This window comes from Flavobacterium sp. TAB 87, from assembly GCF_001529295.1.
Taxonomy (GTDB): domain Bacteria; phylum Bacteroidota; class Bacteroidia; order Flavobacteriales; family Flavobacteriaceae; genus Flavobacterium.
Map to the genome: position 1 here is coordinate 634,386 of NZ_LLWK01000038.1, position 115,343 is coordinate 749,728.

The window sequence follows — 115,343 nt, forward strand, 5'->3', positions numbered from 1 at the left end:
TTGCCGATGAAGGAATTTCGTTAAAAAACGGTGGTGTACAATTGCCTATTATGGTTCTTAATCCAGAATCAACCAGCTATAATGCTATCATTCAGCATGAGTTAGAGCCCGAAATTTATAGTTTAAAAGGACTTACTTCTTTTTTAAAAATTGCGAGAGATCAAAATTTAAACCAGTTTCCAATCCATATAAAAATAGATACGGGAATGCACCGCTTGGGTTTTGAAGAAAACACCTTGCAAGAATTAATTGGGACTTTAAAAGGAAACACTTCGGTAAAAGTTAAAAGTATATTGTCGCATTTAGCAACTAGTGACGATCCCAAGCATCATGAATTTGCAAAGGCTCAAATTCATTTGTTCGAAAGATTGTCTTCTGAATTAATTCGAGAATTACAAATTAACCCTATTCGACATATTTTAAATACTTCAGGAATCAGTAATTTTCCGAATTCTCAATTTGACATGGTTCGATTAGGAATTGGATTATACGGAGTTTCAAACGACACTTCTGAACAGAAATATTTAGAAAACGTGGGGACTTTAAAATCGCTTATTTCTCAAATAAGAACCATTCCTGCAGGAGATAGCGTCGGTTATGGCCGTCGTTTTATGGCTGACGAAACCACTAAAATTGCGACCATACCAATTGGTTATGCAGACGGTATTTCGAGAACTTGGGGAAATGGAGCAGGTTATGTACGAATTAAAAATAAAAAAGCACGAATTGTCGGAAGCATTTGCATGGACATGCTTATGGTTGACGTTTCAAAAATTGATTGTGAAGAAGGTGACGATGTTATTATTTTTGGAGAAAGCCCAACAGTGGTCGAAATGGCTCAGGTTTTACAAACTATTCCGTATGAAATTTTGACCAGTATTTCTCAACGTGTAAAGAGAGTATTTTTTAGGTAAATGATTTTGTAGTGGTCTTTTTAGTTAAAATTGTCAAAAATTATATACTTTTAAATTTCGAAACATTTTAACTTAAAACAGGAAAATTATGGGATTTTTTGCAGATTTTAAAGCGTCACTTCTTAAAGGAGATGTACTAAGCTTAGCTACTGCGGTAGTGATTGGAGCAGCATTTGGCAAAATCGTTTCATCTGCGGTAGATGATGTGATCATGCCAATTATCGGAGTTATAACTGGAGGAATTGACTTTACAAAGAAGTTTATTTCGCTTGATGGCGTTCATTATGAAACACTAGAAGCTGCAAAAGTAGCCAATGCAGCAGTTATTACCTATGGAAATTTAGTCCAAGCGGCGATCAATTTTGTTATCATTGCGTTTTTTGTATTTATCGTTTTAAGAGCTGCTGAGAAAATGAAAAAGAAGCAAGAAGTTGTAGTTGCTGCTGTTGCAGGACCTACTCAAGAAGAATTATTGATGCAAATTAGAGATTTGTTGAAAAATAAATAAAGGTATAGACCAAATAGTAAACCGCTCCATATCAGGGCGGTTTTTTTAATTGTTGTAATTGTAACAATTTGTTATTTTTTGTGAATACGCTTGTGTGCACTTTTATTATACTTACTTTTGTTGCTTAAAGTTAAAGAATAATCTCAAAAAAATATACAAATGAGAATAGCGGTTGTAGGTGCCACCGGTATGGTTGGTGAAGTAGTATTGCAAGTTCTAGCAGAACGTAATTTTCCTGTTACAGAATTAATTCCAGTAGCATCAGAGCGATCAGTTGGAAAGCAAATTGAATATAAAGGTCAAAAGTATACCGTTGTCGGACTGCAAACTGCAGTAGATATGAAGGCAGATATTGCTGTTTTTTCTGCTGGTGGCGAAACTTCATTAGAGTGGGCTCCAAAATTTGCAGCAGCAGGAACTACTGTTATTGATAATTCTTCGGCTTGGAGAATGGATCCAACCAAAAAATTGATTGTTCCAGAAATCAACGCGAACGAATTAACCAAAGAAGATAAAATTATTGCAAATCCAAATTGCTCCACTATTCAAATGGTTTTGGCTTTGGCACCTTTGCATAAAAAATATAATATTAAGAGAGTGGTTGTTTCAACCTATCAATCAATTACAGGAACAGGAGTAAAAGCGGTTCGTCAGTTAGAAAATGAATACGCAGGAGTTGATGGTGAGTTGGCTTACAAATATCAAATTCACAGAAACGCAATTCCACAATGTGATTCTTTTGAAGAAAATGGATACACAAAAGAAGAGATGAAATTAGTTAATGAAACTAAAAAAATCTTAAGCGACAATACAATTGCAGTTACAGCAACTGCAGTTCGTGTGCCTATTGTAGGTGGGCACAGTGAAGCCATCAATGTAGAATTTTCGACTGCGTTTGAGGTAGACGAAGTGCGAACTATTCTCGAAAATACGGAAGGTATCGTTGTTCAAGATAATTTGAAAGAATTTGAATATCCGATGCCGCTTTATGCACACGGTAAAAACGACGTTTTTGTAGGTAGAATTAGAAGAGATGAGTCACAGCCAAACACATTGAATATGTGGGTTGTAGCTGACAACTTGCGAAAAGGAGCTGCCACCAATACCATTCAAATTGCAGAATACTTAGTGGCAAATGCTTTAGTATAGTTTCACTAACAAAATGGTAGGACAACCACTTGAGTTAATAAATCGTTATGATTTACTGGTTCAGGTGGTTTTCGTTTTAATGTTTGTCTATCTTTGTCGGCAATGAAAAGAAGGCAGCTCCTACTAAGTTTTACTTTGGCGATGACCGTATTGTTCTCAATACTGTTTCAATCGATACATAGTTATGAGCATTTGGTAACACAGCTTACCGAAAAAGAATGCCGCCATCAATACAACAATAACAATCATACCGAAGTAACCCATCACCACCATTCTTTAGAGGTGTGTTATGTGTGTCATTTTGCATTTAGTAGTTATATTAATCCTGCAGAATTTGTATTTCAGACACTTTCTTTTCAAAATGTAACTCCTTATTTTTTCACTTCTTCCGAAACTATTTTTTCGTTTTCAGGAAGTATGTATGCGTATCGCGGACCACCTGCAGTAGTTTAAATTCTTTTTTTGTTAAATCAGTTGATTTCAATTGTCGTTCTGCGCCGTTTTTTAAAGCTTGGCGAAGGAAACTTTTTTATTCTTATACTTTTTTATCAAAAAAATTCGCTCGCAGAGATTTAGAAGATTCAAAAGGTTACAGATCCGAGAAATCTAAAGATTCTTTGTAAAAATTATCAATCAAGTATAACCTCAAGTTTTACTTGATTGTCATTCACTATTTACACGATACCATTCACAAGATGAAAAAATATATTATAGCCTTATTTCTAGGGTTCTCAGCATTGGTTAATGCGCAAAATTCGGTTTCAGGAACCGTTACCAATAATCATAAACAAGCACTACCCGGAGTCTCGGTTTATATTCCCGAATTGCACAAAGGAACCACGACTGACGGCGACGGAACGTACAGTTTTATAAATTTACCCAATGGAAATTTCAGAATTGCTTTTACGTATGTAGGCTACAAAACCATCAATAAAGTCATCGAAAGATTAGAAAAAGATACGATTTTAAACATTGAAATGGAAGAAGCTGTGCTAGAAATGGATGAGGTTATTGTGTCGACTCCTTTCAATAAAATGCAATCTCAGAATGTTATGAAAGTGGAACACGAAAGTGTGAAGTCGTTGCAACAAAAGGGAACAGCTACATTAATCGAAGGATTGGCTACAATACCAGGAGTTTCGCAAGTGTCGACCGGAACTTCAATTGGTAAACCGGTAATTCGTGGCTTGAGCGGCAACCGAGTTTTGGTCTATTCGCAAGGTGTTCGAATCGAAAATCAACAATTTGGCGACGAGCATGGTTTGGGTTTAAACGATGCTGGAGTAGAAAGTGTTGAGGTTATTAAAGGACCAGCTTCTTTGTTATACGGATCTGATGCTTTAGGAGGTGTCTTGTATTTTAATCCCGAAAAATTTGCGGATGCTGGTATTTTTGCCGCAAATTTCAGCCAAAAATATTTCAGTAATACCTTAGGAAGTAATTCTTCGTTAGGATTAAAAACATCTACCGATAATTGGAGATTTTTAGCACGAGGAACTTACAACACGCATTCTGATTATAAAATTGGAAATGGCGATCGAGTGACTAACACGCGCTACAATGAAACCGATTTTAAAACAGGAATTGGATACAGCAACACCAAATTTTCTACGGTTCTGCGGTACAATTTCAATGCTTTAAATTTAGGAATTCCAGAAGAGGGAGTTGCAGAACAATCGCATAGTAAAAGTCCAGAGTTTCCACGTCAAGGAGTTTTTAACCATTTGTTGAGCTTGAACAACGTAATCTATTTTGGAAGTTCAAAACTAGATCTCGATTTGGGATATATTGCAAACGATCGAAGCGAATTTGAAGACAGTAATGAAGCTGCATTGCACATGAAGTTGAATACGTTGAACTATAACGCAAAATATCATTTACCAAAGCTAGGAAATTTTGAAACTATCGTTGGAGTGCAAGGAATGCATCAAACCAATGTTAATTTGGGAGAAGAGTTTTTAATTCCAAATGCCACAACCAATGATTTTGGTGCTTTTGGTACTGTGAACTACGAATGGAATTCACATGTTTTACAAGCGGGATTGCGTTTTGACAATCGAAAATTGACCGCTACAGAACATAGAATAGTTGGGGAGGAAGGTTATTTTGAAGCTTTAGACAAATCTTTTGATAGTTTTAATGCATCTTTAGGTTACAAAACTAATTTAGCAGACGCATTGACGATGCGACTGAATGTCGCCACTGGATTTAGAGCTCCGAATTTAGCGGAGTTAACATCAAACGGCGTACACGAAGGAACAAATCGGTATGAGGTCGGTAACAGCGCGCTAAAGACTGAACAAAATGTACAAACCGATTTGAATTTGGAGTACAAAAACACGCACATTGAGTTTTTTGTAAACGGATTTTACAATCACATCAATAATTATATCTATGCCGCTGCAACTGGTGCTGTTAAAGACGCTACCGACGTTTTTGCATACACACAAAATAATGCCCAATTGTATGGAGGTGAAGTAGGCTTGCATTTGCACCCGCATCCGTTAGATTGGTTGCATTTTGAAACTAGTTTTGAAACGGTTACAGCCAAACAGCAAGACGGTTCTTATTTACCTTTAATACCGGCAAACAACTGGAACAATACGATTCGAACTGAATTCGAAATAAAAAATTGGCTGAATGAAGGATTTGCTACTTTTAATGTAAATACGACACTAAAGCAAAATAATGTTTCTGGTTTTGAAACAGCATCACCAGATTATACTCTAATTAATCTTGGTTTAGGAGGAACGGTACAATTGGGTAAGATGAATTTCGATGTCTTGTTAAACGCCAATAATGTATTCGACAAACAATATGTAGCGCATCTTTCTCGACTTAAAACGGATGGTATTCCTAATATTGGAAGAAATATTGTTTTAGGACTAAATTTTACTTTATAATTTTCTGGAAGGAAAGTTTATAAAAAATAGTGTTCAAAATAATTTAAAACTTCAATTAAGCTGAGGATTTAAGTGTTACTCTGTTCTTCAAAGATGAACTTTGGGGTTTAAAACTTTTATTCTAACATAAATTCTTATTTTTGTTATAACTCATAAAATCAAACTAATGAACAAATTACTAATTGCTATGGCTGTAACAGCAACCACTGCTGCTTTTGGACAGAATCAAAAAGGCGGCTCAATTTCTTATCCTGAAAGTAAAAAAGGAACAACGGTTGATACTTATTTTGACGTAAAAGTTGCCGATCCGTACCGTTGGCTTGAAGACGATCGATCGGTAGAAACAGAAGCTTGGGTAAAAGCACAGAACAAAGTTACATACGATTATTTAGATCAAATTCCGTTTCGTGATGCATTGAAAAAGCGAATGGAGCAATTGTGGAATTACGAAAAAATTGGTGCGCCATCAATCGAGGGCAAAGCAACGTATTATTATAAAAATAACGGTTTACAAAATCAGTCGGTTTTGTATAAGAAAGGAAAAGACGGTAAAGATGTGGTTTTTTTAGATGCCAATACTTTTTCTAAAGATGGAACTACTTCTTTAGGCGGTGTTGATTTCTCTAAAGACGGATCCAAAGTAGCTTACGCAATTTCTGAAGGCGGTAGCGACTGGAGAAAAGTAATTATTATGGATGCCGTTTCTCATAAAATATTAGAAGATACTATTACAGATGTAAAATTTAGTGGTGTTTCGTGGAAAGGGAATGAAGGATTTTACTATTCTAGTTATGATAAGCCAGAGGGAAGTCAGCTGTCTGCTAAAACAGACCAACACAAATTGTATTTTCATAAATTAGGAACCGCTCAGAAAGACGATACTCTTATTTTTGGGTTGAAAGAAAAAAGAAGATATGTAGGCGGCTATGTTACCGAAGACGATCGTTATTTAGTCATTTCTGCAGCAAACGCTACTTATGGTAATGAATTGTATATTCAAGATTTAAAGACACCAAATAGCCCTATTGTAACGATAGTTGATAATTTTAATAGTAGCAGTAGAATTATTGATAACGTAGGAACTAAATTGTTTATTGAAACGGATTTGAACGCTCCTAACCAAAAAATTGTAACAGTTGATGTTCAAAATCCAAAACCAGAAAACTGGAAAGAGTTTATTAAAGAAACCGAAAATGTATTGACTCCAACTACGGGTGGTGGCTATATTTTTGCTAATTACATGAAAGATGCTGTTTCGTTTGTGCAACAATACGATTATAGCGGGAAACTAGTTCGCGAGATTAAGTTGCCAGCACTAGGAACTGCAGGTGGTTTTGGAGGTAAAAAAGAAGAGAAATTATTGTATTACTCTTTCGCAAATTATATAACTCCAGGGACTATTTATTCATTCGATCCAAAATCGGGTAAGTCAAGTATTTATCAACAACCAAAAGTCGATTTCAAGAGTGAAAATTACGAGTCTAAACAAGTTTTTTATACCTCAAAAGACGGAACGAAAGTACCGATGATGATTACTTATAAAAAAGGATTAAAATTAAATGGTCAAAACCCAACTATTTTATACGGTTACGGAGGATTCAACATCAGTTTAACACCGAGTTTTAGTATTGCAAATGCGGTTTGGTTAGAAAATGGAGGTGTATATGCGGTGCCAAATTTACGTGGTGGTGGTGAATATGGTAAAAAATGGCACGATGCTGGAACAAAAATGGAAAAACAAAATGTATTTGATGATTTCATCGCTGCAGGAGAATATTTAATTGCACAAAAATACACGTCAAGTGATTTTTTAGCGGTTAGAGGTGGTTCAAACGGAGGCTTGTTAGTAGGGGCAACCATGACACAGCGTCCTGATTTGATGAAAGTTGCGTTGCCAGCGGTAGGAGTTTTAGACATGTTGCGTTACCATACCTTTACAGCAGGTGCAGGTTGGGCGTACGATTATGGAACAGCACAAGACAGTAAAGAAATGTTTGATTATCTAAAAGCCTATTCGCCTGTGCAAAATGTAAAAGCAGGAGTGCAGTATCCCGCAACAATGGTTACAACGGGAGATCATGATGATAGAGTGGTGCCAGCGCATAGTTTTAAATTTGCCGCAGAATTGCAGGACAAACAAACAGGAACTAATCCAGTTCTTATTCGCATTGATGTGAAAGCAGGACATGGTGCAGGAAAATCTGTTGCGGCTACCATTCAAGAAAATGTAGATGTGCAAGCCTTTACTTTATTTAATATGGGAGTAAAAGAATTGCCTAAAAACTAAAAAAGCGGTTGATCTAAAGGGATTATTGTGATTAAAATTACGATTGTGGAGAAGGATTCGTTATTTCATAAAATTGTATTAATTAAGCTGCTTTAGAACGAAAATTAAGTAACTTTGAGAGACAATCAATTAAAAACTATTTTTATGAAAGTACAAATTAACACAGACAAACATATAGAAGGACACGCGCGTTTAGAAGCTTATTTTTCTACAGAAATTGAAAAATCATTGTCTCGTTTCGAATCTAAAATTACTAGAATAGAAGTGCATTTAGGTGATGTAAACGGAGATAAGGCTGGAGGAAATGATAAACGTTGTCTAATTGAAGCGAGACCCGTAAATATGCAACCAATTGTTGTTACCGATACTGCAGACTCTGTAGAGAAAGCGTTTCATGTAGCAATTGATAAAATGAGAAAAACGTTAACTACAACTTTCGAAAAACAAAAAACACATTAATATCGATTCGATTTATAACAATTGAAATGGCGCTATCTTATAGCGCCATTTTGTTTTAGAGAAAGACCTCAGAAAAGGATATACTTTTTGATTAACTAAAATATTATGCCGATGAAAATTAAAATATTTACAGTTTTTACACTGCTATTTTTTGTCTCGATTACTGCTACGGCTCATAATCAAACAGCTAAGCAGCAAATTAACGAAACCATTGATGCTTGGCATAAAGCGGCTGCCGAAGCTAATTTTGATCTTTATTTTAAAATGATGACTGCTGACGCTATTTTTATTGGGACAGATGCGACCGAATACTGGAGTGTCGCTGCATTTAAAACGTTTGCGAAACCATTTTTTGATCTCGGTAAAACCTGGAGATTTACTTCGCTAGAGCGAAATGTGTATGTTTCGAAATCAGGAGAGACGGCTTGGTTTGATGAATTATTAGATACGCAAATGAAAATTTGTCGAGGTTCTGGTGTTCTTGTAAAAGTGGGTGAGCTATGGAAAATTCAGCATTATGTTTTGTCAATGACTATTCCTAACGATAATGTGAAAGCTGTTGTGGCTATAAAAACGACTCTAGAGAATTTAGTTACAGAAAGCATTAAGTCTCAAAAATAAAATAAAACCTGTAATATTAGTGATGATTAAATAGCAGGATTCAATTTGTTTTCTTTGTTTTTAAGCTCCCTTTTTCTCATTTTTAAATTCGCGTGACGTCGGTTCGTTTATATTGCTTAATTTTGCGCAAATATTTGTAAAAAGTGGGGAGTAAAAATAAATTAAAGCGATTCAGAGAAAACGAGACATTTACTAACGTTTTTCAGCCAAGTAGAGAAGAAGTTGTTGGTAATGAATTTTCACTTCGAGGAAAATGGAATTCAGATTTTTTTAAAAATGACAATCCAATTATAATTGAATTGGGCTGTGGAAAAGGAGAATATTCGGTAGGATTGGCTGAACGTTATCCAAATAAAAATTTCGTAGGTATTGACATTAAAGGCGCGCGTTTTTGGCGTGGTGCAAAAACTGCTGTTGATACAGGTTTGAATAATGTTGCTTTTGTTCGAACTCAAATCGAACTCATCAATCATATTTTTGCAGAAAATGAAGTGGATGAAATTTGGATTACTTTTCCAGATCCACAAATCAAATACAAACGTACCAAACACCGTATGACCAATTCGGAGTTTTTAAAATTATATACAAAAATCCTTAAAAAAGACGGAGTTGTAAACTTAAAGACGGATAGTGAATTCATGCACGGATACACACTTGGTCTTTTGCACGGCGAAGGTCATGAGGTTTTATACGCCAATCACAATGTATACGTAAACGAAGGAAGTCCAGAGGAAGTTACTGCTTTTCAGACGTTTTACGAAAAACAATATTTAGAAATAAACAAAGCGATTACGTATATTCGTTTTAAAATCAAGATGTAACTCTTTCAATTAATCTGCGAAACGGCTTCTATGACGCTTTTAGTTCCTTTGTTTTTAGGTTTTATAACTGCTTTTATTGGTATTATTCCGCCGGGATTAATCAATATGACAGCAGCGAAAGTGAATTTAAAAGAAGGTAATAAAAATGCTGTTTCTTTTGTTTTAGGAGCGGTTTTAGTCATTACTTTTCAAGTGTCGCTTGCTATTTTTTTTGCTAGATCTATTAATGCTAGACCAGATTTGGTAATTTTATTGCGCGAAATCGGATTTGTTATTTTTACTATGTTAACGATTTACTTTCTGGGAATCGCAAAAAAGCCGAAATTAAAAGAATCTAAAAACAATCATCGATCTAAAAAAAGACGTTTCTTCTTAGGAATGCTGCTTTCAGCGCTAAATTTCTTTCCAATACCTTATTATGTGTTTGTTAGTATCACCTTAGCTTCTTACCATCTTATTTCTTTCGAAACCAATTACATTACTATTTTTGTTAGCGGTGCCGTTTTAGGTTCGTTTGTAGCTTTTTATACTTATATTTTTTTGTTTCGCAAAATTGAAAAAAAAACAGACTCTATTTTAGAAAACATGAACATTATCATCGGCACAATAACTGGAGTGGTGGCATTTTTGACCTTAATCAATATTGCGAAATACTATTTCGAATAAGTCTAAAATTGTAGCAATGGAAAGCGAAAGTTTTTTTGAACGTGTGTATACCATCACCAAATTAATTCCGTACGGGAGAGTGAGTTCTTTTGGTGCGATTGCCAAAGCATTAGGAACAGCACGATCTGCACGAATGGTCGGTTGGGCGCTTAATGCATCGCACAACCGCGAAGACGTGCCTGCGCACCGTGTGGTGAATAGGAACGGACTACTCACCGGAAAAATGCACTTTGATGGAACCAATTTAATGCAACAATTATTAGAAAGTGAAGGAGTGGAAGTTACCGATAATCAAGTGGTGGACTTTAAATTACTTTTCTGGCAACCAGAAATAAAATCGGACTACTAAATAATTAGTAATCCGATTTTGTTAAGAACTGGAGGTCTTCTAAATTTCTTCCTCGTTATATAATAATTTGTACAAACGCTGATCGCGGTCGTAAATATCTGAGAAAAAATTAATTTCACCATTGTCGCTTACCCAAGAGGTAAAGTATCCAATATAAATTGGTACTGTTTTTTCCATTATATACGGTATTTCCTCTATACCGCCCATCGCTTCATTTACTTTTTCAACCGACCATTTTGGATCATTTTCCAACATTTTTTCAGCCAGTTCTTTTGCTTTTTCAACATTAATGCACCCGTGGCTAAAAGTTCTACTTTCCAAAGCAAACAAGCTCTTTTTAGGGGTGTCGTGCATGTAAATATCATTTGGATTAGGGAATAAAAACTTGACTAATCCTAGAGAATTATCAGGTCCAGGTTTCTGTCTGTAGATTCCTTTTTTTACCTCAATATTTTGTTTTTCTAAATATTCGGGATCTTGTGATGCTTTAAACTTCAGTTCATTTTCTATAATACTTTTCGGAATGTACCAATACGGACTAAAGACAATTCGATCGATGTTTCCACTAAAAATAACAGTTTCATTCATTCTAGTTCCAACAAAAACATTCGATTCGAGCTCGCGTTTTCCATCTTTTATATAACTCAATTTGAATGACGGAATATTGATCATTACATATTGTTCTTGTTTCTCTAAAGTAGGCGGAATCCATCTGCAACGTTCCATGTTGATCATTATGGTCTCAATCAATTTTTCAATTGGAGTATTTAATAATCGAATATGTTCCGGTGTAATTTTGTAATTCAAGGTGAGTCCGTTTCTTTTTTTATAATTTAAAACGCCAGCCATCATTTCTTCATCGTATAAATTCTTTTTAGAATCTTCTTTTAAATCGCCAAGAATATACAAGCGGTGGCGAACTTGTGCAAGTGTAGTAGCACTGTCAAAAGGTTTATAGTCTTTGTAAATGCTATCGGTATGTATGGGCTGCCAGTCTTTCTTCTTTTCAATGGCTTTATATTTTTTTAAAGCTTCTTCTAGTTTGTAATATTGACTGAATAAAACATTGTTATTTTCATTAAGTAAGTTAGGCTGAACTAATAACGAATCTAGTATTTTCTCATAAGAAATCTCTTTTTTTGGTAAGTACCAACCCAACTCTTTTACCTTTTTTTCATCAAGACCGTCGTACACTTTGTCGGCATAGTAAATGTACATGCACGTCAACAAAATTTCAGCATTCATTTTGGATGGTTTCTGTGCAGCGGTTTCATTAAAAATTTGATCAATTTCTTCTTTATACGGAATCTTAGATTTTAATCCAAATTCATTCTGCATCGACTGAAATTTGGCATATAGTAAATGGCCCAATTCGTCAATACTTCTATCATCGTACCAAATGGTGCTGTAATTTCTGGCCGTGTACAAATTCTCGGTAATACTTCTGTATTTTTTAAATTTTGGATATTTTTTAAAAAATGTATCAAAACCAGTAACTGTGACATAAAATACAGAATCTCTTTTGATTTTGTTCTCAGTAGAGAATTCATTAAGTAAATAACTCGTATTTCTATTCTCGGCTTTAATAGGTGTCAATAAGAATAATGACAGTACAAATGCCATTGCAAAAGTAATATTTTTCATGTTTTTCATTTTAGAGTTAGACTGTAGGTTCTGTGTTAATTTGGGGCTCTAAAAATCTTTCCTGCAATATTTAAATAAAAGTACTACTATATTGCTTTATAAGCAATAATTTAAGGTGTTTTAATTGCTTAATTTTCAAGTAATTGAATGTTTTTGTTTCGGCATTTTAATTGTGTAAACCAGCGCTGAAATTGTATAAAAAGAGTAAAGAATTTTCGTTATTTTATAGTGAGTCATTTTTAACTATGCATTTTTCGTGCCTAAAACGACTTTAAAAGAGGATGATTTGGTCTTTTATTTCTTTTCTAATGTATAAATCCAACTTAAAAGCAATATAAATAACAACGGAAAACCGTATCTTTACAATCTTAAAATAATTCAATTAAATATAATTTGAGTGTTAGAGCTCAATCCAAAAATGTATCTGAAATGAAATTAGATAGAAAAGAAATCCTTAAAGCTTTAGAGCGTATTACAGTTGCAGGCGAAGGTAAAAATATGGTCGAAAGTGGCGCCGTTACTAATGTGGTCACTTTTGGAGATGAGGTTGTTGTAGATTTGCTTTTGCATACTCCAGCGATGCACATTAAAAAACGTGCAGAAGACGACATAAAGAAAACAATTGCTGAGTTTATTAACGCTGATGCGAAAGTAAAAGTGAATATTAAAATTGAAGCTTCAGATAAACCAGAAATTAAAGGAAAAGCAATTCCAGGGATAAAAAATATTATTGCTGTTGCTTCTGGTAAAGGTGGAGTAGGAAAATCTACTGTAACAGCAAATTTAGCGGTTACATTGGCTAAAATGGGTTTTGCAGTTGGAGTTTTAGACGCGGATATTTATGGGCCATCCATGCCAATGATGTTCGACGTGGAGAGTGAAAAACCGATTTCTATTCAAATAGACGGCAGATCAAAAATGAAGCCTATTGAGAGCTTTGAAGTTAAAATACTTTCTATTGGATTCTTTACGTCGCCAAGTCAAGCGGTAATCTGGAGAGGACCGATGGCTTCTAAAGCACTAAATCAAATGATATTTGATGCAGATTGGGGAGAATTAGATTTCATGCTAATCGATTTACCTCCAGGTACAGGAGACATTCATCTGTCAATCATGCAATCTTTGCCTATTACTGGTGCTGTAGTGGTTAGTACACCTCAAGCTGTTGCCTTGGCAGATGCTAAAAAAGGAGTAGCAATGTTTATGCAAGATACCATCAATGTTCCTGTTTTAGGAATCATCGAAAATATGGCTTACTTTACACCTGAAGAATTACCAGAAAATAAATATTATATTTTTGGAAAAGAAGGAGCTAGAAATTTAGCTGCAGATTTAGAGGTTCCGTTTTTGGGTGAAGTTCCTATTGTACAATCTATTCGTGAAGCGGGCGATTACGGTCGACCAGCAGCTTTACAAACGGGTTCAGTAATTGAAACGGTGTTTGAAAATATTACGCGTAATGTGGTGCAAGAGGTGGTGAGCAGAAACGAAAGTCTTCCTGCAACCGAGGCGATTAAAATAACTACAATGGCAGGTTGTTCTGCAGTAAAAAAATAATAGGTTGATGCGCAACTCGTATTAAAATCTTTTTAAGAGTTGCGTTTAATAGAAATGATAAATTATGACAACAGAAGAAATAACTGCTAATGTTTTAAAGGCACTCGAAGAAATTAGACCATTTCTGAATTCAGATGGAGGTGATATTTCGTTTGTTTCAATTGAAGATGATAAGCACGTAAAAGTGCGTTTGGAAGGCGCTTGCATTAGTTGCAGTGTCAACCAAATGACTTTGAAAGCAGGTGTGGAAACTACCATTAAAAAATATGCACCGCAGGTAGAAACCGTGGTTAATGTTTTTTAAATTGAATTAAATTAGTACAGAGGTATATTGTTTTTCTTCAAAAGAATATGCTATCATACTGCTTTTTAGTATTTTTTTTGCCTTTCTGTTCTTTTTTTTATTAAAATCGAATAAAAGTCATTAAATAATTGTGAAAATAGATTGGGGTTCTTGTTATCAAATCGTTAAATTTGGCCACTAACCCCAAAACCTATTTCATTATGAATAATTTTTACAAAATAATAGTCGCAGTACTTTTTACGACTATATGTTATGGCCAAAGGACAGCCGAAAACCTATATGTTGATAAAGCATGGGTTACTACTGGCGAGGAGTGGTCAAGCTTTCGATATCAAGGTCAAATTGTTGTTTCTACAACAGCAGAAGAAGGAAATGCAAGAATAACCAACTACGATTTTCTTAGAGACTTATGTGATAGCAGAGCTAATTTCTCAGACAAAGCTACTTATACCAGTGCTACATTTGAAAATAAACGAAAAGTTAGTTCGCAAACTGATAAAAAAGGAATTGTAAGCAGTACTTACGAGGGTGTTTTGATTTTTCAATCAGGTAGCGATTATTATTCGACTTTTATAGTCCTTACTTTCTTAGAAAAAGGATACGTTGTAGGGCTAAAAGTGAAAGAGAAAAACAATAATAAAGAATATGCTTTTAGTTTCAAACCAAATAATAGCTAGTTTTTAAAAGTTAGCGTATTTTTGCATCCATAGAATTTTACAGAATATTTAAAATAATTATTTGGAATGGACGTACTTATAAAGATTAAAGACCGTGAAGGTGTTGTGCATGAATTGCAAGCGCCGACAGATATGGCTATGAATATAATGGAATTGTGTAAAGCTTATGAGCTTCCTGTTGAAGGAACTTGTGGCGGAATGGCCATGTGTGCATCTTGTCAATGTTATGTCTTGAATGATGTGGCTTTACCAGAAAAAGGAGATGATGAAGAAGCGATGTTGTCTGAGGCATTTTATGTAAAATCAAATAGCCGATTGGGGTGTCAAATACCAATTACCGAATACTTAGAAGGTTTAGAGTTAGAACTAGCTCCAGAATATTAGTAAAAAGCGAGATTTAATCTCGCTTTTTTAATTTTGTAATGCTTTTATAATTTCTGGATACATGCGATCTATAAATAAGCTATATGCCTGTTGAGAAGGATGCAGTCCGTCTGTAGCGACTAGATTAGGTTCATTTAATCCATTTCTAGTAATGTCAGTTATGTTTACAAAGGCAATCTTGTTTGCTTCGCAATATTGCTTCGCAAAAGTGTTGTATTGATCAATTTCTTTAGAAATCTTACTTTGATTTTGTGAAATTTCACCTTGTTTGGTGTACGCGTAATCCGGTATAGAAATAACCACAACATGCGACTTTACACCTTTGGCTAATGCAATTGACCTGCTGACCAACTTTGGGAATTCCTCTTGGTATATAGCAAAGTCTTGTCCTTGATATTGGTTATTAACTCCGATTAGTAAAGTAACTAAATCGAAATTATTTTCTAAATTTTCAGCTTGTATTGCTTGTAATAAATTAGTAGTCGTCCACCCTGTTTTTGCAATTATTTGTAGGGGAAAGTTAGTGCCAATAAAAGAATTCGATAAATTACTCTTTAGTTGCTCTGGAAATCGGCACGCTTCGCATACGCTTTGGCCAATAGTATAGCTGTCTCCCAAGGCCAAGTATGAAATGGTTTTGCCAGTTAAATTAGTTGGTGGTTGTATTGTTTGCACTGGAGTCGTGACTTCTGTGTCATTTGAACTGCAGCCAAAAGAGAGTGTGCTTAGCGAAAAAACAAGTAAAGTAAGTAGGCGTAGTTTCATAGTTTAGTGATTTATACTAATAATTACGTAGAAAAGTTAATGATGGTTTTAAACCAGTTCGCTTTTCATTAAAATGTGTTCTTCAATCGCTGCCAATAATTCCAGTTGTTTTTCTACAGCGAGAACGGCAATTTCTTGTACCTCATTCCACTTGAGCACATCGTTGCCACACAAGTCAGTTAGTATTTGAGTCAGATCTGCCTCCAATTGAGTATTGTCTATTATATTATTTGTTTCGAAATGGGAAACCAATGGAGCTAATTTAGTTACAGGATTGTTAAGCTGAAATCGTTTTGTTGTTGCTATTAATCCAGTCGGATAAAGATTAATCCTTCCAAAAAGTAAAGCTGCTGCAATCTCGTGTGTTTTTCCTTCTTCAATAACTCTAAAAGTAAAATCCAATAGAGATTTAATACTGGGATGCAAGTTACTTCGTTTAATTGCAACAAAGATATTGTGTAGCGATTGTACTTCAGATAAGAAATGATTGATTCCAGTAGTGTCCGCATTGCAACAGTCCATGGCTTTAACATAGCTTTCGTAATGACTCATGCCTAGTTCGTTGCCGCTATAATTGCTTTCTTCGGCTAATACCATTTTGTTTATTAGATAGCGAACTTGGGTATTTTCTGTGGGAAACCAAGGTGTTGTTGCGCACGTAAGTTTTGTTTGTAAGGCCTTTAGTAATGACATGAAGTCCCACGCCGCATAGATATGATGTTCTACAAAGCACTGTAAATCTTCCAGCTGTTGTATTTTGCCAAATGCGCTGTGGCTTTCTAAAAGTGCTTTTTGAGTCTGAATGCTGTTGTTTATGGCTTCAATATTCATAGGTTGGGTTTTTTGTAAATATAAAAAAGCTTCTCATTTTGGAGAAGCTTTTAGTATCGAATTTTTATATGATGGTATAGTTGCTACTTGAAGGCTGGAATTCCCGTAATGTCCATCCCTGTAATTAGTAAATGAATGTCATGTGTTCCTTCATACGTAATTACGCTTTCTAAATTCATCATGTGTCGCATGATGGAGTAGTCTCCAATAATTCCCATCGCGCCTAAAATCTGTCGCGCTTCTCTTGCAATTTGAATTGCCATGTTAACATTGTTCCTTTTTGCCATTGAAATTTGTGCTGTTGTTGCTCGATTTTCGTTTTTTAATACGCCTAATCTCCAAGTAAGCAGTTGTGCTTTGGTGATTTCAGTAATCATTTCGGCCAACTTTTTCTGCTGCAATTGGGTACCCGCAATTGGTTTGTCAAATTGAATTCGCTCTTTGGCATAGCGCAAAGCCGTATCGTAGCAATCCATTGCTGCTCCAATCGCTCCCCAAGCAATTCCGTATCTTGCTGAATCCAAGCAGCCGAGCGGTGCGCCAAGTCCCGATTTATTCGGCAATATATTTTCTTTTGGAATTTTTACATTATCAAAAATCAACTCTCCTGTGGATGACGCACGAAGCGACCATTTGTTGTGTGTTTCTGGCGTGGTGAAACCTTCCATTCCACGTTCGGCAATTAAACCATGAATTCTACCCGATTCATCTTTTGCCCAAACTACAGCAATATCAGCAAATGGAGCGTTAGAAATCCACATTTTTGCACCATTTAAAACAAAATGTGTTCCCGCATCTTTAAAATTAGTAAGCATGCTGCCAGGATCAGAACCATAATTAGGTTCGGTCAATCCAAAACAGCCGATTAGTTCACCGGTTGCCAATTTAGGTAAATATTTTTTTCGTTGCTCTTCGTTGCCGTACTTCCAAATTGGATACATTACTAAAGAAGACTGTACAGATGCAGTAGAGCGAATACCAGAATCTCCGCGTTCGATTTCTTGCATAATTAGACCATAGGAAATTTGATCCAGTCCAGCGCCTCCGTATTCTTGCGGAATATAAGGGCCAAATCCACCAATTTCACCTAAACCTTTAATAATTTGTTTAGGAAATTCTGCTTTTTGAGCAAATTCTTCGATAATAGGAGAAACTTCTCTCTTTACCCAAGAACGTGTGGAGTCGCGAACCAATTTGTTTTCTTCGGTAAGTAAATCGTCAAGGTTGTAATAATCGGGAGCTTGAAATAGGTCTGGTTTCATGATTCTTAGTTTTCTAAAAGTAAATTTAGAAAATTAATACAACAAAAGACAGTTTGATTGTTATAAAGTAACATTATTAGGTTTGAATTTTATACCTAAAGATGATTTACATCTTTAAATAAAAATCTTTAGTCAATTCAATATATTCAGGAGTGTAATTGTGCCTTGTGATTTCGATAACCAATTCATCTAGAGGATAATTTGATTTTTCTATGCGGCTAAATGCCAGTAAACTTCGTTTAATTTCAGATGTTGGAGTTCCTCTTACTCTAGTGATTTTTGTTGGATATAATTCAAACTGAAATGCAAGAGCTATAAAACGTTGTTCTTCTTTAAAAGGAATGATAACTGCAAATATTCCGTTTTCGGATAATAATAAATCGGCAGCTTCAATTAAATCTTCAAAAGGTAATGCGTCTTCGAAACGAGCTAAATCCCGCTTCTCATCAGTAGTTTTATAATCTTCAGAATAAAAAGGTGGATTGGAAACAATTAAATCATATTCATCTTCTGGTTCTTCCATGAACTCATCTAAACCAGCATGAAAGCAAAATAGACGATCTGCCCAAGGAGAATTTTCAAAATTATCGACACATTGTTCATAAGCTTCTTCGTCAATTTCTAAGGCATCGATTTGTTGCGCGTTGCAACGTTGTGCGAGCATCAAGGCAATTAAACCAGTTCCTGCTCCAATGTCTAAAACAGAAAAATTAACGTTCTTAGTTGGCGCCCAAGAGCCCAGTAAAACGCCATCAGTCCCTACCTTCATGGCAGTTTTATCTTGCTGAATACTAAATTGTTTGAATTGAAACATGTGGAAGATAATTTATAATTAACAATTATAAATTGATAATAGTTATAAGTACATCTCAACCAATCCTTCCGGAAGGTTCATGATTACTTTTTTGTTTTCACGATCAATTTTTACTAAGAACTGGTCAATCATCGGAATTAAAATTTCAACTTCACCATTCAAAACCTCAAATAAAGGTTGTGCAGAAGTATCATTAACACCCACAATTTTACCAAAAACACCAAGACGTTGATCTTCGATTTCAAAGTCAATAACTTCGTGAAAATAAAATTTGTTACCAGTAAGTTTGGGTAACGTAGTTAATGGAAGATAAACAGCGTTGTTCAGTAAGCCATCGGCTTCTTCTTCGGTAGTTAGATCTTCAAAGCGAACGCGTAAAAAATCGTTTTTATGTAATGAGCTATTTTCAATAAAAAAAGGAACCAAGTGTTTGTTGCATTCAACAAACACTGATTCCAAGTTTTCGTATAACTCTGGTTCGTCTGTGTCTAAATAGATCAGAACTTCCCCTTTGAAACTAAATTTTTTAGCGATTTTACCTAAATAGAAACAATCTTCTTTACGCATAGCCGCTTTTAAAATTATGCTTCTTTTTCTTCGTTATTTTCTTCAGCAGCTGGAGCTTCTTCAGCTTCAACTTCAGCAACTTCCTCTGCAGGAGTTGCAGCAGCAATAGCATCTGCGTCAGCTTGAGCAGCAGCAGCGATACGTTTTGCATTTACATCTTGTTCTGCTTTAAAAGCTTTAGCTTTAGCATCAGCTTGCGCTTTTGTTAAACCGTCTTTCTTAGCATCTACTTTACCAGTTTTAGATTCTAACCAAGTAGCTAATTTTGCTTCAGCTTGTTCTTGAGTTAAAGCACCTTTACGAACTCCTCCATCAAGGTGGTGTTTCAATAAAGCACCTTTGTAAGAAAGAATAGCCTTAGCTGTATCAGTAGGTTGTGCACCATTGTGCAACCATTTTACTGCACTATCAAGATCTAAATCGATAGTTGCAGGATTTGTGTTTGGATTGTAAGTACCGATTTTCTCTAAGTATTTACCATCTCTTTTTGAGCGAGCATCAGCTGCTACAACCCAGTAAAAAGGTTTTCCTTTTTTACCGTGTCTTTGTAATCTAATTTTTACTGACATAATCTTATGATTAAATTTTGAGGTACTCGACCTCTGTTAATTAAGGGTGCAAAGATATAATTTAATTCTGAATTGATAGTTAGTTTGCTCTTTTAAAATATTTGAGTTTTATTTAAGACTTTCTATTCTTTCGTTTTTCAGTAAAAGTTCTAGTTTTGCTGAGGGAATACGTAGTAATTTATAAAGCATAACTTCCTTAAAATTGTGAAAGCAGCTTGCAATAAAGGAGGATATTTATAGTTCGTTAATGAATAGAATAAAAATACAAGCATGAAAAAATATTTGTTAACCGTTACGCTTCTCTTCTTGCTTGCCTCCTGCGAACAAAATATTAAATTTAATAATCCCGCTTTTCAAGGTTTAAAAGACAAGCAGTTTTGGCGCGCCACCAATTTTAATGCAACTTTAAATGACAGTGAAGAACTTGTAATAGAGGGATCTTTAGGATATGAAAAAATGCAATTGAATTTAAACTCAATTGAATTGGGGACTTATGTTTTAGGAGAAGGTGCTGCCGTTTTTGCGGAGTTTAGTACTTCTGAAAAAGAAAAAGAGATGTTTTACACCACTGCAGCGGCTTTGGCAAGTGGTAAAATTGTGATTACTAATTATGACTTGGTGCAGCAAACGATTTCGGGAACTTTTATATTCTACGCTTTAGCGCAGAATATTGACGTACCAGAAGAAGCAAAAGCGGTTCATTTACAGTTCACAGAAGGTGTTTTCTATAAAGTTCCAATATCCAAAGCTGCTGATAATCAGAATTGAGGGTTTGATTTTTAACTTTGGACGCTACACAAGTGCTTTTGGTTTTAAAGTGATAATAAAAACATAAATAATCTAATATATAGTAGATTACAGAAAAAATAAGATTACATTTGTTCTATTATTATAAATAAGTACATATGAACATTTTTGTTGGAAGCCTTCCATTCAGTATTGAGGAAGCAGATTTAAGAGAGTCTTTCGAGGCTTACGGAGCAGTTGATTCAGTTAAGATTATTACTGATAAATTTACTGGAAGAAGTAAAGGATTTGGTTTTGTTGAAATGTCTAATGATGACGAAGCTCAAAAAGCAATCGACGAATTGAACGGTGCTACTGTTCAAGGACGTGCAATTGTGGTTAATAAATCTGAACCGAAACCAGAAGGCGAAAGAAGAAGCTTTAACAATAACAGTCGTGGTGGAGATTCACGCGGTGGTTATGGTGGAGGAAACAGCCGTGGTGGAAATGACCGTGGTGGTAACAGAGGAGGATATTAATATTTTTTTCTAAAATATATAAAAGGCGTCAATGTAAATTGACGCCTTTTTTGTTTCCTCACTTTTCGTCCTCTCCAAAGGAGAGGTTCAAAGTAAGTTTTCTTTTTGTTTTATAGGTTGGCAACTAACCAATCTCCAACTTCGCTAGTTTTGTAAGCAGTAGCTCCTTTTGTAGCTAGATCTTCAGTAACGAAACCAGCTTCTAAAGATTTATTTACTACAGCACGAATTGCGGCAGCTTCTTCAGTTAAACCGAAAGCATCCTCAAACATCATGGCAGCTGATAAAATTGTGGCTAACGGATTAGCAATATTTAAACCAGTTGCTTGTGGGTAAGAACCGTGAATTGGCTCGTATAATGAAGTGTGTTCTCCAACAGAAGCTGACGGCATTAATCCCATTGATCCTGAAATTACCGAAGCTTCATCCGTTAAAATATCTCCAAATAAGTTTTCTGTAATTAAAACATCGTACGTATTTGGCCATTGAACCAATCGCATTGCTACGGCGTCAACAAATTCATAAGAAACTGTAACTTCAGGATAATCTTTTTCCATTTCCTGAACCGTTTCTCTCCACAAACGTGATGTTTCTAGCACGTTTGCTTTGTCAACACAACATAGTTTTTTAGAACGCGTCATTGCTAATTCAAAACCTTTTTTGGCAAGTCTTTGTACTTCAGCTCTTGTATATACGCAATTGTCGAAAGCAGTTTCTCCACCATCTCTTCTTCCTTTTTCTCCAAAGTAGATTCCACCAGTTAGTTCTCTTAAGAAAACCAAGTCAGTTCCTTCAATGCGTTCTCTTTTTAAAGGAGAGTTGTCAATTAGCGACGGGAAAGTGAAAGTTGGTCTTACATTGGCAAAAAGACCTAATTTTTTACGCATTAATAATAGTCCTTGCTCTGGGCGAACAGGTGCAGAAGGATCGTTATCGTACTTTGGGTGACCAATTGCTCCAAACAAAACAGCGTCGGCAGCCATACAGATTTCATGGGTTTCGTCTGGATAAGGCACTCCAACAGCATCAATAGCACATGCTCCAGTAAGCGCAGGTGTCCAAGTAATTTCATGGTTGAATTTTTTTGCGATAGCATCTGAAACTTTAACAGCTTCATTGATAACTTCTGGTCCGATTCCGTCTCCGGCTAAAAGAGCAATATTTAGTTTCATTATTTTATATATAAAGTTATTTATAGTTTCTAATATTCTAAGTCTTTACTTAGCAACTCAGTAATTTTTTTTAATTAATTACATTTAACATTTTCTGTGTCGCAACAATTGCTGCAACGGTTTGGTCTGAATCTAATCCGCGGGTTTTGAATTCTTTCTCATTGTGCGTCCATGTAATAATAGTTTCACACAAAGCATCCGAACTACTTCCTGGCGGAATGCGCACAGCATAATCTATTAATTTGGGTAAAGTTAAGCCTTTGCTTTTGTAGATTTTGGTAAGTGCATTCATAAACGCATCAAATTGGCCGTCGCCTTGGGCGTGTTCTTCGATGCTCTCTCCGTCCATTTTTAAACATAAAGTAGTCGAAGGACGCATTCCTTTTGAGTGAGACAACATGTAAGACTCCACAATAATTCTTTCCTGGTAAGTTTGGCTGTCCAAAACATCCGAAATAATATAAGGTAAATCTTCTTTGGTTACCGTTTCTTTTTTGTCTCCCAATTCGATAATACGTTGGGTCACTAATTTTAAATCTTCAGGATTCAATTGCAAGCCTAATTCTTGTAAATTTTTCTCGATATTGGCTTTTCCAGAAGTTTTTCCGAGTGCATATTTGCGCTTTCTTCCAAAACGTTCGGGTAGCAAATCGCTAAAATACAAGTTGTTTTTATTGTCACCGTCGGCATGAATTCCGGCAGTTTGCGTAAAAACATTGTCTCCTACAATTGGCTTGTTGGCTGGAATTCGATAACCAGTAAATGTTTCTACCAGCTTACTAACCGAATACAAAGCTGTTTCTTTGATATTGATGCTAACCTCTGGTAAGTAATCGTTAATTACCGCCACTGTACTTTCTAACGGTGCATTCCCGGCGCGTTCGCCCATTCCGTTTACCGTAACGTGCAAACCACTAATCCCGGCTTTTACTGCTTCCATAACGTTGGCAATGCTTAAATCATAGTCGTTATGTGCGTGGAAATCAAAATGAATAGTAGGGTATTTCGATGTAATTTGAGAAATAAACTCAAAAGTTTGCGACGGAATTAAGATACCAAGCGTGTCGGGAAGTAAAATTCGTTTAACGGGTTGTTTCGTTAAAAAATCCAAGTATTGAAAAACGTACTCGGGAGAATTTCGCATACCATTGCTCCAATCTTCTAGGTATACATTCGTTTCAATGTTGTTTTCTTTCGCTAATGCAATTGTTTGCGCAATTTCAGAAAAGTGTTGTTCGGGTGTTTTTTTGAGCTGATGCGTTAAGTGATTTAGTGAACCTTTGGTGAGCAAATTTTGAACTTTAGCTCCTGTTTTTTTCATCCATTCAATCGAAAGTCCGTTGTCTACAAAAGTCAACACTTCAATTCGGTTGCTGTATCCTTTTTCTTCGGCCCAAGACATGATGCCTTTTACGCCTTGAAATTCGCCTTCACTTACACGCGCCGATGCGATTTCGATGCGGTCAATATTGAGTTCTTCTAATAATAATTGGGCAATAGTTAGTTTTTCTGTAGCAGAAAAAGAGACTCCTGATGTTTGTTCTCCATCTCGAAGTGTAGTGTCCATTATTTCAATTTTTCTCATCTTTTTAGCTTTAAGCTCTTTTTAAGTCAGTCAATTAGTAGGAGCTAATCCCGCTATCCGCTGTATCTTTTGTCCCGAAAAAAGTCGGAACAAAAGGATGCCGCTGCTATCGGGGCTAGATCGTGCACTTTAGTTTGTTTTGTGCTCCAAAATGGAATTCCGTGCACTGTTTTGCGTGAGGGATAGAGCCAGGCTACCTTGTAGCGGTGAAAGCCCGACGCCGTTGACAAAGTAGGCAAATAGCACCAACAATTGATAGCCTACTTTGCCAACTGGGTCACGCCCAAATACTTAATTTTGGTAATTAGTGATTGACTTTTACGGTTTTAAAAAATCTATTTTAAAACCATAAAAGTCGGTTTAGTGTGTTGTTTACTGCAATTATATCAATTGCTTTTCGGCAAATTCGATGATGTCAGACTTTATATTTTGCAAATAGTCGATATCGTCAAAGCCGTTTAGCATGTTATTCTTTTTATAGCCATTGATGTCAAAGGATTCATTTTGACCCGTTGCCAATAAAGTAATCGTTTGCTCAGAAAGATTAATTTCTAGTTCCGTTTTTGGATCTGCTTCGATAGCTTTAAAGATTACGTCAGCAAATTCTGGGCTAATTTGAACGGGTAAAACACCAATATTCAAACAGTTTCCTTTAAAAATATCAGCAAAGAAGCTTGAAACGACTGCTCTAAATCCGTAATCGTAAACTGCCCAAGCAGCATGCTCACGAGAAGAACCAGAGCCGAAGTTTTTTCCTCCAACCAAGATTTTGCCCGAATAAGTTGGGTCGTTTAAAACGAAATCTGCTTTTGGAGTATTGTCACCATTGTAGCGCCAGTCTCTAAATAAATTGTCACCAAATCCTTCGCGGGTAGTAGCTTTTAAGAAACGAGCAGGAATAATTTGATCGGTATCTACGTTTTCTATTGGTAGCGGCACTGCGCTACTAGTAAGAATATTAAATTTATCGTATGCCATTTTTTTTGTTTTACCGCAAGGGCGCAAGGGCGCAAATGCTTTATTGTTTTATTTTTTTGAATTGAAGACCACAAAAGCGCAATTTTTAATTTATTTCTGCGTCATAGCGTCTTTTGCGGTTAATCATTAATAATTATTTACAAATCTTCTGAATCCACTTTTGATCACTGGAACATTAAAATTAATCAGCAATCCGATTTTTTTGTTTGCTAGTTTTAGGTAAGAAATAATTTGAGCTTCGTGGACTGGTAATAAAACTTCGACCGCTTTTAATTCAATTATTATTTCGTTTTCAACAAGAATATCAATTTTGTAATCTTTAAAAAGGTCAAAGCCTTTAAACTTTAGGGGAACACAAACTTGATTTACCACAACTATATTTCTTAATTGTAATTCTTTTAAAAGACACACCTCATAAACAGATTCCAATAATCCTGGTCCCATTATTTTATGGACTTCTAAACTTGCGAGAAAAATTTGCTTTATAATTGCTTCGTATTGTTCTTTTTCCATCTAGCGTCTTTGTGTCTTTGCGGTCGATTTCTAGAAAAGCTCCCTTGGATCAGTCAACTTTCCAGTAACTGCCGCTGCTGCTGCCATAATTGGAGACGCTAATAATGTTCTAGAACCTGGACCTTGACGACCTTCGAAGTTTCTGTTCGAGGTGCTTACCGCATATTTTCCAGCTGGGACTTTGTCATCGTTCATAGCTAAACAAGCCGAACATCCTGGTTGACGCAATACAAAACCAGCTTCAGTTAAGATGTCTAAAAGACCTTCTTCCTTAATTTGTGCCTCGACCACGTGAGAACCCGGAACTAACCAAGCCGTAACATTATCAGCTTTTTTGCGACCTTTTACGATTTCAGTAAAAGCTCTAAAGTCTTCAATACGTCCGTTGGTACAACTTCCTAAGAAAACATAATCAATTGGTTTTCCAATCATCACATCATCTTCGTTGAAGCCCATGTAAGCCAAAGATTTTTTGTATGTTTCTGCTCCACCTTGCACTTGATTGGCAGTTGGAATATTTTTTGAGATACCAATTCCCATTCCTGGGTTTGTACCATAAGTAATCATTGGTTCGATGTCTGCTGCATCGATATTTAGCTCAGTATCAAAAATTGCATCAGCATCAGTTTTTAATGTTTTCCAATACGCAACTGCTTTTGTCCAATCTTCACCTTTTGGGGCATATAACCTTCCTTCTAAGAAATCAAAAGTTTTTTGATCTGGCGCAATCATTCCACCGCGCGCACCCATTTCGATACTTAGATTACAAACTGTCATACGGCCTTCCATTGACATGTTTTCAAAAACATCACCAGCATATTCCGCAAAATAGCCAGTACCACCAGAAGTAGTCAATTGAGCTATAATATAAAGAGCAACATCTTTTGGGCCTACACCTTTACTTAAAGTGCCATTTACGTTAATACGCATTTTTTTAGGTTTTGGCTGCATAATACATTGCGTAGACAAAACCATTTCCACCTCTGAAGTACCAATTCCGAAAGCAATAGCTCCAAAAGCACCATGAGTAGAAGTATGCGAATCGCCACAAACAATAGTTGCACCTGGCAAAGTAATTCCGTTTTCAGGACCTACCACGTGTACAATTCCGTTCTTTTTGTGTCCTAATCCCCAGTGAGAAATTCCGTATTCGTTCGCATTGTCTTCCAAAGCTTTTAATTGCTTGGCAGATAAAGGATCTTCAACTGGTAAATGTTGGTTGATAGTAGGCGTATTGTGGTCTGCAGTAGCAAAAGTACGTTCTGGATATAAAACCGTGATTCCTCTAGTTTTTAATCCTAAAAATGCAACTGGACTAGTAACTTCGTGAATGAAATGACGATCAATAAAAAACACATCTGGTCCATCCTCAATTTTACGCACAACATGTGAATCCCATACTTTGTCAAATAATGTCTTACTCATTTTTTTTATTTTTATAATTGTAATTGTTATAATCACAGTGCTATTGGTGTCATTATAATCGAAGTTCAAAAGTAAAAAAAAGATGTAGTGTCGTCAATTTCGATATTTCGATTTATACGATACCCAAGCTTTTGGGTTTTTTAAAAGGCAAAAAGTTACTTGTTTGTTTACAGTGTGCTAATAGTTAAAGTGCAAGGAGTGTGTTTGTAGCTTAAACAGTTTAAATTAAAGTAAAAACCATTTTTGTTATTTGTTGAATTTGATGTTATAACACTATAAAACAAGGAGTTGTCATAGGTTGTGTTTTGTTACTTGAATCAGAAAAGCGATGTGTGATCTTATATATATATTGGATTTTATCCAGTTTTCGCATTGGACTTACGTTTATTGCCAAGAAAATAAACGACCTAAAATGTGAATTTTTGAGAAGGCAATACTACGACGTTCAAATAAATTGAAATAGAGTTTTTTAAAGAAATAGGGCGCCAGTTTTTTGTAATTGTAGGGTTGTCTTATAGTATTCCCTCGTTTATTTCTTTTTGAATGATGTTATTCAGATGATCGAACAGTTGAGAATATTTATTTTTATAATCTACAGCGAGCAGTTGCTGAATGCTATTTTTCATTTCAGACTGAATGTATTGGTCTTTTTTACCATACCTCCAAATCGGATAAATACAGTTTTCTACTAATTCGGTAAAGGAAGAAGACGGAATATATATTCTGGCAATATCGTTCGCGTCAGTTAAAAATTCAGAATTAGTATGGTACAACCTAAATGACAGTAAATCAGATAAAGAATGCAGCGCAATAACTGCAGTTCCTGGATCATTAATTCCGGGACTTAGCGCTTTAATTGCAATTTCTGCCAATTGTTTGAAGCCATAATCGGCATTTCTGTCAATGGGCTGGCCGTCATAAAAATCGTTTGCAGCTGCAATTTCAAGAAGAACTTCTTTATCAATTTGATTTTTACTGTAAAGGCGCAACAAGACAATTCCTTTCAGTAAATAGGTACTTCTCTGATGTAAGAAACTAAGATATAAATTATGCTTTGTAGCAATTTCGAGTATTTTCTTTTCATTAAAACCCTGAAAATAATCAGACCGTTCGGCTTTTATCTCGACATAAGGTAAGTCGTTCCAAGAGATCTTTTCTTCTTCATTTGAAATGCATTTCTCCTGCATGTTTTGCATTGTTTTTTTCTGAACACGATCAATTACAGTTTCGTATTTTACAGTTTGGGTGACATAATCTAGAAAATAAATAAAAAGGAAAATGTCTATTACCGTCAAAAGTATAAGCAAGTAAATGCTCAGCGCAGGCACATAAATACCGGAAGTAATGTCTCTAATAGTACTTAATAAAAAAAGAGCATACACAATTGTGCCAATATAAAAACCCAAAACGGTTTGCTGAAAGCGGTTTCCAATCATACTATTTAGTACCCGATTGCTCATTTGTGAAGCGGCTTGATTGAGCACGATCATCACCATCGAGAAACTAAACACAGTCAATGATATAATGGCAGCAGCAATTGTTGAAATTATAGATCTCGCAGTGCTGGCGTCTTTTAAACTCAGCCATTTGATATTGGATTTAATTTCTTTTCCAAAAGACGAAAAATCAAGTTCTAACATCATCCAAGATAAAAATAAGAATACGATCGCAATTACGGCGGGATAAAATGCAATACTTTCCGTTATCTTGTTGTAATAGATTCTTAAGTTTTTATTTAAATTGACAGTCATTTTTTAAGTTTACGGTTCACGAAAGTGATGTTGTATTGAGTGTTTTCTTTATCGCATTTCTAAGGTAGTTAAAAAATAATAATTGAAGGAGATTGTTTTGATTATACATTCATTCAGATATTAAATTAAAGGTTTTTTTAGATTTTAAACGCGATTTTTTTAAATTTAATTTATTGAAATCTTCATAAAATAATACGATTTATGAAAGCGTATTATCAGGTATAATAGTTAAAAACCATTTGCTTTACATTTCCATTAGCAGAAAAAAATTGCTAAATTTGCTATTCATTTTTTGTGTTTTATACAAATCACAATTACCTCATTTGCAATTATGTACCTAATATTCGATACTGAAACTACTGGATTACCTAAGAACTGGAACGCGCCAATAACCGATTCTAGCAATTGGCCGCGTTGCATACAAATTGCTTGGCAGTTGCATGATGAGATGGGAAATCTTATTGAGCACCAAGATTACTTGGTAAAACCTGATGGATTTAATATTCCGTACGATGCTGAGCGCATTCACGGAATTTCGACTGAGTTAGCACAGCAAGATGGAATCTCTTTGACAGAAGTTTTAGAGAAATTCAATATCGCTTTAAGTAAATCTAAGTTTATAGTAGGTCAGAATTTGGGTTTTGACGTCAATATTATGGGTGCCGAATTGTATCGTATGGGTGTGAATTCGCCTATGAGTTCGATGCCTGTTTTGGACACTTGTACAGAAGTGACAGCTTCCTTGTTAAAATTACCAGGAGGTCGAGGCGGAAGATTCAAATTGCCGACATTGACCGAATTGCACGAATATTTATTTAACGTTCCTTTTTCTGAAGCGCACAACGCAACTGCCGATGTCGAGGCAACAACTCGCTGCTTTCTGGAGTTGATTCGTCGCGAGATTTTTACCAAGGAAGAATTGGATGTTCCGGCTAATTATTTTGAGGCTTTTCAGAATAAAAATCCAAAAGAAATTCGGTTAATCGGCCTGAAACACATCAATCTTAAAGCTGCTTCTGATAAAATTAGAGCGCAGTTAAAAGCATTAGATTCGGTTGCGACGGAAACGGTTATTTCTGATTCAGAAAAGCATGATCTGCGAGCAGCAAAGTTTGCTCATTTACACAACCACACTCAGTTTTCGGTACTGCAATCGACTATTGCCATTCCAAAACTAGTTGCCGCAACGGCCAAAGACAATCTTCCGGCAGTTGCCATGACGGATACTGGAAACATGATGGGTGCCTTCCACTTTGTGAGTTCCGTAATGAATCACAATAAAGCATCGGCTTCCAAAAATAAAACATTGGTAGAAGCGGGAGAAGAACCTACAGAAACCGAAATAAAACCAATAGTAGGTTGTGAATTTAATATATGTGAAAATCATTTAGATAAGACCAAAAAAGACAACGGCTATCAAATTGTTTTGTTAGCGAAAAATAAAAAAGGCTATCATAACTTAGCCAAAATGGCTTCGATCGCTTACGTAAGTGGCTTTTATTATGTGCCTCGAATCGACCGATCGGTTGTCGAAAAATACAAGGAAGACATCATGGTTCTTTCGGGAAATTTATACGGTGAAATTCCAAGTAAAATTCTAAACATCGGTGAAATCCAAGCCGAAGAAGCTTTGATTTGGTGGAAAGAGCAATTTGGGGCAGATTTTTATCTTGAAATTATGCGCCACAATCAAGAAGATGAAAATCGCGTCAACAAAACCTTGATTGAATTTTCACAAAAGCACAAGGTCAAACTGATTGCAACCAATAATACTTTCTATTTAAATAAAGAAGATGCCAATGCGCACGATATTTTGTTGTGCGTAAAAGATGGAGAAAAACAAGCCACACCAATTGGTCGCGGTCGCGGTTACCGTTATGGATTGCCGAATCAAGAATACTATTACAAGTCGGAAAAAGAGATGAAAAAGATCTTTTCGGATTTGCCAGATGCAATTATAAACATTCAGGAAATAGTAGATAAAGTCGAAATATATTCGCTGTATCGCGATGTCTTACTTCCCAAATATGATATTCCAGCAGAATTTGTAAATCCAGAGGACGAAAAGGATAATGGCGTTCGTGGAGAAAATGCTTATTTAAGGCATCTTACGATGGTAGGAGCCGAAAAAAGATACGGCGAAATTTCCGAAGCGATTCAAGAACGTTTGGATTTTGAATTACTGACGATTTCAAATTCAGGTTATCCAGGTTACTTTTTGATCGTTCAGGATTTTATTGCCAAAGCGCGAGAAATGGATGTTTCGGTTGGGCCAGGTCGTGGATCTGCTGCAGGTTCTGCCGTTGCTTACTGTTTGAAGATTACCAATATCGACCCAATTAAGTATGATTTGCTTTTTGAGCGTTTCTTAAATCCCGATCGTGTGTCGATGCCCGATATTGATATCGACTTTGATGATGAAGGTAGGGGTCGCGTGATGGATTATGTGATCAATAAATACGGAGCCAATCAGGTGGCACAAATTATCACTTATGGTAAAATGGCAACGAAGTCTGCTATTCGAGATACAGCTCGTGTCTTAGATTTACCTTTGTTTGAAGCCGATAGAATTGCCAAATTGATTCCGCCAATGATGCCGTCCAAATGGAATTTGGCCCGCTTTATTTCGGAGAAAGAAGAAGATGTTAAAAAAGCGCTCCGTTCGGACGAATTTGATAATATAAAGGAATTAATTGCCATCGCCAATGAAGATGGTTTGGCAGGAGAAACCATTCAGCAAGCAAAAATTCTTGAAGGTTCGATGCGAAACACGGGAATTCACGCTTGTGGAGTGATTATTACGCCATCAGACATTACCGATTTTGTACCAGTAACTACTGCCAAAGATTCAGCGCTATATGTAACTCAATTTGACAACTCGGTTGCAGAAAGTGCTGGATTGTTAAAAATGGACTTTTTGGGTTTGAAAACCCTTACGTTGATAAAAGATACGGTTAAGTTGGTCAAATATAGAACTGGAATTCAGCTGGATCCAGATGCATTTCCTATCGATGATGCAGAAACCTATGAGTTGTTCCAGAGAGGAGAAACGGTTGGTATTTTTCAATACGAATCACCCGGAATGCAGAAATATATGAAGGATCTTAAACCAACGGTTTTTGGAGATTTAATTGCAATGAATGCTTTGTATCGTCCAGGACCAATTGAATATATTCCTTCTTTCGTTCGAAGAAAAAATGGCGAAGAAGAAATAAAATACGATTTGGACGCTTGCGAAGAATACTTGGGAGAGACCTACGGAATTACGGTTTACCAAGAGCAGGTAATGCTTTTGTCACAATCTTTAGCTGGATTTTCAAAAGGGGATGCCGACGTTTTGCGAAAAGCAATGGGTAAAAAGCAGAAAGAAGTTTTGGATAAAATGAAGCCTAAGTTTGTAGCACAAGCTGTCGAAAAAGGACATGATGCGAAAATTTTAGAAAAAATCTGGAAAGACTGGGAGGCTTTTGCGAGTTATGCATTTAATAAATCACACTCGACGTGCTACGCTTGGATTGCTTACCAAACCGCTTATTTAAAAGCCCATTATCCTGCTGAATATATGGCGGCAGTGCTTAGTAATAATATGAACGATATCAAGCAAGTTTCGTTTTTTATGGAAGAATGCAAGCGCATGGGCTTACAAGTTTTAGGTCCTTGCGTTAATGAGTCCTTTTATAAATTTACAGTAAATGATGATTATGCGGTTCGTTTCGGAATGGGAGCGATTAAAGGAGTAGGAGCTAATGCGGTAAAAACAATTGTCGATACCAGAAAAGAGGTAAAATACAAATCGATTTTTGATCTGGCCAAACGCATTGACTTACGTGCTGCTAATAAAAAAGCAATCGAAAACTTGGCTTTAGCAGGCGGTTTTGATGCTTTTGTTGGAACTACAAGAGCACAATATTTTCATGATGAAGGCGATGGTGTTACTTTTTATGAAAAAGCAATTCGATACGGCGTCAAATACCAAGAGAATGAAAATTCAGCACAAGTAAGTTTGTTCGGAGAAAGTAGCGATGTGCAAATTGCCGAGCCTGTGGTTCCGCCTTGCGAGGATTGGAGCACGATGGAAAAACTAGCCAAAGAAAAAGAGGTTGTTGGTATTTATATTTCTGGTCACCCTTTGGATGATTTTAGATTTGAAATGAAATATTTCTGCAATGCAAGGCTGGAGGCTTTGAGGAATTTGGAACAATATGTGACCAAATCGCTCACTTTTGCAGGAATTATAAACAACGTACAACATCGTGTCGCGAAGAACGGAAAAGGCTGGGCTATGTTCAACTTAGAAGGTTATGATGAAAGTTTTGAATTTAGAATTTTTGGCGAAGAATATTTGAAATTCAGACATTTCTTGATCCAAAATAATTTTACATTTATAAAAGTTCTGGTTAAAGAAGGTTGGACCAATCAAGATACAGGTAAAAAATCCGATCCTAGAATTCAGTTTACTGAGGTAAAACAGCTGCAAGATGTATTAGAAAATTTTGCTAAAAAGCTGGTGCTCTTATTAAATATTAAAGATTTAGATGCCGATTTTATTCATCATTTGAATCGTTTGTTTTCAGAATATAAGGGTGATAATACCGTGACTTTTGAAATCATGGAACTGGAAAAAATTAAGAAGTTAGTGGAAACTACAACTGAATATTCCGAAGAAGAACAAGAAGTTTTTGAAGATGAAAACGAAGACAGCGATACTTTGGCGCAAACCAAAGTTGCTCAGTTAACTGAAGTCGAAGAAATTAATGTAGTAACCAAATTAACGATGCCAAGTCGTAAATTGAAAGTGAAAATTTCGACGGAATTACTGATAGAATTAGAGAAAATGCAAATTAATTTTAAATTGAATTAAGTGCAGCAGTTAGAATACGTTATTATATAAATAAATAGAAGCCATAACAGTTTAGTGTTATGGCTTTTCTGTTTTAGTGGTGATTAGTAGCTAGAGCGGTTCTCGCATTTTCAGGTCAATTTGGCCAATTGGGTAGCCATAAGATATTTTAATTTTATTTTTAACTTACTTCTGTCTCTCGAAGACTATCTATGTCGAGGAATAGGAAGTCTTTCGTAGCGTAAGTGATATACGTACTATTGTATATTTCTTGTTAATTTAAAGGAGTGTTTGTGCTATTATGGGTAAACAGACTCTCTGCAAAAGTTAAAATTTTATAAAATAATTATTTTTTTAGTTAAAAAATATAGTATGCACGCATAGTTTTAACGGAAGTAGTCTTTTTATTGGTAATTGTTACGAAAACGTTTTTTTAACTCTTATAACATTGTTTTTATTTATTTATGTTTGTATGAACTTAACAATCAATAACATTATGAAAAAGAAATTATTAATAGCTGGATTATTTGCGTGTTCTATGTCAATGGTTGCACAATCTGATGATGCACAGAAGAATGAAAGCTGGTATTTTAAACTTGGTGGATCATACTTTATGCAAACTGCTTCAACGGAATTTCCAGTTGTTGGTGGACAGCTTCCAAATAGAGATGTTTATGTTGGTGGACCTGGAGCTAATAAATTAGCATCAAGAGAAAGTGTTACAGGATCTTTTGGAGAAGGTTTTAGAACAGGTTTAACTGCTGGTTACCGATTTAATACTCGTTTAGGAGTAGAGATGGGGATCAACTATTACTCAAGCGCTAGCAAAACAATGGCTCAAACTACAAATAGATTGATTGCCTACAATCCGACGACTACCGCAGCAACCTATTTAAATTTTGATGCTGAAGGTCAAATTAGAGCTTTTGATTTAGCTCCTTCTTTAGTGCTTTTCTTAGGAGAAGCTAACGGATTTGAACCCTACACAAAAGTTGGTGTAATTGTACCTGTTCATGGCGATTTAACTATCAAAACTGATAGGGCTTATTCAACATTTGTAGGTGCAAATCAAGTTGCAAATACTGATGCATATTCGAAAGATGTAGTTAAGCCGAATCCTACTGTAGGATTTATGGCAGCATTAGGAACTTCGTATAAGCTGGGTAAAAACATTTCTGCTTTTGCTGAATTGGAGTACCGTAACTTCACTGTTCATGGTAAGACAAAAGAAACGGAAGTTTATACAGAGAATGGTGTAGATAAATTGAATACTACTACTACTTTTAGAGAGGCTTCTTATGCTGCGATTCACAGTAATTATGTAAAATCTTTGAATGGAAGCTCTAACAACGATGATTTTAATACTACTAGCTTTGACGATACTAAACCAATGGATGAGTTAAGCTCTTATGTTGGAATTTCTGGTCTTGGTTTAACACTAGGATTGAAATATAGTCTATAATACTTTGCCTCCAAATAAATGAAAAAAGAGATTGTCAATCGGCAGTCTCTTTTTTTTTTAGCCCTGATAGCAGCGGCATCCTTTTGTGCCGGGGTTCGGCACAAAAGATACAGCGAATAGCAGGAAGTCGCTCCTTAAAAAAGCAATCGAATTTGTTTAAGCTAATCTTAGTATAGAGTTTTGCAATACTTTTATAGTGAAAACTAATTTGGAGATAGGGTGTGTTTGATATAAAATATTTAAATTTGCATATGATTTATTTAAATAATTAGTAAATTACAGTTTTAAACATTAAAAAAAATAAGGATATGGCATTAGCAATAACAGATGCTACTTTTGACGAAGTAGTTTTGAAATCAGATAAACCGGTAATGGTAGATTTTTGGGCAGCTTGGTGTGGACCATGTAGAATGGTTGGGCCGATCATTGACGAATTAAGTAACGAATACGAAGGTAAAGTTGTTATTGGTAAAGTTGATGTTGATGCAAACCAAGAATTTGCTGCAAAATACGGTGTACGTAATATTCCAACAGTATTGGTTTTCCATAAAGGAGAAGTAGTTGGCAAGCAAGTTGGAGTTGCTCCAAAGCAAACGTATGCTGATAGCTTAGATGCTTTGTTGTAATCTAAAAGTACAGAATTCAAAAAGGTCTAGCGAAAGTTAGGCCTTTTTTGTTTTACTACATCAAGTTGAAAGAGCATGGTTGGTTTAAGTCAATCATTCTTTTAATTTTTGAATCTTTTTAAATACATTTGAGAGATGAAGATTGAATCGCAATTAGAAAAAGTTTCTCGTTTTCAGCATCTCGAGCTTGTAGCCAATCAAGTGGTTGAAGGCTTTATTTCGGGCATGCATAAAAGTCCGTTTCATGGCTTTTCGGCAGAATTTGCCGAGCATAAAGTCTACAATCCTGGCGAGAGCACGCGACATATCGATTGGAAATTATTTGCTAGAACCGATCGATTGTATACCAAACGGTACGAAGAAGAGACTAATTTGCGTTGTCATCTTATTATAGACAACTCGTCTTCGATGCATTATCCTGAATTGCAGGCGAATCAAAATTTTTATGAAAGTAAAATTGGCTTCTCGGTTTTGGCTTCGGCTGTTTTAATGAACATTTTAAAGAAGCAAAGAGACGCTGTTGGTCTAAGTGTGTTTTCGGATAGTTATGAGTATTACGCGCCCGAAAAAGGCAGCGATCGGCATCACAGAATGTTGTTAAGTACGCTCGAAGGACTTTTGAAAGTTTCTCGAAAGCAAAAACGAACAGATACGATTATGTATTTACATCAGATTGCCGAGAAAATGTACCGTCGTTCGATGATTATCTTATTTACGGATATGTTTCAGTCAGAAGATGAAGAAGCACTTTTTAACGCTTTACAACATTTAAAACACAACAAGCACAAAGTGATCTTGTTTCATGTCGTTGATGGCACAACCGAATTGCAGTTCGATTTTGATAATGCACCGCGTAAATTTATTGATCTAGAAACTGGCGAAGAAGTAGCAGTTTTTGCAGATACTATAAAAGAAGCCTACAAGAAAGAAGCTGAAAGTTATTTTAAGCGGTTGGCTCTCACTTGCGCTCAGAACAAAATTAAATACGTTCCTGTGAACGTTGGTGCTAATTTTGAAAAAATAATAACGACCTATTTGGTTGATAAACAAAGCTTTGGATAGGTGTTGATTTTATTATTTAAAAGTTTTACTAAAAAGACTTGCAGAAATGAAATTCTATACTATCTTTGCAACCGCAATAACGCAGAGGTTTGGTAGTTCAGTTGGTTAGAATACATGCCTGTCACGCATGGGGTCGCGGGTTCGAGTCCCGTCCAGACCGCAATATTGGGGAAGCCTTTCAGAAATGAAAGGCTTTTTTGCCCACTAAGGGTATTTAAGATTAGTTGTGTTGTTTGCTACGAATTTGTAACTCGTAGCTGGTTTAGTAGTTAAACCGATGGAAAGCTTTCCCTTTTTAGGGATGGCTTTTTTGATTTATAACCTTTTTGATTTTTTCGACTTAATGAAAACACACCTTTTATTTTTGTATTTTGATAGAAATCAGACTGTTAAAAATTTAACGTTTTTAAATGATTTAAAAGTGCTTTAAATGCTTGTAGAATCAAAGTTCTGTTGTATTTTTGCACCACAATAAAGCGAGGTTTGGTAGTTCAGTTGGTTAGAATACATGCCTGTCACGCATGGGGTCGCGGGTTCGAGTCCCGTCCAGACCGCTTATTAAAAAAGCCTCTCAGAAATGAGAGGCTTTTTCGTTTAACTAACAATATAAATGCGCTACGTGAGTAAGCGAGACACTTCCTGCAAAAGCAATCCACATACATAAGCACCATACGTTCCCAACGCATATCCTAAAACGGCTAATAGCACGCCAACCGGTGCCAAAAAGGGACTAAATGCTGCGGCAACAATAGGAGCGGAGGCAGCGCCACCAATATTGGCTTGACTTCCGACGGCTATGTAAAAGAATGGTGCTTTAATAATGCGAGCAATAATAATCATAATAATAATGTGTATGCAAATCCAGATTATTCCAATTAAGAATAGTAAAGGATTATCAAATATGGCAGCCAAGTCCATGTGCGTGCCAATAGTTGCTACTAAAATATAAAGAAAAACGGTCCCAACTTTAGACGCTCCGTACGATTCAATTTCTCTTGCTTTTGTAAAAGACAAGGCTACGCCAATTGTGGTTGCAATAACAACTAACCAGAAAAAGGAATTTGTTAAAGAGTATTTTTCTAACTCGGGATAGTTGGTTGCAAAAAATGGTGCTAGAATGTCAGATAAAAAATGCGATAATCCCGTGACTCCAAAAGCGACCATCAATATAATCATTAGCGATTTTGACGTTACGATAGATTGTTTCCCAGATTGTTTTTCCTGAAGTTTTTTCTCTAGTTCTAAAATTGGTGCATTGTCGGCACGCAACCATTTGTTTATGCGATCTGGCTTTTGCGACCAATAAAGTAAAACTCCCATCCATAAATTGGCCACCAGAACATCGACAGCAATCATTTGAGCAAACAAACTTTTACTGGCTCCAAAAACTTCTAACATCGCTGTCTGATTGGCGCCACCACCAATCCAGCTTCCTGCGATGGTCGTTAAACCTCTCCAAACTTCTTCGCCATTAGAAAAAGCAACATCGGGAAAGAAGCTAACAACAATATAAAATGCCAAAGGACCACCAACTATTACGCCCACTGTACCAGCTAGAAACATAATCACCGCTTTGCTCCCTAGTTTTTTTAACTCTTTAAAATCAATACTTAAGGTCAATAAAACTAAACTTGCTGGAAGCAAATAGCGTGAAGCAATGGCGTATAAATTGGAAGTTTCTCCTGAGATTACATTGAATGTATTTAATAAAGCAGGCAAAAAATAACACAACAAAACGGAAGGAACAATAGTATATAATTTTTTGAAGAACGGCTTGTTACTGGATGAGGTTATAAAAATAATTCCTAAAATAGTAATTAAAATCCCAAGTACTACGGCATCATTAGTAATTAAAGGAGCGTGTTTTTCGATCATTTTTTGGCGTCTTTATCTATTTGTTTAATTAATAATTGGAGCAATTTGCTTTTAGAGTTTTCTCCAAAAGCAAGATACTCTTTTTGTAGTACGCGTAGTTTTTTAACATCCCATTTGGCATATTGATTCGCTTTATACCAACTTTGGATTGATTCGGGCGCTAAAAAACATGCTTGATTTTGAAATAATTCCTCCCCTTTTATACTTGGAAATTCTAATGCTTTACCTAAGAGAAATCCGTCCAAAGTAGTGCGAATCTCCTTCATGTACGGCGAGTTGGAATTATTTAATAAAACCACTAAATTTTTAGAATTTAAAGTTCTTTTTATATAGGTTAAATTTCCTGCCCAGCTTCCGGTATGATATACGGTTTTACCGTTTGCGCTGTCATATAAAACATGCCAACCAAAACCATAATCTGATTTCTCTGCAGTTGGAGGATGTGGAGTAAAAGCAAGTTCTTTTGATTCGGAATTTAAAATTTCAGAATTGTACAAAAAGTCATCCCATTTAATTAAATCGTCTATCGATGAGGATAGTCTTCCCGAACCTAGTCTTCCGCTTAAAAAGTGATAATACTTTTTATTAGGTAAAGTTTCTGGAGCAACATAATTACAATTTCGAATATCGATCATGTACGCTGGAGCATAATCTGCTTTATTCCAAATACTATCTCTTCCGATAAAGAAAGTTTGATCCATTTTCATGGGTTTAAAAATCTTTTCATGCAAGTATTGTTCTAAAGTAATTCCGCTGGCTGCGTTTACAATCTCTGCTAGTAAAATATAACCGGTATTTGAATACTGATATTTGTTACCCGGAGCACTTACAATTGCGGGATGATTCTTTTTAAAAAAATCTAGAATGTCTTTATTATAAGCAATTTTTGTGCTGTCCCAATTTTTTTTAAAATGCGATTCGTAATCAGGAAGTCCAGAGGTGTGTGTTAATAAGTGCTGAATAGTAATATTTTTATACGGAAAACTAGTTCCTAAATAGTTAGCAATCGGATCTGTAATTTTTAATTTATGGTCTTGCTGTAATAATAAAATTGCCGTCGCGGTAAATTGTTTTGAAACTGAAGCAATTTCCATTGCGGTGGAAGGTAAAAAGGAAGTTTGTTTCTCCATATTAGCGAAACCGTATCCTTTCTTAAAAATTACTTTTCCTTTTCTTTTTATTGCAACTGCTCCATTAAATAATTTTGCTTTGTGCAATTTTGTGAAATACGCGTCTAACGTATCATTTTGCACCTCGCTGTTTTCACTATTTTTAATTTGGGATTTTATCTCTTGGCAGTTGTTAAAAAGCAGCAAGCTAACCGAGATAAGAAATGATGAAAATACATTATTCATACGCTTTAATTTTTTCCCAATTGGGGTGTATTAGTCCAATTCCGTAGTTGTCGTTGAGTTCTATGTATCCATTGTTGACTTTGTGTCCTACAAAAGGATCGTTGGTCACGGCTAAATTACCATCGAGATCGATCCAGTCTGCCATAGCGCCCAAATGTGAAGCTGCACTAATTGCACAAGAAGTCTCCGACATGCAACCTAACATAATTTTTAAATTCAGTGATTTTGCCAAATTTGCCATAGCAAAAGCTTCCTGCAACCCGGTAGATTTCATTAATTTAATGTTGACACCGTGATAAAAATTTTCCGCCCTTTTAACATCTTCTAAACGCTGAACGCCTTCGTCTCCTATGAGCGGTAAAGAGCTTCTTGAAAGCAACCATTCCATATCGGTAAAAGCTGTTCTTGGCATGGGTTGTTCTATAAAAATAGCGCCCTCTTCTTTAAGCCAATCTATTTTTTCCAACGCCCGTTCTTTATTTGTCCAACCTTGATTTGCGTCTATAAACAACGGTTTGTTGGTTACATTTCGAACAGCTTTAATAATTTCTTCATCGTTGTCTCCGCCCAATTTTATTTTTAAATAATGAAATTCAGCAGCTTCTTCGACTCTTTTTTCAATAATTTCAGAAGAATCTATTCCGATTGTTTTGCTCGTTTTTAAATCTTTTTTTGGAAGATTAAAGTATTGATACAATGGTTTTTTTACCATTTTTCCGATGAGATCGTGCAATGCAATATCAATAGCAGCTTTTATAGCTGTATTTCCGCAGGCGTGGTTGTCTACAGCTGTCAGAATTTTGATAATTTCAAGCGGACTTTCAAATGGTGAAAAATCAAATGTTTTTGCAAAATGTACAGCTGAGGCAATTGTTTCTCCGTAGAGAGGAGGCATCGAAGCCTCCCCGTATCCTACAAAGTGTTCAAATTGTAACTGTACAAGTACGATTGGTGTATTTGTTCGTGCGCCTCCAGCAATTCTAAAAACATGTTTTTTGTTTAAGAGGTAAGGTTTTAGGGTTATTGATATCATTTTTAGTACCCGTTGTTTTGAGGTTTGATATTTGGATTTGCATTTATTTCGCTAAGCGGAATAGGTAAAATAAATTTATCATTTGGATAATTAACAAGGACCGCATTTTCTGATTGAATGATGTTTACATTTTTTTTATTTCGATTTAAATCGAATAAACGATGTCCTTCAAAAGCCAACTCTTTTCTGCGTTCTAGTAAAATTCGGTCTAGTAAATTTGCGCCTGTGTCTGTAATAGTGGTAGCATTTGGTTGTGCTCTTTTTACGATTAAATTTAAATCTTGTTGCGCCAATATATCGTTGCCCTCTTTCGCGTATGCTTCCGCTCTAATTAGATACTGTTCAGCCAAACGAAATAGTCTGATATTATCATCGCTTTTGGTACCGTTAGGAAATTTTCCAACAAATAATGCATTTTTTTCTGCTCCTGGCTTTGCACCTTGCACGATCACTGATTTGCGAATATCATTGCTGTCGTATAATCCCAATAATTCAGTAGTTACTAACGCATCAGCGTAACCCGCAACACTGAAAAAATGCCCCAAACTATTGGTGCCTTCACTGTCTGCGATAGTGTTTACAATCTCAAAAATGGACTCAGAATTGAAAGCGGTATTCCATACTTTCAAATAATTTGCATTCGTCATTAAACTGTATGCACTCGTATTAATGACCTCGGTACTTTGCTTTATTGCCTCTAGATTATTTTCTTGATAAAGTGCTACGCGAGCAGCTAATGCTTTGGCTCCGCTTACAGAAAAATAACCACTTGCTTTTTGGTTGGTCATTAGCAAAAGCGCCTGCGCAAGATCACTATTAATTTGTGTGTAGACTTCGCTTACGTTATTTCTCGAGGGAGAAACTTGATTTGTATTTATTGCAGTAACTACAGGTACTCCTGCGTGGGTTGCGTTGGCTGTAAAATTGTACGGTTGCGCATACAAACGAACCAAATCAAAGTGTGCTAATGCACGTACAGTGTACGCTTCGCCAACAAGTTGATCGATCTTTTTTTGCTGTTCTGCTGTGGTAACTTCAATCAATTTACCGCCTTCAATGGCTCGGGTAGCATTTACAACTACTTCGTAAATCTGATTCCAAGTGCCTTCTGCGTAGGTATTTCTGTCGGAGACTACAAAGTTTTCAAACTCCAAATATCTTCCCGTATTTCTAGAGCTTAAATACAAGTTGTCGGCCATTAATTCTGGAATTACATACATCGTTCGACCATAATAGTCGCTGTCTTGCAGTTTGCTGTACATTCCGTTTATGGCAGTTTGCAAGGTTACCAAGTCAATTACTGCATCTTCTGCTGCAACATTTTGCTCGGGTTTGATGTCTAAAAAGCTGTCGCTACAAGACGTTAAACCTAGACACATCATGCTTAGTAGTACGGGTATATTTTTATATTTTAATTTCATATTTTTAGTTTTAGAATGAAAAATCAAGTCCCATTAAAATTTGTTTTGCTATAGGAATTCTTAGATTGGCTACGCCATCAATTCCTACTTCTGGGTCAATTTCCAAACCTTTGTCCTTGGTCCAAGTTGCCATGTTGGTTCCTTTGAGATACAATCGAATAGAACTTACTTTTAGTTTATTCGTTAGATCTGTTGGAAATTCATACGCCAAAGTAATGTCTCTTAGTCTCAAATAAGTACCATCAGACAAGAAACGGGTAGAGTGTTGGTTTGATAAACCAGATTGCGTATTTCCCCAAACCATTTTAGGAACGTCGGTAATGTCACCAGGTTGTTGCCATCTGTTTTCGTATATTTTACGAGTTAGATTTCCACGGTCATTTAATTTAGCACTACCATCGCTGCTGGTATATCTGCCCCATGTATCGTACACTTTATTTCCTGAATTTAGGAACAGCATAAACGATAGACTCACATTTTTATAGCTTAACGTATTGGTTAGACCCGCATAATATTTAGGCAGCGCACTTCCTTGCTTAAAAGGTTCGGCTTTGCTGTAGTTATTTGTTGTAGCAGTTTTAGTAGCGTCAGTATACCATAAAGCATTTCCGTTATCAGGATCTACTCCAGCGTATCCTGGCATATAAAAAGTATAAAAATCACCACCAACTTCTCTAATGTAATTGTTGTCAATAATTGGTTCATCGTTCTGTAATTTTAATATTTCGTTTGTATTAGTCGTAATATTAAAATCTGATTTCCATGAAAAATGATCGGGAATATCAAAAATGTAAGCAGATAACGCAAATTCAATTCCGCTATTTTTCATTTCCCCTATATTATCCAAATAACTTGTAAGTCCGTTTGTGGCCGAAATAGGAACTTTAAAAAGCAAATTGGTAGTAGTTCTTGTGTAGTAATCTAAAGTTCCCGAGAAAATAGAGAACAACTGAAAATCTAATCCAACGTTAAACGGCTTATTTTTTTCCCATGTTAACTTCGGATTTGATTGTTGACTGTATGTATAACCAGGTTGTTCGTTATAATTGTCTCCAGTGCTATACAAACCACGGGAAGCAAAATCACCAATTTCTTGGTTTCCATTGATACCGTAACTTGTTCTAAATTTCAGTTTATTTACAAAAGAAACGTCTTGCATGAAATCCTCTTTTTGAATGTCCCATCCCAATCCGATAGAACCAAAGTTAGCATAACGAACATCCGAACCAAAGCGAGAAGAACCATCTCTTCTGGCAGTAGCATTAAAGAAATATTTGTTGGCTAAACCGTAATTGATATTAAAAAACAAAGAAGACAACGACGAAGCAGTTTTTGTACTCGAAGCATCGCGGTACACAGATGCATTGTCTAAAGTAGTTAAACCTGGCGCACCATAATTGCTAGCATAAGCATAAGTCGAATTAGCGTTAATTTTTTGTGCCTCTTGACCGAGTAAGAACTTAACGTTGTTAGTGTTATTAATTTCCCAGTTGTATTTTAATAAGTTGGTTACGTTCCAGTTTAAAATAATGTTGTCAGAAGCTCTACCGCGTCCACCATCATTTCTTCCTTCACCAAAATAAGGATTGTCGTACTGAAATTCATCTGATAAATTAAAATCTACATTTGCTTTAGTTTCAAAAGTTAGGTTTTTTGTAAAATCATAATTTAAACCAATGTTTCCTAAAATACCGTATAATTTCGTTTCACGAATGTTTTCCTTAGCAATTCCTACCGGATTATAAGTTAGCAAAATATCAGTATTGTATGTTCCGTCTGCATTGTACACCGGCTGCCAAGGCACTTCTCTTGTCATTGCTCTTACCGGATTATTGGCGCTTCCAGCTTCATCAATAGTATGTAATATTTGGTTGCTTGCTGCCAGTCCAAAGTTTAGTGAGAGTTTTTCTGAGGCTTTGTGATCCACATTTACTTTGGCGTTTAATTTTTTATAATCAACCCCAATAATAACCGCTTGTTGGTCAAAAATTCCTAGTGAACTGTAAAAATTAGTTTTTTCACTACCGCCACTAGCGCTAATGCCGTATTGCTTGTATTGTCCAGTTCTTCCAATCACATCTTGCCAATCGGTATTAACCGACTCGTCTACTCGATCATAAATGTACTTTTGTGCAAGCTCAAAACTTTCGCCTGTGTTCACTCTACTCTCAATTAATAATTCTAAATTTTCGGGAGTAGTAAGTAGTTTATTTCTGTCTGCAGTAATCATATCGCTCACACCATATTGCGTACTAAAGTCGAATTTTGTTTTACCAGATTTCCCTCTCTTGGTCGTTATAAGTATAACACCGTTTGCTCCTCTAGAACCATAAATGGAAGTCGCAGATGCATCTTTTAAAACAGTAATGTTGGCAATATCTTTTGGATTGATGCCTGCAATGGTATTTGAGCTCGTTGCTATGGTAGAAATATTTCCAGAAACAACTGGAATTCCATCCACAACGTACAAAGGATCTGAGTTGGCATTGATCGATCCTACTCCTCGTATTCTAATTTGAGGAGAATAGCCTGGTTGTCCACTTGCAGATGACATTTGAACACCCGCAATGTTACCTTGTAAACTTTCTTGAAAGGAGGCAACAGGCGTTTCGCTAATTTTAGAAACATCGACATTTGTAGCGGCACCAGTATACGAACTTTTGCTTTGCTTATCATAAGCAACAACGATAACCTCGTTTAAATTGCTGACTTCAGCTAGCATCGTAATTTTAAAAACAGTGGTTTCTCTAGTAACCGTTCTAGTTTCGGTTTTCATTCCCAGATAACTTATTTCAATTTGATCGCCATAGTTTGCCTGAAGCGAAAAATTTCCATCCATATCGGTAAGAGTTCCGTTGGTAGTTCCTTTTACAACGACATTGATACCAATAAGCGGAACTTTACCTTCATCTAAAACTGTTCCTTTTACAGTAACTTTTTCTTGCACAACTGTGGTAGGAACGATGCTGATTTCTGCGATATTATTTGCCTCACTTTTAGAAGAACTTCTTTTGTAAAGAATAATTTTAGTATTCATTAATTTATAGGAAATAGTCGTTCCCTTAAAGACTTCTTCTAAAACAGAATCAATTTTATCGCTTGAAGTTTTTACACTAATAAGCGCATTGTCGTTAATTAGTTCGGTATTGTAGAAAAAAGAAAAATTACTTTGTTCTTCAATAGCCGCGATTACTTGCTTGAGCGGTGTTTTCTTATAATCAATGGCTATTTTTTGTCCGTAGCTGGGCAAACTACTGGCAGAAATTTTAAAAATTGTTAATGCAACAATTAAAGTAGATAGTTTCATTACTCTAATAAATTTGTCTACCGAATACGAGCATATTCTGGTAGGGTTCGTTTTGGTCCGTTTTTTTTTCATAATTTTAACCTCGGTTTTTTGTTAGTACTCTGTTTTGAAAATTAGTTAGCGAAAAGCCTTTTTATTTAAGGGAGAGTAGTCGAGCACTCTCCCTTTTTTTTGTTTATCGAATGGTCATTTGATTGGTTTTTTTATCAAACTCGCAAGTTACATTGGATGAAACTTCCAAAATTCTCATAATCTCTTCAATAGAATTTGTTTTTTCAATTTTGCCGGAAAACGAATAGTTGTAAAATTCTTTAGAGGCAATATTGACTTTGACTCCAAACCAGCGTTCCAAGCTCAGTACAACTTCTTTGAGAGGCGTTTCATTAAAAAGTAATGTTCCTGATTTCCAAGAAGTAAAATTCGAGGTATTAACCGTGTTTATACTCAGTGCTTTTTCTGATTTAAAAAAAACGGCTTGTTGTTTGGGCAATAAGGTAGATAAAACGGCTTCTTTGTTTTTTAATTCTATTTTGCCAGTAACTAAAGTAGTTTCCAACCTTTTTTCATCAGCATAAGATTTGATATTAAAGCTGGTTCCCAGAACTTTAATGTCAATTCCCGATTCGGTTTCAACAATAAAAGGCTTTTGTTTGTTTTTGGTAACATCAAAAAATGCTTCGCCGTACAGTTTGATTCGTCTTTCGCTCTCGTTGTAAGTGTCGCTAAAAACAATTTTACTTTCGGCATTCAGCCAAACAAATGTTCCATCGGCAAGCGTAACTTTTCGTTGTTCTTTTGCTTTTGTAGTATACGAATATCGCTTTGTTGCGTGCACATCATTTTTAGAAGAAAAATAGAAGTAAGTGACTAATGCCAGCGGAAGAAGCAAAACTGCTGCGCGTTGTAAAAATAAGCGTATGGTTTTGTTTTTAGATTTAGTGTGCTTTTTAAAGACATTAAATGGAACGGCAGGATCTATTTTTTCTGAAGAAACATCCAGAGTAGCAATAACGTGCTTTGCTTTTACTTGGTTGTAAAAAGCTTGATTTTCTGCAGACGATTGTATCCAAGCGATCACTTTTTTATCAAAAAGAACATCGCCTTTTTTATCTATAAAGTGTATTAAATCGAGTTCGGTCATGTTGGCTATTTATTCTAAGACGATTCATACTTAGATAACCCCTACGCGAATTTGATTTTTTTTAAATTATAAAAAAAGTGCAGTGTATTCTTTGAGTTCAAGTCGTAAAAACTTGATCGCTTTTGTAATTTGATTTTCGACAGTTTTAGTCGAAATATTCAATTCCTCGGCAATTTCTTTGTGTTTTAAGCCCTGAAACCTGCTTTTTATAAAGATGTTTTTGCAAGCTGCAGGCAGTTTTTCGACCACTGCATTTATTTTGATCAATAGTTCTTTTTCTATAAAATCAGAACTTGATTCGTCTAATAAAGCAAGATAGTTGATGTTGCGTCTTTCGGAATCACAATAATTTTGATATTTTTCACGAATCTTCTGGTGTTTAAAATAATCCAAACATGAATTCTTTACCATCTTAAAAAGATACGAATGTAAATTAATCGATAGTTCTAGCTTTTCGCGTTTCTCCCAAATTTTAAAAAAAACATTTTGAACAATTTCTTCCGATTCTTGTTCGTTTTCTAAATAGCTATTGGCAAAATGATGTAATTTTTGAAAATATAAATGATACAAGGTTTCAAAAGCGCTGTTCTCGCCCTGCTTGAGCTGTTGAATAAAAAAGGAAGTATTTATTTGGTCTTTATTCAAATCACTAAGTATTAAAACACAGATTATTTCTTGCTAATATCGTTCAAAAAATTGAAAGTCTAAGTTATTTCTAACTTTTAGCTGTAATTACTAAAGAATCTGTTTAAGAACTTCAAGATAAATTAAATTCTTTCTCAATGCCAATTATGCCTAAAATAACCCGTTCCAATTCTCCCACACCACATGAATAAACCATCCTAAAAAAACGACGCAAAGCATAAAGTTTAAAAAAGTACTGGCAAGAAAACCAACAAATGATCCTGTTGCTGCCTTAAAAGCTCTTTTATGATCCTTAGAATCGTAAATTAATTCGCCGACAAATGCACCGACAAACGGTCCAATTATAAATCCAACGGGAATTGGAGCAAAAATACCAACAATTAATCCAATATTAGTTCCCCAAACTCCATAGCTGCTTCCGCCGTATTTTTTGGTTCCTTTTGCTGGAATCACATATTCTAGAATAGTTATGATGATGACCAAAAGCAGCGCAAAACCCATGACCCAATAGTTCATCGGTACGGTTTCTGTGCAATACAAAAGCAATAAACCAATCCAACTTAAAGTTAATCCGGGCACAACAGGCAAAAAACTTCCAAGTATTCCGCCAATCATAAATAGTAAACCTAAAACAAGTAAAAAAGTATCCATACAGTATTTTTATGAAATTTGAGAGGGACTACTAATTTCTAAACCGATAGTAGTTCAAGGGAAAATTACAATTAAAACGAATTAGAAATGTTACACTATTCCAGTAAAAATTTAGATTCTACTTTTAATTTCGATTTACATTCAAAAACGGAATTTTTAGCTCAAATTATTCATAAATTTAATTGAAAAATCGGCGCTTTTTAGATCTGCAATTATCTTTATTTCTTATTCAAATAATAATTGGATTAAAAAAATTAGAAATTGCTGTCAGAAAACTACGAAGCTTTGGTAGTTTTTAAAGCAACTCAAAAAATTATCGTAATTTTGCATGGTAATTAAGTAATTCCAATCCGTTGAAGCATTTTTATCTCTATATAGTTCTTTTTTCACTTGCGTCTTGTCAATATTTTGAGAAGCAAATTCCTGACGAAAAAGAGTTGTTGCAAAAAGAACTAAAATCCATCAATTGGCGTGAGGTAGACGAATATCCATCGGTAACCAACTGTGACCAAATCGCCGATAAAAAGCTGCGCCAACAATGTTTTTTCGAAACGATGGCACAACTTGTTCAAGAAAAATTAGACATTGACACTCTTTCTATTTTGTACCCGGATTTGGATACAATCGAAGTAAAAGTTACTGTTTTTCCAAATGCAACCATGACTTTCGAACCGCAGTTTCCTAAAGATTCGGTCGCGTACGACACCATTAAAATTGACAGTATTTTACACGCGCGTTTAGTCGATTTTCCAAAAGTAAATCCAGCCATTAAACGCGGAATTCCAGTAAAAACTCAATTTATATTACCGGTAATTATTAAGTCAGAGTAAGTTTTAGTAGCTCTTTCCTGCTATCCGCTATATCTTTTGCATCTGCCGCGGCAGACACAAAAGGATGCCGCTTTTATCAGGGCTAACAGAATGCGATCCATTTGTGTTTTTAGGAATACGGTTTTTTAATCTCTTGAAGGGTTTTAAAATCATGAACGAATGAATTACGGCTTCTTTTTTAATCTCATATAATACCTACAAAGGTCAATAAAAAGACCTGTCAGCAAACAATGGTTTTAGTTTAATATTTAAATCGCCTGCCTTTCCACTCGTATGTTCCAAACAAACTGTACAACGCCACAGCTACACTAAAAAAGGGATACCATAAACTACTCAACAACCAATTTGACATTCTTACGTTTCCTAAAAACCGATTGGTTGTGTAAAGCAATATAAAATCGATAGCAAATTTTAGAACCACAAACAATTCGAAAGTCAAAAAAGACCAAATCCCACAAAGCAAAAATACAAAGCCAAGTATAAAACTAAGATTGACTGCAAACACAAGCAAGCCCAAAGATTTACCAAATAGACTTTGATAAGAACCTGTTTTTGCCGCCCAACGAACCCGTTGAAAAAATAATTCGTGCCAGAAACTAGTCGGTTGTGTCAGTACAATGGCCAATTTTGATTTTAAATAAGCCACTTTTTGTGGAGATTCTTCTATGGCCTTTTGCAACAAAAACACATCATCACCACTAGCAATTTTGGTGTTTCCAGCAAAACCCTTTAAACTTTCAAAAAAAGATTTCGTGTACGCAAAATTAGCGCCGTTGCACATAAAACCTTTACCAATTCCAAAACTTCCAATTGTGGCGCCTTGCAAACTCATTAGATCTAATTGCTGAAAATGTGCCAAAAAAGAGCTGGTATTTTGATAGTTTACTGGAGCCGCAATCATTTCAACGTTGTGTTCTCTAATAAAACTATCAAAAGTTGCTAACCAATGTTTAGGAACCAAACAATCTGCGTCGGTGGTAAGAATCCAATCGGTCTTTACGTGAGAAATAGCAGTTGAAATGGCGTCTTTCTTGGGGGAATTTGAGGTTCGAGTCGTATTTATGATTCGAATATGGAATGTTGAATTGAAGTATTGAAATTTTTCATCCGAATCATCGTCCACTAAAATCACTTCAAATAATTCCGTCGGATAATTCAATCGAGAAATGCTTTCTAGTAATAATGGTAAGTTTTGTGTTTCATTCCGAAAAGGTACAACTATAGTAAAAGTCGTTTTTGGTGTTTCAGCAAAATCAAATTTGTAAACTGGGACTTTTTTAAATCCGTGAGCCAACCACAGGATTACAAAGGAATAAAGAATCAAAATACCATATAAAAACACCAAAATCACAATGTTTTGGGTTTGAAACGCAGGACAAAATAAGTGCCAATTACAACGGGTAAAACCACATTTAAAAACCACATTAGTGTACTTATAAAAACTACAATCCATTCGTTAACACCTAGCAATCCGAAGAAAAACAAAGAAACGCCGCCTTTTACAGCAAAATCTAAAAATTGAAAAGTAGGTAAGGAGGATGCTAAAAAGTAAACTGCAGCAATGGTTGCAATCATGGTGAAATACGACAAATCCACATCAAAAGCCAAGAATAAAAAGTAATACTGATGCGAAAAAACCAAATACCGACTACAACCTAAAAGGATATTTTGGCGATGAATTTTTTTCGGAATCGAATTGATTTTATGAATCAGTTTTTCTATCGAATAGCCTTTGATAGCAATTTTTTTAATCGAAAATAAAACTAAAATTAAAACAACCAAACCAACAAAAACGATTGCTAAAGTCTGAGCAGTCACTACTGGGTATAAAGTGTTGAAATACAGCAATCCGAAAATTCCAAAAATAACGGTAAGCACCATTTGAATTCCGTTGCAAATCAAATTCAGAAACACGATTTGCTTGGTCTGCTCTTTTTTATAAAACAACGCTTTTCCAGCATATTCTCCCACACCGTTGGGCGTAAAAAGACCAGCAGTTAACGCGGCAAGCACTTGTTTGGTCGCTTCGCCTACAGTAATCTTTCGAACAATTTGAGCTAAGTTCTGCCATTTTAAAATTTCAAAGTAGCGATTTAAAACACTCAACAATAAAATAAAAGTAATACCTAGAAATGATTGGTTTTTTTCAAACAAAGCGCTAAATTTCTTCCAATCGAGCTGGTCATTTTGTACGAGTTGATCGTAAATAAAGTAAAATGCGCCACCAACAATTAAAAGTTTGACAACAAGAACTAGGAATTGTTTAGCTTTGTGAGGAATTGAAATCATGCTGCAAAGAAAAGGAAACTATTGTAAAAAACACTACTTCGCAAGCACTCGCAATTAAAATAACAAAGCATTGCAGAAATTTACATTTTAAGTATTTGTAAACTGTTCATCTTCATTTAAAAAACGCAGTCTAATCCCTCAAAAAAATTGACAAAAGAACGCATTATATTAGGCATCGATCCTGGAACCACGATTATGGGTTTTGGATTGATAAAAGTCGTTAACAAAAAAATGGAATTCTTGCAACTTAACGAATTGCTGCTATCTAAATACGACAATCATTACCAAAAACTGAAAATTATTTTTGAACGCACCATCGAATTAATCGACACGCACCATCCCGACGAAATAGCGATTGAAGCACCTTTCTTTGGTAAAAATGTGCAGTCGATGCTCAAATTGGGTCGTGCTCAAGGCGTTGCCATGGCAGCGGGATTATCCAGAGATATTCCGATCACCGAATACGAACCCAAGAAAATAAAAATGGCGGTAACCGGAAACGGAAATGCCAGCAAAGAACAAGTGGCCAAAATGTTGCAACAACTTCTGGGACTAAAAGAATTGCCTAAAAACCTGGATTCAACTGATGGTTTGGCCGCCGCAGTTTGTCATTTTTTCAACTCAGGAAAAGTCGTCGGCGAAAAAAGTTACACCGGCTGGGATGCTTTTGTAAAGAACAATGAGGATCGAGTTAAGAAGTAACTATTCAGCAGATTTTTAAATATTTTAGTACTATTAATTCGGAATGAAAAAGCATGAAAATATTTTGGTCCCTTAATATGTATTACTAAAAATTAACCTATATGTCCGGCATCTATATACACATACCATTTTGCAAGCAGGCTTGCCATTACTGCGATTTTCATTTTTCGACTTCGATGAAAAAGAAAGACGAGATGGTCTGGGCTATTACCAAAGAAATTAAGCTGCGAAAAATTGAGTTTGTCAATGAGATTGTAGAAACCATTTATTTTGGAGGTGGTACGCCAAGTGTATTGTCTTCAAAGGAGATTAATTTTTTGATTCAAGAAGTCTATGATAATTACGAAGTTGCCGAAAACCCTGAAATCACTTTAGAAGCAAATCCTGATGATTTGTCGCAGGAGCGAATAATTGAATTAGCTAAAAGTAAAATCAATCGGTTGAGTATCGGAATTCAATCTTTTTTTGAAGACGATTTGCAAATGATGAATCGTGCTCACAGTTCGGCTGAAGCTCAAAAAAGTTTAGAACTTGCGACACAGTATTTCGACAATATTTCGATTGATTTAATATATGGAATTCCAGGAATGAGCAATGAAAAATGGAAACAAAATATTGAGAAAGCAATGAGTTTTGGCATTCCACACATTTCGAGTTATGCATTGACAGTAGAGACAAAAACGGCTTTGTATAAGCTCATTCAAGCTGGAAAAATAGGTGCGCCGAAAGACGAAGTGGCTTCAGAACATTTTTCTATTTTGGTAGAAACACTTCAAGAGAAAGGATTCATTCATTATGAGTTATCCAATTTCGCTAAAGAAAATTATTTTTCTAAAAATAATTCTGCATATTGGTTGGGCAAAAAATATCTCGGAATTGGTCCTTCTGCACACAGCTATGACGGTCTTTCTAGGAGCTGGAATATTGCCAATAATAGTTTGTACCTCAAATCAATTGAGGATAATGTTTTACCCAACGAAGTCGAAATTTTATCCAAATCAGATCGGTACAACGAATATGTGATGACTGGTTTGCGAACGATTTGGGGCGTTTCTTTGGATAGAATCGAAGCCGAATTTGGCATGGATTATTTGGATTATTTGAAGAAACAATCGCAGAAATTTTTAAATGATGATTTAGTCGTCATTACTGACACTATATTAAGGCCAACCGCAAAAGGCAAATTTCTGACTGACGGAATTGCATCCGATTTATTTTTTTTAGATGTAAAATAAAAAGTAAGATAGTCAAATGCTTATAAGCATAGAAAATCAGTTTTTCAGAAATTTGTTTAAATAATAACTAAAGCTTTACGAACTTAGCTTTACAAATTAAATTCTCTTTACATTTCTTTCGTTTAAAACTGAATTATGCTAGCAACAATCAACAACTTTCAAATAGACTTATCGAAACCAATTGATATTTCGATTCCGCTAACCAATACCGATGAAAACCCGATCGCGTGGTATATTGAAAAGCCCATTATTGAACCTGTTGTTATTGGCGATTGGATTGGGAAAGTTTCAGACGGAAAATCTTCTACGAATTTTAATAACATCTTCTTTAACCCGCACGGACATGGTACACATACCGAATGTCTAGGTCATATTACAAACGATTTTTACAGCGTCAATCAATCACTGCAACAGTTTTTCTTTTGCGCACAATTAATTTCAATTGCGCCAGAGCAAAAAGATACTGATTTGGTTATCAGCAAAGAGCAAGTTAAAAATAGTTTGTCTCTTGTGAATGCGAATTTTGATAAGATCGAAGCGTTAATCATTCGAACGTATCCGAACGAAAGAGCGAAAAAATCTCGTAAGTATTCCAATACCAATCCGCCTTATTTATCTGAAGAAGCGGCGATTTACATTCGCGAAAGCGGAATTAAGCACTTACTTATTGATTTGCCAAGTGTTGACAAAGAGCACGACGAAGGAAAATTATTGGCACATAAAGCTTTTTGGAATTTAAAAAACGTTGAGAAAGTAAATGAAGATGCCAGATTTGATTGTACGATTACCGAAATGATTTTTGTTTCTGATACAATCGCTGACGGGGATTATGTATTAAATATTCAAATAGCCTCTTTTGAGAACGATGCGAGTCCGAGTAAGCCGGTTTTATACGCTGTACAAACACTTTGAATTTTGTAAATTAATCGATAATTCGTAGTTTTAACTGAGACCGTTAAAATTTAGTAGTTGTAAAGCAAGAAAGAACGAATAAAGTATTCGCAGAGTTAATATATAAAGAAGACTTAAATAGTGGGTGTAAACAAAATGGACATGATGAAAATAAAATTGGGATTATGCAGTATAATTACTGTATTGCTAGTTTCTTGTGGAGATAAAAAACAAGAAGTACAAACAGAAAACACGGTAGTAAAAGATACAATTTCTAGCGAAAAAACAACAAATGAATTAGCAGATTCTAAGGAAGAAAAGTTAAAAAACTTTTTGATTACTGATTTCTTAAAAGACGATTTGAAATTTTTAAAAGAGGACGATCGTAAGTTTCAATACGAAGATATTGACTTGAACGGTGATGGTGTTCCAGAAACATTTGTTCGTTTTTCGTCATCGTATTTTTGTGGTTCTGGAGGTTGTACGTTTTTACTTTTAGACAATAATCAAAAAGTGATTACCAAATTCACGGTAATGGACGCTCCAATTTATATAGATGAAACAGTAAAAAATGGATGGAAAGTCTTGGTTATTAAAGATTACGGTAAAGTGAAAGAATTAGTTTTTGACGGAAAAAAATATCCTTCGAACCCTTCTATGATACAGAAAGCAGCTTACGAATCGCCAAGTAGTGAGGCAGTCATACTTTTTAATAAACCTTTTGCAGAAAGTAAAATAAGTATATTTTAAAAGGAAACGTAATCCTATGTTTATGAATAGTAACCTTACCGTTTCCACCGATAAAAGTAAGTTAGATGTAACTTTTATTCAAAATTTTCTAAAAGATATTTATTGGGCTGCAGGGCGAACAACACAAGAAATTCAAACTACAATTGATGCCTCGGTTTGTTTCGGACTTTATGTGAATGACAAGCAAGTTGGATTTGCGCGAGTGATTACTGATTTTGCTGTCTTTGCTTATGTGATGGATGTTTTTATTGATGAAAGTCACAGAGGTAAAGGATATTCATCGGTGTTGGTTGCTGCTATGATGAAAGAAGTGCAATTAAAAAATGTGAAAATTTGGCGTTTGGCAACGCGTGATGCACATTCATTATATGAAAAGTTTGGCTTTAAAGCTTTAGCACATCCCGAACGAATGATGGAAAAAATTTTGACAAAATGAATTTAGAAATCTTTTACGAATATTGTCTTGGCAAAAAAAGTGCTACCGAACATTTTCCGTTTGATGATACTACATTGGCATTTAAAGTTGGCGGAAAAATTTTTGCATTGTCCTCTCTTTCTCAATGGGAAAAAGGGGAGCCAGGAGTCAATTTAAAATGTGATACAGAACGAGCAGTAGAACTTAGAGTTGAATTTGAAGGCATTAAATCAGGCTATCACATGAACAAAAAGCATTGGAATACTGTTAGCATAAACAGTGATGTGCCGGCAAAGCTTGTGAAGGAATTAATCGATCATTCATACGATCTGGTATTCAAAAGTTTGTCAAAGAAAATCCAGAATGAAATTATAGAAATAGAAAATTAGGCATTACATTTGCTTACAAAAACCAAAAAATTAGCACCTCTGTTACTTTGTAACTTAGCAACTTATACCCTATGAAAGATCAAATTAAAAAATTCTTAAACGAAGAACAAGATCCAAAAGCGATCGAGAAAATCACTTCGAAACTGAATGATTTATTAATGCGCAATGAAGAAGTTGGATACATTGCTGTTCAAAAGAAACCAGCGCTTACCGTTTTTCCAGATAGCATTGTCCTGACGAATAAAAGAATTATTATTTGCAAGCCTAAAAACTTAGGACTTTCAATGGATTTTACTGATTATACTTGGGATGATATAGAAGCCACTTTCGTAAAAGAGAATATTTTAGGTTCAGAATTTTCGTTTTCAACCAAGACAGATTTAACCATTTCTATTGATTATATTCCAAAAATTCAAGCTAGAAAAATATTTACTTACGCTAAAGAGCAATTGGATTTAGTTAAAAATCCTATTATGGAAATCTTCCATGAAACGACTACAAGTTCTGAAGAAAATTATGTAGAATTTGAAGATGTGGTGGATGAAGTGGAGCAGGTAGAAGAGATCGAAACCGAAGAAGTAACTAGTTTTGCTGAAATAATGCCAGTAGTTCCGGTATACACCGAGCCAGCAGTCGCGCCAAGTGCTCCAGTAGTTGCCGACAGAAAACTAAGTGAATTGTCGCAAGATGAATTGTTTGAAAAGCTTCAAAATTATAAAAGATTACTAGATAACGGACTGATTATGCAGGGCGAATATGATGTCTTTAAAAAAGAAATTTTGAGTTATATGTAAGACTTATTTTGTACATAAAAAAGTATTCAAGCAAAAAGTCGGAAGTTGTATGCACAGCTTCCGACTTTTTTATTTAAATTTTATTAAACGACTTTCACTTATCGCGTTCAACTATAAGGTTCGTTTTTGTTTTTCTAAAAATCCGTTGGATTGTAATTCTAATAATTCCTCAGCATTCTTTCTTTGTAAATCGTACAGTTTTTTGTCTTGGGCGATGTCTGCATAGACTATGTCGTGCATTGTCGCACTAGTTTTGACTAATAATTCGCGCTGGTATTTGTTTTGTGTTAAAGTCGCTTTTAATGCCGTTTCTAATTCTTCTTGTTTCAAGTCATATTCGCCTTTAGGAGAAAGTAATTTTGCGATAATTGGCGAAGTTTCAATGGCTAAAAACAAAAGCATAATAAAAAAGGAAGGCAACCATGGCAATTTATCCAACGCATTAATTCGCGCCATTAAACCATCAAACCCTTCGATAATGGGTTGCGTTTCATTAACTTTTTTATCCATATCAGACTGAAAAGTAGCTGCCTGTTTTTCTAAGTCGGCAATCTTCGTTTCGTTGGCTGTCTTTAAAAGTGCCAAATCTTGTAAGGCCGCGTCGTGTTTTTGTCTTTTTTCCGAGTAGACAGGTCCTTTTCCTAACTTTTTGGTTCCAGCAGTTCCTTCTGCTTCGGTTATGTAAGTAGAGTATAAATCGTTAACTTCTTTTTCTTTAGATAAAATATCTGTTTTTAGAATTGCAATTTGCGCTTTGTTTTTATCTAAATCAGTTTTAAAGTAGGTACTAATTTCTTTCTTGTTTGCCAGTTCCATTGCGTTTTTTTCTTTCAATAAGACGGTATTAATTTCTTTTTCGAAAATTTTAATTTCCAAAGGTTTCGAAATTACGATGGCAATAATTACCGCAAGTATAATTCGGGGAGTCGCTTGCAGAAATTCATCCCAAAATCGGTCGCGTTTTTTTATAGTCGAAACAATAAAACGGTCTAGATTAAAAATAAGCAGACTCCAAACTAAGCCGAAAAGCAAAGCAGGATAAATAGAGTCGAATACGGTGAAAAGTGCATAAGCACTGGCGATGAAAGCCATAACGGCAGTAAAGAAAACGGTGGCTCCAATACCCACGTATTTGGTTTTTTCGCCTTGCGAACAATCTTCGAGGAGATCTCGGTCTGCGCCAGAGCACAGCATGAAAAAGTTTTGTAACATGATTGATGATTTTTGATTTGTTGATTTACTATTTCTAGTAAATTTTATTTGATGATTTTGATTGAAGCAAATTTAAGTCCAAAATTTTAATTTGAATCTAATTAGTTGATTTGTTTTAAATTACTACTTTGTAAAATTTGTTTTTAAAACAGTTTTTAGGTTTATTTCGCATAATTGAAACAATTTCAAATGTTAGTTTAAGGTAAAATAGTTTGATATAAAGTAGTGGTTTAGTAACGATATGGTGATCTATAGAGCTGCTTATTTTAACGCAACGCTTCTAGCTTTGCAAATCAAATTAATTAATCTATAAACCTAAAAATGAAAAAGATTTATTTAGTAACAGTACTTTTTTTACTAACGGTAGCAGGATATTCTCAAAAGGGAATAGTGTCGGGAAAAATTTTAGATGGTGAAGACCATTTGCCTTTGCCTGGTGCAATGGTGCAAATTTCTGGACAAAACAAATACACAATTTCTGATTACAATGGAAGTTTCGAATTTTTGAATGCGCAAGAAGGTTCTTTTGAAATTCAGGTAAAATATATGGGATATACGTCTGTTTCTCAGAACATCTTAATCATTAAAGGAACAAATACCGTAGTCAATTTTAATTTAAAAGCGTCCGGAACTGAATTGAACGAGGTGGTTATTGGCGACGCATTAAAAGGTCAAGCAAAAGCACTAAACCAGCAAAAGAATAATAATAACATCAGTAATGTCATTTCTTCAGATCAAGTGGGTCGTTTTCCAGATGCGAATGTTGGTGATGCTTTAAAACGTGTACCTGGAATTACAATGCAAAATGACCAAGGAGAAGCCAGAAATATTATTATTAGAGGATTGGCTCCATCCTTAAATTCGGTAACCTTAAACGGCGATCGAATTCCGTCTGCTGAAGGAGACAACCGAAATGTACAAATGGATTTGATTCCGTCGGATATGATTTCGACTATTGAAGTAAACAAAACCTTAACGCCAGATATGGATGCCGATGCGATTGGTGGTTCTGTAAATTTAATTACAAGAGCTACTCCAAACGGACAACGTATTTCGGCAACTGTTGCGGGTGGTTACATGCCCATTCGTGAAAAGGGAATGTATACGGCAGGACTGGTTTATGGAAATCGATTTATGGATAATAAATTAGGAATGGTTGTGAGTGGTTCTTATAATAATAACGATTATGGCTCAGATAATATTGAAAATGTGTGGTCAAAAGATAAATTTGGTAATGAGTTTTTGTCGAAATCAGAAATTAGACGCTACGATGTACAACGCATTCGCCGTAGTGCAGCCGTTTCTTTTGATTACAAATTTGATGATAATAATACCATTTTTGCAAACGCGATTTACAATTGGAGAGACGATAGAGAAAATCGTTTTAGGACAACTTACGATGATATAAAACCAATTTATCAAGGAGAAACAATCACTGGTTTTCAAGGTAGAGTAAAACGTCAAACCAAAGGTGGAGTAGATAATAGTAGAAATAAAAATGGAAGATTAGAAGACCAACGCGTTCAAAATTATGCCTTGCGTGGCGAGCATTTAGTAAGTTCTAATCTAGATATGGATTGGGCTTTAAATTATTCAGCTGCGAGCGAATACAGACCGAACGAGCGTTATATTGAATTTCGTCAGAAAGGACTGGGAGTAACGCAAGATGTATCAGATTCTAATTTTCCTTTAGTAACAACTACAGGAGAATCGGTAGATAAATTTAAGTTTGATTCGGTTACCGAAAACACCAACGATACGAGTGAAGAAGAAGTGGGAGCAAAGTTAAATTTCAGAATTCCGTTTTCCATTATTCCTTCCGAAAAAGGTCGACTTCGAACAGGTTTGCGTATGCGATTGAAAGACAAATCAAGAGATAATATTTTTTATGCCTACGATCCAATTGATGCTGATTTCGCTACTTTGGGAGTTGTTCCGACTATCTACTTTGATGGTAACAGATTTAATCCAGGTACAAAATATGTGGGCGGAACGTATGCTGCAGCCTCATTTTTGGGCGGACTTGATTTAAATAATGCCAGTTTGTTTAGTAAAGAAACAGATCCTTCGGAATATTTGACGGTTAACTACACTGCAAAAGAACAAATTTATGCTGCTTACATTAGATGGGATCAAGATTTTAGTGATAAATTATCTATGATTGTTGGCGTTCGAGTAGAAGATACGCATATCAATTATACCGGAAATCGTGTAGCAGATGAGGTGACTGTGGAAGATGAAATTACCCACAAAAATAGTTACACTAATGCAATGCCAAGTTTATCATTCAAATACAATGCGACTACTAGTTTGGTTTTGAGAGCGGCGGTAACTACTGCTTTGGCTAGACCTAATTATTATGATTTGGCTCCGTACGTGAATAATATCGCTTCTGACATGGAAATTTCGGCAGGTAATCCAAACTTAAAAGCGACCTATTCTTTTAATTACGATTTTATGGCCGAGAATTATTTTAAGTCTGTCGGTTTGGTTTCAGCAGGAGCATTTTACAAAAACTTAAATGATTTTATTTACAAATACAGCAGTAAAACCTACAGTAATGGTAGTTTTTCAACTGATTTCCCCAATCAAATAAATCCAATTCCGGTAGGAGAAGAATGGAGTTTCGTACAATCTAGAAATGGCGATAAGGTTGCTGTTTATGGGTTAGAAGTCGCTTTTCAACGACAGTTTGATTTTTTCGAAAGTAAATTTTTAAGAGGATTTGGAGTTTATGTGAATTACACGTTTACACAGTCTAAAGCCAAAGGAATTGCAGATGAAGACGGTAATGAGAGAACGGATGTAAGTCTTCCAGGGACAACTCCGCACATGTTTAACGGTTCTTTGTTCTGGGAAAACAAACGCTTCTCGGCTCGTATTTCGACCAATTTCACGTCTGATTATTTAGATGTTTTAGGCGCCGACAGGCATCAAGATTCATATTATGACAAACAGTTTTTTGTAGATGCAAATGCGTCGTATAAAATTACAACGAACTTGCGTCTTTTTGCAGAAGCAAATAATTTAACCAATCAGCCGTTGCGTTATTATCAAGGATCAAAAGCACATACGCAGCAAGTAGAATACTATCAAGGGCGTTATAATTTTGGTTTGAAATTGGATTTTTAATTATACTTTTTAATAAAATAAATAAACAGAATGGGATATAAAATCCAGTTCTGTTTTTATAAATCATAGAAATGAAAAAAATAGTTTACATTTTTTTATCAGTATTGCTTTTTCAAGGAGCAGCCGCACAACAAACAAAAAATAGAGAATTATCGGGTTATACGGAAGGCTATAATCCCGAATTGCAAAAGATAGACAGGAGTCTTAATTTTTTATTAATGGGAGATTTTGGTCGTTACGGTCAATTTTATCAAAAAGAAGTAGCGACTCAGATGGGAAAAGCAGCCGCTACAATTGAATCTGAATTTGTGATTAGCGTGGGCGATAATTTTTATCCAAATGGCGTACAAAGTACTACCGATTATTCGTGGAAGGCTTCTTTTGAAAATGTTTACACCGATTATAGTTTGCAAACCGATTGGTTCGTGACTTTAGGAAACCACGATCACCGAGGAAAAGTGCAAGCGCAAATCGACTACTCAGATGTTAGTCGTCGCTGGCACATGCCTTCCACTTATTTTAAAAAGGAATTTGATTTAGAAGATGGCAATAAAGTTTTGGTTTTATTTATGGATACCTCTCCCTTTATAGACAAATATTACGAGGTAGATTCTGGTATGAGTGAATCGATGAGAGCGCAAGATACAACTGCTCAAAAAAAGTGGTTGCTCAAGGAATTGGCTACGACGGATAAAAAAGTGACGTGGAAAATTGTAGTCGGTCACCATCCATTGTACAGTGGCGGAAAGCGTAAAAACAGCAAAGAGACTAAGAGTTTTGAAAACAAGTTTGCTGCTATTTTTGATACTAACAAAGTAGATGCTTATTTCTGCGGACACGAACACGATTTGCAAATTATAAAACCAAAAGGAAGGTATACGACGCAGTTTTTGTCTGGTTCAGCCTGCACCGTGCGTCCGAGTGGGGCGAGAGAGGGGACGTTGTTTTTTGCAGAAAAAGCTGGTTTTATGACATTTGCCGTATCCAACTCTAAACTACTGGCACAAGTAGTGGATGACGACGGGAAGATATTATTTAGAACTCAAATCGATAAGAAATAATGATGAAAATTTCAAGTAAAATAGCCCTTGCATTTGGACTAATTTCTCTCGTTTCCTGCAGCGATAAACTCGTGCCCGTTCAGGAAGATGCGTTGAAGCCAATAGTTATAACCGAAAAGTTACCGCACGATACTGATGATCCTGCAATTTGGATTCATCCGACGGATCCTTCAAAAAGTATTGTTATTGGTACAGATAAAGATACCAATGGTGGTTTGTATGCTTTTGATTTAGGCGGAATAATTGTGGGCAAATCAAAAGTTTTAAAACGTCCGAATAATGTAGATATTGCTTATGGATTGGTTTTAAATGGAAAAAAAGTAGACATTGCTGTAACGACAGAACGTGAAACGAGTAAAATTAGAGTTTTTAGTTTGCCTGATTTGAAACCGCTTGATGATGGTGGAATTTCAGTTTTTGATGGCGAAGAATTGTGCGCTCCGATGGGAATTGCTTTATACACCAGACCGGAAGATCAATCTATTTTTGCAATTGTAGGAAGAAAAGACGGGCCGTCGGAAACGTATCTGTGGCAATATGAATTGTCCGATAATGGAAGAGGAATTGTAGGTGGAAAAGTAGTACGAAAATTTGGAAAGTATAGCGGTAAAAAAGAAATTGAAGCTATTGCAGTAGATAACGAATTGGGATACGTTTATTATTGTGATGAGCAATTCGGAATCAGAAAATACTATGCGAATCCGGCATTAAATGACAATCAAGAACTGGCTCTTTTTGGACAAGGTGATTTTAAGTCGGATAATGAAGGAATTGCTATTTACAAAAAATCAGTAACAGAAGGCTATATTTTGGTTTCCAATCAACAGGCTAATACATTTATGGTATATCCAAGGGAAGGAGTAAGTGGAAATACAAACTCCTATCCATTAGTGGCCGAAATTCCTACTTCAACAATTGAATGTGATGGTGTAGAGGTTACCAATGTAAATTTAGGAGGAAGTTTCGCCAACGGCTTGTTTGTGGCCATGAGTAACGGAATGACTTTTCAGTATTACAGTTGGGATTCAATACAAGAGTTAATCGATGTGCAGAAAAAATAGCTTAATGAAAACAATAAACATAAAAAAAAGCTGTTCTTGAGAACAGCTTTTTTTTGTTGAATTAGTAAGCAACGTTTATAGTAAAGGTGCGCCAGCCATTATTTCAGGATTGGCAAATTCTTCAAATTTGGCAAAATTAGCTTTGAATTTCTGAGCTAATTCTACCGCTTTACTGTCGTATAAGTCTTTATCTTCCCAGGTATTTCTAGGATTTAATATCTCACTTGGAACATCTGGACATGTCATTGGTTTTGCAATTCCAAATACAGCGCAGTTTTCAAAATTAACTTTTTCTAATTCTCCATTCAACGCCGCAGTAATCATGGCGCGGGTATATTTTAACTTCATACGGCTTCCGGTACCGTAAGGTCCACCAGTCCAACCGGTATTAATAAGCCATACTTTAACATTAGTGTCTTTTATTTTTTGACTCAACATTTCTGCGTAGCGAGTGGGATGTAGTGGCATAAATGGTGCTCCAAAACAAGCAGAAAAGTTTGGTTGTGGCTCCGTAACTCCTGCCTCTGTTCCTGCTACTTTTGCAGTATAGCCTGAAATAAAATGGTAAGCCGCTTGACCCGGAGTTAATTTTGATATCGGAGGTAAAATTCCGAATGAATCGGCTGTTAAGAAAAATATATTTTTTGGATTAGTTCCAATAGAACCGGGCTGTATGTTGTCAATATGATAAATTGGGTAGCTTACGCGAGTGTTTTGTGTAATCGAAACATCTTCATAATCTACGTCATTTGTTCCTTCTTTAAAAACTACATTTTCTAAAATAGATCCTTTTTTAATGGCTTTAAAAATCTCTGGTTCGTTCTCTTCACAAAGGTTAATTACTTTGGCGTAACACCCACCTTCAAAATTAAAAACGGTATTTTCCTTAGTCCACCCGTGTTCATCATCTCCAATTAATTTACGGTTTGGATCTGCCGATAAAGTGGTTTTTCCAGTCCCTGATAATCCGAAGAAAATCGCAGTATCTTCTGCTTCTCCAACGTTAGCACTACAGTGCATTGGAAGCGCATTTTTAAAGACAGGTAAAATAAAGTTCAAAGCAGAGAAAATTCCTTTTTTAATTTCTCCTGTATATCCTGTTCCGCCAATTAAAGCGATTTTTTTAGTAAAATCTAAAATTGCAAAATTACTTTGGCGCGTACCATCTACAGTCGGATCAGCCATAAAAGAAGGAACGCAAACTACAGTCCATTCTGGAACAAAGTTTTCTAACTCACTTGTCTCTGGGCGCAAGAACATATTGTAGCAAAATAAATTTGACCACGCAGTTTCGGTTACTACACGCACATTTAATCGGTAATTAGGATCAGCACAAACATAAGAATCTCTTACAAAAACTTCTTTGTTAGATAAGTAGTCACAAACCTTACTGTATAATTTTTCAAAAGCCTCTGGTGAAAAAGGAATATTTACATTTCCCCACCAAACTTCTTTTTCTGTAATGGCATCTTTTACGATAAAACGATCTAAAGGAGAACGACCTGTAAATTCACCAGTATTAATTGCCAAAGCACCCGAAGAGCTTTCGATGCCTTGTCCTGAATCGAGCGTAATTTGATGCAATTCCTCTGGAGTTAGCTGATAGTGAACGGTTGCATTCTTAATTCCTAAGTCATTTAACGAAATCGATTTCGCTGAAAGTGTATGATTGTCCATAAAAATTTAAGTTGTGTGTTTAATTCTAATCACAGCAAAGATAAATATTTATTTGTAAGGCCGTTTTAAAAACTTGAATTTTGTGATTTTTTGTTAAATAAATCAATAAATAAGAAAAACCACGACAAAATTAACAATAAACCACCAACAGGTGTGATGAATCCGATTATTTTAAAGTCAAATGAAGTTAGAGAATTAGTCGCTAAAAGATAAATGGATCCCGAAAATAATGCAATTCCTATTACTGCTAATGTAAAAATAGTCTTTCTCTTTTTTTCTGATAGCGGTTTGTAGGTTGCAACAAAAAGTAAAAATAAGGCGTGATACATTTGGTAACGGACTCCAGTTTCAAAAGTGGTTAATTGTTCTGAGGTTAACACTGATTTTAAGGCATGAGCACCGAAAGCACCTAAAATAATCGAAACCATTCCTAAAAATACAGCCGTAAGTAAGATCTTTTTTTCCATTTTAATACGTAGATTGTGTCCCACAAAAGTAAGCCGAATTGGCTGAAGAAGAAAGGTTTTTCGCCTTTTGTTTGTTTTGTTTTTATAGAAAATAGAGTGGTAAATTGTTATAAATAAAACATTTTACTATGTTTGTGTTGTAAATAAAGTTAAAATGAGGTCAATTTTAATCATCGGAGCCGGTCGTTCAGCATCATCGTTAATTCGGTATTTGCTGTCAAAAGCTATAGAGGAGAAATTACATCTTATTATCGCTGATATTTCTTTGGAACAAGCTCAGAAAAAAGCTAAAAATCATTCTAATGCGACCCCAATTGCATTAGATATTTTTGATGAAGTGCAAAGGCACCAAGCAATCAAAAAAGCCAGCATTGTTGTTTCGATGCTTCCCGCACATTTACACATTCAAGTCGCTCGAGACTGTTTAACGTATGGCAAAAATTTAGTAACTGCTTCGTATGTCAATGATGCAATGTTACTATTGAATGAAGAAGTAAAAGCCAAAGGTTTAATCTTCATGAACGAAATTGGGTTAGATCCTGGTATTGATCACATGAGCGCCATGAAAGTAATCGATGAGATTAGAGAATCTGGTGGAAAAATGCTGCTTTTTGAATCTTTTTGCGGAGGTCTTGTTGCACCCGAATCGGATTCCAATTTATGGAATTATAAATTTACTTGGTCGCCACGTAATGTTGTTTTGGCTGGTCAAGGCGGCGCTGCCAAATTTATACAGGAAGGAACGTACAAATACATTCCGTATAATAATCTGTTTAAGAGGACAGAGTTTTTACAAGTCGAAGACTACGGACGTTTTGAAGCTTATCCGAACAGGGATTCTCTAAAATACCGCTCGGTTTATGGTTTAGATCACGCATTGACTTTGTACCGAGGAACGATTAGAAGAGTTGGTTTTTCAAAAGCGTGGAATATGTTTGTTCAGCTGGGTATGACCGATGACAGCTACATCATGGAGAATTCGCAGACAATGAGTTATCGGGAGTTTATCAATTCATTTTTGCCTTATCATCCAACGGATTCTGTCGAAATAAAAATGAGATTGATTCTCAAAATTGATCCCGACGATATTATGTGGGATAAATTGGTAGAACTTGATTTGTTTAATGCGACAAAGATTATTGGACTAGAAAATGCTACTCCAGCACAAATTTTAGAAAAAATACTTTCAGATAGCTGGACGTTGCAACCCGAAGACAAAGACATGATCGTCATGTACCATAAGTTTGGATATGAAAAAGAAGGGGTTAGAACTCAAATTGATTCAAAAATGGTTTGTATTGGGGAAGATCAAACTTTTACTGCAATGGCAAAAACGGTGGGACTTCCTGTAGCTATCGCGACCTTGCTAATTCTTAATAAAAAAATAACAACTACTGGCGTTCAATTGCCTATTACTAAAGAAGTTTATTTACCAATTCTTAAAGAATTGGAAGAGTACGGCGTCTTTTTTAGCGAGCAAAAAGCACCATATTATGGCTATAACCCAGATGTAGTTTTTAAATAATAGTTTTTTATAGTTTTTTAGTTTTTAGTTAATCCGCTTCCTGTTGGTTGGGAAGCGGATTTTTTTTACTGCTAATCTTTTTGATTTGAAAAAACCTGCTTTTCTCTACATTTGTTTTCAAAAATAAGGCAACTTTCTACTTTCAAAAACACTTAAATTTTTATTATCTTATTGATAAGAGTCAAGCGTTATTGGTAAGCTATATAGTACTCGTACCGGATCACTGTTTACTTTGCCTGGTGTCCATTTTGGACATAGTTTCATGACTCTTATGGCTTCTTCTCCAGTTCCGTAACCTATGTCTCTTATGCTTTTGATTTCTGTTATGCTCCCATCCTTTTCTATAATAAAGGTTATGTAAACTCTTCCTTTTCCCTTAGCATCACTCATTTCTTGGGAGACGTAAAAATTATTTGCTACAAACTTATAAAATTCATTTATACCTCCAGGAAAACTGGGGTTTTCAGAAATTTCATTTGTATTATAGATTTCGCCATCTGCTTTTTTTACTTTTTGATTTTCAGGACTGTAAACATCTATTTCAATAATCGCTGCACCTCCTTTTTTTAATTCAGCGCTTAGTTCTTCGTTTGTCGGCAATTCTTTCTTTTTTGATAGAATAGAAGGAATTGCTTTTTCTTCAAGAGGAGTTAAATCAGGATATTTTTTTTCTGTGACAATTTTTCCGTTTTTATCTTTTATTTTAAAAGTAGTCTTCTCGTAGTATTTATTAAATATACCTTCTGATTTCTTGTTAATTGTAGTTGGTGCTTTTTTATCTTGTGCTACAACTTTAGTGCATAAAGAAAATACTAATGCAGTTAATACGGGAATCACAACTCCCTTTTTTAATAAAGCTCTTGTTACTGATGTGGTTTTCGTCATCATAATTAATCGTTTTTTAGTTACTGAATAATTTAAATTACTGGCCAAGTAATAGGTTGGGTTCGCGTTTGCTTTTGCCAGTAGCAAATTTTGATAAAACGGAACATTGTTATAAGATTTTACCACTTTTTCATCTGCGAGGAATTCGTGGTTGAGTTGTATGGCTTTTTTATAAAAAAATAAAACAGGGTTGAACCAAAATAAAACTTTCAAAGTTTCTATAAAAAGAATGTCATAAGTGTGTTTTTGGGTAACATGAATTAGTTCGTGCGTAAATAATTCGGGTTCAATTTTTCTACTATTATATTCAGTTTCATTGATGAAAATACTATTTAAGAAAGTGTACGGAAGCGTTTGTTCTTTTACTAAGACCAATTTTGAGTGCTGGTAAGAGATACTTTCAGTCGATTTTGCTTTCTTGTGTAATTTTAGAATGTTTCTAACGAAGCGAATTAGCATAATTGAAGTGATAATACCATACAGAATGTAGATGGAATAAACCCAATAATTTACGGGATCATCTATAATTGCTACGGTTTCTCCTTCTATTTTGATGTTGTTTTGAGTTCTAATAGGAATGGTGATTTCGTGAATTACTTCGATAGTTATAAAAGGCACTATGAATGAAAAAACTATTCCAAATAATAAGTAAAACCTATTAAACTGATGCATCTTTTCTTTCTCAAGAAGTAAATAATACACTGCTAACAAAACAGCTAGTGCAATTGTGGATTTGATTAAAAAGTCTATCATTTTTTCTTGTTTTCAATGGCGCTGTCTACGATCTTTTTGAGCTCCTGTAATTCTGAAGCGGTCAAGTTGGTTTCGTTTGTAAAGAAGGAAGCAAACTGTGATGTCGAATTATTAAAAAAGTTTTTAATTAATCCGTTTACGTGTTTAGAGAAATAGTCGCTTTTTTTAACCAAAGGATAATATTCTCTTGAATTACCGAATGCTGTGTACGCGACGAAATTTTTATCAATCATCCGTTTGAGTAAGGTAGCAACGGTAGTTGTTTTGGGCTTGGGCTCTGGTAAAACCTCAAGCAAATCTTTCATGAAAGCCTTTTCGAGTTGCCAAAGATGTTCCATCAATTGTTCTTCGGCGTTGGTTAGTTGTTGCATGATTGTTTAATTTATGTTTTCTTCGGAAAGTAATTCTCCGTTTTTATAGTTTTTAGTCTTAATTAATTTTCCTTCGTCTGAATAAAATTTCCAGCGTCCCGTATAAAACCAGTGCGATTCTTTTGTGGTTACTTCTAATCTTGTAATGCCTTTAGATTGTCTTTTGCCATTGCTGTGTAAGTATTTTACTTTGCAGACATCAGACTTGTATGTTTCTCTTTTATAAAGTTTATCGTTTATAAATTCCTTCCAAGTTTTTACTGGGATGTTATTTTTATAACGTTCTACAAATTTATATTTTGTACGGTCAATTGTTGATTCGGTAATCCATAATCCTTCTTTCTTTTTGTTTATAGTTTGATTGGTCGGTTTGCTTTTGCAGCCAATAAGGAACAAAATTAATACTAAAAGAAGTGCTTTTTTATAACTCATATTCTACATACTAAAACATTGCTCTACAAATGCAGAATAAAAATTTAACTATGCAAATAAATTTGTATAATTATTGAAAATGAAGCTGTTATGGTTTGCGTTAGGGATAGAAGCGGTTCCTTTTACTTTTTTCTTTAAAAAGTAAAAGATATAGTGGACAGCCCGCCCGCAGGGAACGCCCAAAAAAAAATCCGCTCATAACTGAACGGATTTAGGATTTTATAAAATTTTGAAAATTATTTTACTTTGATAATTCTACAAAATATTTGTAGAATAAAGGAATAGTTTCGATTCCTTTTAGGTAATTGAAAACTCCAAAATGCTCGTTTGGCGAGTGTATCGCGTCACTGTCTAAGCCGAATCCCATCAGGATTGTTTTGCTTTTTAATTCTTGTTCAAACAAAGCAACGATTGGAATACTACCACCCGAACGTACTGGAATTGCTGGAACGCCAAAGGTTTCGGTGTAGGCTTTATTGGCGGCTTGATAGCCGATGCTGTCAATTGGCGTAACATAACCTTGACCGCCGTGGTGTGGTTTTACTTTTACCGTAACGCCTGCGGGCGCGATGCTCATGAAGTGTTTGGTGAACAATTCGGTGATTTCTTCCCAATCTTGATTGGGTACCAAACGCATAGATATTTTGGCAAATGCTTTGCTTGCAATGACCGTTTTGGCTCCTTCGCCAATGTAACCTCCCCAGATTCCGTTTACGTCTAAGGTTGGACGTATGGAGTTTCTTTCATTGGTTACGTATCCTTTTTCACCAGAAACATCGTTCAAGTCTAAGGCTTTTTTATATTTTTCTAAGCTAAAAGGTGCTTTTGCCATTTCGGCTCTTTCTTCTACTGATAATTCTTGGACTTTATCGTAGAATCCAGGAATGGTAATGTGATTGTTTTCGTCGTGTAATTGCGCAATCATTTTTGCTAAAATGTTGATTGGATTCGCCACAGCGCCACCATATAATCCAGAATGTAAATCTCGGTTGGGTCCAGTAACTTCTACTTCTACATAACTCAATCCGCGAAGACCAGTTGTAATTGAAGGTTGTTGGTTGGAGATCATTCCGGTGTCTGAAATTAAAATCACGTCGTTTTTTAACTTCTCGTGGTTGTTTTCGACAAATGTTTTTAGGTTTACGCTACCCACTTCTTCTTCGCCTTCGATCATAAACTTAACGTTGCAAGGCAAAGTGTTGGTTTGCATCATTAGCTCAAAAGCTTTTACGTGCATGTACATTTGACCTTTGTCATCGCAAGCGCCACGAGCAAAGATGGCTCCTTCGGGATGAATTTCTGTTTTTTTAATTACAGGTTCAAAAGGAGGTGAGGTCCATAATTCGATTGGATCTGGTGGTTGAACGTCGTAATGTCCGTATACCAAAATAGTTGGTAGGTTGGGGTCGATCATTTTTTCGCCGTAAACAATTGGATAACCGTCTGTTTCACAAATTTCGACTGTATCGCAACCTGCTTTTTCTAGACTTACTTTTACCGCTTCAGAAGTATCAATAACATCTTGCGAATAGGCGGCATCGGCACTAACCGAAGGGATTTTTAATAACTCTATCAATTCGTTAAGGAAACGTTCCTTGTTTTTTTGAATGTACGACTTTATAACTTCCATTTAGTGTGTTTTTTTAGACTTTCAAAAGTACGAAAAACAGATTTATATATTTTTTTAATATTTCCTTTGAAATTTCGTAGATATGATTATCTTTGCACCCACAATTACGCGGATATGGTGAAATTGGTAGACATGCCAGACTTAGGATCTGGTGCCGCAAGGCGTGTAGGTTCGAGTCCTATTATCCGCACTGAAACCCTTAACAAGCTATTTGTTAAGGGTTTTTTCTTTTTAAGTTAGCCGATAATTAGATAATTAACGTTTTTGAATTTCTATTTTACTTTTCAGAGCGCTATTTTTCATAGATTAAAAAGTAAATAAACGGTTAATTTTGCTCTCTTTTAAATTTATGTAGTGCTTGACTTTATCAAGGATAGACAAAATAGTATACTGATATGCGCTTTTACATTTTATATGTAGTATTTTTATTTTCGTAAAATCACGATGGAATAAAAGAATGAAAAAAGAACTACAGTACTATTACGTTCATGGCTTGCACTCTTCAAAAAAGGCTAAAAAATTTAAAGACATTCAAATAAAATATCCCAACGCCATCTGCTTGGATTGGTTGGTTGGTGACAATTTAGCCGAAAAAATTAAGGATTGGGTGGAAGTAATTAAAGAGTCAAAATTAGAAGCTGTACTGATCGGCTCGTCTACAGGTTGTAACTTAATAGTTCAAATGAATCAATTGCTAGCTACGTCTACTATTCATCCGAAAACAATATTTCTTAACCCATTATTAAGCCTTGAGCAAGTACTTATTAAAGAATTAATGCCAGAAGAAGTCGAAAAGTACATTAGCGAAATTAATTATTTTAAGGATTACCTTTTAATAGTGTCAGATAGTGACGAAGTTTTAGATCATAAGAAAATCAGTCTGCAAATAAAAGAGTCCAATCAAATGCTAATTTCGGAAAACGATAATCATAAGTTACTTAAATTTAAAGATCACTTTGAAACGATTGACGCTTATATCCATTTCTAATTGAAATTATGTATTTTTTACGATACACTTATATAATTGTAATTAATTTCCTGTTATTTTAGAATTGTTAAACAGTTCTTAAATGTTTTTTTAACATTTTATTTGCTTAAGCGACTATTTTCCATATATTTATCACATAATCGATAAAATACCACACTTTATCGATTATTTAGAAAAATAGTAAATAGTTTCACTTCATAAATCAGTACGTATGAACCCCAACTTACAAATTGAGCTTAAACGTTTTATTTCCTCCAATGTTGTTTCCAAGTTAAATAAATTTTATTTCGAGAATGATTCTTTACTAAATAAAGCCATCGACGCTGCAATTGGAACCTTGTTTTTAGGAATTTTAAATAAAAGTGAAGCCGAAGATTTGTACAAGGATACTCTTGAATATGTTGCTGAAACCGAATTTTATAATGAAATTGAGTTCGAATCATCTCGTTTGCTTTCTGTAGATGATTGTTACAAGGCTTATGGAGATTCTATATTGTCACAACTCTTTGAAAATAAAAAGGAACGAATTACCGAAATGATTTCTAATGAAATTGGTATTAAAAGTGAAACAGCTTGTGAAATTTTTAATTTTGCAGCTTTACTAAGTTTTTCCTACCTCTGTAATAAAAAGAAAAGTTTAAGCGAATTAAAAGCACTAATTGAAGAGCAAAAAAGAGGAATTTTAAATACGATTCCTAGTGGAATAAAGATAATAATGGGTTATACTAATTACGAATATGTCGAAGAAAAGTCTGGCAGACGATTTTCTACTTCCTCGATCTTTAGCACTTTGTTTTCTTCAAAAGTTTCCTAAAAAAAATCCTGTCTTACAAAGTAAAACAGGATTTTTTATATTTATCTAAAAAGTTCTAAACGTTCTTTAAATTGATCACTTCTTGATCAGTCAAAAAGCGCCAGTTACCACGAGGTAAATTCTTTTTGGTTAAACCAGCAAACGCAACGCGGTCAATACGCAGTACATCGTAACCAGCTTGCTCAAAAATCGCACGTACTACTTTAACGTTAGAGGAACGCAATTTTAAACCAATTTCACTTTTAGCTTCGTTTTCAATATAGCTTACATCTTCAACAAAAACGCGGTGACCATCAATAACAACTCCTTTATTAATTCGCTCTAAATCTTCAAACTTTAAGTTTTTATCTAAAGAGACTTGATAAATTTTAGACGATTTCTGATTCGGTAAAGTAAATTTACGAATCATGTCGGTATCGTTAGTAAACAACAACAATCCAGTCGTGTTTTTGTCCATTCTACCTACAGAACCAATTTTAGAATTTGTTGCACCACGAACTAATTCTAAAACATTACGATGCTCTTGACCTTCGTCTAGTGCCGTTGTAAAGTTTTTTGGTTTGTTCAACAAAATATATTCTTTTTTCTCTGGTGTCAAAGTGGCACCATCAAAATTCACTACATCTGTAGTTTTTACCAAGTAACCCATCTCGGTTACTGGAACGCCATTCACTTTTACGTTACCCGATTGAATATAAATATCAGCATCACGACGAGAGCAAACCCCCGAATTCGAAATGTATTTATTCAGACGCATCTCATCAGCAGCCTTCTGTCTTTTCGGAGCTTGATTCGGTTTTTTAGCCGCTTTTTTAGCTTCCTCTTCTACCTCTTTGGCAGTTGGTTTCACTTTTTTAGGACCTTGTGCGCGCTTCGCCATAGGTGGTTTTGGCTTGTTAGAGCTCGGTCTTGAGCTACTCGGTCTCGATCCGCCTCTTTTATTATTGCCTTCCTTGTTATTCATAAATTTCTAATTACTTCATCATTTAGGGCTTATCGCCTCAGTTTGCAAAGATACCATTTATTCATAAGCAAAAATAAAATTGCTTATTATAAAATAAGACGTAGTTTATTAACAAAATCATGCTAATTTCTAGAAGCTGTTCCTGCTATTCGTTTCAAGCGTTTTGGCACAAATTTTTTTTTCAAAGTTGCTACAGGAGCTTCCTTTGGTCGCTCTGTTGCAACAAGAAAAAATAGATTTTTGCCTGCAAAGGCTTTTCTCTAGTATCAGGGCTAACGGTACATTGCTAAGAAACCATACTGATGCATCAAAACTGTTTTAAACTCTCAGTAAATAAAAGTGAAATAAATTGAGTCAACGGAGTGGTAAAAAAGAGTCGTGCGATTTTACCAATCGATTTTCAGGAAAATTCAAGTTGGTGGCCGCTAAAGCATACTAATTAGCAGTCTTTTTCCGTGCCATAAGACACTAGGATCAATTAAGACAATGCAAAAAACGCCAGCGACAATTAAAAACTTCAAAACGTTATGAAGTAATAAGTAGCGTGCTTTTTTACGTGCATCCCATAAAACCATTAAAAAGAAGAGCAATATAATAAAAGAGATATAAAAATAAATATCCATGTAACCCACATCGTAAATTTCGATTAAAATGTAAACCGGAAATACGGTTAAAAAGGTGAGAACAGTAATGGTTATTTTAGAGGTCGTGATGCCGTAAATAATCGGTATAGTTTGGTAATTGTTGGCTAAATCTCCAGCTAGATTCTCCAAATCTTTAATCATTTCACGAATTAACAGCAGCAGAAATAAAAAGTTAGCATGAGCAAAAATAACGGCAAAATGTGCCTTTTGATTTTCTAGCTCTTCAAAAGGAACTTTATAATAGTAAAATAGGAGTAAAGCAGAAAAGGGTAAAATAGCCAAAACAGCAGCCATTAAATTTCCGACTAAAGGATATTTTTTTATTTTATGAGAGTAAAACCATACCAAAAATATATAAACAGAAAAGAAGAAAAAAGCGCGCCACGACACTACTAATCCCATTAAAACAGCAATGAAATTAAGTGTGAAATAAACTCTTAATTTGGTGCTTTGACTGACTAAACGATCCAGCATGGTTTTATTAGGACGGTTGATTAAATCTTTTTTGGCGTCGTAGAAATTATTGATAATATAACCAGACGCAATGGTAATCGCCGACGCAAAAACGGTAAGAAATAAGTTAAAGTCAAGTACGATGTCTAATGCACGTTGCTCCGGAGCTAAAATAAAAATTGCCGATAAATATTGTGCAAGTATAATTACCGGAATGTTGTATCCGCGAACCACAGAGAACAAACTGATAATTTTCATTACTAGAAGTTTGTTTTTTCTGCTTAACATTTATAAACTATTATTTAAAGATGAAATGATAAAAAGAAAAAACAGTTAGAACTGGTAAACCACTTCTAATTTATAGTCTTTAAGCGATTGCTTGGCGCGTTCTAAATCTTGGGTAAATCCTAAAATATAGCCACCACCACCAGAACCACACAATTTTAAATAGTAATCATTAGTGTCAATTCCGTTCTGCCAAATTCCATGAAATTGCTCCGGGATCATTGGCTTAAAGTGGTTTAAAACAACTTTTGATAATTTTTTAGTATTAGTAAACAACGATTTCATGTCTCCATGTAAAAAGTTTTCTACGCAAGCATCGGTATGTTTTACAAATTGATTTTTCAACATCGCACGGAAACCTTTGTCTTTTAAGTTTTCCATGAAAATGCTAACCATTGGAGCAGTTTCACCAATTATTCCAGAATCTAATAAAAAGACTGCACCTTTTCCGTCAAAACTTTGAGTCGGAATGCCAGTAGCTTCAATATTATCTTGGGAATTGATTAAAATAGGGATACTCAAATAACTATTCAAAGGATCTAAACCAGAACTTTTACCATGAAAAAAGCTTTCCATTTGACCAAAAATTCCTTTTAGTTGTAATAATTTTTCGCGTGTTAAATTTTCTAAAACCGTAATTTTATTGTGCGCATATTTATCGTAAAGTGCTGCAACTAAAGCACCGCTGCTTCCGACACCGTATCCTTGCGGAATGCTAGAGTCAAAATACATTCCTTCAGCCACATCGTTTTTTAACGTTTCAATATCAAAAGTAACCAATTCAGGTTGCTCGTTTTGTAAATTCTCCAAATAAACGGCAAATCGATTCAAACTTGCATTAGATGCAATTGCTTCAGTCGATGGATCTTCGTTTTTCTTTAAAGCACCATTGTAAAAATTATAAGGAATAGATAGCCCTTTAGAGTCACGGATGATTCCGTATTCTCCAAAAAGTAATATTTTTGAGTAAAATAAAGGTCCTTTCATTCGGTGGAATTTATTTTTATGTTTTAATGTATTCTTTCATATCGCTTCATTTGCTTTTTAAAGCATTTGAGTCTGATGAGTGTATACTTTTAATTTAAATTATTTTTGAATCATGACTTGTGTGAAAAGCGCTTTCATTGATGTTTTTTGAGTAATTTGTCATATAAGACAAACTAGCCTCTTTTGCATTTTTCTAAACTTGCACTAAAGATACGAAAATTATTGTGCAATTGCACCGTCTCCAATTTCATCGCAAATGTACTGCCCATTTTGGCAAAAGTCAACTAATTCAGTCGTAATAAATTGCATTACTTTTTTAGTTGAATTTTCGGGGTATAAAACGTGAACATTTGCTCCAGCATCCAACGTAAAACAAATTGGTATTTTTGTTTCATTTCTAAATTTCCAAATAGCATTTATAATCTCAAGCGTATTGGGTTTCATCAATATAAAATACGGCATCGAAGTCATCATCATAGCGTGTAATGTCAAAGCTTCACTTTCGACCACTTTTACAAATTCTTCTAGATTTCCTGTCTCAAAAATATTTTTCAACAAATCTAAATTTTCGTGTGCCTGTGCGAAACGTTTTTCGGCATACGGATGATTGTGCATTAAATCGTGCCCAACAGTACTCGAAACTTGCTTTTCGCCTTTGTCAACTAATAAAATGGTGTCTTGGTAATTTTTGAAATTATCATGAATCGCATATGGAAATTCTACTCCAAACCAATCAGAACTACCTTTAATATTAGCTTGATTTCCCCAAACTACTACTTTGCCTTTTACACTACGGCAAGCACTACCAGAACCTAAACGTGCTAAAAAAGAGGCTTTCTGAAAGAAATAATCGTCAGTCATTTTTGGGTGCAACGCCTTCTCTAAACTCATTAAATTCATTGCCAAAGCGGCCATTCCCGAGGCAGAAGAAGCGATTCCTGAACTGTGCGGAAACGTATTTTGGGTATCAATTGTAAAATGGAACTCTTTTAAGAAAGGCAGATACACTTCGATTCTTTCAAAGAATTTTTGAATTTTAGGTTTAAAATCTTCTTTAGGTTTACCTTCAAAAAGCAAATTAAATGAAAATGCATTCGGCACCTCTTTTTTTGAAAAAGTCAATTTTGTATTCGTCTTGCAATTCTTTAACGTAAAACTTACCGACGGATTTGCGGGAATTTGATGCTCCTTTTTGCCCCAATATTTCACTAAGGCAATATTGCTTGGCGCACTCCATTGGAAACTGCCATTTTCAATTGTAGACGTATATTTTTCAGGAATAAAATCAGCTGCTGTAAACATAAAAGATAAAATTTGAGCAAAGATACTTTTTTTGCCTCATACCTTTCTGAAATTATCAAATAGCTGTAAATTTTGTTTATTTTTGGGCTTTATAGAAAGAGATCTCATGAACAAATTAACTAAAATATCAGTATTGGTTGCAACCTGTCTTTGCGTAGGTTATTTTTCAGGCATAGTGACCAAAGAAAGCATTGCGACTTGGTACATTCATCTTGAAAAACCATTTTTTAATCCGCCCAATTGGATTTTTGCACCAGTATGGAGCTCGCTTTATATTATGATGGCCGTCGCGGCAGGTTTGGTTTGGGATCGTTTGGACAGCAATAAAGAGGTAGTAAAAAAAGCATTGATCGTATTTGCAGTTCAATTGGCATTGAATGCACTTTGGTCGTTTTTGTTCTTTGGTTTAAAGAATCCGCTATTGGCTTTAATCGAAATAGTAGTTTTATGGCTGATGATTTACGAAACCTACAATCAATTTACAAAAATCAACAAAATAGCAGGCTACTTATTTCTTCCGTATTTGGCTTGGGTAAGTTTTGCAATGATTTTAAATGCCAGTATTTGGTGGCTGAATAAATAGTTTTCAGTTTTCATCTGCCTTTTTCATCTGTTTAAATTCTTCATTTTTAGAATAGATAAAGTACGCGTATCTTGTAATAATTTTTTAGATCTGAGATCCTCCTGCTAAAACTGAAAATATAATGGCTTTTCGTCTGGATTCAAAAGAGATCTAACAGGTTGTAAAAACCTGTTAGATCTAAGTCCTATTTATTAAAGAATATTATTTGCCACAATAAAGCCGCTTGTCCAAGCATTCTGAAAATTAAATCCACCAGTGATTGCATCAATATTTACAATTTCTCCAGCAAAATAGAGATTCTCGTGCATCTTACTCTGCATGGTTTTAAAGTTGATCTCTTTTAAATCAATTCCGCCAGCGGTCACAAATTCTTCCTTAAACGTACTTTTTCCGTTGACTTGAAAAGTTGCTTTGGTTAATTGTAAAGCTAGATTTTGCAATTGTATTTTAGTTAAATCGGCCCATTTTGTAGTGCCGAGCGTAGTCGAGGTATCAATTTCTGAAGCCAATACTAAACTTTCCCATAAGCGATTCGGAAAATCAAAAGGAGATTTTTTTGAAACGGCTTTTTTAGCATGCTCTTGCTTCAGCTCTTTCAACTTTTGCTCTGCGTCTTTAGTTTCTATATCGTTCAGCCAATTGACAAAAATGGTAAAGTGATAACTTTTATCATGTAAAATTCGGGCTCCCCAAGCCGATAATTTTAGAATTGCAGGACCGCTCATTCCCCAATGCGTAATCAACAACGGACCAGTCGATTCAAGTTTAGTGTCTTTTACATTTACGGTAACTTTTGCTGCAACTCCAGGTAATTCTTTAATTCGCTTGTCTTTTATGTTGAAAGTAAATAAAGAAGGCACTGGCGAAACAATCGCATGACCGTATTGCTGCAATAACTCCCATATTTTAGGATTACTTCCGGTGGCCATGACTAATTTTTCGCAAACGTATTGCTCGTTTTGCGTGTCAATTTTCCAGATATCATCTTTTTTAAAAATGGCTTGCACACTTTGTCCCGTTAGTATTTTTATTCCGAGTTTTTCGGTCGCCTTCAAGAAACAATCAATAATAGTTTGAGAAGAATTGGAAGTCGGAAACATGCGTCCATCATCTTCAATCTTGAGTTCTACGCCGTGTTTTTCAAACCATTCGATCGTGTCTCCCGATCCAAATTGATGAAAAGGACCACGTAATTCTTTTTCTCCGCGAGGATAAAACTTCACTAATTCGTTGGGCTCAAAACAAGCGTGGGTGACATTGCAACGTCCTCCTCCAGAAACACGTACTTTAGACAATACTTCTTTTCCCCGCTCTAAAATGGCAACTTTCGCTTTGGGGTTTTTCTCCACAATATTAATCGCTGTAAAAAATCCGGCAGCACCACCACCTACAATAATTATATCAAAATTTTGGCTCATATTCGGTCTGTAAAATCGGTAATAATTCCGTTTACGTTGTATGTTTTTAATCGATCTAAGTCTTCCTGTTCGTTTACCGTCCACGGAAAAACTAGTAGGTTATGATCTTGAATTTTCTTCGTATTTGCTGGATTCAGTAAAGTGAAATGGGGATGAATTGCTTTTGCAGAGATGTTATTGGCAAAGGATATCGCTAAATCTAAATTGGTTTCTGTTAAAATCCCGATCGGAATTTTTGGATTCGAATTGTGAATTTGCTGCAAAGCATTCCAATCAAAGCTAGAAATGATAAATGAATCATATTTCCAGTTTTTGGTAGTTACAAACTCTTCGATTAAACTAATTAGCAGTGCAGTCGCTGCTGAATTTTTAATTTCGATATTCAACAAACATTTTTGATTCACTAATTCGAGAACTTCTTTTAAAGTCGGAATTGGATGCTCGTTTGCAATGCGATATGTTTTTAATTCTTGTAAAGAAAAACTGCTTACTAAACCTGTTCCGTTTGTTAATCGATCTAAAGTTTCATCATGAAAAACGACAAGTACTTCATCGGTACTTAGCTGAATGTCTAATTCTATACCGTCAGCCTTCATTTCTAATGCTGTAGTAAAAGCAGCCAAAGTGTTTTCGGGCTTGTACCCTTTGGCACCGCGATGTGCTATTTTGAGCATAGATTTTGTTTTTGTCGCAAAGTTCGTAAAGTTTTAGGCACGTTTGCAACGTTTTGGTTTTTAATTTTCGGCAATTTATCGGTACAAGGTGAATGTGATTTTAGGAACATCAATTAGTTAAGCACTTAAAAAATAGCAGCTAACTAATATAATTACAGAGAAAGCGATTTATTTTTATAATTATTGATTTAAAGAGTTAAAACAAAGCAACATAAATTTTTTATTAACATTTTATTTTAATAATTTAGAATCTTATTATTTTAATATTATGAAATATATAAACAAAACCAATCTTTTGCTGTTGTCGCTTTTTATTTTGCAAATCACTGTAGCACAAGAGTTACCAGAGCGCAAAATGACGATTCAGCAACTGGCCGATAGTTTGGTGGCTCAAAATATTCAAATCAAATTAGCTGATGTTTCGGTGAAGCTCGCAGATGCTAGAATTGGAGATGTAAAAATGAACCGGCTGCCGGACATTGGTGCTGATATGAATACTATGTATTTGAGTGATGTTACTATATATGATAAACATTGGTCTCAATTTCAAAAAGTAGATCTCCCGAATTTCGGGCATCAATTTACACTTTCCGCAAAGCAACTTATTTATGCCGGCGGCAGAATTACCAAAGGTATTGAACTTGCCGAATTGAGTAAAAACTTAGCCGAAAATCAGTTTACTGACTTAGGTTTGGGCGTAAAGTTAAATGCGGCCGAGTTGTATTTAAACCTTTATAACTTACAAAATCAAAAAGAAATCTTATTGAACAATGAAATCTTGGCTAATGAACGATTGAAAAATGTTAAATTGTTCTTCGATCAAAATATGGTTACAAAAAATGAAGTGCTTCGAGCCGAGGTTTTAAGAAGACAGCTGGAACAGAATATTTTACAGATTCAAAATTCAATTGAAATCACAAATAAAAACTTGTTGCTGTATGCCGGCTTAAGAGAAGAGGTGCTCATTGTTCCAGACGTTAGTAATATTAATCATCAAATACGGGAGCAAGACGAAGCGTATTTTTTGGAGCTGGCGTATAAAAACAATCCGCAATTAAGTATAAGTGACATTCAGATTGCAATGAGCAAGAAGAATTTAGAACTTACAAAAGCTGAAAATATGCCTACTCTAGCTGCCTTTTCTGGATATAATGCCTCTCGACCAATGACGAGCTCGGTGCCTGCTTTAGATTTTTATTCTACTACTTATCAAGTTGGACTTAATTTGTCTTACAATTTTGAAACACTCTACAAAAATGGTAAAAAAGTACTTGTAGACAAAGTTTTAATTGAACAAGCAGAATTGGCAAAAATTGCCGTCATGCAACAAATTGAAACGCAGGTAAATGCGGCTTATAAAAATTACCGCCAAGCGGTTATGCAAACAGAAGTTAGTGCAATTAACGAAAAAGCAGCTGACGAAAATTATCGAATTACAGAGTTAAAATATAAAAATCAATTGGTCACCATTACAGAAATTATCGACGCATCGAATACGAAGCTTCAGGCAGAATTGCAAACTTTAGACGATCGCACGGCAATAATCTTAAATTATATCAAACTTTTACGCGTTACAGGACAGTTATAAATCATTCCCATTTTAAAAAAATAAACTATGGCAACTACAGATAAAAAAATCAAGTCTAAAAATAAACTGTACCTAACGCTTTTAAATTCGTTTGTGTTTATTGTGACGCTATTGGCTATCTGGTTTATCTTCAAAAATTATTTTCATTTTAATGACGACACGTATGTAAACGACGCACAAGTAAAAGCATACATCAGTCCTATAAATTCTCGTGTGCCAGGTTATATCAAGCAAATTCGTTTTCAAGAACATCAAGAAGTTAAAAAAGGTGACACACTCGTCATTTTGGATGATACCGATTTTAGAAATGTAATTGCACAAGCGCAGGCTGGTTTAAATCAAGCGGTAGCCAATAAGGCATCTGCTAAGTCTTCGGTTGCCCGAGTGAGTACTGGCGAGAATACTGTAGTTGCAAATATTTATGGTGCAAAAGCACAATTGGATAATGCTCGAGCAGATTTAGCTCGTTATAAAAATTTATTAGATAATGATGCCGTAACGCTACAACAATACCAGCAAATAGAAACTACCGTAAAAACGTTGCAATCGCAATACAATGCCATTAAAACCCAAAAAAACACAGCTGTTTTATCTACAAATGAAACCCAGTCGAAAATTGCAATTAGCGACGCACAAATTGATGCTGCTAAAGCAACGTTGAGTCGAGCAGAGTTGAATTTAAAGTATGCTGTAATCACTGCTCCAGAAGACGGTATTGTGGGAAGAAGAACCATTACAACGGATCAGTTTATTCAGCCAGGACAACAAATTGCAACTTTGGTTCAGAAAAATTCAAAATGGATTGAAGCCAATCTTTTAGAAACTCAGATGCCTCTAGTGAAAGAAGGTGATATTATTATGTTTACGATTGACGCGATCGGGAAAACAAAATTTGAGGGGAAAGTAACTTCAATTTCAGCAGCTACTGGATCACAATATTCGGCCATTCCTACAGATAATTCAGCCGGCAATTTTGTAAAAGTACAACAGCGTATTCCAATAAAAATTGAATTCACCTCAAATAATGATCAAAAATTAATTGATAATGTAAAAGCAGGAATGAATGTGGTGATGACTCTAAAAAAGTAAAGCATGTACAACAAAGGTCTATTTGCAAATTGGGTTCCCAAACCAGTACAATTGCTATTGATTGTCTTTTTTTTATTGCCAATTTTAGTTATTAGTGGAGTGTATACTGGGAATTTAAGTTATATGTCTGGCGATTTAGGAACGAACAATGAGTGGTTGGTTTTTGCTAATTACGCGGGAATCGTTGGTATGGGAGTGAGTATGCCTGTAATTTTCCGCTTTAAAATGGCTTTTCATACCAAGTATTTAATGCTGCGTACGTTCTTAATTCTAGCGTTATTGTCCTTTGCTATCGGAACTACCGATAGTAATTTTGTAATTGTAGCGTGCTCCTTTTTCATCGGGTTTTTTAAAATGTTTGCCATGATGGAGGTTGTTTTGCCGACGATGTTTATAATTAGTCCAACTGGCAATCGACCAAAATTTTATTCCATTTTTTATCCGCTAGCGATCATTATTCCGCAGGTGGCTGGATATCTTTTAACAAAAGTAGGGTTTTTTACTTTTTGGCAAAATGCTAGTTTTATAATGGCTATGATCATGTTAGTTTGTGCATTATTGGCAACCATTTTTATGCACAACCAACGCTACGATCGAAAAGTACCATTATATTACATCGATTGGATGGGAATGTTCGTTTACGCGACGGTATTTCTGGCAATGGCTTATTTTATAGCGTTTGCCAAACAGCAAAATTATTTTAGATCCGATGCAATTGTGACGGCTACTTTTATCGTAATTATTGGAATTATCATTTTTCAAATGCGCCAAAAACTTATTAAAAGACCTTTTGTAGATTTTAGAGCCTTGAATAAATATAACGTTATTCATGGCGTTATGATGCTTTTTATGTTGGGTTTTTTGTTAGCAGGAAGTTCGCTGCAAAGCAGAATAACTAGGGGAGTTTTAGGATTTAGCACCATTACAGACAACTCCTATAACCTCTGGATGATTCCCGGTATTCTAGTTGCGAGTGCTTTTAGTTTAAAATGGTTAACCAAGGAAAAGTCTATAAAAACATACATTATTATCGGATTTACGGCCTTTATGTTCTATTATGTATTTATGTATTTTTTGATCTCACCGAATGTGAGCTACAATCAATTAATTTTTCCAAATGTCATTCGTGGTTTTGCTATGACCATTTTATTTATAGGCATTTGGTTGTATGCACTGAGTAATTTATCAGTAGATGCGATGTTGGGAGTGGCTGCGATTTTAATTATAACTAGAACAATGCTCGGACCAGGTGTGTGGAGTGTTCTTTTAAATTATATCGATGGATTTTACCAAGTAGAGTCACTAAATAACATTGCAGGAAAGATGGATGCTTCGGCTTATTCAAAAAGTACGGCCATGCAATTGTATCGAAATGTCAAAATAAATACCTTGATTAATGCAACCCAAAGACTGTATGGTTTTATGATTTTAATGGCGAGCGTTATTTTAGTTTACATTACTTTTTTAAATTTTGAAGGTTTGGGAAAACGAAAACTAATTTCATTTCGAAAGCGATTCAGACGAAAAAATAAACAAAGTGGTGAAGAGGATGACTTTCAATTAGAGGAAGAAGTAGGAGTTAATGCTGAAATAGAAGTACAGAAAACCGAGACGGAAAGTATCAGTGGAGCAGCGATTTAAATTTGTTAGGAATATATAAGAAGATTTGGACTTGTAGAGAATGTATTCACAACGTTTTTCGGAAGATGTACATTTAAAACTATTTTACATCAGATAACAAATGTCATAATTTTTTTCGAAAATAGTAATGGACTAATTTGTCCGCTACTATAATTATTACTTACCTTTGAGAGAAAGAAAAATTAAATATGTTTTCAAAAGCCTGCGAATACGGAATTAGAGCCTCTATTTACATTGCAGAACAAACGTTGTTAAGTCGCAAAGTAAGTTTAAAAGAAGTTGCGGCTGCCATAGAATCTCCAGTAGCTTACACTTCAAAAATACTGCAGTTACTGGTGCGAAACAATACTATTAATTCAGATAAAGGTCCCAAAGGTGGATTTTATATGGATCAGGAGGAGCTGCCTAAACTAAAGTTGAGCGACATAGTTTCGACTATTGATGGCAATACTATCTACGTGGGATGTGGCTTGGGTTTAAGTAGATGTAATGAAAATAAACCGTGCTCTTTGCACAGTCAATTTAAAGTGATAAGAGACGAACTAAGACACATGCTTGAAAAAACTACTATAAAATCATTAGCCGAAGATCTAGATAAAGGATTGGCTTTTTTAAAACATTAACAATAATTTTCTTAAATTGTAGATTGTAATATCCAACATAAATAAAAAGATGGAAACCAAAAACATATTTAGCGAGTCCGGAATCATTATTACCATAATTCTTATTTCAATTCCCTTAATAATTGCTTCAATTATTTTAATCATAAAAGCTTATGCCATACTTGATAAATATCTTAAAAAGAAAAAATTAGAAAAATTTAATGAATACCTCAAAGGGTTAGATCCTGAAGAAGTAAAAAAATTAGAGATTCGAAAGCGAGAATTGGAATTTGCACTTACCAACGCTGAATTAGGTGGAGTTTCGCCTGCAGTTGACAATAAGGGATTAATCAACAATGTTAATGAAGTTGAAGGTTTTCGTTTCATCGAACAAAAAAGAAAAAGTCAGCCACGCCCCTACATCGGTACAGAATTGACAAACTTAATTTTATGGTATTTAGGATGTGCTACTTTTTGGTTACTATTTGGAACAACAATCGGGGAATATTTGGGCATAAAATTCGTAGCTCCCGATGTTGATCATTACAGCTGGCTTAGTTTTGGTCGCCTAAGACCCGTTCACACCAATGCCGTTTTTTGGGGTTGGGCATCTTTAGCAATGATTGGATTAGGGTATTATGTGGTGCCGAGAGTTAGCAATACGCCAATCAATAGCGTGAAAACAGGATATTATTCGCTTATTCTTATCAACGCTTCCGTTATTATTGGGACTATTTGTTTGATGGCCGGTATCAATAATGGTGGTGGTGAATACAGAGAATATATTTGGCCGGTAATGGCATTGTTTGGTGTTGGAGTTTTCATAACATTACTCAATTATGTAAAAACAGTTGCTAAAAAAACGACTAAAGAAATTTATGTTTCCAACTGGTATATTGTTGCCGCAATGATGTATGTATTGGTTATTGCAATTGTGGCGTATTGGCCAAGTTGGCAAAATGGACTCGGTGAAACTATCGTACAAGGATATTACATGCATCAAGGTGTAGGAATGTGGTTTATGCTTTTTACACTGGGTTTAATGTATTATTTTTTACCACAACAATTAAACAAACCCATTTATTCTTACAGCTTAGGTATTTTGGCTTTTTGGACTCAAATTTTATTTTATACATTAATTGGTACACACCACTTTATCTTTAGTGCGATACCATGGTGGTTGCAAACCGTTGCCATTGTTGGTAGTGTTGGTATGGTTATACCTGTAGTTGCGGGTACCACCAACTTTTTAATGACTTTTAAGGGTTCTTGGCATAAATTGGCAAGTAGTTATACACTCCCTTTTTATTTAATCGGAATCATATTTTACTTTACAGGTTCATTGCAAGGAACAGCAGAAGCTTTTCGATTTACGAATTTAGTTTGGCACTTCACTGATTTTACAGTGGCACACTCGCACTTAACGATGTACGGGATTATTTGTTTTATGCTTTGGGGTTTCATCTATACACTTGTACCAAGATTAACAGGAAAAGAGCCTTCGCAAGTACTTGTTGGTGCACACTTTTGGTTGGCGTTAATCGGCTTGTTGTTTTATACATTTCCATTAATGTACGGTTCAACACTTCGTGGATTAATGTGGATCGAAGGAAAACCGTTTATTGACAGTGTCGAATTAATGGCGCCGTATTGGCTGTGGCGAGCAATTGGTGGATCGTTAATGTGGTTGTCTCACATTTTATTTGCTTATAATTTTTATGTGATGATTAAAGGGAATACTGATGCTCCAATACCCACATCGGCAATCGACATATTGAGAGCTAAACAAGAATTGGATAAGCAAGAACTGGATAATCAAGGTCTAACTAATTAACATATACGAAATGGATTTTTTCGACAATCATAAAAAACTATTCTTAACCGCCTTGGGGTTATTTGTCATTTTAACTCTTGCAGTGGCTATTTTTCCTGCGATAAGCAACCAAATAAATAATGCGACTTTACCCAATTACGAACCTTTAAGTGTAGACGCACAGCAAGGAAAACTAATTTACATTAGTAACGGATGTGTGGCATGCCATACCCAACAAGTTCGAAATGTAGATATGGATAAAGTTTGGGGGAAAAGACCAGGAATTGCTGCTGATTATGCAGCAAATACCAGAACCGATTTTTGGAGAAATACTGCTACTCTGATGGGGACGGAACGAACAGGGCCCGATTTAACAAATATTGGTACGCGCCAACCGAGCATGGCTTGGAATTTATTGCATTTATACCAACCAAGAGCTGTGGTAGAAAAATCGATTATGCCAGCATATCCTTGGCTTTTTGAAGTTAAAAATGAAGTTGGAAAAGATGAGATTGAGGTTATTGTTCCTGATGAATTTAGAGTAGGAATTACAGGTAAAATTGTTGCATCTAAAGAAGCGGTTCAGTTAGTAAACTATTTGCAAAGTTTAAAGCAAACAGAATTGCCAGACGGTAAAGTGCCTATGGAGTTTTTATATAAGAAGAAAGAAGTTCCGGTGGCAGCAGCGGGAGCAGCAGCAAATCTACCAGACGGCGGAGCGCTTTATACACAAAATTGTGTTGCCTGTCATCAAGCGAATGGAGAAGGATTGAAAGGTGCATTCCCGCCACTAAAAGGAAGTCCTGTAGTTTTAGGTGAAGATCTCGAACTGTACGTAAATATTATTATGCAAGGCTACGATGCTCGACCAGAGTATGCAGCAATGAATGCGGTCGGAAAAGACAATAATCTGACACCCGAAGAAGTAACTGCGATTATAAATCACGAAAAAACCAGTTGGGGTAATGCTGCAAAACCAGTTACTGCGGAAGAAGTTAAAAAATTAATGGATTTAATTAAATAATAGCGAAATATATTATGATGGCAAATACAGAAATATGGTTAGAAAGTTTAATAACTAAGACACCACAAGAAGGAAGAGCTTTGGCTATATTAATGGCACGAAAAACAATTGGCGCCATTCAATCAGATCCAGAGAAACGCAAACAGCTTCGACCTGAGTACGCTGAAGATACCGTTCAATTAATTAGTTCTGCGCAAGTTGTAGCAATTGAATTTCAAACTATTGCAAAAGCAAATAAGTACTGGAGAGATGAAAAATGATATTAAATATCTCTTGACCCTAGCAGCATTTTTTTGTATAAATGCCGTTGTGTGGGCTTGTCCTACCTGCGAAAAACAACAACCTAAAATTACACAAGGAATAACCCACGGCGGTGGTCCTGCAAGCAATTGGGATTGGGTGATTATTGCAGTAATTACATTAATCACAATCTTGACCTTAATTTTTTCATTGAAATTTTTAATAAAACCAGGTGAAAAAAATACCGATCATATTAAACAATCCATTTTAAACAATTAAAACAATGCACGAAGATAAAAGTAAAGTATCGCTATTTATCGATGATGATTTGCAGCCTATCGCTGAATTGTTAGCGCCTGTTCAATTTGAATTGGATACTCGAAAACTGACCGATGGCGAGCATACCTTAAAATTGGTTAGTAAATCATCAACGGGAAGAGAAGGTATTCGTAAAATAAAATTTATAGTCCGTAACGGACCTGCAATTGCTATCGAAGGAATATCAGAAAACGAGGTCGTTGATGGCTCAGTGCCGCTCATGATCAATGCATACGATAAAGGAAATCAAGAGAAGTTTATCATTGAAGGAAGTGAAACTCCACAAACGGTTCCGACTTGGCTTTGGATTCTTTTGATCGCTTTTGTGGGTTGGGCAGCCTTTTATCTGGTTACTAATATTAGTTTGTAAAATACAGTAAGCCAATTTGATAAGGGTTTAAAAACGGGTCTGATTTCAAATATATGTACACTAACTTTGGTAAAGATTTTGGGACTATGTGCTCAATAAACAGAGAGATTAGGAACGTGAAATCAGCAAATAATTCTAAATCTGTTTTACAAAAAAGGAGACAACAGACGAACGACCTTTTCCCACAAGTGAATGTATTTAGGTCTATTCAACCAAGACTCTTTGTCTATTTGAATGGTGTATTTTAAATCATCTTCAAAAGCTGCCGTAAGTTGCGATGCAATGTTTTTACTGTATACCATTGCATTCACTTCAAAGTTGAGGTCGAAACTGCGATAATCCATATTTGCAGAACCTATTATCGCCAGATCATCGTCGATTACCATCGTTTTAGCATGTACAAAGCCTTTATTATATTGGTAAATTTTCGCTCCATATTCGAGCAATTCGGTGTAATACGCACTAGCTGCAGCATTTACCATTTTTGAATCAGAAATTCCCGGAATCAATACTTTTACATCCAGTCCACTCTGTATGGCAATAATCAAAGCATCCATTAAACTTTCACCTGGAATGAAATAGGGGCTTGTAATGTAAATGCTTTTTTTTGCAGAACTAATTGCTTCCAAAAGAGAATAAAATATAAGTGGTTGCGAGCTATCAGGACCAGAAGCTGCTATTTGAACCACCTCCTCCTCAATAGTGTCGGCATGCAAAAAGTCTGGAAAATAATTTTTATTGTACGGTAATAGTGTACTGCTGCAAAAATTCCAATCGCACACAAATAGATACTGCAAGTAAGACGCCGCTTGTCCTTGTATCATTAGATGAGTATCTCGCCAGTACAGATGATTTTTAGCATTCAAATCATTTCTATACTTATCACTCATATTAATTCCACCTACAAAACCGATAGTTCCGTCAATAATAACTATTTTTCGATGATTTCTGTAGTTAATTCTATTGGCCAAAGCATACCATTTTATTTTATAGAAAGGAGCGGTTTGTACGCCAGCTTTTTGCAGTTTTTCAACGAATAATTTCCCCAAACCGTGACTGCCAAAATCATCATACATAAAGCGTACTTCTAGACCTTCTTTTGCTTTTTTAATCAGTATTTCGGCGATTTCATTTCCAGTCTGATCATTTTCATAAATGTAATATTCAAGATGGATGTGCGATTTTGCGTTTTCTAAAGCTGTCAGTAATTCCACAAATTTTTCTTCGCCATTAATGAGAAGTTTTACTTTATTATTGGCCGTTAAAGGACTACTACCAGCACGACGTATAAACGCCGCCAATGTTTGATGCTTCTCTGGGACTAAACCAGAATTGCTTATGGCTTCGGCCTGCATGTTCATTTTGTTACGAATTTTTAATCGCAGCGGTTCATCAATTTGTAGTTTTTTAGTGTACAGCTTTCTTTTTCGGTAATTTATACCAAATGAAAAATAAAAGATCATACCTGCCACAGGAACAAAAATGATGAAAAGAATGTATGCCAAAGCTTTGGTGCTACTTCGAGTATCAAAAATCACTCGTAGAATCACAAAAAACATTAAAAGTAAATAAGCCGCTTGTGCAATTAAGATCCAATCCATATTTTTTTTTAAATCAGAGTTTTTATCTGATGTTTATTTATATTTTTTTAAAACCTATTTTTTGAATATTGTTTTTCCTTCTTTAATAGTTTCTAAAACCTGAATATTTTTAATTTCCATAGGATCTACCTTTAGGGGGTTTTTGTCTAAGAGCACAAAGTCAGCCAATTTGCCAGTGGTTAAAGTGCCTTTTAAATTTTCATCGAAAAATTCATAAGCGGCAAAAGAGGTTATGGCTTGCAAGGCGAAATAAGGTGTTGTTCTTTCGGCTAAACCAATTACAGCGCCTGAACGTGATACGCGATTCACTGCAGTCCAAACGGTGAAAATAGGATTAATTGGTGTAACCGTAGCATCAGAATGATTGGTTGGTTTTAAACCCAAACTCTTAGCAGTAACCATCGGACTAAGAAAATCGGCACGCTCTTTACCTAAGTTTTGTACGTGCACGTCACCCCAAAAATAAGCGTGATTCGTGAAAAATGAAGGTTGCAAATTGTATTTTACAAATAACTGCAACTGATCTGGTCGCGCAAATTGAGAATGAATAATAATCGTTCTTCGGTCTTTATCTAAAGGTTGTTTTAATTTTTCACAGGCATTTTTATGTGCCAATAGTGCCATGTCAATTGTGGCATCACCATTACAATGAATAAATAACTGATTGTCTTTATTATAGGCCGTTTCAAACAATTTATTTAATGCGTCTTGGGTCAAACTTGGTAAACCACGGCAATCGTGATGGCAGCCAGGAACTTCGGTTAGGAATGGCTTACTAAAAAAAGCCGTTTTGCCTTGTGGAGAACCATCGGCCACGATTTTGGTTCCTTGCACTTTAAAACCGTTTTTATAGGTTTTAAATCTAAGTGAAGTGTCTGCCAAATTACTGTCTAATTCAGAATAGCCCGCAAGCGAAATTAAATCAATTTTGAATTTTCCAGAATCGGCTTGCGACTGAAAAAATCGAATTGTATTTCTATCCGTCATCCCATCTTGTGCAGTTGTTATTCCGTTCGAAGCGTAATAGTTTTGAGTAGTGTCAAAATATTCGGCTTGTTTAGAGCCTAAAATTTCTAACATACCTCTTACAAAAGGATACATTGCGGTCTCTTGAACGAGTCCCGTTGGTTCTTGAGAGTTAGGAAAACGATCAATATTACCACCATCTGGATTTTTAGATCGTGCTGAAATTTTTAATTTCTCAAGACCCATTGTATTGGCAACGCCCATGTGACCACTAGTATGCTGCAAATAAACAGGATTATTAGGTAAAACTTTATCAATGTCCTTTTTGTTTGGATGTCTTTTTTCCGCCAATTGCCCATCATCGTAGCCCCAACCAAAAATCCACTCACCATCGGCGATATTATTTTTTTCTTTATATTTTTTAAGATTATCCAAAATGTCATCGATATTTTTAACGGTTCCCACTGGTTCTGGATTCAAGTCTACTTGACCCATAGTGTTGGAAACCATCCCAAAGTGACTGTGCGGATCAATAAAGCCCGGTAATAAAGTATGACCTTTCAAGTCAATTTCTTCTGAATTTTTGTACTTAGATTGAACTTCTGTTTTACTTCCCACCCATACAATTTTTCCATTTTCAACAACTACTGCTTCGGCATATGTTGGTTCATCTCCTTCCATCGTTAGAATATCACCATTGTAAAATAACTTTGAATTTTGGCTTACAATAGCTTTGTCTTCTTTACAGCTGAATAAAGAAAAAAGTACAATTACATAAATGATTTTTTTCATCTTTTTAGGATTTTAGAATTGAATACTAAATACATAGCATTTTAAAAGCTTATCTACCGCAGTTTAAATTTCAATTAAATTAAACATTTTTTATCCAAAAAAGAAAATTGCAAAAGATTTAATTGCTGAAAATATATTTTAAATCGTTGAGTCCATTTTTTTTAACCTAGCAAAACAGTCGTAGCGAATGTGAAATATATTATGAAAGTCTTATTTTTCTCTCGCAGATCGTGATTACCTATTATAAATAAAAACCTTTTTTAGATTTTAAAAGTAGGTTACTTTACCGTATATATTATTTTTTATATGCATTCAATACGTAGTTTAATTCAAAATAATCTACTTCTTAAAAAGCAAAGGTCGCAATGATTAAAATTTATCACTGCGACTTTTTTATATTTCGTCCAAAATGTATTCTTGAATTAGTTCCCCAATTCTAATACTAAACTTGATTTTGCTTCTATTGTAATTTCAGATCTTAAATTAATAGTTTTATCTGAAATGACATCTTTGCCCGTTGTGAAAGTTCCGATATTTTGTTTAAAACGATCTGTTTTTATGGTTTGCACCGTTTTGTTATTATTGATGATAACCATAACTGTTTTCTCGTTGTTGTAACGGTAATAGACATATATATTATTTTCCGGAATGTAATGTGTCATTTTTCCAGTATGAACCGCAGCATTGGTTTTACGCCATTGAAATAATTTCGATGTATAATTGAAATACTCTCTTTGAACGCTTGTTCTGCCTGCGTCAGTAAAAGCATTGTTAGCATCTCCTTCCCATCCACCAGGAAAATCTTGACGAATATCGGCATCTCCTTTGCTTTTGTCTCCGCCCATACCGATTTCTGAACCGTAATACAATTGTGGAATACCACGAACGGTCGCCAATAAACTCATAACTAATTTATACTTCGCCAAATCGTATTTGTATAAATCATTAATTCTGTTTGTGTCGTGATTTTCTGCAAAAACCAATAAATTATTTGGATTAGGATACAAATAATCCAAAGCAAAATTATTATAAATTTTAATCATACCATTATCCCAAGTCGCCTCATCGTCATTAAATACCGAACCAATTTGATCTTGAAAAGTAAAATCCATTACACTTGGCAAATTCGAGTTGTAGTTCTCAATCGCTCCAATTTTACTGTCTTTTTGCCAATACGACAATTGCGCCTGATTGTGCATCCAGATTTCACCCACAATATTAAAGTTTGGATATTCGTCGGTCACTGCTTTTGCCCAATTTGCCATTGCTGTAGGATCAGAATAGTTGTAAGTATCTACTCTAAATCCATCCAAATTGACATATTCAATCCACCAAATGGCATTTTGAGTTAAGTATTTTGCCACTAGCGGACTTCTCAAGTTTAAATCTGGCATCGAAGGAACAAACCAGCCATCAATACACACTTCTAAATCTCCTTTTGAAGCATGAATATCGGTAATAACTTCGCGTCGGTGGTGCGTTTGGGTATACTGTTCAAATTGATTGATCCAGTTTTTAGTGGGTAGATCCTTCATCATCCAATGGGTAATTCCCCAATGATTGGTCACATAATCCATTACCAGTTTCATGTCTTTTTTGTGCATTTCGTTCGCTAGGCGCACATAATCTTCATTCGTTCCGTAACGTGGATCTATTTTATAAACATCAGATTGTGCGTAGGTATGATAAGAGAAAGTTGCGTCACTGTCCTCGTTCATTGGCGTACTCCATATAGCAGTTGCACCCAATTCTTTGATGTAATCTAAGTTTTTTATAATTCCTTCAATGTCCCCGCCGTGTCTTCCGCCAGGTAAGGCACGATTTACTTTTTCGGCTAGCGATGAGTTGCTGTCATTCTTTGGATTACCATTGGAAAAACGATCCGGCATGATTAGATACATTACATCCGAAGCATCGTAACTTTCTCGATTAGAAGAATCAGCTCTTCGTTCTTTCAGACTGTATTTTTGAGTAAAAGTTACTTTGTTTTTTTTATTTTTAAATGAAAACACGTACTCCGTTGCTTTGCTGTTTTTGGTATCGATTGTAACGAATACGTAATTGGGGTTTTCTGTTCTTTCGATCTTTGTAATCGCTATAGAAGGAGAAATCGAAGGCTCGTAGCTTGCAATGTTGTTTCCGTAAAACATGATTTGCAATTCTGAATTGTGCATCCCTGCATACCAAAACGGCGGTTCTACTTTCTGAATTTGCGCTTTCGCGGAAGTAACAAACAACAGCAGTACTATTATTATTTTAGTAATAAAATAGGTGGTTTGATAATTTGCTTTTTGAGTAATCATAGCTTTTATTTTTTAACGCGATTGAAATCGGAACCTTTAATTCTAAAGTTTACAAAACCTTCGAATTATAGTTATATTATCTTTAAAGCCTACAAGATCATAATTAAGACCTTGCAGGGTACTATCAGATTTAAAAAAAGGCAAGTAGTTTTTTGGGAGAAACTACTTGCCTTTAGAAATTATTTAGTTTCTATAATACTGATGGCATAACCGCCACCTGGAGCCGAAACTTGTGCTAATTTTGATTTACTAGTTATCTTGATGGTACGTATCGTATACGCTTGCGGATTGGTTTTATAATTAGCATCTGTTGCATCTGCATAAATAGTTGCCGTGTATTTTTTTCCTTTTTCTAAGAAATCAAATGCAATGTTCGACGTTCTGCTCGCCACTCCATTTACATTTCCAACAAACCAATTGTTTGTTCCTTTTGCTTTGCGAGCCACGGTAATGTATTTCCCTGGTTCTGCTTCTATATAGTTACTTTGGTCCCAATCGATAGCAACATCTTTGATGAATTGAAATGCATCTGGAAATTGTTTGTAATGTTCAATAAGATCAGCTGCCATTTGCAACGGACTGTACATAGTAACGTACAAAGCCAATTGGTTAGCAATAGTACTGTTTACGTGCGAATTATTGTCTGGGTTTAATTTGCTAACGTCCATTTCAAAAATTCCAGGCGTGTAATCCATTGGTCCGCCGATTAAGCGAGTAAAAGGTAAAACAGTCACGTGGTTTGGTTTAGACCCTCCAAAAGCCTGGTATTCTGTTCCACGCGCCGATTCGTTTCCAATTAAGTTTGGGTACGTTCTCGAAATTCCTGTTGGGCGAACCGCTTCGTGTGCATTAACCATTATTTTATAATCGGCAGCTTTTTCAATAGCATACTGATAATGATTGACTATCCATTGGCTGTAATGGTTTTCACCTCTTGGTAAAATATCACCTACATAACCACTTTTGACTGAAGTGTATCCATTGTCGTTCATAAATTGATACGCTTTGTCCATGTGACGTTCGTAATTGCGAACAGAGCTCGAGGTTTCGTGGTGCATCATCATTTGGACCCCTTTCGATTTGGCATATTCATGAATTCCTTTTACATCAAAATCGGGGTAAGGCGTTACAAAATCAAAAACATAATCTTTAGAATGACCGAACCAATCTTCCCAACCTTGATTCCAACCCTCTACTAAAACGGCATCAAAACCATTTTCTGCGGCAAAGTCAATGTATTCTTTTACGTGAGCGGTGTTGGCTCCGTGGGTGCCATTTGGTTTGGCTTTGCTATAATCGGTCACGCCCAATTGTACCGAGGGAAAATCGTTTGTGTAAGCCCAAGAGCTTTTTCCTGTAATCATTTCCCACCAAACACCAATGTATTTTACTGGTTTAATCCAAGAGGTATCTTCAATTTTGCACGGATCATTTAAATTCAATGTCATTTTTGATGCTAAAATAGTACGCGCATCATCGCTTACCATAATGGTCCTCCAAGGCGAATGATTTGGCGCTTGCATGTATCCTTTATCTCCTTTAGCATCTGGCGTTAACCACGATTCGAAAATCATGTTTTTATCATCTAAATTTAAATGCATGCACGAATAATTAATAAGTGCTGCTTCGTGTAGATTGATGTACAAACCATCTGCTGATTTCATCATTAATGAGGTCTGAACTCCGGTAGTAGAAAATGATTTTTGAGAAACATTTGCCGTATAGGCTTTTTCAGACAAGCCTCTAATTTCAGATAATTTAGATTCAGTGTAATCGTATTCTTGGGTGTCGTAATCGCCAGGAATCCAAAATGCCGTATGATCGCCTGCCATAGCAAACTGACTTTTTTCTTCCTTAATTACAAAATAAACTAGATTTTTTTGAGATGGAAATTCATATCTAAATCCCAACCCTTCATTGAATAAACGAAAGCGAATAATGATTTGACGTTCTGTATCTTTTTGATTTAAAGTAACTGCCAATTCATTGTAATTGTTACGAATTTGATTGACTTCGCCCCAAACTGGTTTCCAAGTTTCATCAAAAGTGCTGTTTTTACTGTCGACAATTGTAAAATCATTCACCAATGACTTTTTATCATCTTTCAGTTCCAATCCCAACTTACTGGTTTTAATCACCGCTTTATTTTTGTAGGTTAACGCATAAGTGGGCGTCCCGTCTTTTTGAAGCGAAAACTGCATGACTAACTTTCCATCGGGAGATTTTAAGTCTTGCGCAATTGCCCAATTTCCGAACAATAAGCAAATGCAAAGGATACTAATAAATTTTTTCATATCTGTATAATTTAAAAAAATGAAACAACCCCAAAATGAAGTGGGATTGTTTTAAAATAAAAGGAACTAACACAACTAACTTTATAATGAAAAACGTACTAGAAGTTCTTCAAAATATTTTTTACGCCATTACCGAGTGACCAGCAATGACTTTTTCTCCGTTTACAATTATCGTTAAATCTTGATCGCCATCCACTGTAAATTGATTGCCGCTGTGACTTACATTCACTTTCAGAATTTGATTTCTGAAATTAATTTTAAATGAATATGCCTTCCATTCTTTTGGAATTTTTGGCGCAAAATGCAGTTCGTCATTTTTAACACGCATGCCACCAAAACCTTCTACAATACTCATCCAAGTTCCCGCCATTGAAGTAATGTGACAACCTTCTTCGACTTCTTTATTGTAATCATCTAAATCAAGACGAGAAGTTCTTAAATAAAATTGATACGCCATATCCATTTTGTCTAAAGCCGCAGCTTGAATGGAGTGGACACAAGGCGACAGTGAGCTTTCATGAACCGTAAATGCTTCGTAAAATTCGAAATTGCGTTGTAATTCTTCTTTCGAAAAGTGATCTTCAAAGAAATAAAAACATTGCAACACATCGGCTTGCTTGATATACGGTGAACGAAGTACACGATCCCAAGACCATTTTTGATTGATCGGTCGCTGTGCTTTATCTAACTCTTTTACAGGAACTAACTCTTTATCTAGAAATCCGTCTTGTTGCAAATAAACGCCTAATTTCTCTGATTTTGGAAAGTACATAGTATCAGCCACTTTTTTCCATTTCGAAATTTCAAGTTCTGATAAATTTGTTTTTTCAATGATGCGACAGAAGTCCGAATTGTATTCGTTCTTCACTTTTTCGATTTGCTTTGCTGCATAATCAATGCACCATTTGGCAATATAATTGGTGTAAAAATTATTATTGATGTTGTTCTCGTACTCGTTGGGACCCGTAACTCCTAATATTACATATTGCTTTTTAGGTTCAGAAAAAGTCGCTCTTTGGTGCCAGAAACGGGCAATTGCAATCAGTACTTCTAATCCTTTTTCAGGAATATACGAGTAATCTCCTGTGTAGCGGTTGTAATTGAAAATCGCAAAAGCAATCGCTCCATTTCGGTGAATTTCTTCGTGTGTGATTTCCCATTCGTTGTGGCATTCTTCACCATTCATAGTAACCATTGGGTACAGCGCCGCTCCGTCTTTAAAACCTAAATTATTTTGAGCGTTTTCAATCGCCTTATCCAATTGATTGTAACGGTACGTCAATAAATTACGCGCCACTTGCTGGTCTTTGGTCGCCATGTAAAACGGAATGCAATAGGCCTCGGTATCCCAATAGGTTGAACCGCCATATTTTTCGCCCGTGAAACCTTTTGGTCCGATGTTCAAGCGGCTGTCTTTACCCAAATAGGTTTGATTGAGCTGAAAAATGTTAAAGCGAATTCCTTGTTGTGCTTTGACATCACCATCAATTGTAATGTCTGACATTTCCCAAATTTTTCCCCAAGCTTCAATTTGTTCCGCCAACAATTGATCATACCCTTTATTTAAGGCTTCTTTAATCACTTTTTCAGCAGCAATTTGTGTGTTACTGTGGTTTAGAGAAACCGTGTAGCCACCAATTTTCTGGATGGTTGCGGTTTTACCTTTTCCAGCAATAGTTCCATACGTATACTGTGCTTTTTCGGCAGTTGTATCTGTCGAAGAAGCCGAGATGTGACTTATTTCGCCATTACTAAAAATGCTGTTGTGCATAAAAGTAGTGACTTTAAAATGAGTTTTAAAGGTTTGAGCCGTTACAAAAGCTTCATTTCCAGATTTTTTTACTTCTAGAGGTTCCCAGAATTTTTCATCCCAATTGGCATCTTCGTTGGTAACACCAGCATCGATATAAGGTTTAAAAATAATTTTAGCATCTTTATTTAAAGGAGTAATAGCATACTTAATCACGCCAACCTCATCTAGATTTAACGAAAGAAAACGACGCACATTGACGGCAATTTCGGTTCCGTTTTGCAAAGTAGCTTCAAAAGAACGATTGTACCAACCTTCCTTCATATTTAATTCACGGCGAAAATGATTTACTTTCACGCAAGTGTTTAAATCCAATTTCTCTTCGTTGATTTCAACATCAATTCCGATCCAGTTGGGTGCGTTCAATACTTTTGCGAAATATTTTGGATAGCCATTCTTCCACCAGCCCACTTTGGTCTTGTCAGGATAATAGATACCCGCAATATAACTTCCTTGAAAGGTCTCTCCCGTATATTTTTCTTCAAAATTGGCACGCTGTCCCATAGCACCGTTGCCGATACTAAAAAGACTCTCAGACGATTTTACTCTCTCGGCATCAAATCCTTCTTCAATTATGGACCAATTGTCTGGCTGTATATAATCTTGATTCATTTTTTTTATGATTTAAAGATTTAAGAATTTATGATTTTAAAGAATTTATACTTCAAATGTTCAGTCCTTAAATCATTAATTTTTTTAATATTTCAATAATTAAATATTTCAATTATTTAATTAGTTTCTCAATAAATGCTAACCCCATTTCATTAAAGTCTGTAAAAACGTAATGCGCTTCATTTAATATCTCAGCTTTGCCGATACCAACACTAATCATTTGGGCGGCATTGGCTGCTTGAATTCCGGCAACTGCATCTTCAAAAACAATTGCATTTTCTGGTATAATATTTACCTTTTGAGCGCCTATTAAAAAAACTTCAGGATCTGGCTTGGCGTTGGTCACATCATTACCATCGACCACGGCATCAAACAAATCTATAATTCCTGTTTTTTCTAAAATCGGACGTGCATTTTTACTCGCAGAACCCAAAACGATTGCTTGATTTTTTTCTTTTAAAAATTGTAAAGTCTCCAAAACGCCTGGCAACAATTCGCTAGAATCCATGTCGACTAAATACGACAAGTAATCGGCGTTTTTTTGAGCCAACCATTGGTTCTTTTGTTCTACCGTGGCCGTTATATTTCCTAGTTCAAGGATAATATCCAGCGAGCGAATGCGACTTACTCCTTTTAAAAGTTCGTTGTGTTCGTGGGTAAAATTAATTTGTAAAGCATCCGCAATTTTTTTCCAAGCTAAATAGTGGTATTTGGCTGTATCCACAATAACACCATCTAAATCAAAGATGAATGCTTTTTTAGGTACTGAATTCATTGTTTTTTTATTGAGGTTTTTTATTGTTGAACGTCGTCAACATCTTTTACTTTGTACACTAAAGCAGCTGCAATTAAAAAACTGACTCCGCTAGTAATTAGGGCATAAATAGCATCACCATTGTACAGGTACTTTACAATTGGTCCGCCGATAAGTGCATTTATAATTTGAGGTATTACGATAAAGAAATTGAAAATTCCCATGTAAACGCCCATTTTTTTAGGCGCGATTGAACCCGCGAGAATGGCATAGGGCATCGCTAAAATGCTTGCCCAAGCTACCCCTATAAGAACCATTGGTAGAATTACCCAATTTTCATCCGGCATAAAATAAATTCCGATTAATCCAATCCCACCAATAACTAATGAGGTGGCGTGCGTCGCTTTACGGCCTATTTTTTTGGCGATGTACGGTAAGAAAAACAAAGCAATAATTGCGGAAACTAAATTGTAGACACCAAATAAAATTCCGACCCAGTCGGCTGCATCTTGGTATTGCTGACTCGAAGTGTCGTCTAGTGGCAGACCGTAAATGTGATGCGCAATAGCAGGAGTGGTAAAAACCCACATTCCGAAAAGACCGAACCAAGAAAAGAATTGCACCCAACTAAGCTGACGCATTGTGGTAGGCATTTTCGCAAAATCGGTAAAAATATCACTCAGTTTTGATTTCTCGGTTTCAGAAACTTCGATTTTGTTTTGCGGATTGTTAAAAGCATCCAATTCTTCGGGAGAATATTCTTTGGTGGTAACCATGGTGACCAAGATCGAACCAATTAAAATTACCGCGCCAATAATGAAAGACAGTGTTAAGTTATAGGGAACACTTCCAGTGGCTGAAATATTTGAGATTCCGAACCATTTGGTCAACACATAGGGTAAAGCAGAACCAATTACGGCTCCAAAACCAATTAATGCAGTTTGAATACTAAATCCTGCGGTACGCTGATCGGTTCTCAAATTATCGCCTACTAGCGCACGGAAAGGCTCCATGGCAATGTTAAACGAAGCATCCATAATCATTAACATTCCGGCTCCAACCCACAATGCTGGCAGAATAGAAATAAAAATATCGGCTTGCGGCATCAAGATTAATCCTACCGAGGCGAGAACAGCTCCAATTAAAAAGAACGGTTTTCTACGGCCGAAACGTCCCCAAGTTTTGTCGCTATAATGTCCAATGATCGGTTGAACAATCAAGCCCATTAAAGGAGCGATTATCCAAAACCAAGATAATTCATGTACGTCGGCACCAAATATTTGAAGTATTCTACTAGCGTTTGCGTTCTGAAGGGCAAACCCCATTTGTATTCCTAGAAATCCGAAACTCATGTTCCAAATTTCCCAGAAACTTAATCTACGCTTTTCCATTATCGTAATTTGAATTGGATACGATAAGCGCTTTGCTTATCAAAACTGAACTTATTTTTCGAAGTAAAAGTAAAAGTTTTGACTGGGTGTAAATTTATAAATAATTTCTTTACATACGCAAACAAAAAAGCCATTAAAATAATTAATGGCTTTATTCTTTTATAATGAGAGTGAAACTAATCGGTTGATTCTCTTTCAATAAGGTGAGTTTCTATGACTTCAGTGACGTAGTTTTCATCTTCATTTTCGTCTTCATTTTCTAATCGATCAATAAGAATTTGTGCCGCTTTATTGCCCATTTTAGCACCACTTTGACTCACTGTTGTAATAGTTGGGGTAGAATATTTAGAAATTATGCCGTCAGTAAACGCAATAACCGCTAAATCTTCGGGAACTTTTAATCCTCTTTTATTGGCTGTTTTAATGATGGTTACCGCAAATAATTCGTTCACTGCAAAGACTGCATCAATTAATTTGTCTTCCAGCAATTGAGAGATAGTAATTTCGCAAGTTTCTACATCTTCAATTTTAATAATTAGTTCTTCGTCAAACGGAATTCCATTATCCAATAATGCTTTTACATAGCCATCGGTTCTCAATTTACCAACACTCACATAATCTACAGTAGTTACCAAGGCAATTCGTCGTCTTCCTTTATCAATTAAACTTTGTACGGCCTCATAAGCGGCAGATTTATCATCGATAATTACTTTATCGCATAAAATTTCGTTGGTAACGCGATCAAACATCACCACGGGCATTCCTTGATTGATTACTTCGGTAATGTGATGAAAATCAGCTTTAAATTGTGTTTCTTTTGATAAGGACATAATGAAACCATCTATACTTCCATTGGCCAACATTTCCATATTTAAGACTTCTTTATCAAAAGAATCATCAGACAAGCAGATAATTACACTGTATCCGTTTTCATTGGCCACATGTTCTATTCCGTTAATAACTGTCGAAAAAAAGTGATGTACAATCTCGGGAATGATAATTCCAATGGTTTTTGTCTTGCGGTTCTTGAGACTTAAGGCGATATTATTGGGCTTATAATTGTAAAATTTGGCAAAAGCTTGCACTTTTTCGCGCGTTTCGACACCAATTTCGGGACTGTTTCGTAAAGATTTGGAGACCGTAGAAATAGAAACATCTAATTCTTTGGCTATTTGTTTAAGGGTGACTTTTCGTTTCATACTATAATTATTATATAAATTATATTCGCATTAAAGGTACTTTAATATTTAAAAATCAATAATTTAATCGTCAAAAACTCCTGTAAATAATAAAGTTTTCAACACTATCACGTTTTCGTAATGGTTTTAAAATTGCGTTTTGTCGAGCGTGTTAATAAATCTATAAATTTGGAATTCGAAGTAAAATTAAAAGTTAAAAATTATTAACCAAACGCAAACTAATATTTAAACAAAAAAGGATGAAAGCAATTTACAAAAAGTTGTTATTTTTATTTTTACTACTGCCTTTCAGTATTCTGGCTCAGAATACTATAAGTGGGGTTGTGCTAGATCAAGCATCTGGACAACCTATACCAGGAGCAAACATAAACGTACAAGGAACTCCTACGGGAGCATCGACAGATTTTGATGGTAGATTTACATTAAACGATGTAAAGCAAGGAGACAAAGTCATGTTTTCTTTTATCGGTTACACGACACAAACAGTTATTTTTGCTGGTCAAAAGTCGATATCGATTTCGTTAAGCGAAGATGCCAATCAATTGAAAGAAGTTGTAGTGCAAGTGGGTTACGGAACTGTTAAGAAAAAAGACGCAACAGGCTCTGTATCACAAATCTCTACTAAAGATTTTAACAAAGGACAAAACGTTACGCCAGAAACTTTAATTAGCGGACGTATTTCGGGTGTAAACGTAACCGGAAGTGGAGCACCAGGTGCCAAAGCGGACATTCGTATTCGTGGAGGATCTTCGTTAAGTGCTTCCAACGAGCCTTTAATTATATTGGATGGATTGCCATTGAGCAATTCGGTTCCCGATGGATCAAAAGGTATTTTATCTACCATAGATCCTAACGATATTGAGTCATTTACAGTTCTTAAAGATGCTTCAGCTGCTGCAATTTACGGTTCTCGTGCTGCAAATGGAGTTATTGTTATTACAACCAAAAAAGGTTCAAAAGGCGGTATCAAGGTTAACTTTTCTTCACAAGTGGGTGTGAATACGGTTGCCAATACGGTAAATGTTTTGAGCGCAGATCAATTTCGCACTTTTGTAAATGAAAACGGAACGGATAAGCAAAAAGCAATTATGGGAACTGCTAGTACAAACTGGCAAGACGAAATTTTTCATACCGTATTAACGGCCGATAACAATATTTCGGTAAGCGGTTCTTTATTTGACAAAGTGCCAGCGCGTTTATCTGTTGGAAACACAAATAATCCTGGAATTTTAAAGAACACTAGTTTCGAAAGAACTACGACTTCGTTGTCTTTAAATCCTGTTTTATTCGACAATCATTTAAAAATTGACCTTAGCGGAAACTTATCTTTCGGAAAAAACAGATTTCAAGATGAAGGTAGAGTAATTGGAAGTGCTATTGGATTTGATCCAACACAATCTGTTTACGATTCAAATTCTCGTTACGGCGGTTACTACGAATGGCTAGAATCTAGTGGAAACGTAAATTTATTAGCGGCTAAAAATCCAGTTGCTTTGTTAAATCAAACGAACAACCGATCTGAAACAACTAGAAAATGGGGTAACATTCGTTTGGATTATAAATTACATTTCTTTGAAGACTTAAGAGCAGTTGTAGAAATGGGAATTGACCGATACGACAGTAGTGGATTTACAGAAGTAAGCAACGAAAGTATTTCGGGTTACCAACCAACCAACTTTAGTGATGGAGCTTGGACAAACTTAGGTGGCTATTCTCGCTTTACAGATGAAAGACAGAATAAGAACTTAAATGCTTATTTTAATTATACAAAAGACATTAATTTATTTAAAATTGATGCTACAGCAGGGTACAACTACCAATTGTTTCAAAGAGAAGGTTACACTTCTGGACAAACCAGACAGCCTAATCCTGTTGAAGATGTTGCAACTGATCCAGATATTAACTTGCAATCGTACTTTGGTCGTTTAAACCTTGGTTTTGATAGCCGCTATTTATTGACTTTGAATGCAAGAAGAGATGGTTCTTCTCGTTTTTCTGAAGCGAATCGTTGGGCTAATTTCTTTGGTGGTGCATTTGCTTGGAACATTTCAAATGAAGCATTCTTAAAAGATAATGAAACGTTGTCTACTTTAAAAGTAAGAGTTGGTTACGGTCAAACAGGTCAGCAAGACATCGATGCTTCTTACGATTATTTAAGACGTGTTTCTTTAGGAACAATTAACTCGCAATACATTTTTGGAAACACAATTTATCCTGTGGCAAGAACAGAAGGCTACAACGAAAGTATAAAATGGGAAGAGGTAAACGAGTTTAACGTTGGTATCGATTACGGATACATTAACGATAGAATTACAGGTTCGATTAACTATTTTGATAAAAAATCAAACGACTTATTAGCATACATCGCTTATCCTGATGGAGCAAATTTAAGAAATGCTGGTTTTGCAAATATTGGTGATTTACGTACGCAAGGTGTAGAGTTCAGTATTGAATCGGATGTGGTTAAAAATGATAATTTGACTTGGAACTTAGCGTTCAATACGACTTTCATTAAACAAGAAATCACCAATTTAGGAATCACAGTTCCAGGTTTTCAAGGATACACAACGGGTGATAATATTGCGGGAGGAACAAATAACAAAGTTCAAATTAATACGATTGGTTTTGCGCCAAACTCATTCTATGTATACGAGCAATTGTATGATGCAGACAAAAGACCTATTCAAGGTGCTTATGTAGATAGAAACCAAGATGGTGTTATTGATACACAAGATCGTTACCGCAATCACAAACCAGCGCCAGATTATACTTTTGGATTGTTTAGTACTTTAAGCTACAAGCAATTTGATTTTACAATGAACTGGAGAGCAAGTATGGGGAACTATATTTTTGATAACATTAGTTCTGATAAAGGATATTCTGACGCAGGATTGCGTAGAGATAGCGACTTATCAAACATAGCTGTTGATTACTACAACACCGGATTTAATTTTGAAGACAACGGAACGCAGCGCTATTTCTCTGATTATTTTATTAAAGACGCCTCTTTTGTCAAGTTAGACAATGTTACTGTTGGATATACTCTTGATAAATCTATTTTGCAAGTGGCTTCCCTTCGTTTTTCTGCAGGAGTGCAAAATGTGTTCACCTTAACAAAATACAACGGTTTAGATCCAGAGAAATTCAATGGTATAGATGGTAACATTTATCCAAGAGCTCGAACTTATTTGTTTGGTGTAAACGCATCATTCTAATTCGGAACTATTTTGAAATAATTAAAAAAATAAATAAAATGAAACTATCATTTAAATATATATCTTATTTTCTCCTACTAGTTTTAGGATTAAATCTGACGCTTACCTCATGCACGAGTGATTTGGATGTAACTCCAAAAGACGATGATGAGTTTTTATCTGAAACATTCTTTCAAGATCCAGCTTCGTACAAACAAGTATTAGCCAAATTGTATTCTGGACTTTTTGTCGGAGGTAACGATGGAGATGGAAAGCCAGATATTTCTGGAATTGGAGGGGATTTTAGCAGTTACTTGCGTTTGCTTTTTGTAATGCAAGAATTTACTACTGACGAAGCAATTATTGCTTGGGCAGATGGAACCTTACCGACAATGAACACTCAAAAATGGGCGCCAGCCAATGAGTTTTTATACGGAGTGTATTCTAGAGCTTTTTATGAAATCAGTTTGTCTAATGAATTTTTAAGACAAACAACCGATGAGAAGTTAGACGCTCGCGCAGTAGACGCCAACCTGAAAGCAGAGATTGCAAATTTTAGAGCAGAAGCTCGTTTTTTAAGAGCCTTCTCGTATTACAACTTGATGGATTTATTTGGAAATGTGCCAATTACAACAGAAAATGATCCTGTTGGATTTTACTATCCAGAACAAAAAACAAGAGCAGAAGTTTTTGCTTTCATCGAAAGTGAATTGAAAGATCTAGATGCAAGTTTAGTAGCTTCAAAAGCAAATGAATACGGTCGTATTGATAAAACAGCAGCTAAATTTTTATTGGCACAAATTTATTTAAATGCAAAAGTATATACAGGTACAGAAATGTACGGTGAAGCTGCAAAACTAGCCACAGATGTAATTAATAACTCGGGCTATACTATTGCAAATGTTCCGTACAAAAATCTTTTTGCTGCAGACAATAATACCAATGGGGCACAAAGCGAATTTATTTTTCCTATTGTAGCCGATGGTAATGCGATTAGACCTACAGGTGGTGGAATGAGCTTTATTTTACACGCCTCAATTGGTGGAAGTATGGACGCTGCCGCTCAAGGTATGGATGGTGGATGGCAAGGAATCAGAACTCGTAAAGAGTTTGTGTCTCTTTTTCCAGATGAAACTGCTACTGCAGATAAAAGAGGAACTTTTTATACAGATGGACAAAACTTGAGCATCACCAATGTTGGAACATTTACAGATGGTTATGCGGTTACTAAATTTACAAACGTAAAATCAGACGGTTCAAAAGCACAGCGTAATGATATTCCAGATACCGATTTTCCCATGTTTCGTTTGTCAGACATGTATTTAATGTATGCTGAATGCGCCGTAAGAGGCGCAGCTGGTGCCGATATGGGTACTGCAGTTGGTTATGTAAATCAATTGAGAACTAGAGCAAATGCTACCGCAATTACTGCAGGAAACATGAACCTTAATTTTATTTTAGATGAAAGAGGTCGTGAATTGTTTTGGGAATGCCACAGAAGAACCGATTTAATTCGTTTTGGAAAATTTACAGGCGGAGATAAAGTTTGGGAATGGAAAGGTGGAGTTCAAAGCGGTTCTGCTACAGCATCGTACCGAAATTTAATGCCAATTCCTGCTACAGCAATTCAGGCAAACCCAACATTAAAACAAAATACAGGATACTAACAACCAAATTTAATACCTAACAAAATGAAAAATATACACAAAATTTTAATCGCATTTGTAAGCATTCTTGCGGTTTCGTGTTCTGCCGATGATGTCGAGAACAGACCAGTTATTGAAAAAGGAACTACGCCAGAATTTGTTGCGCCAGAAACCGACAAACAGTTTGTTTTAGTTGAAGAAAATGCGACAAATCCGGCAGAACGTTTTGTATGGTCGGCAGCCACTTACTCAGATAATGTTGTCGTAGATTATACATTATTAATGGATGTTGCCGGTGGAGATTTTACAGCACCACAAACCTTGGCTACCGCAAGCAATAGTACACAAGCTTCGGTAAGTGTGAAAAACTTAAACCAAGCAGCAATCGAATTAGGAGCAGTTCCTGGCGAAGCAAAACAATTTGACTTAAAAGTAATGTCTAGCGTTTCTGGCGGAGTACCAATGGTATCTGCAGTTCCATTAACAATAAGTATAAATACATACTCAGGACTAATTGCTTACGAATTTACGGACTGGTATTTTGTTGGAGACGCAACTGTTTCGGGTTGGGATAATAACAAAGGAAACCAACCTTTATTCAGAAGTGGTACAAATCCAAAAGAATACATGTATACTGGTTTCTTCAAAAAAGGAGAATTCAAAGTAATTTCTAATCCCGGTAGCTGGACACCAATGCTTGGAAAAGCTGATGGCGTAAAAATGGCACCAAGAAATACAGACGCTGACGCTGATCCTGCAAATTTTGCTATTCCTACAGACGGATACTATACTTTTAAAATGAATACAGAAACATTAGCATATACTTTGGTAGCTTTTGATGCTGCAGCTGCGCAGTCGTATGCAACAGTTGGACTGATTGGAAGTAGTACTGCAAAAGGATGGGATGGATCTACCGCAATGACTCAATCTACTTTTAATTCTCATATCTGGACTTTAGGTGTAACTGCCTTAAACGATGGAGAAGCAAAATTTAGAGCAAATGATGCTTGGGATGTAAGTTGGGGAGGAAAAACTACTTTCTCTGGTGGAGGAACAGGAGACAATATTCCGGTGATAAAATCTAAATATTTAATTTATTTTAATGATTTAGACGGAAGCTACTTGATGATTCCTAACCAAGAATAAAGAGTAAACATATTGAAAGGCTATCTGAATAAGATAGCCTTTTTTTTAACTTATAGATTATGAAAAAAGTTCTACTATTTCTATTCGCGTTGTTTACGGTTTTAACCACAGCCCAAAAACAACAACAAGTTACCTATGCGGTAACGCCTGCCACTTTTGAGGAAACTCAATCGGTTGTCATAACAATAAACGGCAACAGCATCAACGAATCTTCTTGGGGTATAACAGATAATTCTTTGTATTTATGGGCTTGGGCTTTTGATACAGATGACACCACTCAAAAAGGAACTCCAAACAATGGAGACTGGACAGCATCAAGCGAAGCAAGTAAATTTACATACAATGCGGCCACAGATACGTATACCAAAACAATTACTCCAACGACTTACTACAATATAACAGGAATAGGAAAAATCGGGTTTTTAGTAAAAGCTAAGAATGGTACTGACGATAAGAAATCACAAGATATTTTGGTTGAGGTTGGCTCGTTTCAAGTCAATTTAACTTCGCCTGTGCAAAATAGCACTACCGTTCTTACTTCTGGAGCAAGCTTTACCATTGCTGCAACCAATACCAACGGAAACGCGAGTTATAGTTTAACGTCAAATGGCACGATACTAAATTCCAATTCAAGCACCGCTTCGTACTCGTATACCCAATCTGCGGTTACAGCCAACCAAAATTATGAATTAACGGTTACACAGGGTACAACAGTAAGTACTAAAAAATTCTCAGTTGTTGTTCATTTAAATACTGTTTCTGAAGTACTGCCTACTGGATTAGTAGACGGAATTAATTATGACAATTTAGACGCCGCAAAAGTGACTTTGGTTCTAGATGCACCGTTAAAAGATTTTGTTTATGTAGCAGGAAGTTTTAATAATTGGCAACCTTCATCGGCTTATGCTATGAAAAAAGACCCAACGACCGGAAAGTTTTGGTTGACACTAACAGGATTAGTTTCGGGAACCAATTATACGTATCAATATTGGGTGGTCGATGCAACTCCTTTAGCAGGATCACCTGCAATGGTAAAAACTGCAGATCCGTACTCGACTTTGGTATTGTCACCATTTGACGATGCGGGAATTCCGACTCCAAGTTATCCAAATATGCCTGTTTATCCGGTAGGACAACAATTTGAAGTTACTGTTTTAAAAACGGGTCAAATGCCATACAAGTGGCAAGTGACTAATTTTGTAAAACCAGCCAAAGATAATCTGGTAGTATACGAAGTTTTAGTTCGGGATTTTGATGCGAATCGAAATTTTCAAGATCTAATAAATAAAATGGATTATTTTAAAAGTCTTAAAATAAATGCGATTGAGCTATTGCCTGTAATGGAATTTGAAGGCAACGAAAGTTGGGGATACAACACTTCGTTTCACATGGCTTTGGATAAATTTTATGGTAGTTCGGACAAGTTGAAAGAGTTAATCGATTTGTGCCATCAAAACGGAATCGCGGTCATTTTAGATGTGGCTTTAAATCATGCTTTTGGTCGCAATCCGATGGTTCGTATGTGGATGAACGATCCTGATGGTGATGGTTTTGGTTCGCCAACAACAGAAAATCCATATTTTAATACTGTAGCAAAACACACGTATAATGTAGGCGAAGATTTCAATCACCAATCTCCTAGAACTCAAAATTATGTTCAACGTGTAATTAAACAATGGGTTCAAGAATATAAAATTGATGGATTTCGTTGGGATTTAACCAAAGGATTTACGCAAAATTGTACGGCTGCCGATGAAAGTTGCACCAATTCCTATCAGCAAGATAGAGTAGATGTGCTGAAATTGTATGCTGATTATTCTTGGAGTTTAGATCCAACACATTACGCTATTTTCGAACATTTAGGAAGTGCTACCGAAGAACAACAATGGGCAAATTATCGAATTGCCGAGACTCCAAGTAAGGGAGTGATGATGTGGGGGAACATGAATAATGAGTACGGAAAACTTGCAAAAGGATACGCAGGAAACATTTCAGGAATGACTAATACGAGTCGTGGTTTTACTGCGAATAGACTAATTGGATATCCCGAAAGTCATGACGAAGAACGCTTGATGTATTATGCTAAAAAAGACGGCAATAGTTCCAATGCTTCCCATAACGTCAAAGATCTCAATATTGGTTTGTCTCGAATGTCAGCAATAGGAGCGGTTTCATTATTGATTCCGGGTCCAAAAATGATTTGGCATTTTGGAGATTTAGGTTGGGATACTTCCATCTTTTCTTGCAATAACGGCACTGTAAATGATAATTCGGCAGCTTTGCCTGGAGATTGTAAATTAGACACCAAGCCGCAGCCACAATGGACAAATAATTGGTTGGCAGATACCAATAGAAGCGCTGTTCATAAAAATTGGTCTAATATGATCGCTTTAAAAACAACAGAGCCTGTGTTTTTAGGTACAGCTACCGTTGCAAATAGCAGTTCTTTACTGCCTAATATAAAAATTACCAACAACAACTTAGTAGCGACAGCACTAAAAGATGTCTTGGTACTAGCTAATTTTGATGTAACCAATAAAGAAGTAGTTACAGGTTTTCCATATGTAGGAACTTGGTACAATTTAATGGATAATAAGGCGCTGATTGTAACCGATTTAAACATGACCGTTGCCATTCCAGCTGGAGGATTTAGAGTTTTTGGAAACCAGAAAACAAGCTTGGATTTTAGTACGCCCAATTTTTCTTTACCCAAAAATAATTTTACCATTGAATCAAAAGGAGAATCGTGCCTCAATAAAAACAACGGTTCGATAAGTGTCTCTGCCTTAGAAGCTCACAAGTATACAGCTACACTAAATGGAGCATCTTATTCTTTTGTAAATAATACATTTTCAGTAGATGGCTTAGCTCCCAATGTCTATTCGCTATGCATTGGTGTCGAAGGCGAATCCTACGAGCAATGCTACACAATCACTATTCAAAAAGGAGCTACGATTACTGGAAAGTCTTCTGTTGTTGCCGACAAAGTAGTGATCGAAATTTTTGAGGGTACTGCTCCATTTCAAATTTCAATAAACGGATCAGAGCAGTTTGAAACTAGTAATTCGTCTTTTCTGGTTGCGGTCGAGAAAGGAGATTTAATAGAGGTAAAAACAGCTAAAGCCTGTGAAGGTGTTTTTTCAAAAAGTATAGATACATGGTCAAAAGAAGTAAAGTTATTTCCAAATCCTACCTCTGGAAGTTTTGAAGTTTCGGTTACTACTTCAGAACGAGAAGTGGAAATTGGAATTTATAATACTGCTGGAACACTTCTTTCAAAAAAAATGTATCCTGTGGCTAATAACAAAATACAGATGAATTTAGATAACCAATCCGCAGGAATCTATTTCGTTAAAATAGAGTTGGACACTCCGTCAATAGTAAAAATCATAAAAAAGTAGAAATGAAAAAGTTTTTTTATCTAGCAGGACTTAGTTTGTTTTTAGTGGCTTGTGGAAAAAACACAGATGATCCCGCGCAGCCCGAATTAAATACTGCGCCGTCTGTGCCCACAATAGTTGCCCCCGCCAATGCGAAGTTGTGTGTTAATAATATCGTGTTTTTTCAATGGAATGCGTCGACAGATGCTAATAAAGATGTTATTTCGTATCAAATACAAATTGCAACCGACAATCAGTTTGCGCAAATTGTGAAGACACAAGAAGCTACTGTTACCGACCAAACTTTTACTTTAGAAAAAAATAAAGCCTATTACTGGCGAGTAAAAGCGACCGACAATAAAAATGCTTCTAGTGCGTATTCTTCGGTTAGTACGTTTTATACGGAAGGGAATGCCAAGCAGAATCATTTGCCTTTTGCGCCAGAATTACTGCTGCCAGCAGCAAATTCGGTGGTAAGTTCGGGTACGGTTAACCTAAGTTGGACTGCTTTAGATGCCGACGTTAATGATCGCTTAAGCTATGACGTATATGTAGGGCCGACCAACCCGCCTACTGCACTAAGTGCTCAAAATAGTGATGCTGCCCAATTCAGTCTTAATGCTGTTGCAGCTACTAATTATTATTGGAAAGTAGTTGTAAAAGACAATAACGGTGGCGAAACAATTGGTCAAGTTTGGAATTTTAAAACGAACTAAATCTTCGTAGTTTGATAGTAAATAGTTAGTGAATTTGTTTTTTTAGAGGAAAAAGCTGCCTTATTTTAGGCAGCTTTTTTGTGTTTAAAATTCAAAAAGTTTATTGAAATTTGTACAAAAGCTGTACGAACAAATTATGGAACAATTGAAACATGCGATCAATGAAGATTACCTCAAGAAAGTAGATGCCGATAAAAAAAGTATTTATTGCCACCACGATCTTATGGGAGAATTATTTGTTCCGACTCACCAACACCTAAAAGCGCAACTGCTCTATACCGAAGGAGATGTGGTTTTTGTGATTACCGATTCCAAATCTTATTTTTTGCCTGCTCGTCATTTTATATGGCTTCCAAGTGGTGTAGCGCACAGTATTCATCCTAAATCGGGAAAAGTAATTATGCGAAATTTGTATTTTCCTACCGAAGCAAATGAAGATGTATTTTACCAAATAGAAGGTATTTATCCCGTTAATGATTTACTACTACAAATGATGCTTTTTACCAATAGATGGAGCGGCGATCTAAAAAAGGGAACCGCAAATTTTGTTATCGCAAGCGGTATCAAAGCAATTCTTCCGCAACTTTGCCTGCGTAATTTACCTTTAGAGTTGCCAAAAGCCAAAGATGAACGCTTGAGTAAAATTTTAAAATTTATCGATAACTCAATAGGAGAGCCTATTTTGTTTACTCGAGTTGCAGAGCAGTTCGGTTATAGCGAACGCTCTTTGTATCGCTTGTTTCAGAACGATTTGGGCATGTCTTTTATGCAATATTATACCATAAGGAGAATTATTAAAGCAATCGAATTATTGCTAGACAGAAAGCTTTCTATAAAAGAAATTGCCGAAAAAGTAGGCTACAGTAGTGTGCCGACTTTTAGTAATACTTTTTATAAAATACTACGACAACGCCCCTCTGATTATCTAAATCAAACGGGAATTCTAGAGCAATCAGTAGATTGATTTCGTCGTAGAGATGACTGTAGAGTAGGACCGATATCGTTTTTTACGAATGTCCGAAATGAATACGATGTTGTCTTTTTAAGATAATCAGTCAATACAAAAAATGTAAGAACTTTGCATCTCAATTTATTTGATGCAATGATAATACCTAAAAAAAGTACGCTCTTGACAGATCCATTTTTTAAAAAAATGCTTCTTGTCCTTGTTTTATTTGGCCTAAATTCTTTAAAAGCGCAGCAAAATAATTTCTTATCACTTCGAGAAGCGTTGCAGATCGCCAAAGAAAATAATCTATCCATTCTGAAATCACAATTAGATATACATCTTTTAGAGGAAAATGTAAAAGAAAGTAAAGAACTCCGTTTGCCCGATGTTGAAATTAGTGGCGGGTATTCTCGTATTTCAAATTTGACTCAATTTAAAAGTAGTTTTATGAAAGAAAAGGAAGTTGTACACACCATTCCTGAAATGTATGATCTTAAAACCGACTTTAGAATGCCTCTTTATGCTGGTAATAAAATTAATAATGCGATTGAAATTGCCAAACAACAGGTTGAAATTGCTGGAATTACTAAAGAGAAAGTCGAAAATGATGTTCAGCTACTGGTTATTTCGACCTATTTAGAAATTTATAAATTGAGGGAACTTCAGAAAATTATCGAGGAAAACATCAAAGAAGAACAAAATCGGCTGAAAGAAGTGCACTCCCTACAAAAGCACGGAACCGTTACCAAAAATGAGGTGCTACGTGCAGAATTACAGCTGACCGATCGTGAATTGACCGCATTAAACAATTCGAAGAATATTCAAATTTTACTGCACGATTTTAAAACCTTATTGCAATTGCCCGAAGAACAAGAAATTAGTGTTGACAGCAGTGCAATTATAAACGAAAATAAAGTTGATCCGTACGATTTGTATTTGAGCCGCGCTTTGAATAACGAAGACATTCGAATTGCGAATCAACAAGTGAATATTAGAAAAACAGAAATGAATTTGATTAAAGGGAATTATTATCCGAGCATTAATTTTTTTGGAAATTATGCTCTAAAATATCCCAATTATATGTTTTTTCCGCCAGAACCATATTTGTATAGTTTAGGTCAAATTGGTATAGAAGCTCGTTTTGATCTTTCGGAACTGTATAAAAATAAGACTAAAATGCACATAGCGGATACAAAATTAGAATGGCAAAAAATGGAAACTAAAATTGTAAAAGATAAAGTACAAGATGAGTTGTATAAAAACCACGTGCATTATCAAGAAGCTATAGAGACGTTTAAGGTGGTTGATAAATCGTTAGAGTTAGCAGAGGAGAATTACCGCATCGTCAAAGTAAAATACCTCAATCAGTTGGTTTTAATAACCGAAATGGTCGATGCAGACAATTCATTATTGCAAGCCAGATACAGTAAAATTGCCACTCGAATCGATGCAGCAATGAAGCATTATAAATTGCTCCATACCGCAGGTTTATTAAAAGAAGAATTTAAATTATAATAAAAACACGAGATACATCCAATGACAAATAAAAGTAATAAAACAAATCATATTTTTCACGTTTTTGTAAAATTAATCGCGCTACTGCTCATAGCAAGCGGAATTATTTTGGGGATTTGGTTTTATATTTTTAATGCCAATCACGAAGAAACCAACGACGCCCAAATTGAGCAATATGTAACCCCAATTATGTCCAGAATTACGGGTTATGTACAAGAAGTTCGTTACGAAGAAAATCAATTTATACATCAGGGAGATACGTTGTTAGTGATCGACAATCGCGAATATAAAGCTAAGTTAGAGGTGGCTTTGGCCGATGTAAATTTAGCGAAACAAAATACGATCGTAGCCCAAAAAAATGTGGCGACCACAGCGGGTAGTACTGCAATTGGTGAGTCACAGTTAAAAGCGGCTCAAACTAATCTTTTTAAAACGAAGTTGGAGTTTCAGCGTTACACAGCTTTGTTGGCCGAAGATGCGGCAACAGAGCAACAAGTAGAAAAAGTAAATGCCGATTATGAAGCAGCTCAAGCACACTATCAAGAGATGAAAGACCGAATTCGATTGGCTAATTTGAGCACATCGCAAGCAGCTGCGAATGTGCCTTCCGTACAAACAT

General features: G+C 35.5%; 97 protein-coding genes and 3 tRNA genes (2 of these 100 cut by a window edge). 56 read left to right on the plus strand and 44 right to left on the minus strand.

The window, feature by feature from the left end:
• The 11 genes from AP058_RS14850 to AP058_RS14900 form a co-directional block, all read left to right on the plus strand.
• Positions 1 to 914, plus strand: the 3' end of a protein-coding gene (locus AP058_RS14850) for a bifunctional UDP-N-acetylmuramoyl-tripeptide:D-alanyl-D-alanine ligase/alanine racemase (protein ID WP_066312604.1). 1,549 nt of this gene lie to the left of the window's left edge; only the last 914 of its 2,463 coding nucleotides appear in the window; the start codon falls outside the window, past its left edge; the stop codon is at positions 912 to 914.
• Between the two features lie 88 nt (positions 915 to 1,002).
• Positions 1,003 to 1,422 (plus strand): large conductance mechanosensitive channel protein MscL, encoded by a 420-nt coding sequence (gene mscL, locus AP058_RS14855; RefSeq protein WP_066312610.1) that lies wholly within the window; start codon positions 1,003 to 1,005, stop codon positions 1,420 to 1,422.
• Positions 1,423 to 1,581: 159 nt separating this feature from the next.
• On the plus strand, positions 1,582 to 2,571 hold the full coding sequence (locus tag AP058_RS14860) for an aspartate-semialdehyde dehydrogenase (protein ID WP_066312612.1): 990 nt from the start codon (positions 1,582 to 1,584) through the stop codon (positions 2,569 to 2,571).
• A gap of 102 nt (positions 2,572 to 2,673) precedes the next feature.
• Positions 2,674 to 3,024, plus strand: coding sequence for a hypothetical protein (locus AP058_RS14865; RefSeq protein ID WP_066312614.1), 351 nt, complete (start codon positions 2,674 to 2,676; stop codon positions 3,022 to 3,024).
• A 242-nt stretch (positions 3,025 to 3,266) separates the two neighbouring features.
• A complete protein-coding gene (locus AP058_RS14870; RefSeq protein WP_066312617.1) occupies positions 3,267 to 5,474 on the plus strand; it encodes a TonB-dependent receptor in 2,208 nt (735 codons plus the stop codon).
• Positions 5,475 to 5,661: 187 nt separating this feature from the next.
• Positions 5,662 to 7,761, plus strand: coding sequence for a prolyl oligopeptidase family protein (locus tag AP058_RS14875; RefSeq protein ID WP_066313509.1), 2,100 nt, complete (start codon positions 5,662 to 5,664; stop codon positions 7,759 to 7,761).
• Positions 7,762 to 7,905: 144 nt separating this feature from the next.
• The gene (locus AP058_RS14880) at positions 7,906 to 8,220 is read left to right on the plus strand and encodes an HPF/RaiA family ribosome-associated protein (protein WP_066312620.1); all 315 of its coding nucleotides are present in this window, start codon (positions 7,906 to 7,908) and stop codon (positions 8,218 to 8,220) included.
• 111 nt (positions 8,221 to 8,331) lie between these two features.
• Entirely contained in the window at positions 8,332 to 8,841 is a 510-nt protein-coding gene (locus tag AP058_RS14885; protein WP_066313512.1) for a nuclear transport factor 2 family protein, read from the plus strand.
• Between the two features lie 143 nt (positions 8,842 to 8,984).
• On the plus strand, positions 8,985 to 9,662 hold the full coding sequence (gene trmB / locus AP058_RS14890) for a tRNA (guanosine(46)-N7)-methyltransferase TrmB (protein WP_066312629.1): 678 nt from the start codon (positions 8,985 to 8,987) through the stop codon (positions 9,660 to 9,662).
• Positions 9,663 to 9,692: 30 nt separating this feature from the next.
• A complete protein-coding gene (locus tag AP058_RS14895; protein ID WP_066312631.1) occupies positions 9,693 to 10,328 on the plus strand; it encodes a LysE family transporter in 636 nt (211 codons plus the stop codon).
• A 16-nt stretch (positions 10,329 to 10,344) separates the two neighbouring features.
• On the plus strand, positions 10,345 to 10,677 hold the full coding sequence (locus tag AP058_RS14900; protein WP_066313515.1) for an MGMT family protein: 333 nt from the start codon (positions 10,345 to 10,347) through the stop codon (positions 10,675 to 10,677).
• Positions 10,678 to 10,716: 39 nt separating this feature from the next.
• Here the strand turns inward: AP058_RS14900 and AP058_RS14905 are convergent, their stop codons facing one another.
• Positions 10,717 to 12,321, minus strand: coding sequence for a murein L,D-transpeptidase (locus tag AP058_RS14905; protein ID WP_066313519.1), 1,605 nt, complete (start codon positions 12,319 to 12,321; stop codon positions 10,717 to 10,719).
• 429 nt (positions 12,322 to 12,750) lie between these two features.
• Between AP058_RS14905 and AP058_RS14910 the strand changes: the two genes are divergently transcribed.
• The 4 genes from AP058_RS14910 (at position 12,751) to AP058_RS14925 (ending at position 15,243) form a co-directional block, all read left to right on the plus strand.
• Positions 12,751 to 13,878, plus strand: coding sequence for an Mrp/NBP35 family ATP-binding protein (locus AP058_RS14910; RefSeq protein ID WP_066312633.1), 1,128 nt, complete (start codon positions 12,751 to 12,753; stop codon positions 13,876 to 13,878).
• Positions 13,879 to 13,942: 64 nt separating this feature from the next.
• Positions 13,943 to 14,182: a NifU family protein gene (locus AP058_RS14915; protein ID WP_066312635.1), complete on the plus strand. Its 240-nt coding sequence runs from the start codon at positions 13,943 to 13,945 to the stop codon at positions 14,180 to 14,182.
• Between the two features lie 200 nt (positions 14,183 to 14,382).
• Positions 14,383 to 14,859, plus strand: coding sequence for a hypothetical protein (locus AP058_RS14920; protein WP_066312638.1), 477 nt, complete (start codon positions 14,383 to 14,385; stop codon positions 14,857 to 14,859).
• Between the two features lie 66 nt (positions 14,860 to 14,925).
• Positions 14,926 to 15,243, plus strand: a complete 318-nt coding sequence (locus AP058_RS14925) for a 2Fe-2S iron-sulfur cluster-binding protein (protein WP_066312641.1) — start codon at positions 14,926 to 14,928, stop codon at positions 15,241 to 15,243.
• A 27-nt stretch (positions 15,244 to 15,270) separates the two neighbouring features.
• Here AP058_RS14925 and AP058_RS14930 read toward each other — a convergent pair whose 3' ends face one another.
• The 6 genes from AP058_RS14930 to AP058_RS14955 form a co-directional block, all read right to left on the minus strand.
• Positions 15,271 to 16,008 carry an SGNH/GDSL hydrolase family protein gene (locus AP058_RS14930; protein ID WP_066312643.1) on the minus strand — a complete coding sequence of 246 codons (738 nt, stop codon included), beginning with the start codon at positions 16,006 to 16,008 and terminating at the stop codon, positions 15,271 to 15,273.
• 48 nt (positions 16,009 to 16,056) lie between these two features.
• Positions 16,057 to 16,839: a DUF3050 domain-containing protein gene (locus AP058_RS14935; protein ID WP_066312649.1), complete on the minus strand. Its 783-nt coding sequence runs from the start codon at positions 16,837 to 16,839 to the stop codon at positions 16,057 to 16,059.
• A gap of 83 nt (positions 16,840 to 16,922) precedes the next feature.
• Positions 16,923 to 18,101 carry an acyl-CoA dehydrogenase family protein gene (locus tag AP058_RS14940; RefSeq protein WP_066312651.1) on the minus strand — a complete coding sequence of 393 codons (1,179 nt, stop codon included), beginning with the start codon at positions 18,099 to 18,101 and terminating at the stop codon, positions 16,923 to 16,925.
• Positions 18,102 to 18,207: 106 nt separating this feature from the next.
• The gene (locus AP058_RS14945) at positions 18,208 to 18,915 is read right to left on the minus strand and encodes a tRNA1(Val) (adenine(37)-N6)-methyltransferase (protein WP_066312653.1); all 708 of its coding nucleotides are present in this window, start codon (positions 18,913 to 18,915) and stop codon (positions 18,208 to 18,210) included.
• A 42-nt stretch (positions 18,916 to 18,957) separates the two neighbouring features.
• A complete protein-coding gene (gene rimM, locus AP058_RS14950) occupies positions 18,958 to 19,482 on the minus strand; it encodes a ribosome maturation factor RimM (protein WP_066312655.1) in 525 nt (174 codons plus the stop codon).
• 14 nt (positions 19,483 to 19,496) lie between these two features.
• Entirely contained in the window at positions 19,497 to 20,051 is a 555-nt protein-coding gene (locus tag AP058_RS14955; protein ID WP_066312658.1) for a 30S ribosomal protein S16, read from the minus strand.
• Between the two features lie 270 nt (positions 20,052 to 20,321).
• Here AP058_RS14955 and AP058_RS14960 point away from each other — a divergent pair, with 270 nt between their 5' ends.
• Together AP058_RS14960 and AP058_RS14965 are read left to right on the plus strand one after the other, a co-directional pair.
• Positions 20,322 to 20,819 carry a DUF6252 family protein gene (locus AP058_RS14960; protein ID WP_066312661.1) on the plus strand — a complete coding sequence of 166 codons (498 nt, stop codon included), beginning with the start codon at positions 20,322 to 20,324 and terminating at the stop codon, positions 20,817 to 20,819.
• 137 nt (positions 20,820 to 20,956) lie between these two features.
• Complete coding sequence (locus AP058_RS14965; protein WP_066312664.1) at positions 20,957 to 21,316, plus strand: RNA-binding protein; 360 nt, start codon at positions 20,957 to 20,959, stop codon at positions 21,314 to 21,316.
• Positions 21,317 to 21,426: 110 nt separating this feature from the next.
• Here AP058_RS14965 and leuB read toward each other — a convergent pair whose 3' ends face one another.
• The 6 genes from leuB to AP058_RS14995 all read right to left on the minus strand — a co-directional run bounded on the left by leuB (position 21,427) and on the right by AP058_RS14995 (position 28,740).
• Entirely contained in the window at positions 21,427 to 22,488 is a 1,062-nt protein-coding gene (gene leuB / locus AP058_RS14970; RefSeq protein WP_066312670.1) for a 3-isopropylmalate dehydrogenase, read from the minus strand.
• Between the two features lie 70 nt (positions 22,489 to 22,558).
• Entirely contained in the window at positions 22,559 to 24,073 is a 1,515-nt protein-coding gene (locus tag AP058_RS14975; protein WP_066312673.1) for an alpha-isopropylmalate synthase regulatory domain-containing protein, read from the minus strand.
• Between the two features lie 381 nt (positions 24,074 to 24,454).
• Complete coding sequence (leuD, locus tag AP058_RS14980) at positions 24,455 to 25,051, minus strand: 3-isopropylmalate dehydratase small subunit (RefSeq protein ID WP_066312675.1); 597 nt, start codon at positions 25,049 to 25,051, stop codon at positions 24,455 to 24,457.
• Between the two features lie 126 nt (positions 25,052 to 25,177).
• Complete coding sequence (locus AP058_RS14985; protein WP_066312677.1) at positions 25,178 to 25,564, minus strand: GxxExxY protein; 387 nt, start codon at positions 25,562 to 25,564, stop codon at positions 25,178 to 25,180.
• Between the two features lie 30 nt (positions 25,565 to 25,594).
• Entirely contained in the window at positions 25,595 to 26,989 is a 1,395-nt protein-coding gene (gene leuC, locus AP058_RS14990; RefSeq protein ID WP_066313522.1) for a 3-isopropylmalate dehydratase large subunit, read from the minus strand.
• 512 nt (positions 26,990 to 27,501) lie between these two features.
• Entirely contained in the window at positions 27,502 to 28,740 is a 1,239-nt protein-coding gene (locus tag AP058_RS14995) for a DUF2254 domain-containing protein (protein ID WP_066312678.1), read from the minus strand.
• Between the two features lie 331 nt (positions 28,741 to 29,071).
• Here AP058_RS14995 and dnaE point away from each other — a divergent pair, with 331 nt between their 5' ends.
• From dnaE to AP058_RS15025, 6 genes are all read left to right on the plus strand, one after another.
• Entirely contained in the window at positions 29,072 to 33,601 is a 4,530-nt protein-coding gene (gene dnaE / locus AP058_RS15000; protein ID WP_066312681.1) for a DNA polymerase III subunit alpha, read from the plus strand.
• Positions 33,602 to 34,076: 475 nt separating this feature from the next.
• Positions 34,077 to 35,042, plus strand: a complete 966-nt coding sequence (locus AP058_RS15005) for an outer membrane beta-barrel protein (RefSeq protein WP_066312683.1) — start codon at positions 34,077 to 34,079, stop codon at positions 35,040 to 35,042.
• Positions 35,043 to 35,350: 308 nt separating this feature from the next.
• Positions 35,351 to 35,668: a thioredoxin gene (trxA, locus tag AP058_RS15010; protein ID WP_066312685.1), complete on the plus strand. Its 318-nt coding sequence runs from the start codon at positions 35,351 to 35,353 to the stop codon at positions 35,666 to 35,668.
• 135 nt (positions 35,669 to 35,803) lie between these two features.
• Positions 35,804 to 36,730 carry a DUF58 domain-containing protein gene (locus AP058_RS15015; protein WP_066312687.1) on the plus strand — a complete coding sequence of 309 codons (927 nt, stop codon included), beginning with the start codon at positions 35,804 to 35,806 and terminating at the stop codon, positions 36,728 to 36,730.
• Positions 36,731 to 36,816: 86 nt separating this feature from the next.
• Positions 36,817 to 36,890: transfer RNA gene (locus AP058_RS15020), tRNA-Asp, on the plus strand.
• 320 nt (positions 36,891 to 37,210) lie between these two features.
• Positions 37,211 to 37,284: transfer RNA gene (locus AP058_RS15025), tRNA-Asp, on the plus strand.
• A 61-nt stretch (positions 37,285 to 37,345) separates the two neighbouring features.
• Here the strand turns inward: AP058_RS15025 and AP058_RS15030 are convergent.
• The 8 genes from AP058_RS15030 to AP058_RS15065 all read right to left on the minus strand — a co-directional run bounded on the left by AP058_RS15030 (position 37,346) and on the right by AP058_RS15065 (position 48,158).
• Positions 37,346 to 38,605 carry a DUF819 domain-containing protein gene (locus AP058_RS15030; protein WP_197413411.1) on the minus strand — a complete coding sequence of 420 codons (1,260 nt, stop codon included), beginning with the start codon at positions 38,603 to 38,605 and terminating at the stop codon, positions 37,346 to 37,348.
• Positions 38,602 to 39,960, minus strand: a complete 1,359-nt coding sequence (locus AP058_RS15035; protein ID WP_066312695.1) for a serine hydrolase — start codon at positions 39,958 to 39,960, stop codon at positions 38,602 to 38,604. Before AP058_RS15035 ends, AP058_RS15030 begins: the two co-directional genes overlap by 4 nt.
• Positions 39,953 to 40,993, minus strand: coding sequence for a dipeptide epimerase (locus tag AP058_RS15040; RefSeq protein WP_066312698.1), 1,041 nt, complete (start codon positions 40,991 to 40,993; stop codon positions 39,953 to 39,955). The genes AP058_RS15035 and AP058_RS15040 overlap by 8 nt, the downstream gene beginning before the upstream one ends.
• Before the next feature lie 2 nt (positions 40,994 to 40,995).
• Complete coding sequence (locus AP058_RS15045) at positions 40,996 to 42,414, minus strand: RagB/SusD family nutrient uptake outer membrane protein (protein WP_066313528.1); 1,419 nt, start codon at positions 42,412 to 42,414, stop codon at positions 40,996 to 40,998.
• A gap of 10 nt (positions 42,415 to 42,424) precedes the next feature.
• Positions 42,425 to 45,793, minus strand: coding sequence for a TonB-dependent receptor (locus tag AP058_RS15050; RefSeq protein ID WP_066312700.1), 3,369 nt, complete (start codon positions 45,791 to 45,793; stop codon positions 42,425 to 42,427).
• Between the two features lie 103 nt (positions 45,794 to 45,896).
• The gene (locus AP058_RS15055) at positions 45,897 to 46,862 is read right to left on the minus strand and encodes a FecR family protein (RefSeq protein WP_066312702.1); all 966 of its coding nucleotides are present in this window, start codon (positions 46,860 to 46,862) and stop codon (positions 45,897 to 45,899) included.
• A 66-nt stretch (positions 46,863 to 46,928) separates the two neighbouring features.
• The gene (locus tag AP058_RS15060; RefSeq protein WP_197413412.1) at positions 46,929 to 47,507 is read right to left on the minus strand and encodes an RNA polymerase sigma-70 factor; all 579 of its coding nucleotides are present in this window, start codon (positions 47,505 to 47,507) and stop codon (positions 46,929 to 46,931) included.
• Positions 47,508 to 47,657: 150 nt separating this feature from the next.
• Positions 47,658 to 48,158: a DUF456 domain-containing protein gene (locus AP058_RS15065; RefSeq protein WP_066312704.1), complete on the minus strand. Its 501-nt coding sequence runs from the start codon at positions 48,156 to 48,158 to the stop codon at positions 47,658 to 47,660.
• A gap of 353 nt (positions 48,159 to 48,511) precedes the next feature.
• Between AP058_RS15065 and AP058_RS15070 the strand changes: the two genes are divergently transcribed.
• The gene (locus tag AP058_RS15070) at positions 48,512 to 48,988 is read left to right on the plus strand and encodes a hypothetical protein (protein WP_066312709.1); all 477 of its coding nucleotides are present in this window, start codon (positions 48,512 to 48,514) and stop codon (positions 48,986 to 48,988) included.
• A 241-nt stretch (positions 48,989 to 49,229) separates the two neighbouring features.
• Here the strand turns inward: AP058_RS15070 and AP058_RS15075 are convergent, their stop codons facing one another.
• A complete protein-coding gene (locus AP058_RS15075) occupies positions 49,230 to 50,330 on the minus strand; it encodes a glycosyltransferase (RefSeq protein WP_369815192.1) in 1,101 nt (366 codons plus the stop codon).
• A gap of 5 nt (positions 50,331 to 50,335) precedes the next feature.
• Complete coding sequence (locus AP058_RS15080) at positions 50,336 to 51,277, minus strand: lysylphosphatidylglycerol synthase domain-containing protein (RefSeq protein WP_066312712.1); 942 nt, start codon at positions 51,275 to 51,277, stop codon at positions 50,336 to 50,338.
• A 147-nt stretch (positions 51,278 to 51,424) separates the two neighbouring features.
• On the opposite strand from AP058_RS15080, the gene ruvC reads away from it, so the two are divergent.
• The 7 genes from ruvC to AP058_RS15115 all read left to right on the plus strand — a co-directional run bounded on the left by ruvC (position 51,425) and on the right by AP058_RS15115 (position 56,453).
• Entirely contained in the window at positions 51,425 to 51,979 is a 555-nt protein-coding gene (gene ruvC, locus AP058_RS15085; RefSeq protein ID WP_082706671.1) for a crossover junction endodeoxyribonuclease RuvC, read from the plus strand.
• A 101-nt stretch (positions 51,980 to 52,080) separates the two neighbouring features.
• Positions 52,081 to 53,214: a radical SAM family heme chaperone HemW gene (gene hemW, locus AP058_RS15090; RefSeq protein ID WP_066312715.1), complete on the plus strand. Its 1,134-nt coding sequence runs from the start codon at positions 52,081 to 52,083 to the stop codon at positions 53,212 to 53,214.
• Between the two features lie 135 nt (positions 53,215 to 53,349).
• Positions 53,350 to 54,126, plus strand: coding sequence for a cyclase family protein (locus AP058_RS15095; protein ID WP_066312717.1), 777 nt, complete (start codon positions 53,350 to 53,352; stop codon positions 54,124 to 54,126).
• Positions 54,127 to 54,267: 141 nt separating this feature from the next.
• Entirely contained in the window at positions 54,268 to 54,855 is a 588-nt protein-coding gene (locus tag AP058_RS15100; protein ID WP_157492742.1) for a hypothetical protein, read from the plus strand.
• Positions 54,856 to 54,877: 22 nt separating this feature from the next.
• Entirely contained in the window at positions 54,878 to 55,291 is a 414-nt protein-coding gene (locus AP058_RS15105; RefSeq protein WP_066312720.1) for a GNAT family N-acetyltransferase, read from the plus strand.
• Positions 55,288 to 55,659: an MmcQ/YjbR family DNA-binding protein gene (locus AP058_RS15110; protein WP_066312725.1), complete on the plus strand. Its 372-nt coding sequence runs from the start codon at positions 55,288 to 55,290 to the stop codon at positions 55,657 to 55,659. The genes AP058_RS15105 and AP058_RS15110 overlap by 4 nt, the downstream gene beginning before the upstream one ends.
• 71 nt (positions 55,660 to 55,730) lie before the next feature.
• On the plus strand, positions 55,731 to 56,453 hold the full coding sequence (locus AP058_RS15115) for a PH domain-containing protein (RefSeq protein WP_066312727.1): 723 nt from the start codon (positions 55,731 to 55,733) through the stop codon (positions 56,451 to 56,453).
• Positions 56,454 to 56,564: 111 nt separating this feature from the next.
• On the opposite strand, the gene AP058_RS15120 is transcribed toward AP058_RS15115, so the two are convergent.
• Complete coding sequence (locus AP058_RS15120) at positions 56,565 to 57,665, minus strand: DUF4407 domain-containing protein (RefSeq protein ID WP_066312729.1); 1,101 nt, start codon at positions 57,663 to 57,665, stop codon at positions 56,565 to 56,567.
• Positions 57,666 to 57,986: 321 nt separating this feature from the next.
• Here AP058_RS15120 and AP058_RS15125 point away from each other — a divergent pair, with 321 nt between their 5' ends.
• The 3 genes from AP058_RS15125 (at position 57,987) to AP058_RS15135 (ending at position 62,919) form a co-directional block, all read left to right on the plus strand.
• Entirely contained in the window at positions 57,987 to 60,797 is a 2,811-nt protein-coding gene (locus AP058_RS15125; protein ID WP_066312734.1) for a TonB-dependent receptor, read from the plus strand.
• 71 nt (positions 60,798 to 60,868) lie between these two features.
• Positions 60,869 to 61,858, plus strand: coding sequence for a metallophosphoesterase (locus tag AP058_RS15130; protein ID WP_066312736.1), 990 nt, complete (start codon positions 60,869 to 60,871; stop codon positions 61,856 to 61,858).
• Positions 61,859 to 61,860: 2 nt separating this feature from the next.
• Complete coding sequence (locus AP058_RS15135) at positions 61,861 to 62,919, plus strand: phytase (RefSeq protein ID WP_066313536.1); 1,059 nt, start codon at positions 61,861 to 61,863, stop codon at positions 62,917 to 62,919.
• A 75-nt stretch (positions 62,920 to 62,994) separates the two neighbouring features.
• Here the strand turns inward: AP058_RS15135 and pckA are convergent, their stop codons facing one another.
• Positions 62,995 to 64,596, minus strand: a complete 1,602-nt coding sequence (pckA, locus tag AP058_RS15140; RefSeq protein WP_066312739.1) for a phosphoenolpyruvate carboxykinase (ATP) — start codon at positions 64,594 to 64,596, stop codon at positions 62,995 to 62,997.
• A 65-nt stretch (positions 64,597 to 64,661) separates the two neighbouring features.
• The gene (locus tag AP058_RS15145; protein WP_066312740.1) at positions 64,662 to 65,063 is read right to left on the minus strand and encodes a DUF423 domain-containing protein; all 402 of its coding nucleotides are present in this window, start codon (positions 65,061 to 65,063) and stop codon (positions 64,662 to 64,664) included.
• Positions 65,064 to 65,217: 154 nt separating this feature from the next.
• Here AP058_RS15145 and AP058_RS15150 point away from each other — a divergent pair, with 154 nt between their 5' ends.
• Positions 65,218 to 66,588 carry a saccharopine dehydrogenase family protein gene (locus tag AP058_RS15150; RefSeq protein ID WP_066312741.1) on the plus strand — a complete coding sequence of 457 codons (1,371 nt, stop codon included), beginning with the start codon at positions 65,218 to 65,220 and terminating at the stop codon, positions 66,586 to 66,588.
• 168 nt (positions 66,589 to 66,756) lie between these two features.
• Here the strand turns inward: AP058_RS15150 and AP058_RS15155 are convergent, their stop codons facing one another.
• The 4 genes from AP058_RS15155 to AP058_RS15170 all read right to left on the minus strand — a co-directional run bounded on the left by AP058_RS15155 (position 66,757) and on the right by AP058_RS15170 (position 70,659).
• On the minus strand, positions 66,757 to 68,226 hold the full coding sequence (locus AP058_RS15155; RefSeq protein WP_066312745.1) for a M56 family metallopeptidase: 1,470 nt from the start codon (positions 68,224 to 68,226) through the stop codon (positions 66,757 to 66,759).
• Positions 68,223 to 68,597 (minus strand): BlaI/MecI/CopY family transcriptional regulator, encoded by a 375-nt coding sequence (locus AP058_RS15160; RefSeq protein WP_066312749.1) that lies wholly within the window; start codon positions 68,595 to 68,597, stop codon positions 68,223 to 68,225. The genes AP058_RS15155 and AP058_RS15160 overlap by 4 nt, the downstream gene beginning before the upstream one ends.
• Before the next feature lie 6 nt (positions 68,598 to 68,603).
• On the minus strand, positions 68,604 to 69,029 hold the full coding sequence (locus AP058_RS15165) for a hypothetical protein (RefSeq protein WP_066312750.1): 426 nt from the start codon (positions 69,027 to 69,029) through the stop codon (positions 68,604 to 68,606).
• Positions 69,030 to 69,270: 241 nt separating this feature from the next.
• Positions 69,271 to 70,659, minus strand: a complete 1,389-nt coding sequence (locus AP058_RS15170; protein ID WP_066312753.1) for a dipeptidase — start codon at positions 70,657 to 70,659, stop codon at positions 69,271 to 69,273.
• 108 nt (positions 70,660 to 70,767) lie between these two features.
• On the opposite strand from AP058_RS15170, the gene AP058_RS15175 reads away from it, so the two are divergent.
• From AP058_RS15175 to AP058_RS15185, 3 genes are all read left to right on the plus strand, one after another.
• A tRNA-Leu gene (locus tag AP058_RS15175) sits at positions 70,768 to 70,849 on the plus strand.
• 267 nt (positions 70,850 to 71,116) lie between these two features.
• Positions 71,117 to 71,647: a YqiA/YcfP family alpha/beta fold hydrolase gene (locus AP058_RS15180; RefSeq protein ID WP_066312760.1), complete on the plus strand. Its 531-nt coding sequence runs from the start codon at positions 71,117 to 71,119 to the stop codon at positions 71,645 to 71,647.
• Positions 71,648 to 71,858: 211 nt separating this feature from the next.
• Positions 71,859 to 72,461 carry a DUF937 domain-containing protein gene (locus AP058_RS15185; RefSeq protein ID WP_066312761.1) on the plus strand — a complete coding sequence of 201 codons (603 nt, stop codon included), beginning with the start codon at positions 71,859 to 71,861 and terminating at the stop codon, positions 72,459 to 72,461.
• Positions 72,462 to 72,516: 55 nt separating this feature from the next.
• Here AP058_RS15185 and AP058_RS15190 read toward each other — a convergent pair whose 3' ends face one another.
• The 4 genes from AP058_RS15190 to AP058_RS15205 all read right to left on the minus strand — a co-directional run bounded on the left by AP058_RS15190 (position 72,517) and on the right by AP058_RS15205 (position 77,096).
• Positions 72,517 to 73,425 carry a pseudouridine synthase gene (locus AP058_RS15190; protein WP_066312762.1) on the minus strand — a complete coding sequence of 303 codons (909 nt, stop codon included), beginning with the start codon at positions 73,423 to 73,425 and terminating at the stop codon, positions 72,517 to 72,519.
• A 425-nt stretch (positions 73,426 to 73,850) separates the two neighbouring features.
• Positions 73,851 to 74,810: a geranylgeranylglycerol-phosphate geranylgeranyltransferase gene (locus AP058_RS15195; protein ID WP_066312767.1), complete on the minus strand. Its 960-nt coding sequence runs from the start codon at positions 74,808 to 74,810 to the stop codon at positions 73,851 to 73,853.
• 45 nt (positions 74,811 to 74,855) lie between these two features.
• Complete coding sequence (locus tag AP058_RS15200) at positions 74,856 to 75,794, minus strand: mevalonate kinase (protein WP_066312769.1); 939 nt, start codon at positions 75,792 to 75,794, stop codon at positions 74,856 to 74,858.
• Between the two features lie 219 nt (positions 75,795 to 76,013).
• The gene (locus AP058_RS15205) at positions 76,014 to 77,096 is read right to left on the minus strand and encodes a diphosphomevalonate/mevalonate 3,5-bisphosphate decarboxylase family protein (protein WP_066312771.1); all 1,083 of its coding nucleotides are present in this window, start codon (positions 77,094 to 77,096) and stop codon (positions 76,014 to 76,016) included.
• Between the two features lie 106 nt (positions 77,097 to 77,202).
• Here AP058_RS15205 and AP058_RS15210 point away from each other — a divergent pair, with 106 nt between their 5' ends.
• Positions 77,203 to 77,679: a TspO/MBR family protein gene (locus AP058_RS15210; RefSeq protein WP_066312773.1), complete on the plus strand. Its 477-nt coding sequence runs from the start codon at positions 77,203 to 77,205 to the stop codon at positions 77,677 to 77,679.
• Positions 77,680 to 77,870: 191 nt separating this feature from the next.
• Here AP058_RS15210 and AP058_RS15215 read toward each other — a convergent pair whose 3' ends face one another.
• Both AP058_RS15215 and AP058_RS15220 read right to left on the minus strand, forming a co-directional pair.
• Positions 77,871 to 79,097 carry an NAD(P)/FAD-dependent oxidoreductase gene (locus AP058_RS15215; protein WP_066312774.1) on the minus strand — a complete coding sequence of 409 codons (1,227 nt, stop codon included), beginning with the start codon at positions 79,095 to 79,097 and terminating at the stop codon, positions 77,871 to 77,873.
• Entirely contained in the window at positions 79,094 to 79,771 is a 678-nt protein-coding gene (locus tag AP058_RS15220; protein ID WP_066312775.1) for a glycerophosphodiester phosphodiesterase family protein, read from the minus strand. The genes AP058_RS15215 and AP058_RS15220 overlap by 4 nt, the downstream gene beginning before the upstream one ends.
• A 268-nt stretch (positions 79,772 to 80,039) precedes the next feature.
• Here AP058_RS15220 and AP058_RS15225 point away from each other — a divergent pair, with 268 nt between their 5' ends.
• From AP058_RS15225 to AP058_RS15265, 9 genes are all read left to right on the plus strand, one after another.
• Positions 80,040 to 81,359 (plus strand): TolC family protein, encoded by a 1,320-nt coding sequence (locus AP058_RS15225; RefSeq protein ID WP_066312778.1) that lies wholly within the window; start codon positions 80,040 to 80,042, stop codon positions 81,357 to 81,359.
• Between the two features lie 27 nt (positions 81,360 to 81,386).
• On the plus strand, positions 81,387 to 82,448 hold the full coding sequence (locus tag AP058_RS15230; RefSeq protein WP_066312780.1) for an HlyD family secretion protein: 1,062 nt from the start codon (positions 81,387 to 81,389) through the stop codon (positions 82,446 to 82,448).
• Positions 82,449 to 82,451: 3 nt separating this feature from the next.
• On the plus strand, positions 82,452 to 84,089 hold the full coding sequence (locus tag AP058_RS15235) for a hypothetical protein (RefSeq protein ID WP_066312786.1): 1,638 nt from the start codon (positions 82,452 to 82,454) through the stop codon (positions 84,087 to 84,089).
• A gap of 188 nt (positions 84,090 to 84,277) precedes the next feature.
• Complete coding sequence (locus AP058_RS15240) at positions 84,278 to 84,712, plus strand: Rrf2 family transcriptional regulator (RefSeq protein ID WP_066312788.1); 435 nt, start codon at positions 84,278 to 84,280, stop codon at positions 84,710 to 84,712.
• Between the two features lie 49 nt (positions 84,713 to 84,761).
• Positions 84,762 to 86,525 (plus strand): cbb3-type cytochrome c oxidase subunit I, encoded by a 1,764-nt coding sequence (locus tag AP058_RS15245; RefSeq protein WP_066312789.1) that lies wholly within the window; start codon positions 84,762 to 84,764, stop codon positions 86,523 to 86,525.
• Positions 86,526 to 86,535: 10 nt separating this feature from the next.
• Positions 86,536 to 87,528, plus strand: coding sequence for a cbb3-type cytochrome c oxidase subunit II (locus AP058_RS15250; RefSeq protein ID WP_066312791.1), 993 nt, complete (start codon positions 86,536 to 86,538; stop codon positions 87,526 to 87,528).
• A 14-nt stretch (positions 87,529 to 87,542) separates the two neighbouring features.
• Positions 87,543 to 87,788 (plus strand): hexameric tyrosine-coordinated heme protein, encoded by a 246-nt coding sequence (locus AP058_RS15255; protein WP_197413413.1) that lies wholly within the window; start codon positions 87,543 to 87,545, stop codon positions 87,786 to 87,788.
• Positions 87,778 to 88,047 carry a hypothetical protein gene (locus tag AP058_RS15260; RefSeq protein WP_066312792.1) on the plus strand — a complete coding sequence of 90 codons (270 nt, stop codon included), beginning with the start codon at positions 87,778 to 87,780 and terminating at the stop codon, positions 88,045 to 88,047. The genes AP058_RS15255 and AP058_RS15260 overlap by 11 nt, the downstream gene beginning before the upstream one ends.
• 4 nt (positions 88,048 to 88,051) lie before the next feature.
• The gene (locus AP058_RS15265; RefSeq protein WP_066312795.1) at positions 88,052 to 88,456 is read left to right on the plus strand and encodes a cytochrome C; all 405 of its coding nucleotides are present in this window, start codon (positions 88,052 to 88,054) and stop codon (positions 88,454 to 88,456) included.
• A 146-nt stretch (positions 88,457 to 88,602) separates the two neighbouring features.
• On the opposite strand, the gene cls is transcribed toward AP058_RS15265, so the two are convergent.
• From cls to AP058_RS15310, 8 genes are all read right to left on the minus strand, one after another.
• A complete protein-coding gene (gene cls / locus AP058_RS15270; RefSeq protein ID WP_066312798.1) occupies positions 88,603 to 90,057 on the minus strand; it encodes a cardiolipin synthase in 1,455 nt (484 codons plus the stop codon).
• Positions 90,058 to 90,111: 54 nt separating this feature from the next.
• A complete protein-coding gene (locus AP058_RS15275; protein WP_082706673.1) occupies positions 90,112 to 91,815 on the minus strand; it encodes an amidohydrolase in 1,704 nt (567 codons plus the stop codon).
• Positions 91,816 to 92,237: 422 nt separating this feature from the next.
• Entirely contained in the window at positions 92,238 to 94,118 is a 1,881-nt protein-coding gene (locus AP058_RS15280) for a glycoside hydrolase family 13 protein (protein WP_066312801.1), read from the minus strand.
• 179 nt (positions 94,119 to 94,297) lie between these two features.
• Entirely contained in the window at positions 94,298 to 96,412 is a 2,115-nt protein-coding gene (locus tag AP058_RS15290; protein WP_066312811.1) for a glycoside hydrolase family 97 protein, read from the minus strand.
• A 121-nt stretch (positions 96,413 to 96,533) separates the two neighbouring features.
• Positions 96,534 to 98,834, minus strand: coding sequence for a glycoside hydrolase family 65 protein (locus AP058_RS15295; protein ID WP_066312813.1), 2,301 nt, complete (start codon positions 98,832 to 98,834; stop codon positions 96,534 to 96,536).
• A gap of 112 nt (positions 98,835 to 98,946) precedes the next feature.
• Complete coding sequence (pgmB, locus tag AP058_RS15300; RefSeq protein WP_066312815.1) at positions 98,947 to 99,609, minus strand: beta-phosphoglucomutase; 663 nt, start codon at positions 99,607 to 99,609, stop codon at positions 98,947 to 98,949.
• 20 nt (positions 99,610 to 99,629) lie between these two features.
• Positions 99,630 to 100,979: an MFS transporter gene (locus AP058_RS15305; RefSeq protein WP_066312822.1), complete on the minus strand. Its 1,350-nt coding sequence runs from the start codon at positions 100,977 to 100,979 to the stop codon at positions 99,630 to 99,632.
• A 176-nt stretch (positions 100,980 to 101,155) separates the two neighbouring features.
• Positions 101,156 to 102,178: a LacI family DNA-binding transcriptional regulator gene (locus AP058_RS15310; protein ID WP_066312824.1), complete on the minus strand. Its 1,023-nt coding sequence runs from the start codon at positions 102,176 to 102,178 to the stop codon at positions 101,156 to 101,158.
• 239 nt (positions 102,179 to 102,417) lie between these two features.
• Between AP058_RS15310 and AP058_RS15315 the strand changes: the two genes are divergently transcribed.
• The 8 genes from AP058_RS15315 to AP058_RS15350 all read left to right on the plus strand — a co-directional run.
• Positions 102,418 to 105,393, plus strand: coding sequence for a TonB-dependent receptor (locus AP058_RS15315; RefSeq protein WP_066312825.1), 2,976 nt, complete (start codon positions 102,418 to 102,420; stop codon positions 105,391 to 105,393).
• 38 nt (positions 105,394 to 105,431) lie between these two features.
• Positions 105,432 to 107,039: a RagB/SusD family nutrient uptake outer membrane protein gene (locus AP058_RS15320; protein ID WP_066312826.1), complete on the plus strand. Its 1,608-nt coding sequence runs from the start codon at positions 105,432 to 105,434 to the stop codon at positions 107,037 to 107,039.
• A gap of 24 nt (positions 107,040 to 107,063) precedes the next feature.
• The gene (locus AP058_RS15325; RefSeq protein WP_066312833.1) at positions 107,064 to 108,164 is read left to right on the plus strand and encodes a SusE domain-containing protein; all 1,101 of its coding nucleotides are present in this window, start codon (positions 107,064 to 107,066) and stop codon (positions 108,162 to 108,164) included.
• Positions 108,165 to 108,223: 59 nt separating this feature from the next.
• Positions 108,224 to 111,565 carry an alpha-amylase family glycosyl hydrolase gene (locus AP058_RS15330; RefSeq protein WP_082706674.1) on the plus strand — a complete coding sequence of 1,114 codons (3,342 nt, stop codon included), beginning with the start codon at positions 108,224 to 108,226 and terminating at the stop codon, positions 111,563 to 111,565.
• Between the two features lie 2 nt (positions 111,566 to 111,567).
• Complete coding sequence (locus tag AP058_RS15335; protein WP_066312836.1) at positions 111,568 to 112,260, plus strand: hypothetical protein; 693 nt, start codon at positions 111,568 to 111,570, stop codon at positions 112,258 to 112,260.
• Between the two features lie 136 nt (positions 112,261 to 112,396).
• Entirely contained in the window at positions 112,397 to 113,224 is an 828-nt protein-coding gene (locus AP058_RS15340) for an AraC family transcriptional regulator (protein ID WP_066312837.1), read from the plus strand.
• Positions 113,225 to 113,362: 138 nt separating this feature from the next.
• Entirely contained in the window at positions 113,363 to 114,724 is a 1,362-nt protein-coding gene (locus AP058_RS15345; protein WP_066312845.1) for a TolC family protein, read from the plus strand.
• Between the two features lie 21 nt (positions 114,725 to 114,745).
• Positions 114,746 to 115,343, plus strand: the 5' portion of a protein-coding gene (locus AP058_RS15350) for an HlyD family secretion protein (protein ID WP_066312847.1). Its footprint extends 449 nt past the window's final position; 598 of the gene's 1,047 nt are visible here — the first part of the coding sequence; it begins with the start codon at positions 114,746 to 114,748; the stop codon falls past the right edge of the window.

What these genes read in the sequence shown, in the direction of transcription:
- mscL (WP_066312610.1), top strand. Translation starts at nt 1,003, where the DNA reads ATGGGATTTTTTGCAGATTTTAAAGCGTCACTTCTTAAAGGAGATGTA.
- AP058_RS14860 (WP_066312612.1), top strand. Translation starts at nt 1,582, where the DNA reads ATGAGAATAGCGGTTGTAGGTGCCACCGGTATGGTTGGTGAAGTAGTA.
- AP058_RS14865 (WP_066312614.1), top strand. Translation starts at nt 2,674, where the DNA reads ATGAAAAGAAGGCAGCTCCTACTAAGTTTTACTTTGGCGATGACCGTA.
- AP058_RS14870 (WP_066312617.1), top strand. Translation starts at nt 3,267, where the DNA reads ATGAAAAAATATATTATAGCCTTATTTCTAGGGTTCTCAGCATTGGTT.
- AP058_RS14875 (WP_066313509.1), top strand. Translation starts at nt 5,662, where the DNA reads ATGGCTGTAACAGCAACCACTGCTGCTTTTGGACAGAATCAAAAAGGC.
- AP058_RS14880 (WP_066312620.1), top strand. Translation starts at nt 7,906, where the DNA reads ATGAAAGTACAAATTAACACAGACAAACATATAGAAGGACACGCGCGT.
- AP058_RS14885 (WP_066313512.1), top strand. Translation starts at nt 8,332, where the DNA reads ATGAAAATTAAAATATTTACAGTTTTTACACTGCTATTTTTTGTCTCG.
- AP058_RS14895 (WP_066312631.1), top strand. Translation starts at nt 9,693, where the DNA reads ATGACGCTTTTAGTTCCTTTGTTTTTAGGTTTTATAACTGCTTTTATT.
- AP058_RS14900 (WP_066313515.1), top strand. Translation starts at nt 10,345, where the DNA reads ATGGAAAGCGAAAGTTTTTTTGAACGTGTGTATACCATCACCAAATTA.
- AP058_RS14905 (WP_066313519.1), bottom strand. Translation starts at nt 12,321, where the DNA reads ATGAAAAATATTACTTTTGCAATGGCATTTGTACTGTCATTATTCTTA.
- AP058_RS14910 (WP_066312633.1), top strand. Translation starts at nt 12,751, where the DNA reads ATGAAATTAGATAGAAAAGAAATCCTTAAAGCTTTAGAGCGTATTACA.
- AP058_RS14915 (WP_066312635.1), top strand. Translation starts at nt 13,943, where the DNA reads ATGACAACAGAAGAAATAACTGCTAATGTTTTAAAGGCACTCGAAGAA.
- AP058_RS14920 (WP_066312638.1), top strand. Translation starts at nt 14,383, where the DNA reads ATGAATAATTTTTACAAAATAATAGTCGCAGTACTTTTTACGACTATA.
- AP058_RS14925 (WP_066312641.1), top strand. Translation starts at nt 14,926, where the DNA reads ATGGACGTACTTATAAAGATTAAAGACCGTGAAGGTGTTGTGCATGAA.
- AP058_RS14930 (WP_066312643.1), bottom strand. Translation starts at nt 16,008, where the DNA reads ATGAAACTACGCCTACTTACTTTACTTGTTTTTTCGCTAAGCACACTC.
- AP058_RS14935 (WP_066312649.1), bottom strand. Translation starts at nt 16,839, where the DNA reads ATGAATATTGAAGCCATAAACAACAGCATTCAGACTCAAAAAGCACTT.
- AP058_RS14940 (WP_066312651.1), bottom strand. Translation starts at nt 18,101, where the DNA reads ATGAAACCAGACCTATTTCAAGCTCCCGATTATTACAACCTTGACGAT.
- AP058_RS14945 (WP_066312653.1), bottom strand. Translation starts at nt 18,915, where the DNA reads ATGTTTCAATTCAAACAATTTAGTATTCAGCAAGATAAAACTGCCATG.
- rimM (WP_066312655.1), bottom strand. Translation starts at nt 19,482, where the DNA reads ATGCGTAAAGAAGATTGTTTCTATTTAGGTAAAATCGCTAAAAAATTT.
- AP058_RS14955 (WP_066312658.1), bottom strand. Translation starts at nt 20,051, where the DNA reads ATGTCAGTAAAAATTAGATTACAAAGACACGGTAAAAAAGGAAAACCT.
- AP058_RS14960 (WP_066312661.1), top strand. Translation starts at nt 20,322, where the DNA reads ATGAAAAAATATTTGTTAACCGTTACGCTTCTCTTCTTGCTTGCCTCC.
- AP058_RS14965 (WP_066312664.1), top strand. Translation starts at nt 20,957, where the DNA reads ATGAACATTTTTGTTGGAAGCCTTCCATTCAGTATTGAGGAAGCAGAT.
- leuB (WP_066312670.1), bottom strand. Translation starts at nt 22,488, where the DNA reads ATGAAACTAAATATTGCTCTTTTAGCCGGAGACGGAATCGGACCAGAA.
- AP058_RS14975 (WP_066312673.1), bottom strand. Translation starts at nt 24,073, where the DNA reads ATGAGAAAAATTGAAATAATGGACACTACACTTCGAGATGGAGAACAA.
- leuD (WP_066312675.1), bottom strand. Translation starts at nt 25,051, where the DNA reads ATGGCATACGATAAATTTAATATTCTTACTAGTAGCGCAGTGCCGCTA.
- AP058_RS14985 (WP_066312677.1), bottom strand. Translation starts at nt 25,564, where the DNA reads ATGGAAAAAGAACAATACGAAGCAATTATAAAGCAAATTTTTCTCGCA.
- leuC (WP_066313522.1), bottom strand. Translation starts at nt 26,989, where the DNA reads ATGAGTAAGACATTATTTGACAAAGTATGGGATTCACATGTTGTGCGT.
- AP058_RS14995 (WP_066312678.1), bottom strand. Translation starts at nt 28,740, where the DNA reads ATGACTGTCAATTTAAATAAAAACTTAAGAATCTATTACAACAAGATA.
- dnaE (WP_066312681.1), top strand. Translation starts at nt 29,072, where the DNA reads ATGTACCTAATATTCGATACTGAAACTACTGGATTACCTAAGAACTGG.
- AP058_RS15005 (WP_066312683.1), top strand. Translation starts at nt 34,077, where the DNA reads ATGAAAAAGAAATTATTAATAGCTGGATTATTTGCGTGTTCTATGTCA.
- trxA (WP_066312685.1), top strand. Translation starts at nt 35,351, where the DNA reads ATGGCATTAGCAATAACAGATGCTACTTTTGACGAAGTAGTTTTGAAA.
- AP058_RS15015 (WP_066312687.1), top strand. Translation starts at nt 35,804, where the DNA reads ATGAAGATTGAATCGCAATTAGAAAAAGTTTCTCGTTTTCAGCATCTC.
- AP058_RS15030 (WP_197413411.1), bottom strand. Translation starts at nt 38,605, where the DNA reads ATGATCGAAAAACACGCTCCTTTAATTACTAATGATGCCGTAGTACTT.
- AP058_RS15035 (WP_066312695.1), bottom strand. Translation starts at nt 39,960, where the DNA reads ATGAATAATGTATTTTCATCATTTCTTATCTCGGTTAGCTTGCTGCTT.
- AP058_RS15040 (WP_066312698.1), bottom strand. Translation starts at nt 40,993, where the DNA reads ATGATATCAATAACCCTAAAACCTTACCTCTTAAACAAAAAACATGTT.
- AP058_RS15045 (WP_066313528.1), bottom strand. Translation starts at nt 42,414, where the DNA reads ATGAAATTAAAATATAAAAATATACCCGTACTACTAAGCATGATGTGT.
- AP058_RS15050 (WP_066312700.1), bottom strand. Translation starts at nt 45,793, where the DNA reads ATGAAAAAAAAACGGACCAAAACGAACCCTACCAGAATATGCTCGTAT.
- AP058_RS15055 (WP_066312702.1), bottom strand. Translation starts at nt 46,862, where the DNA reads ATGACCGAACTCGATTTAATACACTTTATAGATAAAAAAGGCGATGTT.
- AP058_RS15065 (WP_066312704.1), bottom strand. Translation starts at nt 48,158, where the DNA reads ATGGATACTTTTTTACTTGTTTTAGGTTTACTATTTATGATTGGCGGA.
- AP058_RS15080 (WP_066312712.1), bottom strand. Translation starts at nt 51,277, where the DNA reads ATGATTTCAATTCCTCACAAAGCTAAACAATTCCTAGTTCTTGTTGTC.
- hemW (WP_066312715.1), top strand. Translation starts at nt 52,081, where the DNA reads ATGTCCGGCATCTATATACACATACCATTTTGCAAGCAGGCTTGCCAT.
- AP058_RS15095 (WP_066312717.1), top strand. Translation starts at nt 53,350, where the DNA reads ATGCTAGCAACAATCAACAACTTTCAAATAGACTTATCGAAACCAATT.
- AP058_RS15100 (WP_157492742.1), top strand. Translation starts at nt 54,268, where the DNA reads ATGATGAAAATAAAATTGGGATTATGCAGTATAATTACTGTATTGCTA.
- AP058_RS15105 (WP_066312720.1), top strand. Translation starts at nt 54,878, where the DNA reads ATGAATAGTAACCTTACCGTTTCCACCGATAAAAGTAAGTTAGATGTA.
- AP058_RS15110 (WP_066312725.1), top strand. Translation starts at nt 55,288, where the DNA reads ATGAATTTAGAAATCTTTTACGAATATTGTCTTGGCAAAAAAAGTGCT.
- AP058_RS15115 (WP_066312727.1), top strand. Translation starts at nt 55,731, where the DNA reads ATGAAAGATCAAATTAAAAAATTCTTAAACGAAGAACAAGATCCAAAA.
- AP058_RS15120 (WP_066312729.1), bottom strand. Translation starts at nt 57,665, where the DNA reads ATGTTACAAAACTTTTTCATGCTGTGCTCTGGCGCAGACCGAGATCTC.
- AP058_RS15125 (WP_066312734.1), top strand. Translation starts at nt 57,987, where the DNA reads ATGAAAAAGATTTATTTAGTAACAGTACTTTTTTTACTAACGGTAGCA.
- AP058_RS15130 (WP_066312736.1), top strand. Translation starts at nt 60,869, where the DNA reads ATGAAAAAAATAGTTTACATTTTTTTATCAGTATTGCTTTTTCAAGGA.
- AP058_RS15135 (WP_066313536.1), top strand. Translation starts at nt 61,861, where the DNA reads ATGAAAATTTCAAGTAAAATAGCCCTTGCATTTGGACTAATTTCTCTC.
- pckA (WP_066312739.1), bottom strand. Translation starts at nt 64,596, where the DNA reads ATGGACAATCATACACTTTCAGCGAAATCGATTTCGTTAAATGACTTA.
- AP058_RS15145 (WP_066312740.1), bottom strand. Translation starts at nt 65,063, where the DNA reads ATGGAAAAAAAGATCTTACTTACGGCTGTATTTTTAGGAATGGTTTCG.
- AP058_RS15150 (WP_066312741.1), top strand. Translation starts at nt 65,218, where the DNA reads ATGAGGTCAATTTTAATCATCGGAGCCGGTCGTTCAGCATCATCGTTA.
- AP058_RS15155 (WP_066312745.1), bottom strand. Translation starts at nt 68,226, where the DNA reads ATGATAGACTTTTTAATCAAATCCACAATTGCACTAGCTGTTTTGTTA.
- AP058_RS15160 (WP_066312749.1), bottom strand. Translation starts at nt 68,597, where the DNA reads ATGCAACAACTAACCAACGCCGAAGAACAATTGATGGAACATCTTTGG.
- AP058_RS15165 (WP_066312750.1), bottom strand. Translation starts at nt 69,029, where the DNA reads ATGAGTTATAAAAAAGCACTTCTTTTAGTATTAATTTTGTTCCTTATT.
- AP058_RS15170 (WP_066312753.1), bottom strand. Translation starts at nt 70,659, where the DNA reads ATGGAAGTTATAAAGTCGTACATTCAAAAAAACAAGGAACGTTTCCTT.
- AP058_RS15180 (WP_066312760.1), top strand. Translation starts at nt 71,117, where the DNA reads ATGAAAAAAGAACTACAGTACTATTACGTTCATGGCTTGCACTCTTCA.
- AP058_RS15185 (WP_066312761.1), top strand. Translation starts at nt 71,859, where the DNA reads ATGAACCCCAACTTACAAATTGAGCTTAAACGTTTTATTTCCTCCAAT.
- AP058_RS15190 (WP_066312762.1), bottom strand. Translation starts at nt 73,425, where the DNA reads ATGAATAACAAGGAAGGCAATAATAAAAGAGGCGGATCGAGACCGAGT.
- AP058_RS15195 (WP_066312767.1), bottom strand. Translation starts at nt 74,810, where the DNA reads ATGTTAAGCAGAAAAAACAAACTTCTAGTAATGAAAATTATCAGTTTG.
- AP058_RS15200 (WP_066312769.1), bottom strand. Translation starts at nt 75,794, where the DNA reads ATGAAAGGACCTTTATTTTACTCAAAAATATTACTTTTTGGAGAATAC.
- AP058_RS15205 (WP_066312771.1), bottom strand. Translation starts at nt 77,096, where the DNA reads ATGTTTACAGCAGCTGATTTTATTCCTGAAAAATATACGTCTACAATT.
- AP058_RS15210 (WP_066312773.1), top strand. Translation starts at nt 77,203, where the DNA reads ATGAACAAATTAACTAAAATATCAGTATTGGTTGCAACCTGTCTTTGC.
- AP058_RS15215 (WP_066312774.1), bottom strand. Translation starts at nt 79,097, where the DNA reads ATGAGCCAAAATTTTGATATAATTATTGTAGGTGGTGGTGCTGCCGGA.
- AP058_RS15220 (WP_066312775.1), bottom strand. Translation starts at nt 79,771, where the DNA reads ATGCTCAAAATAGCACATCGCGGTGCCAAAGGGTACAAGCCCGAAAAC.
- AP058_RS15225 (WP_066312778.1), top strand. Translation starts at nt 80,040, where the DNA reads ATGAAATATATAAACAAAACCAATCTTTTGCTGTTGTCGCTTTTTATT.
- AP058_RS15230 (WP_066312780.1), top strand. Translation starts at nt 81,387, where the DNA reads ATGGCAACTACAGATAAAAAAATCAAGTCTAAAAATAAACTGTACCTA.
- AP058_RS15235 (WP_066312786.1), top strand. Translation starts at nt 82,452, where the DNA reads ATGTACAACAAAGGTCTATTTGCAAATTGGGTTCCCAAACCAGTACAA.
- AP058_RS15240 (WP_066312788.1), top strand. Translation starts at nt 84,278, where the DNA reads ATGTTTTCAAAAGCCTGCGAATACGGAATTAGAGCCTCTATTTACATT.
- AP058_RS15245 (WP_066312789.1), top strand. Translation starts at nt 84,762, where the DNA reads ATGGAAACCAAAAACATATTTAGCGAGTCCGGAATCATTATTACCATA.
- AP058_RS15250 (WP_066312791.1), top strand. Translation starts at nt 86,536, where the DNA reads ATGGATTTTTTCGACAATCATAAAAAACTATTCTTAACCGCCTTGGGG.
- AP058_RS15255 (WP_197413413.1), top strand. Translation starts at nt 87,543, where the DNA reads ATGATGGCAAATACAGAAATATGGTTAGAAAGTTTAATAACTAAGACA.
- AP058_RS15260 (WP_066312792.1), top strand. Translation starts at nt 87,778, where the DNA reads ATGAAAAATGATATTAAATATCTCTTGACCCTAGCAGCATTTTTTTGT.
- AP058_RS15265 (WP_066312795.1), top strand. Translation starts at nt 88,052, where the DNA reads ATGCACGAAGATAAAAGTAAAGTATCGCTATTTATCGATGATGATTTG.
- cls (WP_066312798.1), bottom strand. Translation starts at nt 90,057, where the DNA reads ATGGATTGGATCTTAATTGCACAAGCGGCTTATTTACTTTTAATGTTT.
- AP058_RS15275 (WP_082706673.1), bottom strand. Translation starts at nt 91,815, where the DNA reads ATGAAAAAAATCATTTATGTAATTGTACTTTTTTCTTTATTCAGCTGT.
- AP058_RS15280 (WP_066312801.1), bottom strand. Translation starts at nt 94,118, where the DNA reads ATGATTACTCAAAAAGCAAATTATCAAACCACCTATTTTATTACTAAA.
- AP058_RS15290 (WP_066312811.1), bottom strand. Translation starts at nt 96,412, where the DNA reads ATGAAAAAATTTATTAGTATCCTTTGCATTTGCTTATTGTTCGGAAAT.
- AP058_RS15295 (WP_066312813.1), bottom strand. Translation starts at nt 98,834, where the DNA reads ATGAATCAAGATTATATACAGCCAGACAATTGGTCCATAATTGAAGAA.
- pgmB (WP_066312815.1), bottom strand. Translation starts at nt 99,609, where the DNA reads ATGAATTCAGTACCTAAAAAAGCATTCATCTTTGATTTAGATGGTGTT.
- AP058_RS15305 (WP_066312822.1), bottom strand. Translation starts at nt 100,979, where the DNA reads ATGGAAAAGCGTAGATTAAGTTTCTGGGAAATTTGGAACATGAGTTTC.
- AP058_RS15310 (WP_066312824.1), bottom strand. Translation starts at nt 102,178, where the DNA reads ATGAAACGAAAAGTCACCCTTAAACAAATAGCCAAAGAATTAGATGTT.
- AP058_RS15315 (WP_066312825.1), top strand. Translation starts at nt 102,418, where the DNA reads ATGAAAGCAATTTACAAAAAGTTGTTATTTTTATTTTTACTACTGCCT.
- AP058_RS15320 (WP_066312826.1), top strand. Translation starts at nt 105,432, where the DNA reads ATGAAACTATCATTTAAATATATATCTTATTTTCTCCTACTAGTTTTA.
- AP058_RS15325 (WP_066312833.1), top strand. Translation starts at nt 107,064, where the DNA reads ATGAAAAATATACACAAAATTTTAATCGCATTTGTAAGCATTCTTGCG.
- AP058_RS15330 (WP_082706674.1), top strand. Translation starts at nt 108,224, where the DNA reads ATGAAAAAAGTTCTACTATTTCTATTCGCGTTGTTTACGGTTTTAACC.
- AP058_RS15335 (WP_066312836.1), top strand. Translation starts at nt 111,568, where the DNA reads ATGAAAAAGTTTTTTTATCTAGCAGGACTTAGTTTGTTTTTAGTGGCT.
- AP058_RS15340 (WP_066312837.1), top strand. Translation starts at nt 112,397, where the DNA reads ATGGAACAATTGAAACATGCGATCAATGAAGATTACCTCAAGAAAGTA.
- AP058_RS15345 (WP_066312845.1), top strand. Translation starts at nt 113,363, where the DNA reads ATGATAATACCTAAAAAAAGTACGCTCTTGACAGATCCATTTTTTAAA.